Origin of the sequence: Sediminicola arcticus (assembly GCF_040566695.1) — a bacterium.
GTDB classification, from domain to species: domain Bacteria; phylum Bacteroidota; class Bacteroidia; order Flavobacteriales; family Flavobacteriaceae; genus Sediminicola; species Sediminicola arcticus.
The window spans coordinates 1-115,343 of sequence record NZ_JBEXAE010000005.1 but is presented as its reverse complement, the minus strand read 5'-3'; the positions used below and the strand labels follow the sequence as shown (position 1 = coordinate 115,343).

At 38.2% G+C, this 115,343-nt stretch carries 108 protein-coding genes, 1 tRNA gene and 1 pseudogene (1 of these 110 running past the window's edge); 61 read left to right on the top strand and 49 right to left on the bottom strand.

The features are described 5' to 3' along the window. On the top strand, positions 1 to 49 hold the end of the coding sequence (locus ABXZ36_RS11450) for an acyl-CoA dehydrogenase family protein (RefSeq protein WP_354615760.1). It extends 1,130 nt beyond the left edge of the window; the window shows 49 of its 1,179 coding nt (coding positions 1,131-1,179); the start codon falls outside the window, past its left edge; it ends in the stop codon at positions 47 to 49. Between the two features lie 3 nt (positions 50 to 52). On the opposite strand, the gene ABXZ36_RS11445 is transcribed toward ABXZ36_RS11450, so the two are convergent. The 22 genes from ABXZ36_RS11445 to ABXZ36_RS11340 all read right to left on the bottom strand — a co-directional run bounded on the left by ABXZ36_RS11445 (position 53) and on the right by ABXZ36_RS11340 (position 24,603). Further along, a complete protein-coding gene (locus ABXZ36_RS11445; protein ID WP_354615758.1) occupies positions 53 to 2,113 on the bottom strand; it encodes a response regulator in 2,061 nt (686 codons plus the stop codon). 335 nt (positions 2,114 to 2,448) lie between these two features. Continuing rightward, positions 2,449 to 4,998: a phosphoenolpyruvate carboxylase gene (locus tag ABXZ36_RS11440; RefSeq protein ID WP_354615756.1), complete on the bottom strand. Its 2,550-nt coding sequence runs from the start codon at positions 4,996 to 4,998 to the stop codon at positions 2,449 to 2,451. A gap of 294 nt (positions 4,999 to 5,292) precedes the next feature. Beyond that, positions 5,293 to 5,847 (bottom strand): CIA30 family protein, encoded by a 555-nt coding sequence (locus ABXZ36_RS11435; RefSeq protein WP_354615754.1) that lies wholly within the window; start codon positions 5,845 to 5,847, stop codon positions 5,293 to 5,295. A 2-nt stretch (positions 5,848 to 5,849) separates the two neighbouring features. Further along, positions 5,850 to 6,380, bottom strand: a complete 531-nt coding sequence (locus ABXZ36_RS11430) for a hypothetical protein (RefSeq protein WP_354615752.1) — start codon at positions 6,378 to 6,380, stop codon at positions 5,850 to 5,852. 80 nt (positions 6,381 to 6,460) lie between these two features. Next, positions 6,461 to 7,351, bottom strand: coding sequence for a dienelactone hydrolase family protein (locus ABXZ36_RS11425; protein WP_354615750.1), 891 nt, complete (start codon positions 7,349 to 7,351; stop codon positions 6,461 to 6,463). A 24-nt stretch (positions 7,352 to 7,375) separates the two neighbouring features. Further along, a complete protein-coding gene (locus ABXZ36_RS11420) occupies positions 7,376 to 7,573 on the bottom strand; it encodes a hypothetical protein (RefSeq protein ID WP_354615748.1) in 198 nt (65 codons plus the stop codon). Beyond that, a complete protein-coding gene (locus ABXZ36_RS11415; protein ID WP_354615746.1) occupies positions 7,542 to 7,898 on the bottom strand; it encodes a hypothetical protein in 357 nt (118 codons plus the stop codon). Before ABXZ36_RS11415 ends, ABXZ36_RS11420 begins: the two co-directional genes overlap by 32 nt. Positions 7,899 to 8,041: 143 nt before the next feature. Next, positions 8,042 to 10,435 (bottom strand): penicillin acylase family protein, encoded by a 2,394-nt coding sequence (locus tag ABXZ36_RS11410; protein ID WP_354615744.1) that lies wholly within the window; start codon positions 10,433 to 10,435, stop codon positions 8,042 to 8,044. 352 nt (positions 10,436 to 10,787) lie between these two features. Beyond that, positions 10,788 to 13,787, bottom strand: coding sequence for a DNA polymerase III subunit alpha (locus ABXZ36_RS11405; protein ID WP_354615742.1), 3,000 nt, complete (start codon positions 13,785 to 13,787; stop codon positions 10,788 to 10,790). A gap of 58 nt (positions 13,788 to 13,845) precedes the next feature. Further along, entirely contained in the window at positions 13,846 to 15,060 is a 1,215-nt protein-coding gene (dinB, locus tag ABXZ36_RS11400) for a DNA polymerase IV (RefSeq protein ID WP_354615740.1), read from the bottom strand. Positions 15,061 to 15,332: 272 nt separating this feature from the next. Further along, entirely contained in the window at positions 15,333 to 15,611 is a 279-nt protein-coding gene (locus tag ABXZ36_RS11395; RefSeq protein ID WP_354615739.1) for an Hpt domain-containing protein, read from the bottom strand. A gap of 356 nt (positions 15,612 to 15,967) precedes the next feature. Continuing rightward, the gene (locus tag ABXZ36_RS11390) at positions 15,968 to 17,740 is read right to left on the bottom strand and encodes a MutS-related protein (RefSeq protein WP_354615737.1); all 1,773 of its coding nucleotides are present in this window, start codon (positions 17,738 to 17,740) and stop codon (positions 15,968 to 15,970) included. Between the two features lie 60 nt (positions 17,741 to 17,800). After that, positions 17,801 to 18,160, bottom strand: a complete 360-nt coding sequence (locus ABXZ36_RS11385; protein WP_354616001.1) for an MmcQ/YjbR family DNA-binding protein — start codon at positions 18,158 to 18,160, stop codon at positions 17,801 to 17,803. A gap of 60 nt (positions 18,161 to 18,220) precedes the next feature. Further along, on the bottom strand, positions 18,221 to 18,622 hold the full coding sequence (locus ABXZ36_RS11380; protein WP_354615736.1) for a Dabb family protein: 402 nt from the start codon (positions 18,620 to 18,622) through the stop codon (positions 18,221 to 18,223). Position 18,623: 1 nt separating this feature from the next. Next, a complete protein-coding gene (locus ABXZ36_RS11375) occupies positions 18,624 to 19,256 on the bottom strand; it encodes a DUF4230 domain-containing protein (RefSeq protein WP_354615734.1) in 633 nt (210 codons plus the stop codon). Positions 19,257 to 19,316: 60 nt separating this feature from the next. Then, positions 19,317 to 20,066, bottom strand: a complete 750-nt coding sequence (locus ABXZ36_RS11370) for a cyclase family protein (protein WP_354615733.1) — start codon at positions 20,064 to 20,066, stop codon at positions 19,317 to 19,319. A gap of 12 nt (positions 20,067 to 20,078) precedes the next feature. After that, the gene (gene hemW / locus ABXZ36_RS11365; RefSeq protein WP_354615732.1) at positions 20,079 to 21,215 is read right to left on the bottom strand and encodes a radical SAM family heme chaperone HemW; all 1,137 of its coding nucleotides are present in this window, start codon (positions 21,213 to 21,215) and stop codon (positions 20,079 to 20,081) included. A 40-nt stretch (positions 21,216 to 21,255) separates the two neighbouring features. Continuing rightward, entirely contained in the window at positions 21,256 to 21,810 is a 555-nt protein-coding gene (gene ruvC, locus ABXZ36_RS11360) for a crossover junction endodeoxyribonuclease RuvC (protein WP_354615730.1), read from the bottom strand. Positions 21,811 to 21,814: 4 nt separating this feature from the next. Next, entirely contained in the window at positions 21,815 to 22,291 is a 477-nt protein-coding gene (locus tag ABXZ36_RS11355) for a hypothetical protein (protein WP_354615728.1), read from the bottom strand. Between the two features lie 103 nt (positions 22,292 to 22,394). Further along, the gene (locus ABXZ36_RS11350) at positions 22,395 to 23,537 is read right to left on the bottom strand and encodes an MFS transporter (RefSeq protein ID WP_354615726.1); all 1,143 of its coding nucleotides are present in this window, start codon (positions 23,535 to 23,537) and stop codon (positions 22,395 to 22,397) included. Between the two features lie 110 nt (positions 23,538 to 23,647). Further along, a complete protein-coding gene (locus tag ABXZ36_RS11345) occupies positions 23,648 to 24,370 on the bottom strand; it encodes a pirin family protein (RefSeq protein WP_354615725.1) in 723 nt (240 codons plus the stop codon). A 152-nt stretch (positions 24,371 to 24,522) separates the two neighbouring features. After that, positions 24,523 to 24,603 (bottom strand) — tRNA-Leu (locus ABXZ36_RS11340). A gap of 134 nt (positions 24,604 to 24,737) precedes the next feature. Here ABXZ36_RS11340 and ABXZ36_RS11335 point away from each other — a divergent pair. The 3 genes from ABXZ36_RS11335 to pth all read left to right on the top strand — a co-directional run bounded on the left by ABXZ36_RS11335 (position 24,738) and on the right by pth (position 27,069). After that, positions 24,738 to 25,679, top strand: coding sequence for a ribose-phosphate pyrophosphokinase (locus ABXZ36_RS11335; RefSeq protein ID WP_354615723.1), 942 nt, complete (start codon positions 24,738 to 24,740; stop codon positions 25,677 to 25,679). A gap of 55 nt (positions 25,680 to 25,734) precedes the next feature. Further along, positions 25,735 to 26,358 (top strand): 50S ribosomal protein L25/general stress protein Ctc, encoded by a 624-nt coding sequence (locus tag ABXZ36_RS11330; protein ID WP_354615721.1) that lies wholly within the window; start codon positions 25,735 to 25,737, stop codon positions 26,356 to 26,358. An 81-nt stretch (positions 26,359 to 26,439) separates the two neighbouring features. Continuing rightward, positions 26,440 to 27,069, top strand: coding sequence for an aminoacyl-tRNA hydrolase (gene pth / locus ABXZ36_RS11325; RefSeq protein ID WP_435602423.1), 630 nt, complete (start codon positions 26,440 to 26,442; stop codon positions 27,067 to 27,069). Positions 27,070 to 27,078: 9 nt separating this feature from the next. On the opposite strand, the gene ABXZ36_RS11320 is transcribed toward pth, so the two are convergent. Both ABXZ36_RS11320 and ABXZ36_RS11315 read right to left on the bottom strand, forming a co-directional pair. Further along, positions 27,079 to 27,759 carry a hypothetical protein gene (locus tag ABXZ36_RS11320; RefSeq protein ID WP_354615719.1) on the bottom strand — a complete coding sequence of 227 codons (681 nt, stop codon included), beginning with the start codon at positions 27,757 to 27,759 and terminating at the stop codon, positions 27,079 to 27,081. Then, positions 27,756 to 31,532, bottom strand: coding sequence for a zinc-dependent metalloprotease (locus tag ABXZ36_RS11315; RefSeq protein WP_354615717.1), 3,777 nt, complete (start codon positions 31,530 to 31,532; stop codon positions 27,756 to 27,758). Before ABXZ36_RS11315 ends, ABXZ36_RS11320 begins: the two co-directional genes overlap by 4 nt. Positions 31,533 to 31,584: 52 nt before the next feature. Between ABXZ36_RS11315 and ABXZ36_RS11310 the strand changes: the two genes are divergently transcribed. The 16 genes and pseudogenes from ABXZ36_RS11310 to ABXZ36_RS11235 all read left to right on the top strand — a co-directional run bounded on the left by ABXZ36_RS11310 (position 31,585) and on the right by ABXZ36_RS11235 (position 45,281). Beyond that, complete coding sequence (locus ABXZ36_RS11310; RefSeq protein ID WP_354615715.1) at positions 31,585 to 32,511, top strand: bifunctional riboflavin kinase/FAD synthetase; 927 nt, start codon at positions 31,585 to 31,587, stop codon at positions 32,509 to 32,511. After that, a complete protein-coding gene (locus tag ABXZ36_RS11305; RefSeq protein WP_354615714.1) occupies positions 32,512 to 33,837 on the top strand; it encodes an HTTM domain-containing protein in 1,326 nt (441 codons plus the stop codon). It begins immediately after the preceding gene. A gap of 96 nt (positions 33,838 to 33,933) precedes the next feature. Further along, positions 33,934 to 35,205: a serine--tRNA ligase gene (gene serS / locus ABXZ36_RS11300; protein WP_354615712.1), complete on the top strand. Its 1,272-nt coding sequence runs from the start codon at positions 33,934 to 33,936 to the stop codon at positions 35,203 to 35,205. 108 nt (positions 35,206 to 35,313) lie between these two features. Further along, positions 35,314 to 37,104 carry a tetratricopeptide repeat protein gene (locus ABXZ36_RS11295; RefSeq protein WP_354615710.1) on the top strand — a complete coding sequence of 597 codons (1,791 nt, stop codon included), beginning with the start codon at positions 35,314 to 35,316 and terminating at the stop codon, positions 37,102 to 37,104. A 10-nt stretch (positions 37,105 to 37,114) separates the two neighbouring features. Further along, positions 37,115 to 37,426 carry a DUF4286 family protein gene (locus ABXZ36_RS11290; RefSeq protein WP_354615709.1) on the top strand — a complete coding sequence of 104 codons (312 nt, stop codon included), beginning with the start codon at positions 37,115 to 37,117 and terminating at the stop codon, positions 37,424 to 37,426. Positions 37,427 to 37,438: 12 nt separating this feature from the next. Further along, positions 37,439 to 37,756 carry a gamma-glutamylcyclotransferase family protein gene (locus ABXZ36_RS11285; RefSeq protein WP_354615707.1) on the top strand — a complete coding sequence of 106 codons (318 nt, stop codon included), beginning with the start codon at positions 37,439 to 37,441 and terminating at the stop codon, positions 37,754 to 37,756. A gap of 20 nt (positions 37,757 to 37,776) precedes the next feature. Next, entirely contained in the window at positions 37,777 to 38,652 is an 876-nt protein-coding gene (gene rsmA / locus ABXZ36_RS11280) for a 16S rRNA (adenine(1518)-N(6)/adenine(1519)-N(6))-dimethyltransferase RsmA (protein WP_354615705.1), read from the top strand. Continuing rightward, positions 38,639 to 39,994 (top strand): magnesium transporter, encoded by a 1,356-nt coding sequence (mgtE, locus tag ABXZ36_RS11275; protein ID WP_354615703.1) that lies wholly within the window; start codon positions 38,639 to 38,641, stop codon positions 39,992 to 39,994. Before rsmA ends, mgtE begins: the two co-directional genes overlap by 14 nt. A gap of 93 nt (positions 39,995 to 40,087) precedes the next feature. Continuing rightward, the gene (locus ABXZ36_RS11270) at positions 40,088 to 40,453 is read left to right on the top strand and encodes a cupin domain-containing protein (protein WP_354615701.1); all 366 of its coding nucleotides are present in this window, start codon (positions 40,088 to 40,090) and stop codon (positions 40,451 to 40,453) included. A gap of 8 nt (positions 40,454 to 40,461) precedes the next feature. Then, a complete protein-coding gene (locus ABXZ36_RS11265) occupies positions 40,462 to 41,397 on the top strand; it encodes a 2-hydroxyacid dehydrogenase (RefSeq protein WP_354615699.1) in 936 nt (311 codons plus the stop codon). A gap of 62 nt (positions 41,398 to 41,459) precedes the next feature. After that, positions 41,460 to 42,335, top strand: coding sequence for a DUF2911 domain-containing protein (locus ABXZ36_RS11260; protein WP_354615697.1), 876 nt, complete (start codon positions 41,460 to 41,462; stop codon positions 42,333 to 42,335). A gap of 398 nt (positions 42,336 to 42,733) precedes the next feature. Beyond that, a pseudogene (locus tag ABXZ36_RS11255) lies at positions 42,734 to 43,120 on the top strand (VOC family protein). 51 nt (positions 43,121 to 43,171) lie between these two features. Beyond that, positions 43,172 to 43,867, top strand: a complete 696-nt coding sequence (locus ABXZ36_RS11250) for a TM2 domain-containing protein (protein WP_354615695.1) — start codon at positions 43,172 to 43,174, stop codon at positions 43,865 to 43,867. A gap of 79 nt (positions 43,868 to 43,946) precedes the next feature. After that, positions 43,947 to 44,270, top strand: a complete 324-nt coding sequence (locus ABXZ36_RS11245) for an ArsR/SmtB family transcription factor (protein WP_354615694.1) — start codon at positions 43,947 to 43,949, stop codon at positions 44,268 to 44,270. Between the two features lie 20 nt (positions 44,271 to 44,290). Then, a complete protein-coding gene (locus ABXZ36_RS11240; RefSeq protein ID WP_354615693.1) occupies positions 44,291 to 44,782 on the top strand; it encodes a DUF6428 family protein in 492 nt (163 codons plus the stop codon). A 10-nt stretch (positions 44,783 to 44,792) separates the two neighbouring features. Next, positions 44,793 to 45,281 carry a GNAT family N-acetyltransferase gene (locus ABXZ36_RS11235; RefSeq protein ID WP_354615692.1) on the top strand — a complete coding sequence of 163 codons (489 nt, stop codon included), beginning with the start codon at positions 44,793 to 44,795 and terminating at the stop codon, positions 45,279 to 45,281. A gap of 58 nt (positions 45,282 to 45,339) precedes the next feature. Here the strand turns inward: ABXZ36_RS11235 and ABXZ36_RS11230 are convergent, their stop codons facing one another. The 3 genes from ABXZ36_RS11230 to ABXZ36_RS11220 all read right to left on the bottom strand — a co-directional run bounded on the left by ABXZ36_RS11230 (position 45,340) and on the right by ABXZ36_RS11220 (position 49,025). Further along, entirely contained in the window at positions 45,340 to 47,166 is a 1,827-nt protein-coding gene (locus ABXZ36_RS11230) for a GNAT family N-acyltransferase (RefSeq protein ID WP_354615690.1), read from the bottom strand. Between the two features lie 86 nt (positions 47,167 to 47,252). Continuing rightward, entirely contained in the window at positions 47,253 to 48,503 is a 1,251-nt protein-coding gene (locus ABXZ36_RS11225) for an aspartate kinase (RefSeq protein WP_354615688.1), read from the bottom strand. Positions 48,504 to 48,539: 36 nt separating this feature from the next. Further along, complete coding sequence (locus ABXZ36_RS11220; RefSeq protein WP_354615687.1) at positions 48,540 to 49,025, bottom strand: GNAT family N-acetyltransferase; 486 nt, start codon at positions 49,023 to 49,025, stop codon at positions 48,540 to 48,542. Positions 49,026 to 49,138: 113 nt separating this feature from the next. Between ABXZ36_RS11220 and fbp the strand changes: the two genes are divergently transcribed. Next, positions 49,139 to 50,146 (top strand): class 1 fructose-bisphosphatase, encoded by a 1,008-nt coding sequence (fbp, locus tag ABXZ36_RS11215; protein ID WP_354615686.1) that lies wholly within the window; start codon positions 49,139 to 49,141, stop codon positions 50,144 to 50,146. Between the two features lie 41 nt (positions 50,147 to 50,187). Here the strand turns inward: fbp and ABXZ36_RS11210 are convergent, their stop codons facing one another. Next, complete coding sequence (locus ABXZ36_RS11210; protein WP_354615684.1) at positions 50,188 to 50,610, bottom strand: tellurite resistance TerB family protein; 423 nt, start codon at positions 50,608 to 50,610, stop codon at positions 50,188 to 50,190. A 179-nt stretch (positions 50,611 to 50,789) separates the two neighbouring features. Between ABXZ36_RS11210 and ABXZ36_RS11205 the strand changes: the two genes are divergently transcribed. The 7 genes from ABXZ36_RS11205 (at position 50,790) to ABXZ36_RS11175 (ending at position 62,752) form a co-directional block, all read left to right on the top strand. Then, entirely contained in the window at positions 50,790 to 51,833 is a 1,044-nt protein-coding gene (locus tag ABXZ36_RS11205; RefSeq protein ID WP_354615682.1) for a ligase-associated DNA damage response exonuclease, read from the top strand. Positions 51,834 to 51,860: 27 nt separating this feature from the next. After that, positions 51,861 to 53,486, top strand: coding sequence for an ATP-dependent DNA ligase (locus ABXZ36_RS11200; protein ID WP_354615681.1), 1,626 nt, complete (start codon positions 51,861 to 51,863; stop codon positions 53,484 to 53,486). Further along, on the top strand, positions 53,479 to 55,944 hold the full coding sequence (locus ABXZ36_RS11195; protein WP_354616000.1) for a ligase-associated DNA damage response DEXH box helicase: 2,466 nt from the start codon (positions 53,479 to 53,481) through the stop codon (positions 55,942 to 55,944). Before ABXZ36_RS11200 ends, ABXZ36_RS11195 begins: the two co-directional genes overlap by 8 nt. A gap of 195 nt (positions 55,945 to 56,139) precedes the next feature. After that, the gene (gene pdeM, locus ABXZ36_RS11190; protein ID WP_354615679.1) at positions 56,140 to 56,781 is read left to right on the top strand and encodes a ligase-associated DNA damage response endonuclease PdeM; all 642 of its coding nucleotides are present in this window, start codon (positions 56,140 to 56,142) and stop codon (positions 56,779 to 56,781) included. Between the two features lie 2 nt (positions 56,782 to 56,783). After that, positions 56,784 to 57,926 (top strand): aminotransferase class V-fold PLP-dependent enzyme, encoded by a 1,143-nt coding sequence (locus ABXZ36_RS11185; protein WP_354615677.1) that lies wholly within the window; start codon positions 56,784 to 56,786, stop codon positions 57,924 to 57,926. A 58-nt stretch (positions 57,927 to 57,984) separates the two neighbouring features. Then, positions 57,985 to 61,362 carry a transcription-repair coupling factor gene (gene mfd / locus ABXZ36_RS11180; RefSeq protein ID WP_354615676.1) on the top strand — a complete coding sequence of 1,126 codons (3,378 nt, stop codon included), beginning with the start codon at positions 57,985 to 57,987 and terminating at the stop codon, positions 61,360 to 61,362. A gap of 64 nt (positions 61,363 to 61,426) precedes the next feature. Continuing rightward, positions 61,427 to 62,752, top strand: coding sequence for a TlpA family protein disulfide reductase (locus tag ABXZ36_RS11175; RefSeq protein WP_354615674.1), 1,326 nt, complete (start codon positions 61,427 to 61,429; stop codon positions 62,750 to 62,752). 16 nt (positions 62,753 to 62,768) lie between these two features. Here the strand turns inward: ABXZ36_RS11175 and ABXZ36_RS11170 are convergent, their stop codons facing one another. The 3 genes from ABXZ36_RS11170 to ABXZ36_RS11160 form a co-directional block, all read right to left on the bottom strand. After that, positions 62,769 to 63,428, bottom strand: a complete 660-nt coding sequence (locus ABXZ36_RS11170) for an aspartate kinase (RefSeq protein WP_354615672.1) — start codon at positions 63,426 to 63,428, stop codon at positions 62,769 to 62,771. Positions 63,429 to 63,679: 251 nt separating this feature from the next. Continuing rightward, positions 63,680 to 63,808, bottom strand: a complete 129-nt coding sequence (locus ABXZ36_RS11165) for a PDDEXK family nuclease (protein WP_354615671.1) — start codon at positions 63,806 to 63,808, stop codon at positions 63,680 to 63,682. A gap of 5 nt (positions 63,809 to 63,813) precedes the next feature. Next, positions 63,814 to 64,038, bottom strand: a complete 225-nt coding sequence (locus tag ABXZ36_RS11160) for a YraN family protein (protein ID WP_354615670.1) — start codon at positions 64,036 to 64,038, stop codon at positions 63,814 to 63,816. Positions 64,039 to 64,203: 165 nt separating this feature from the next. On the opposite strand from ABXZ36_RS11160, the gene ABXZ36_RS11155 reads away from it, so the two are divergent. The 8 genes from ABXZ36_RS11155 (at position 64,204) to ABXZ36_RS11120 (ending at position 73,900) form a co-directional block, all read left to right on the top strand. Continuing rightward, a complete protein-coding gene (locus tag ABXZ36_RS11155; RefSeq protein WP_354615668.1) occupies positions 64,204 to 65,742 on the top strand; it encodes a DUF1800 domain-containing protein in 1,539 nt (512 codons plus the stop codon). Positions 65,743 to 65,753: 11 nt separating this feature from the next. Next, positions 65,754 to 67,445: a DUF1501 domain-containing protein gene (locus ABXZ36_RS11150; protein WP_354615667.1), complete on the top strand. Its 1,692-nt coding sequence runs from the start codon at positions 65,754 to 65,756 to the stop codon at positions 67,443 to 67,445. Between the two features lie 140 nt (positions 67,446 to 67,585). After that, positions 67,586 to 69,655, top strand: coding sequence for a methionine--tRNA ligase (metG, locus tag ABXZ36_RS11145; RefSeq protein WP_354615665.1), 2,070 nt, complete (start codon positions 67,586 to 67,588; stop codon positions 69,653 to 69,655). A 66-nt stretch (positions 69,656 to 69,721) separates the two neighbouring features. Next, positions 69,722 to 71,845, top strand: a complete 2,124-nt coding sequence (locus ABXZ36_RS11140) for a Tex family protein (RefSeq protein ID WP_354615664.1) — start codon at positions 69,722 to 69,724, stop codon at positions 71,843 to 71,845. Between the two features lie 28 nt (positions 71,846 to 71,873). Then, on the top strand, positions 71,874 to 72,776 hold the full coding sequence (locus ABXZ36_RS11135) for a histone deacetylase family protein (RefSeq protein WP_354615662.1): 903 nt from the start codon (positions 71,874 to 71,876) through the stop codon (positions 72,774 to 72,776). A 112-nt stretch (positions 72,777 to 72,888) separates the two neighbouring features. Continuing rightward, positions 72,889 to 73,449, top strand: coding sequence for a phosphatase PAP2 family protein (locus tag ABXZ36_RS11130; RefSeq protein ID WP_354615660.1), 561 nt, complete (start codon positions 72,889 to 72,891; stop codon positions 73,447 to 73,449). Between the two features lie 24 nt (positions 73,450 to 73,473). Continuing rightward, on the top strand, positions 73,474 to 73,629 hold the full coding sequence (locus ABXZ36_RS11125; protein WP_354615658.1) for a hypothetical protein: 156 nt from the start codon (positions 73,474 to 73,476) through the stop codon (positions 73,627 to 73,629). Positions 73,630 to 73,708: 79 nt separating this feature from the next. Next, positions 73,709 to 73,900 (top strand): hypothetical protein, encoded by a 192-nt coding sequence (locus ABXZ36_RS11120; protein ID WP_354615657.1) that lies wholly within the window; start codon positions 73,709 to 73,711, stop codon positions 73,898 to 73,900. A 47-nt stretch (positions 73,901 to 73,947) separates the two neighbouring features. Here the strand turns inward: ABXZ36_RS11120 and ABXZ36_RS11115 are convergent, their stop codons facing one another. Next, positions 73,948 to 74,388, bottom strand: a complete 441-nt coding sequence (locus tag ABXZ36_RS11115; protein ID WP_354615655.1) for a hypothetical protein — start codon at positions 74,386 to 74,388, stop codon at positions 73,948 to 73,950. Positions 74,389 to 74,555: 167 nt separating this feature from the next. Between ABXZ36_RS11115 and ABXZ36_RS11110 the strand changes: the two genes are divergently transcribed. After that, positions 74,556 to 76,112, top strand: coding sequence for a M20/M25/M40 family metallo-hydrolase (locus ABXZ36_RS11110; RefSeq protein WP_435602414.1), 1,557 nt, complete (start codon positions 74,556 to 74,558; stop codon positions 76,110 to 76,112). Between the two features lie 70 nt (positions 76,113 to 76,182). On the opposite strand, the gene ABXZ36_RS11105 is transcribed toward ABXZ36_RS11110, so the two are convergent. Then, positions 76,183 to 76,515: a single-stranded DNA-binding protein gene (locus tag ABXZ36_RS11105; RefSeq protein ID WP_354615653.1), complete on the bottom strand. Its 333-nt coding sequence runs from the start codon at positions 76,513 to 76,515 to the stop codon at positions 76,183 to 76,185. A gap of 280 nt (positions 76,516 to 76,795) precedes the next feature. Here ABXZ36_RS11105 and ABXZ36_RS11100 point away from each other — a divergent pair, with 280 nt between their 5' ends. From ABXZ36_RS11100 to ABXZ36_RS11070, 7 genes are all read left to right on the top strand, one after another. Further along, the gene (locus tag ABXZ36_RS11100; RefSeq protein WP_354615651.1) at positions 76,796 to 77,077 is read left to right on the top strand and encodes a DUF6090 family protein; all 282 of its coding nucleotides are present in this window, start codon (positions 76,796 to 76,798) and stop codon (positions 77,075 to 77,077) included. A gap of 151 nt (positions 77,078 to 77,228) precedes the next feature. Then, entirely contained in the window at positions 77,229 to 77,555 is a 327-nt protein-coding gene (locus ABXZ36_RS11095; protein ID WP_354615649.1) for a hypothetical protein, read from the top strand. Between the two features lie 7 nt (positions 77,556 to 77,562). Continuing rightward, positions 77,563 to 78,621: a proline iminopeptidase-family hydrolase gene (locus ABXZ36_RS11090; RefSeq protein ID WP_354615647.1), complete on the top strand. Its 1,059-nt coding sequence runs from the start codon at positions 77,563 to 77,565 to the stop codon at positions 78,619 to 78,621. A 616-nt stretch (positions 78,622 to 79,237) separates the two neighbouring features. Continuing rightward, positions 79,238 to 79,549 (top strand): fatty acid desaturase CarF family protein, encoded by a 312-nt coding sequence (locus ABXZ36_RS11085; protein WP_354615645.1) that lies wholly within the window; start codon positions 79,238 to 79,240, stop codon positions 79,547 to 79,549. 623 nt (positions 79,550 to 80,172) lie between these two features. Then, positions 80,173 to 81,210 carry a hypothetical protein gene (locus ABXZ36_RS11080; protein ID WP_354615643.1) on the top strand — a complete coding sequence of 346 codons (1,038 nt, stop codon included), beginning with the start codon at positions 80,173 to 80,175 and terminating at the stop codon, positions 81,208 to 81,210. Positions 81,211 to 81,212: 2 nt separating this feature from the next. Then, entirely contained in the window at positions 81,213 to 82,628 is a 1,416-nt protein-coding gene (locus ABXZ36_RS11075; RefSeq protein ID WP_354615641.1) for an MBOAT family O-acyltransferase, read from the top strand. Positions 82,629 to 82,935: 307 nt separating this feature from the next. Then, the gene (locus tag ABXZ36_RS11070; protein WP_354615639.1) at positions 82,936 to 84,036 is read left to right on the top strand and encodes a DUF3667 domain-containing protein; all 1,101 of its coding nucleotides are present in this window, start codon (positions 82,936 to 82,938) and stop codon (positions 84,034 to 84,036) included. 495 nt (positions 84,037 to 84,531) lie between these two features. Here ABXZ36_RS11070 and ABXZ36_RS11065 read toward each other — a convergent pair whose 3' ends face one another. Continuing rightward, positions 84,532 to 85,452 carry an AraC family transcriptional regulator gene (locus ABXZ36_RS11065; protein ID WP_354615637.1) on the bottom strand — a complete coding sequence of 307 codons (921 nt, stop codon included), beginning with the start codon at positions 85,450 to 85,452 and terminating at the stop codon, positions 84,532 to 84,534. 169 nt (positions 85,453 to 85,621) lie between these two features. Here ABXZ36_RS11065 and ABXZ36_RS11060 point away from each other — a divergent pair, with 169 nt between their 5' ends. The 12 genes from ABXZ36_RS11060 (at position 85,622) to ABXZ36_RS11005 (ending at position 95,852) form a co-directional block, all read left to right on the top strand. Further along, complete coding sequence (locus tag ABXZ36_RS11060) at positions 85,622 to 87,121, top strand: aldehyde dehydrogenase family protein (RefSeq protein WP_354615636.1); 1,500 nt, start codon at positions 85,622 to 85,624, stop codon at positions 87,119 to 87,121. 62 nt (positions 87,122 to 87,183) lie between these two features. After that, entirely contained in the window at positions 87,184 to 87,537 is a 354-nt protein-coding gene (locus ABXZ36_RS11055) for a DUF779 domain-containing protein (RefSeq protein WP_354615634.1), read from the top strand. A 91-nt stretch (positions 87,538 to 87,628) separates the two neighbouring features. Beyond that, positions 87,629 to 87,760, top strand: a complete 132-nt coding sequence (locus ABXZ36_RS11050) for a hypothetical protein (RefSeq protein ID WP_354615632.1) — start codon at positions 87,629 to 87,631, stop codon at positions 87,758 to 87,760. 386 nt (positions 87,761 to 88,146) lie between these two features. Continuing rightward, positions 88,147 to 89,262, top strand: a complete 1,116-nt coding sequence (locus ABXZ36_RS11045) for a DUF2914 domain-containing protein (protein ID WP_354615631.1) — start codon at positions 88,147 to 88,149, stop codon at positions 89,260 to 89,262. 147 nt (positions 89,263 to 89,409) lie between these two features. Then, complete coding sequence (locus ABXZ36_RS11040) at positions 89,410 to 89,949, top strand: helix-turn-helix domain-containing protein (protein ID WP_354615630.1); 540 nt, start codon at positions 89,410 to 89,412, stop codon at positions 89,947 to 89,949. Between the two features lie 88 nt (positions 89,950 to 90,037). Continuing rightward, a complete protein-coding gene (locus ABXZ36_RS11035; protein ID WP_354615629.1) occupies positions 90,038 to 91,501 on the top strand; it encodes a serine hydrolase domain-containing protein in 1,464 nt (487 codons plus the stop codon). A gap of 119 nt (positions 91,502 to 91,620) precedes the next feature. Then, positions 91,621 to 92,184: a TetR/AcrR family transcriptional regulator gene (locus tag ABXZ36_RS11030; RefSeq protein WP_354615628.1), complete on the top strand. Its 564-nt coding sequence runs from the start codon at positions 91,621 to 91,623 to the stop codon at positions 92,182 to 92,184. 68 nt (positions 92,185 to 92,252) lie between these two features. Continuing rightward, positions 92,253 to 92,801, top strand: a complete 549-nt coding sequence (locus ABXZ36_RS11025; protein WP_354615626.1) for a carboxymuconolactone decarboxylase family protein — start codon at positions 92,253 to 92,255, stop codon at positions 92,799 to 92,801. 160 nt (positions 92,802 to 92,961) lie between these two features. Next, positions 92,962 to 93,606, top strand: coding sequence for a DsbA family oxidoreductase (locus ABXZ36_RS11020; RefSeq protein WP_354615624.1), 645 nt, complete (start codon positions 92,962 to 92,964; stop codon positions 93,604 to 93,606). A gap of 560 nt (positions 93,607 to 94,166) precedes the next feature. After that, positions 94,167 to 94,535: a (4Fe-4S)-binding protein gene (locus ABXZ36_RS11015; RefSeq protein WP_354615998.1), complete on the top strand. Its 369-nt coding sequence runs from the start codon at positions 94,167 to 94,169 to the stop codon at positions 94,533 to 94,535. Continuing rightward, positions 94,498 to 95,442, top strand: coding sequence for a ChaN family lipoprotein (locus tag ABXZ36_RS11010; protein ID WP_435602408.1), 945 nt, complete (start codon positions 94,498 to 94,500; stop codon positions 95,440 to 95,442). Before ABXZ36_RS11015 ends, ABXZ36_RS11010 begins: the two co-directional genes overlap by 38 nt. A 59-nt stretch (positions 95,443 to 95,501) precedes the next feature. Further along, complete coding sequence (locus ABXZ36_RS11005; RefSeq protein WP_354615623.1) at positions 95,502 to 95,852, top strand: hypothetical protein; 351 nt, start codon at positions 95,502 to 95,504, stop codon at positions 95,850 to 95,852. A gap of 86 nt (positions 95,853 to 95,938) precedes the next feature. Here ABXZ36_RS11005 and ABXZ36_RS11000 read toward each other — a convergent pair whose 3' ends face one another. Continuing rightward, positions 95,939 to 96,403 (bottom strand): CBS domain-containing protein, encoded by a 465-nt coding sequence (locus ABXZ36_RS11000; RefSeq protein WP_354615621.1) that lies wholly within the window; start codon positions 96,401 to 96,403, stop codon positions 95,939 to 95,941. A 224-nt stretch (positions 96,404 to 96,627) separates the two neighbouring features. On the opposite strand from ABXZ36_RS11000, the gene ABXZ36_RS10995 reads away from it, so the two are divergent. From ABXZ36_RS10995 to ABXZ36_RS10985, 3 genes are all read left to right on the top strand, one after another. After that, positions 96,628 to 98,907: a M28 family peptidase gene (locus tag ABXZ36_RS10995; RefSeq protein WP_354615619.1), complete on the top strand. Its 2,280-nt coding sequence runs from the start codon at positions 96,628 to 96,630 to the stop codon at positions 98,905 to 98,907. Then, a complete protein-coding gene (locus ABXZ36_RS10990; RefSeq protein ID WP_354615618.1) occupies positions 98,900 to 99,709 on the top strand; it encodes an SDR family oxidoreductase in 810 nt (269 codons plus the stop codon). Before ABXZ36_RS10995 ends, ABXZ36_RS10990 begins: the two co-directional genes overlap by 8 nt. Positions 99,710 to 99,822: 113 nt before the next feature. Further along, positions 99,823 to 100,551 carry a hypothetical protein gene (locus ABXZ36_RS10985; protein ID WP_354615616.1) on the top strand — a complete coding sequence of 243 codons (729 nt, stop codon included), beginning with the start codon at positions 99,823 to 99,825 and terminating at the stop codon, positions 100,549 to 100,551. Between the two features lie 67 nt (positions 100,552 to 100,618). Here the strand turns inward: ABXZ36_RS10985 and ABXZ36_RS10980 are convergent, their stop codons facing one another. Next, positions 100,619 to 101,119: a nuclear transport factor 2 family protein gene (locus tag ABXZ36_RS10980; RefSeq protein WP_354615614.1), complete on the bottom strand. Its 501-nt coding sequence runs from the start codon at positions 101,117 to 101,119 to the stop codon at positions 100,619 to 100,621. Further along, complete coding sequence (locus ABXZ36_RS10975; RefSeq protein ID WP_354615612.1) at positions 101,112 to 101,606, bottom strand: hypothetical protein; 495 nt, start codon at positions 101,604 to 101,606, stop codon at positions 101,112 to 101,114. Before ABXZ36_RS10975 ends, ABXZ36_RS10980 begins: the two co-directional genes overlap by 8 nt. A 64-nt stretch (positions 101,607 to 101,670) precedes the next feature. On the opposite strand from ABXZ36_RS10975, the gene ABXZ36_RS10970 reads away from it, so the two are divergent. After that, positions 101,671 to 102,612, top strand: a complete 942-nt coding sequence (locus ABXZ36_RS10970; protein ID WP_354615610.1) for an NAD-dependent epimerase/dehydratase family protein — start codon at positions 101,671 to 101,673, stop codon at positions 102,610 to 102,612. Here ABXZ36_RS10970 and rimK read toward each other — a convergent pair whose 3' ends face one another. From rimK to ABXZ36_RS10910, 12 genes are all read right to left on the bottom strand, one after another. After that, positions 102,613 to 103,989 (bottom strand): 30S ribosomal protein S6--L-glutamate ligase, encoded by a 1,377-nt coding sequence (gene rimK, locus ABXZ36_RS10965; RefSeq protein WP_435602405.1) that lies wholly within the window; start codon positions 103,987 to 103,989, stop codon positions 102,613 to 102,615. 55 nt (positions 103,990 to 104,044) lie between these two features. Then, positions 104,045 to 104,461 (bottom strand): VOC family protein, encoded by a 417-nt coding sequence (locus ABXZ36_RS10960; RefSeq protein ID WP_354615608.1) that lies wholly within the window; start codon positions 104,459 to 104,461, stop codon positions 104,045 to 104,047. Between the two features lie 168 nt (positions 104,462 to 104,629). Then, positions 104,630 to 105,097: an RMD1 family protein gene (locus ABXZ36_RS10955; RefSeq protein ID WP_354615606.1), complete on the bottom strand. Its 468-nt coding sequence runs from the start codon at positions 105,095 to 105,097 to the stop codon at positions 104,630 to 104,632. 278 nt (positions 105,098 to 105,375) lie between these two features. Continuing rightward, positions 105,376 to 105,690, bottom strand: a complete 315-nt coding sequence (locus ABXZ36_RS10950; RefSeq protein ID WP_354615604.1) for a hypothetical protein — start codon at positions 105,688 to 105,690, stop codon at positions 105,376 to 105,378. Positions 105,691 to 105,692: 2 nt separating this feature from the next. Next, positions 105,693 to 106,670, bottom strand: coding sequence for a deoxyhypusine synthase family protein (locus ABXZ36_RS10945; protein WP_354615602.1), 978 nt, complete (start codon positions 106,668 to 106,670; stop codon positions 105,693 to 105,695). After that, entirely contained in the window at positions 106,657 to 107,601 is a 945-nt protein-coding gene (gene speB, locus ABXZ36_RS10940; protein WP_354615601.1) for an agmatinase, read from the bottom strand. Before speB ends, ABXZ36_RS10945 begins: the two co-directional genes overlap by 14 nt. Beyond that, positions 107,588 to 108,988, bottom strand: a complete 1,401-nt coding sequence (locus ABXZ36_RS10935) for an arginine decarboxylase (RefSeq protein WP_354615599.1) — start codon at positions 108,986 to 108,988, stop codon at positions 107,588 to 107,590. Before ABXZ36_RS10935 ends, speB begins: the two co-directional genes overlap by 14 nt. Positions 108,989 to 109,707: 719 nt before the next feature. Next, on the bottom strand, positions 109,708 to 110,616 hold the full coding sequence (moaCB, locus tag ABXZ36_RS10930; protein ID WP_354615598.1) for a bifunctional molybdenum cofactor biosynthesis protein MoaC/MoaB: 909 nt from the start codon (positions 110,614 to 110,616) through the stop codon (positions 109,708 to 109,710). Between the two features lie 2 nt (positions 110,617 to 110,618). Further along, complete coding sequence (locus tag ABXZ36_RS10925) at positions 110,619 to 111,062, bottom strand: molybdenum cofactor biosynthesis protein MoaE (protein ID WP_354615597.1); 444 nt, start codon at positions 111,060 to 111,062, stop codon at positions 110,619 to 110,621. Between the two features lie 70 nt (positions 111,063 to 111,132). Continuing rightward, a complete protein-coding gene (locus ABXZ36_RS10920) occupies positions 111,133 to 112,311 on the bottom strand; it encodes a molybdopterin molybdotransferase MoeA (protein WP_354615596.1) in 1,179 nt (392 codons plus the stop codon). Further along, complete coding sequence (locus ABXZ36_RS10915; RefSeq protein ID WP_354615594.1) at positions 112,281 to 112,919, bottom strand: precorrin-2 dehydrogenase/sirohydrochlorin ferrochelatase family protein; 639 nt, start codon at positions 112,917 to 112,919, stop codon at positions 112,281 to 112,283. The genes ABXZ36_RS10920 and ABXZ36_RS10915 overlap by 31 nt, the downstream gene beginning before the upstream one ends. 119 nt (positions 112,920 to 113,038) lie before the next feature. Beyond that, positions 113,039 to 113,629, bottom strand: coding sequence for a DUF4202 domain-containing protein (locus ABXZ36_RS10910; RefSeq protein ID WP_354615592.1), 591 nt, complete (start codon positions 113,627 to 113,629; stop codon positions 113,039 to 113,041). Between the two features lie 729 nt (positions 113,630 to 114,358). Here ABXZ36_RS10910 and ABXZ36_RS10905 point away from each other — a divergent pair. Further along, on the top strand, positions 114,359 to 115,276 hold the full coding sequence (locus tag ABXZ36_RS10905) for an amidohydrolase family protein (protein ID WP_354615590.1): 918 nt from the start codon (positions 114,359 to 114,361) through the stop codon (positions 115,274 to 115,276). Positions 115,277 to 115,343: the final 67 nt, after the last annotated feature.

The window sequence follows — 115,343 nt, the reverse complement described above, 5'->3', positions numbered from 1 at the left end:
CCTCCTCATTACAGGAGCCGATATTACCGGATTTCAGGCGTTTCAATAGGACTTAAGAAACTTTCACATTCAAAAGATAATTAGACAAATGTTGTCGTAATTTGTCCATAGAAATAGGTTTGGTAAAATAGTCGTTCATTCCTGCTTCCAAGGCAATTTCAATGGTTTCTCGGGTGACATCGGCTGAAAAGCCCATGATTACAATATCTTTATTGGTCTTACGTATGATTTTTGTAGCTTGTAATCCGTCCATCACAGGCATATGAATATCCATAAATACTAAGTCATATGCATTTTTTTGAACTTCCGCTACAGCCTGCTCCCCATCAGAAACCCAATGTGCTTTAATACCCATAGTTTCCAATGCCTTTTTTAATACAATTACATTGATCTTATTATCATCCACAATTAAGACTGAGACTCCTACTAGATCTGCTTCTTTTTCAGATGCGATATCAATCACCTTGAATGCATTTTGTTTGTAATCCGCCAAAGGGAATTGTAGACTTACTTGAAACTCAGTGCCATTATTTCTTAAACTTTCCGCTTCAATATGACCTCCCATCAACTTTACCAAATTATAGGTAATATATAATCCAAGCCCACTGCCCTCGTGCTTTTTGGTAATCCCCGAATCTACCTGCGTAAAACGATCAAAAATAGTTTTAATTTTGTTTTTGGGTATTCCAATTCCACTATCCTTGATCACCAAATTGACCAATAGATTGTTTTCCAAGACTTTTTCATGGTAGGCTAAGTGAATACCGCCCTTATCTGTAAATTTTAAGGCGTTGCGTAGGAGGTTGGTAATAATCTGTCCAAATTTACCCATGTCTCCTATTCCACAAATACCACTATCAGGAGCATCCAATTGAAGATAGAGTCCTTTTTGTTCTATACTTGGTTTATAAATACTAATAATATTGGCGATTTCCTTGGAAGGTGAAAAAGAAATATTTTTGAATGTGCTTTTCCCAGATTCAATCTTATCTATCTCTAAAATATCATCAACCAAAAGCAATAATTTTTTAGAAGAGATATCCATTAAAGCAAGGTATTCCTTTAAAGAGCTTTGGATATTAGAGGCTTTCAAAACTTCTATGAAACCTAAGATAGCATTCAAAGGTGTCCTGATCTCATGGCTCATATTGGATACAAATTCAGTTTTTGCCCTGTTGGCCTTTTGAGCCTTTAGCTGTTCCTTCTTAAGATCCCTATTTAATTCTCTTAGTTTTAAAATGGATTCTTTATATCGTTTATTTTCAGTGCGAGATGCTCTGTAAAAATAGATAAGTGAACTTGAAACAATAGACAGTAACATTCCAAAGACAAAAGCTATGAACATAGTTTCCTTTCTATCAGCCAGCATATCTATATGTTTTGGCATAAGGGAAAAGGTCCACTTTTGTTGATCTAAGGAGTCTACCAAGAAGGAGGTGGCATACTTATAGTCCTCATGGAACTTTGATGGTCTAGGATTATTATGAGCATAAAAGATTGTTCCATTCTCGTCCCTAATTTCAACGGCATACACATCCAGATCTGAAGCCAAATGATTGAAGGGGTTTGTAAAATCCATACCAGCCGTGATAGTACCTTGAAGTTTTTCATCAAAATAAACAGGTACATCTACCAAAAAGGCATTTCCTCCTTGGGTAAGATTCACCCATGCTGTTATATTGGTTTTACTATTCTGGCTATGTTCCCTCCATTCCTCTGCCCTGTATAATTTAGATATGTCCAGTCCCACAACTGCTTCATTTCCTTTCAAAGGCGTTATCTTACTAATAACCATGGAACTGTCTATCCATTCCACAAATTTGAACGAAGGATTTTGATCTAAAATTAATTGCGCATCCTCTTCCCAATACTTAAAATAACCTCCATTGGTCATCTCAATTCGTTGTTTAAGGTTTTCCAAGGCCTTTATATTGTTTTCTATGGAAGTATAAAATTCTTGTGATCTCAAAAGTCCTGAGGTTTGTATCTCATTCTTTAACAAAGTCTTTTGTGTCTTCAAGGTTTTGTTCCATAAAATGACAGCAACAACCATTAAAGTAATAAATACCAACAAGGGAAATATTAACTCCTTCTTCGAAAATTTAAACGACATATTTAGATGCTATTAGGGGAACTAGAATCAATTTATTTTAAAAATTAAATCCTTGACGATAAAAACCTAAACCATTTGTAAGGCATTTATTACATAAACATAATACATTTGAATTCAATCACACAATTAAAATTACAATATATAGGGATTTTGTTGTCAAATACACATATTTGTATATAAGAATAAATCCTACCTGTCCTTTAATTGATTGTTGTATTGTTAGTTCCTAAGACCAAACTTCGTATGTATTTAAAATAAAAAAGCAAGGGATGAGAAACCATGGTTTTCCATCCCTTACTATGAACTAAAATTATCCATTAAATTATGCTATCACATTAAGCGGAGTTTCTACTAGCGTTAATGTTTCCATATAAAGATCTTGTCACTATCTTTTCATACAATTCTTTATGGTCCGATCCTTGTCCTATTTTCTGAAGAGCATACTGTTGGATTACCAATAATGGCAATACAATGGCCTCTCTGATTTTTATGGATTCCCTGGATACCGCCTCTTCCTCCATTAATATTTTGAAATTAGAAATCAGAAGGAGCATTTCTTTGGACAAAAGGTATTCGTTATATAAAATATTCCAAAATTCGCCATATTCTTTATCATCCTTAATATAGCCCGTAAGTTCAAAATAACATTTGGATAAAGCCATCATACTATTCAGCATAAGCGCCTTGAAAAAAGGCACCTCTTGGAAGAGCTGTTTCACCTCATTTAGCTGTCCCCTGTCCTTTAAGGTCTTTATAGCGGTCCCAATACCAAAATATCCTGGTACATTTTGCTTTAATTGGCTCCATGACCCCACAAAGGATATAGCCCTAAGATCGGTTAATTCCAATTTCTCCTTGTTGCCTCTTTTCCCAGGCCTACTGCCTATATTAGCTTTATTGTAATATTTTAAGGTACTCTTTTCCTCCAAATAAGGCATAAACTTATCATGATGTTTAAGGGCATTATATTTTTCAAAACTGAGTTCAGAGAGCTCTTCCATTAATTTTCTCATCTCTTTTGAAATTGAATTTTCTTTTCCAAACAGATCATTGGATAGACCCGCAGTAAGCAATTGTTCACAATTGTGCATAAACAGGTCCTTAGTACCATAATTACTAGTGATAGTCTGACCTTGAATGGTAAGTTGTATTTCATTATTAGCTATATCCTTGGTCTGTGCAGCGTAAAAACGATGTGTTTTTCCACCTCCACGTGCCGGTGGTCCGCCACGACCATCAAAAAATATCGCCTTAATATCCCTTTGTCCACAAACTGCTGATAAATTTTCTTTGGTTTTAAATATGGACCAATTGGCCTTTACATAGCCCCCATCCTTAGTTCCATCAGAAAAACCTAGCATAATAGTCTGTTTATTATCCCTATATCTAACGTGAGCTCTATATTCCGGCAAATCAAACACCCCATTCATGGTGGCATTAGAGGTAGCCATACCATTCATGGTTTCAAACAGAGGTACAATATCAAAAGGAATTCTTCCCTCTTCCCAATCCCCACACCATCTCAATAATCCATAAACGAAAAGCACGGAAAAGATATCTTCGGAATTGCTTATCGCATATCTGTTGCATCCTTCCTCTCCATTTTTAATTTGAATATTATTTAGCTGGGCTATATTTTGTATAGTATCCCTTACCAAGTCATCCTCAAAATTATCGTATTGTAGTTTAAAATTTTTATGTACTAAATGATCAACCAAATCAGCTTCAGTTAACTCTTCCAAACTTTCTTTAATCACTCCTTGTTGCTTCAATATAGCTACTACCGTATTCCTATGCACAATATGGTCTTGCCTTATATCCAAAGTGGCAAAATGTGTTTTAAATATTTTGACCTTATCTATAAGTTGATCCAGATCTTTTAAGTACAATGAATTGTACTTCTGGATCAATATCTCCCTTATTTGTGAGAGGGGGCCAATTATATCTTGGTATCTCATGACCTTTTCCACATTGAACATGGTCATATAAAGTTTGCTCCTCAAGCCATTTAGCAAATCCTGTAAATCTGTAAAACTTAATTTTTGTTGTAGCACTTTTACATCGTGGTAATAGCATTTCATTAGAGTTGTCCTAAGTTCATCTGCAACTTCGTTGGTCATTGCAGCGGTTACAAAAGGATTGCCATCCCTGTCCCCCCCAGGCCAGAATCCCAATTTCATAATATTATGATTATTAAAGTCTTGGTTTTGTATGTGTTCTTTTATATAGGAATATAGTTCACCAATTGCATTATAATATACGTTCCTTAAAATATGAATGATATTTTTTGCCTCTACCAGAGGAGTAGGCTTCTTGGCGTTAATAAGAGAGGTAAGTCCCAACTGCTGAAGTGTAAGATCTATCTCGTTAATCTTGTTATCCACAATCAAGGATCTAAGGTTATCCATGATGTCCAAAACTGCAGGTGTGTAAAACTGTGTTGGGTGAGCAGTTAATACAATGCGTGCACTAAAGGTTGATAACTTCTCGGATATCTCGTCCCAACTTTTATTATTCTCTACCATTTGGGCGTAATCCTTTATGGTCTGCGAATTGCTATGTTCTTGTAATTTTGGAAATGCAGCATCCTCTACACTATCATAAAGCACGACTTGCCGTTCTACATATTGAATAATGTTAAACATAAAATCAATCCTATCCTTTTCCAATTCTATATTGGCATAGTTCTGAAAAAAAGCATCCAAAATCTCTAAAGGATTTTTACCCGATTTAAGTCCCTCATCTGCTTGTTGCATCAATAAAGGAATCAATATACCTACATTCTCTATATTTCTGTAGGGTAAACTCAGAAATAGGCTGTTATATACATTAAACTTATTATTGACAGATTTCCTAAACTCTTCTATTCGTTCCAATTTTGGCATGGCTAAAGTGTTATGAATTGTACATTAATTTTTCCACCGAAATGGAAAATAAATTTTGACTTCTAAATATCGCGATTATTCTACAATAGGATATGAAAATAAAGGCAAATAACAAAATAGTGCTGGAACACCACAAAACTAACGCACTTCACAACTATAATTTCTCCATTAGTGAATATAGAAATATATTTACTGCGTATTAGTCAAGGAGTTAATTTTTTCATTTTCATATAGTGTTCTCGTAAAAGGGCCTTTGTCATTAAGATAAAGGCCCTTTTTAATGGCCTTATCCGACTAATGCACTTCTATTCTATCTATTTCCAATTTGAAGTCCTCCTCTTTTTTGTTTCCAATAAGAAAACTGATAGATTCCATTGTAATATGCGGATAATTTGGCATATCAAGCCTTCTACCCCTGAACCACGGGGTCATTTCCTCCATTTTTATTTCCAGGGTCTGCCATTCCCCATTAGTATTGAATTTGACAATGTAACTGTAATAGTCCTCCTCCTTGGATTTTATTCTAAATTGATAATTTTTTCCATCCCCTTTAAGTCGGATCACACATTTGGAATATCCACTAACGCTTACAGTATTCATTTGATACCTTACCGAAGAGAATCCGCCATTATTTTCAAGTGAAACATGCCCTTTAAAAACCCCATGGCCTTCTTCATTGACATATATAGAACTCAACGACTGGCCACCCATGACCACATCGTCCAGAACGGTCCATTTAGAAAGGTTACTATTTATATTAAAATCAACTATTACTATAGGGTTTATCATAAACAATTGAACTATAATTATTGGGGCAAAAACTATGTGATTAAAAGGAAATAAAGCCATAATCAATGTTTGGGTAAATACTTTTTTGGAATGGGGTTTTCTTCAGATTCTTGGGTCCAATAAATATTCATGATCCACCATCTACTCCCGTCGTCCAACAATTGTATACTATTGATTCCTCTCATAAAAGGAATGTCATCTTTTTTGCTACGAAACGATTCATAGGTACTGAAGACTTGGGTAATAGGACCAAAACTATCGGTTATCCTATGTATTTCCGTTTCAAAAAATCCGTTTTCCACCAATGATTTCCCTGCAACACCAATATAATCATCCACTGATAAATACCGGGCTGTGACCTGTCCTTTCTGATTCTTAACGGAAGGCATTAATTTAGCATCAGGATGAAATAAAAATTGGAATAGCTCCCAATTTCTCTGTTCGCCTTTTTCACCAGAAATTACCCCGTAGAGAGTGGCCAAAGTATCGTCCAAGGTTTGGACTTTATCCAGATATGCTTCCTTTTGGGATTGTGCCATAGAGGAAAATGACACTCCAAGAAAAAGAACCAATAAAAATTTGAAATTTCCCATACCATTATCTTTTTATCAGAGCTTGTGTAGGATACCTTTCTCAAGGCACCTCTAATCTTCACCTGCCAAAAGGCAACATTTTATGATTGGAGTTTTTCCTTAAAGAAATCAATGGTTCTTCCCCAAGCCAAATCTGCTGCCGCTTCATCAAATCTAGGTGTTGTATTGTTGTGGAATCCATGGTTCACCTCTGGATAGAAATAAGCCATATGTTCAACGTTGTTTTCCTTAAGCACTTTCTCATAAGCAGACCATCCTGCATTCACCCTTTCATCCAAACCAGCATATTGAAGCATTAAAGGCGTGGTGATATTCGCTGCTTCCTCATCTGTGGGCTGTCCTCCGTAAAATGGCACTGCTGCAGATAAAGAAGGTACTTTAACTGCCATCATATTGGCTATCCATCCTCCAAAACAAAAGCCTACCACTCCTATCTTTCCACTACAATCATCACGTGACATTAGATACTCATAGGCCGCAATAAAGTCTTCCAGCATCTCATCCCGATCTCGCTGCCTCTGTAAGGTCCTCCCTTCATCATCATTTCCAGGATATCCTCCTAGAGGGGTTAAGGCATCTGGCGCCAGGGTGATAAAGCCTTCTAAGGCAGCTCTTCTACCTACATCTTCAATATACGGATTAAGGCCCCTATTCTCATGCACCACAATGATGCCTGGTAATTTTTCCTTAGAATCTAGTGGCTTGGACAACAACCCCTTGATTTTACCACCCCCTTTCGGAGAGTCATATGTGATATAATCCGACTGTAATCTTGGGTCGTTGGGCTGCACCAAAATGGAGTCAATATAATCGGGCATCATAAAACTGAGGAGGGATACCATGGTTATACCCCCTACCGCATAAAGGGATAGCTTCTCCATAAATTGCCTTCTTTCAATTTTATTATGTGCATAGTCATCGTATAGGTCAAAAACCTCTTGATTGATATCTTCCTTTGTTAACTTTTTCATTTGCTTTAATTTTTTAAGTACAATTTACTCTTTTTCCGAATTCTTAGAAACCATATTTGATTTAAGGTATACATCCATTTGAGGAAAAGGAATGATAATATGGTGCTCACGAAACTTTCGACTAATAATTCTACGAATATCACTTTTGGCCTTGCCAATTCTAAAAATACTCTTGCTAAAAAACAATAATTCAAAATCTAATGATGAGTTTCCAAAATTCATTAAACGTTTGCTGTAAACCCAATCCTATACCCACCAATAGAGCTCCAGAACCAGCCAACAAAATAGTTACCTTTACACCAATATTTTCCAATAAAAATGCAATTGCTATGATCCAGATAATATACTTCATCATCTGGTACAAGGCATAACTGCTCCCGTGATCCAATTTATTCAATTTTGATTTCCGGGCAAGTCCTTTTTTAACCAGCCAAAGAAGTAGCCTTGCAGTTGACAAGATTAAAAAAATACTAGAATTTGAAATTTTTACAGTGTAATCCCCAATGGTGAAAATTTCAAATTCTAGTATTTTATTGATCGTTTCCATTTGGTCTTTATATAGTAAAGCCTAATTATTAATGTATTTTGATTTGCAGTTTACGCCCCCTATAAATATAGTAAATTTCAAAATGAAGTGACTAAAGTTACCAACATAAACAGGTATTTTTTAGTGACATAGAAAATATAAAGTTACTTTTTAACGAAAGGATTCAATTGAGTCTTAGTTACAGCCACGCTATCAATTTTACTGCGAGAATAATACACTGGAAAGTATTGATCTTTAGCCCAGGGTTCAAACAAGTTGCTATAGAAGGGGCTGTCTGGGTCACCAGATTGGCCGGGACCATTGGTACTTATGGCGGCATCCCAATCTCCTGTATTTACTATCATCCTAAAGGAGGCTCCACTACTTTGTCTATCATTGGCTCCTGTAGACCCAGGGGTAAATGAATTACCACCTCTTGGCAAGGGACCTAAATCTAGTTTTGCCTTTATTTCTTCATTAACCACACTACCCAAAGCGTGGGCCATATAGGTATGTTTAAACTTTTCTTGCCCATATTGCCATTGGGCCATATCGGGGCCTAAGGTTGCTTCCAAATAGTCCATACCTTTGTTGAATGCGATAAGGAGAAAGGTATTTCTTCCTAGGATGGGATTGGCACCAAACCTACTGTCTGGGCTTACTATCCAATCTACCACTTTTGTCATTTGAATATTATCAATAAGTCCTTGGCCTGCAATGGGGATAAAGCTTTCATTGGCTAGTTTTCTAAGTTGGTTTTCAAAGGCCACATAAATGGCGGCTTCTATAGATGGGCCTTCCAATCGAAAATCCCATTGTAAGAGCTTGTCCCTTGCCTCTTTGGATTCGCCCTCCATAGGTAAAACTGACAGTAATGGAACCAAAGTCCTAGCGGGAATGGAAAGATAATCTACCTGTAACGCTTTCATGTCTTCCATCGTCATTTTTGATCCCGATTTCAATACTTCGTTTACCCTGTCCCCTCTATAAGGATCGGCCCAAGAAAAGCCTATGGCATTCCAATGCTTATAATCGTCAGGTGTTACACTTTGGTTGGCTGTGGCAATAAAACCATTAGCAGGATTTAAGGCATTTGGTTTTTGAACGATGGGCAAATATCTATCCCATTCATAACGACCATCCCCAGGTACAGGGACCATCCCGCTAAAGTTTTTTCTAACGGGAGCAATCCCGACTGCTTGCCATCCTATATTCCCTTTTTTATCGGCCCAGATCATATTTTCACCTGGAATATGGCTATAATTACAGGCTTCCCTAAATTCTTCCCATGTTTTGGCCTGATCCATACGCAACGAAGCTAAATATGGTGACCCGCCTGGTTCTAGCCATGCACAGCGAACAGCATAGGCCGTATTATTATTTTCATCAGAAAAAACTACAGGCCCATGTTTGGTATATTTTAATTCCACTTGCTCATCTTTTTGTCCTTTCACCTTAATGGTTTCTGAAATAATAGTCATATCCTCCCATTGATCCTTATACTTGTACTGGTGGGGATTTTCTGGATTCAGTTCATAAACGTACAAATCCTCTCCATCAGTTTCAAAAACAGTAAGCCCCCATGATCCATATTCGTTATGTCCTATGGAAATTCCAGGAATTTCGGGCTCTCCCCCACCGATCACATTCCATCCTGGTGCTACCAAATGAGTCATATACCTTAAGGAAGGCACTGCAATGGTCCTATGAGGATCATTAGCCATATAGGTGTTTCCATCCGCCATTAACCTTCCGCTGACCACCCAGTTGTTACTCCCAATGGAACGAGGATCTTCCTTTTCCAATTTGGTCGTTAACATTGCCGTTTCTAGGGTCATATTCTTATATGCCTCTTGTACATCACTTTCCTGAAAGGCTATGGGTTTTCTGTAGGCCTTGTAAAGTTCTAAAATATCCTGGAAAAGGAGCTCCTTATCCACCTTAGGATCCAGATCTATAATTGGATCCTTGGGATGGAACCAGGATAAATCCTTTACTGTAGCCGATCCTAATTTGGCAACAGCACGTCCTATCTGTAATTCGTCCTCAATATTTCCCAAAAGGCCTTGATGTCTAGATATTACAACATCTGGAGTCCATTTTTCAGGTTTTATATTTAAAACCTGAAATTCCAAAGGCAATAGCTCCGGAGTTCTTAGTATTTCTTCAATGTAGGCATTCACCCCATCGGTATAGGCCGTAATAATTTCTGTCCCATCTTTGTGATAATGGTTCATTTCTTGGGTCATATCCCCACGATATTTAAAGAGTCGGGTCCCAATATCTCGTTTCAGTTCCCTCTCCCCTAATATTTCGGCTACAGTTCCGGTGGCCTGTCTTCTCCAAATCTCAAATTGAAAGAGGCGATCCTTTGCTGCAGCATACCCTTGGGCAAAAAAAAGGTCGTGCTGGTTTTTGGCATAAATATGATTGATGCCCCACTCATCTCTGACTAGTTCTACAGGTTCTTTTAGACCAGGGACAACTAATTTATCTAAGTCAGAGGAAGTACAGGAACAAATAAGGAGCGTAATAAAAAGGTAGATATAGGTTTTCATATTCAATCGGTTGGAATTGGTTAAATAAGTTAGCTTATGGAAAAATCATAGGCTTTTAAAGGTACTTAATTTTATTATTCCAAAATAACTGTGGGAATATGAAGATCTCATATTTGAAATGTACTTCCTTGAAAAACTCAAGTCGGCTGCCTAGAATGATTATCTTCCAAATAGCCCTTTTTAGGAATAATCCGTTTATGATAAAGACGTTTTCCACTATGTAGGTTCTTTACATGAAGGCATAAAAAAAGAAAAGTCCCATAGAAATAGATGTGTATAATTCTTCTGTTTTATACAACTGCATTAGCATTCCTAAGGGACCTAGGACAAATAAGTAATAGAGATAATTATTTTATTTCACGGAAACCCCTGGCTTTTTGGAAGTCTTCATATCTGCATAGCGCGGGTCTTGGATATAATCCTGTTTTTGCATTTTTAAGACCTCTATGCTCAAAAAGCCAAATTCACTCACCACCTTCCCATAAAACCTATAAATTCCTCTCCCTCGAAACGGATATTGGGCGGCTATGGGCGGGAATAATACCGTATCGAATACCTCCCCATGTTGGTCCACCAAAGTGGCAAAGTTCATTCGGGTGCCTTTGTGGGTCTTGGTATTCTTAACCGTAACCAAATAACCGTAGATATCTATGTATTTGTCCAGATAAGTCTCTAAGTCCCGTTTACCATTTGCATTCTTGGGAGGGTCTACCAAGATATCAAACGGACTACAGAGACTAAAGCCCAAGAGCTCCAATTGGGTAAAGGCCATTTCCAGATCAGTACTGTGCAGTTTGGGGATGGTAAAATGCTGTGGCTTAGCGGGAAACAATTTGGGATGGTCTAGTTTTGTGCTTTTAGAAAGGAACAAATGGGCTTCCCATAAGAGCTCATGCTTGTTCACCTTCGTAAACCGAAAGGCATCTATCCGAATTAGGATGCTCAATTGCTCAATGGAAATAGGCACCCGATCCACAAAATCGGCCAAGGACAAAAAGAGACCGTTCGCCTTTCGTTCCTTTAAAATACGTTCCATTACCCTTGCTTCCAATTCCCTGAGATACATATACCCCAAATAGAGATCTTTCCCATAGATACAATTGGCCGCCATACTTTTATTGATACAAGGTGGGTGTATACGAGCCCCCAACATCTGGGCCTCGTGGATATAAAATTCGGCACTGTAGAAGCCGCCTCCATTATTGAGTACAGCCACCATATATTCCAGAGGAAAATAGGCTCTTAAAAATAAGGTTTGGTAACTTTCCACAGCATAGGAAGCAGAATGTCCTTTGGCAAAGGCATACCCAGCAAAGCTGGCCACCTGGTCCCATATTTCAAAGATCAAGGTATCTGCATACCCTTTTTTACGGCAATTGTCCACAAACTTGTCCTTTACCTTTTGAAACTCTTCCCTTGAGCGGAACTTCCCACTCATTCCCCTTCTCAGTACATCTGCTTCTCCTAGGTCCAGATCGGCAAAATAATGTGCCACTTTGATTACATCTTCTTGGTAGACCATAACGCCATAGGTCTCTGGCATAATCTGCAACATCACAGGGTGTGCCCTTTCCTCGGCCCGACCCTTCTCTCGATGCCGCAAGATATATTCCCGCATCATTCCACTTTTGGATACCCCGGGCCGAATAATGGAGCTTGCAGCTACCAGTCCCAAATAGGTGTCTACCTCCAACTTTTTCAATAGCATGCGCATGGCCGGGGACTCTACATAAAAGCAGCCCATACATTGGGCACTTTTTACCAAGGCATTCACCACAGGATCCGTTTTAAACCGTTTAATATCATGGATATCAAAAGTTTCCCCCTGTTCGGGTTGATTATAGGCCAAGACTTGCAAAGTCTCCTCTATTTTTGCCAGACCACGTTGTGAAAGGATATCGAATTTGAAAAGTCCCACATCCTCGGCAATCACCATATCAAACTGTGTGGTAGGGTATCCCTTGGGTGGCAGATGGGTAGCAGAAAAATAATGGATGGGTCTTTCCGTAATCAAAATTCCTCCGGCGTGGATGCTCAGATAATTGGGCATCCCCTTGATGAGCTCACCATACTTTAGCACCAAGAGGGACATCTCATCCAATTGTGATGGATGGTATTTTCCATCGCAGAGCACATCTATCTCTTCCTTGGGCAGACCAAACACTTTTCCCAATTCCCTGATTACCCCTTTGACCTGAAAGGTAACATAGGTACCCAAGAGGGATACATGAGGAAAACGATCAAAAATATATTGGGTGACGGCTTCTCTGTCTTTCCAAGAGAAATCGATATCAAAATCGGGTGGATTTACTCGATATAGGTTGATGAAGCGCTCAAAATAAAGATCCAGTTCAATGGGATCCACATCGGTAATCCGAAGCAAGTAGGCCACAATACTATTAGCACCACTGCCCCGACCTACATAAAAAAACCCTTGTTTCCGGGCATAGGAAACAATATCCCAATTGATAAGAAAGTAGGAGACAAAACCCATTTTCTTGATCAGGCCGAGCTCCTTTTGCAGACGTTCCAAGATTACCTCATCTACCTCCTCGTATCTATAGGGCAAGCCTTCTTGACACAATTGTTCTAGCATTACCTCATCGGAAGCGGTATCCCCCAAATAGGTTTCCAAATTCTGGGGCTTTCGCCCTTCGGAAAAATCGAAATGGATACTACAAGAACGCAGCAACCGCTCTGTGTTCTCCAAGATAAAACTGTACTCAGAAAAAGCAGCCGCCAAATTCTGCATGGGAAACATCTTCTCCTCCGGACGGGCCTCCTCTATTTGTGGCAATTTACTCAACAATACATTCTTATCAATGGCACGCAAGAGGCGATGGGCATTAAAATCGCGCTTGTTCCTGAACGTGACCGGCTGTTGCACCACCAACCTATCCTTTAACTCTATGATTTTGGAAAAGGGCAAGCGGCGTAGATCAGCAATAGATATGCCTATAAACTCATGCTCAAAAAAGGTCTTTTGCTCGTTCAGCAATACTTTCTCGAACGGGTAGACCACGTAGGCATTTTTAAAAAAGGGGGCCTTGGGTGCAAACTTTTTTTCTTGGTGCAGGTGTTCGGACAAGAAGTTGTTCAGTTCCTGATACCCTTCATTATTTTTGGCAATACCCACATAACATTGGTCCACTCCGTTCCGAAAATCGATTCCCAAGATGGGCTTTACCCCATAATCTTGTGCCTTCCGTACAAAATTTAAGCATGCCGACGTATTGTTAATATCGGTAAGCACCAACTGCCCCACATGGTTCTCTTGGGCCAATTGCAAGAGTTCCAATTCGGATAGGGTTCCGAAACGTAAACTGTAGTAGGTATGGCAGTTGATGTACATTATGTTTATTTTTCAATCCAAGGGTTCAATATTTGAGGCTAACGGGAAGACGGTCTTCCTAATACTTTCGGTGTGCCAAGATGATAGGCGGCTGTCCATTAAATGGATTCTGCATCCTGCCAATGGTCTTTGCTCCCAACCCCGACGCCCTAAGCACGCTTTTATCCCCAAAACGCTCCCTGATCTTATCCAAAGCAGCATATAGGTTCAGGGCTTCCTCTGTATCATCAAATAGATTGATCTGATAGTTGCCCTGTACCAAATGGCTGAACCTGATGCCGATGAGACGCACCAATAATCTTTTATTGTACAGGGTATTGAACAGTTCCAAAATTTTGGGAATCAGGATATGGTCTGCACTTGTAAAAGGGATTTTTAATTGTTTGGAATAGGTGTTAAAATCCGAGTAGCGGATCTTGACCGCAATACAGGCCGTTAATTTGTCGCCCCTCCGTAGTTGGAAGGCGAGGTTCTCGGTCATGGCAATAAGAATCCCCCGAAGTTTGATCACATCAATGGTGTCCTTATCAAAAGTTCGCTCGGTAGAAATGGATTTTCGTTCCGAGAAAGGAATCACAGGGGTGTTGTCTATGCCATTTGCTCGTTTCCAGATAACAGCTCCATTGGTACCCAACACCCTTTGCATCATATCCATGGGCATTTCTTGGATGGTCTTTACCTGTCGCAATCCCAAATTTCGGAGTACTTGGTAGGTCTTATCGCCCACCATTGGTATTTTATTTATGGACAGTGGAGCCAAAAAAGGCTTCTCATAACCCAGGTCTATTTTTAGCTGATTATTGGGCTTGGCCTCATTCGTCGCCACTTTGGAAACCACCTTATTACCCGATAGTCCAAAGGAAATAGGAAGGCCAGTTTCATTGATGATCCTATTCCGGAGTTCTGAGGCATAGTGGTAGCAACCAAAAAAACGATCCATTCCGGTAAGGTCTGCATAAAACTCATCGATACTAGACTTCTCAAAAAGGGGCACCTGCTCTTTAATGATATCGGTAACCATATCGGAATGCTTGCTGTACGTCCCCGCATTGCCTTTGATGACCACTGCTTCTGGGCATAACTGCTTGGCCATTTTCATAGGCATGCCAGAGTGTACTCCAAACCCTCTAGTCTCGTAACTGCATGCGGCCACCACACCTCTATCACTCGTACCACCTACCAACAAAGGGCGGTGCTTTAACCTACTGTCCTGTAGTCGTTCTACGGACACAAAAAACGTGTCCAAATCTAAATGAAGTATTGTCTTATCCATTGCATACCAAAAAAGGGTATGCTAAATTATGGAATATTTCCATATTATTGGAATATTTCCATATTATTAATATTCAAAAATTATACACTTTAGATATCTCCTGGATTTCAAGGCAAGTAAAAAATAAATATTAAATAAGGTCTAGGCTTGGTATGAGGAGATACCACCTCAATAGTTTAAGTTTAAGAGAAGTATTACCCCACATTAACCATAGCAGCAATCTCCTATAAGGTATTAATATAAGATTCTATCCGTTCCAAAATCTCCAAAAATTACTTTTGTAATTTAGGGTTCCCATAACGAAGATCCTCTTCGTAACGAAGAGCCAAACGGTACCCTTCCTGTAGTCCCAAGAAGTTAAGTTTAGGTTTAGGTTTTAATTTCTGCACCATGTGCATCGTATCCTTATACTTCTTATGACCAAGCTTTTCTAGGTATATCTCTTTGTCTATGGGAAACTCATTTTTGATCAGCGCAATGAACTTTTTCTCGAGCCCCTCATCCCCACCGGACAATTCCCTGATGTAATTTAAATGTGGTACTTCTTTCATTTTCATTTATTAACCCAAAAAAAGAGGAATGTATCTCAGAATTTCCTCTAAAAAACAAAACTCAATCCTACTAGATAAAAACTAATCTACATGATATACCATATAAAAAATGTAATGGCAAATGCTCTAATGTTGTGTTCCTGCAACATACAAAATGCTACAAAAGTAAGTAATTTCTTCTTTGAGAATGATTTCACACCTTACATGTGCGTAATATTTACAGGTTTATAGAATAAATCCTACATAAAATCAAGTTAATCTCATTTCAATACTAATTTAGAACGTAAAATAAAAAAGGGATACCCTCTCATTTTACTAAAGATCAAAGTATTACAAAAAGTCTAAATACTTTTTATTCAATCTACAATTTGCATTTTTTTCAACAGAAAGGAAGCATTCATATTCTGGCATATCCCTTCTTTGAACTTATAATCAAAATAAAGTTCACCATCGATAATTTCTGCATCGAAATAGTGGTTTTCCACCTGGGGTAAGGAATTGGATGCCTCACACAGGCTTAGATCATGTGTAGCAATGATCCCAGTTGCTTTGGAACCAATCAGTTTTTCCACAAACTTTCTAGAACCAATTGCCTTATCCGTGCTATTGGTCCCTTTTAATATTTCATCTAAGACAATAAAGTAACGGTCGGTTTGGATTTGGTCCACAATAAATTTTAGCCGTTTTAATTCTGAGAAAAAATAGGATTCATCATCTGTTAAAGAATCAGAGGTACGCATACTGGTAATTAATTTTATGGGGGAATAAGTTGCCATACTGGCACAGACCGGCAACCCCATATTGGACATTACAATTTGTAGGGATACTGTTCGTAAAAAGGTACTCTTCCCAGCCATATTGGCCCCTGTAATAATCAAAAACTGCTCCCCTTGTATTTGAAAATCATTGGTGACACTCTTTTTAGGATCCAATAATGGGTGTGAGGCATCTAGAGCTTTAAGCACAACAGCATCATCGGTCAATTCAGGAAATGAATACTTAGGATGGTTAAAAGTAAAATTACCCAAGCTATTATAAGCGTCAAAAAATGCAATCGTATCGAACCATTGGTCCACTTCTTGTCCATAGGTTTTAATCCATCGTTCTATTTTAAAAACTTGATTAAGATCCCACAATAAAAAACCATTACCTACCACACCAAAGAACATATTATTACGCTGATCCAAAGCACCCAAAACCCGAGCAAAATCATTCAATACCAAAGAGGTTTTTCTATCCACTCTAGTCACCATAGCTTTCTTATTCTTCAAAAGTTCTGAAGTGAATTCTGTCTTCTCAATTTCAAAAATCAATTTTTGATATTGCTGGAAAACGGTTTGTACCTTTCCCGTTTTTGCAGCTAACGTATTGATCTTAACTAAATAAGAACCGCTAATCCCCAAGCCAGTAAAAAACCAGAAAGCCAATATATATCCTGATGTGATATCCATAAAATATAGGACAATAACTAAAATTGACAATCCCGAAAATATCATAGGGACATATCTCATAATCTTGGGAACAAAGAAGGTATAGGCGCTGAGCCAAGCTGTAATTGTCTTTGCGGCTATTTCTGTCTTTACTAACGTAGCTTCGGCAGCATACTCTTGCCTCCATTTTGCCATATGTGCTAACTCCTTAATACCCTCCTGTTTCTTTTTGATGTCATCAATACTGTTTTCAGTAAACAACAGAGCTAATTTTTCAGTTCCCTGATCTAATACTGTTCTATTGGTATATTGGAAAAATGAACCCTTCCCAAACAAATCTATATCCTGACCAAAATGGTGGAATGGATCCGCGAACCTACTCCCATCGGGCAATCCTTTATAATCTCTAGCCAAAACCTTTATCTCTATTTCGTTGATCTTAATTAAAGCCAAAATCTTTTCCTTCTTATTTGCCAAATCAGCATGGCGGGAAACCAAGAAAACAAAAATCACAATGGTCCCTAAAACCACCCCTAATATCAACCTACTATTTCCCCACGCGTAATAAATACCAGCGAAGGATGATAAAAATAATATTAATCGCATCATACTTGAAGCCAATAATAGCTTCTTAATATGAGCTAGTTCTGACGTATGTTCTGTGATTCGTTTTGTATAAAAGGTAATGAGGTTTTCCATGGTGAAACTTGAGGTTTACTATTCTTTAAATGACCACAAATATATTGATATTTAAGATGTCTAGAGGACATCCAATGCTACCTTTAACTTTTTGGTGAGACCAGCTACCACAAGGTTGTAAGAATCATCTATGAGCTCCATGATCAAGGAATTAGGCAAGTAATTTTCAATATAAACGGTATTCCAATGGGTTTTGCTCATATGATACCCTGGCATGATGATACCATCATGAGCCTTCCTTAGTTCAATAGCCTTTTCATGATCGCACTTTAAATTCACTTGAGTTGGGATTCGTTCTAAAGGAGCTAAGGCAAACATTTTACCCATAACTTTAAAAACCAAGGTATCCGCATCAAATGGAAATTCCTCGGTAACTCCTTTTTTGGAAATACAATATGTCCTAAACAATTCAATATCCATATCCCTAATATTCGTTGTCATACCAGAGCAGACTGGTTAACTGCTTAATCAAAAATGTTATTATTCCTTGATACCCATAGAATCGTAAACCACCACTTTGTCCCAAAGCTCTTGTGATTCCCCTATAAACACCAAATGGGCTGCCTCCATTTGATAATTTTCTTGGGCTTCTGCCGATACAAAACTCAAGACTAAGGAATAGGTAAAAGAATCATCAACTACGTTTCGTGTTGCCTTTGGAGGCCTGCCAATAAACTGGGTCTTAGCATATTTTGTTTGATCCAAAAATTTTCTGAGTGAAACTTCAAATTTTTTATTAGAAACCTCATTTGCCGGTTCTTTCATCCAAAAGAAAACGGTGTGTACATAGTTAGAATTAAAATCTTGCCTAATTCTACTTTCTTGGGCACTACCCATAACACTGACCAATACAATACCAAAAAATATAATTATTCTTCCCATTTTACTTTTCTTTACTTTCCAATAAAATTTTTTCCCTATCGCTCATCTCCAAAGCGGAATAATCCAGAGACCAGCCTATCGTTTCAACAATTTTTTCGATCACTAAAACAGCCTCCAACGTTTCCTTTCTTATAGAATCCATCAATCCACTTTCTGGGATTTTCTCCCTAATGTGTTTTTTCGCCTCTTGAATCAAAGAGGTGAGGTTATCTGGGGAAAAGGAATTAAACAGTCCGTTTTTTATGTCATAAAATTGTAGATCTGGTTCTATGGATAGTATTTCTGGTTGTGGAAAATTGATCAATATGATCTTTTTCTTCTGGGTGTTTGCGTGCATTTTCACTTTTTTGAGATCATCCTCTATATGAGCTTTAGCGTTTATGACTATAAAAGCTTTCTTTTTATCGCTCCAAAGACTCTTAAAGCCCACTTTGGTGTTTTCATATCTATAAATTTCAGCAAACTCCCCCTCTACAGAAAATAGCCTACAAACGCTTTTAATCTTATCTAAAAGCACGATAGATTGATGCTCTGTGAGATTTTTTTTATTCTTCTTTCGGAAATAGGAAAATACCCAATAGGTTGCTATTGTTCCCAAAGCTAAACCAAGGAATATTTCTACTATATCGCCCATTTGTTTTTTTTCTCCTAATTGCAATTTTACTTTATCCCATCTATCTTAAATACAACTTTTCTAATCTAGAATTTTATAAAGTATTGGTCTACTAGGGCTTGCATCGTTTTCGAATGGTGCTACCTGTAAGTTTAGAAAATATTTCCCATCCTGTATGGTATTTGCCACAAAAATAAATTCAGTAATGGTAGCTTTATGTCTTATTGCTCCCTTAACATTCCAAAAGGCTTTGTGTGCCAATAACGCTCCGTTATCCCTTTCTTTGTCCACGGATGGTAAGTCTATAAGCAAGTGTTCCACACCACATTCAACAAGTAATTCTGCCGCCTCTTCTAGTAAGTAGGGCGGGTTGGAATTAGAATATTGCCTTGAAAGCTTGTCCGATAAATTTGGCAGCGTCCTTATGATTATCGCCTGCCTCTTTTTATTCCCTAAGGCATACTTCAGTTGCTTTTTAGAAATAACAAAATCCCCTTTATATTTCTCCGGCGCTATAGTAATCACTTGTGCCATAAAGAAAAAATGATCAAAGCATTTATTGACGGAATGGAACTCTTCGGTAATGTGTCCTACACACTCCGTATGGGTACCGTGGGCGTGCGGATTAAATGAAATATCATTGAAATTGGTGGAGGCGCCTTCTGCCACCTTTCCCACAAAGTCACCTTGGGTATGTGGGAGTATTTTTGGTGGGTCCACATACCATGCATTTACATTGGAAGCATTTCCACGAAGTGGCATCGAAATATCCAAGGGGTTTAAAAGATCTATATTGTAATTTTTAGTGTTGTATGTGATTTTAGCTATCAAAAGAGTATTTTTTTATGATTCTAAATTAAGAAGAAACAGGTCACTAGCAATTCCATCGCTCAAGAACTTACCTTTTTTGGACACCAAGAGTATATCCTGGTCCAAAAATAATAATTGCTCCTGAATATGTTTTTCTGCTTGCTGGAGAATATAGTTGTGGTAAGTCTCCCCGTATTCGGTTTTAATACGACTCAAAGATACTCCCCAAATGGTTCGTAAGCCAGTCATTACATATTCGTTATATTTATCTGTAGTACTCAATACCTCAACCTCCATAGGAAGGACTCCCGCTTCGATCAATTTTATATACTTTGTATTGTTGGCCTTATTCCATCCCCGGCGCTGTCCGTCATATGAATGGGCCGATGGCCCTATACCGATATACTTTTTCCCTTGCCAATAGGCCGTATTGTTTTTAGAATAAAACCCAGGCTTTCCAAAATTGGAAATTTCATAATTATCAAAGCCCGCATTGGCAAGCGTAGTGGTCAAGATGGTAAAATGTTCCTGTGCCAACTCATCATTCACAGGTGGTACCACCCCTTGTTCAATAAATTTTTTTAAGGCCGTTTTTGGTTCTACAGTAAGGGCATAACTAGAAATGTGAGGTATTTGGAACGATAATGCCTTTTCTATATTCTGAAGCCATCGTTCATTGGACATTTCAGGTATTCCATAAATAAGATCGATGGAAATATTATCAAAAAAATTGGAAACCTCCCTAATACATTCCTCCGCCTCGGCTGCATTATGGGCCCTATTCATCATTTTTAAATCTGCTTCAAAAAAAGACTGGACCCCAATACTCAGTCTATTAATAGGAGAAGCGGCCAGTTCTTTGATTTTTAGACTGGTTAGATCATCTGGATTAGCCTCTAAAGTAATCTCCGGATCCTTACCTACCTTATAATTATTGTATACCGTTTGTAGTATTGCATTGATCTCAGAAGTGTTTAAGACCGATGGTGTCCCTCCACCAAAATAAATAGTACCCACCGTTTCTCCCTCAAACTCGTCTTTCCGTAATTCCAATTCTTTCTGCAATGCCTTGATCATGACCTCCTTTTTTCCCATATTAGTGGAGAAATGAAAGTCACAATAATGACATGCTTGTTTACAAAAAGGGATATGGATATATATTCCGCTCATTTTATTCTATTGAAGCTTCTAAGCACTTAAGTGATCAGACCTATTTTTTAACCCGTTTCTCGTTTTGTTTTACAAAAGCACCCCAACCGGTATAACTTTTCCCTATTTCTATCCTTCCTTCATTATAGAAATGACATACAGCAGCTGCAAGTCCGTCTGTGCTATCTAAATTTTTAGGAAGGGATTTTAGTCCCAAGGTACTTTGGAGCATTCTAGCTACCTGCTCCTTACTGGCATTCCCATTTCCGGTGATTGCCATTTTAATTTTTTTTGGTAGGTATTCCGTTATTGGAATTTGCCGAGAAAGACCGGCTGCCATGGCAACCCCCTGGGCCCTTCCCAATTTGAGCATGGATTGTACATTTTTACCAAAAAAAGGCGCCTCTATGGCAATTTCATCAGGATGGTAGGTATCTATGAGTTCAATAGTACGTTCAAAAATAAGTTTTAGTTTTATGTAGGGATCGTCATACTTTTGGAGTAACAGCTCATTCATCTGCAGAAACTCCATCTTTTTGTTTACCACCTTAATAAGGCCAAAACCCATAATGGTAGTTCCCGGGTCTATCCCTAATATAATTTTCTCGTTTGCCAAAATTTTATTTTGTGTTCAATACAATGGGTATCCTAAACTTTGCACTTACTGGAATACCCCTTTTTAACGCCGGTGCAAGAGACGGCAAGGTCATCAAACTTCTAGTGATGATGATTTCAAATTCGGGTATTTGATCATCTAACCTGGCATTTTTGCCCATGTGTAATAAAGAAATAGTCCCCATTTGATCAATCTTAAAATCGACATGGATGGTATCGTGTACATCACCCTCCAACTCGTATTCAAATTCATTCAAGGTTGCTGAAAAATGTTCGAACAAAGTGCTTTCAAAACACCCTTTCTGACTCTCTAAACTGGCCACTTCATCGCAATTATCGAAGAGCGGATACTGATCTACCCCATTCCAATCAATGGTTTGCATTTCCTGATCTACCAATCTTTGGGTCCTGATTTCCTTAGAAGGAAACCAACCGCAAGAGGTTAAGATACACAGAAGACATAAAATTCCATACTTACGCATGTATATCAAATTCTTTGTGGAAAATTACAATTTTTTAAGCAAGTTTAGGGCATATTCCTTCACCTATCCGCCTTAACAGCCGTCCGCCCTATTTTACACCACCCTAATCTTGGTTTTTTTGATGTCTAAAAAGTAATTGGGAGACTGGAATAAGCATCAATCCCGTAAAAATAAACAAGATAAATGATATTCTTAGGCTAAAAGCATGGGCCAAGTATCCAATTAAAGGTGGACCTATAAACATGCCTAATATACCATAGGTCCCTATGATAGAAATTACCATACCTGCAGAATACTTTTTCGAAGTCCCAGCCAAGGTCATGGTCATTGGAAAAATAAATGCTGCACCAAATCCTACGATACAAAATCCTATCATGGCAGGCCAAAAGTAAGGTAGCACAATAATGATCAAAACTCCAAAGGCTATCAATACGGCACTTAACAAATAGGTCTTTTCTACCCCTATCCGATCTATAATAAAATCTGAAAGAAATCTGGAGAGCGCCATAAAAATCATAAATACGAGATATCCCAAGGTGAAAACTTCTACCTGTATGACTTCCTTAAAATAAACCCCACTCCAATCATACATTCCGCCTTCGCAAAGCGCAGCCAAAAAAATAAGGATGCCTAAATTCAAAATAAATGGGTCGGGTTTTCCTATGATTAATTTGTTGCCATGTGCCGACCTATCGTTTCTCAAGAGTAGTTTAAAGGCCATCAAAGCCACCAACAAAACGATCAAGGATACAGCCAATAAGTGGAGCGCCATGGAAACCTGCAATTTCACTAAGAGGGAAGAAAAGCCTACCCCTGCGATACCACCAGTACTCCAAATACCATGAAAACTACCGTTTATTTTTCTATTAAACAGTTTTTGTAGTGTAATGGCCTGGGTGTTCATGGCAATATTTAAGATGCGCATGCTAAAGGAAAACAAACAAATAGCAGCCACCAACATAAAGGGAGTATTTGCCATACCTATAGCAGTAAGTCCCAAACAAAAACAAAAGAAAGAGGCCATTAAAGGAATCCTACTATCGAATCGAGATACCAACCATCCAGAAATAGGCAACCCCACCAAGGAACTTATAGGCATGGCTATTAAAAGACTCCCGAGTTCCGCTTCGTTAAAATTAAAAGCCATCTTAATAGTTGGTATACGGGAAGCCCAGGTTGCAAAACAGAACCCTGAGAGAAAGAAATAAATACTTAAGGTTATGCGCTGTTTGCTTTTTAGCTCCATGTTTGCTTTAAAAAGTACAAATACCGCCAAGTATATTTGAATAAGCAGTTTTCGCGCATCAAAAATACCTCATTTTAAATGAAGATGCATCCAGGTAATGATATCAATTTTTAGGCCAAATGCATAGGTACCTCCATCAACAAAACTTTGGTATTTGTATCCGCTTTGAGCTGAATACTATCCACCTCCCAAACGCCAAAGCCATCCCTTCTGTTTAAAGCTTGGCCATCAACAGTAACATCACCTTCCAGAACAAAAATATAGACCCCATTTCCAGCCTTATGGATAGTGTAATCTTTGCTTATTCCTTCCTCTAGATTCCCCATAAAAAACCATGCATCCTGATGGATCCAAACGCCAGAATCTTCAGGATCAGGGGATAGTACCTGGTACAGTTCATTCTTTTTTTCAAGATCACCAATAGAAATCTGATCATATCTAGGGGTCACATTTTGTTTTTTTGGAAGCACCCAAATCTGTAGAAATCGCACTGCACGGTCCTTGTTCTTATTTTGCTCTGAATGCGAAATACCAGTACCAGCACTCAAAACTTGCACATCCCCTTGGCTAATAACCGCAACATTACCCATACTATCTTTATGCTGTAAATCTCCTTCCAAGGGAATGGAAATAATTTCCATATTGTTATGGGGATGAGTTCCAAAACCCATTCCGCCATCTACCACATCATCATTAAGAACACGCAGAACTCCAAAGTTCATACGTTTTGGATCATGGTAATTGGCAAAACTGAAGGTGTGGTGGCTATCCAACCATTCATGATTGGCATGTCCTCTCGTATTCGCTTTATGAAGGATTGTATTTTTTGACATCGCTATATTTTTTGACAAAAATAAGCGTCTGTGCCGATAAAAATTATTAAAATTCTCTTAAGACTTTTTTAATGCCACTTCATTTTTGTAAACTTTTTGAAGGATAAAAAGGAATTAAAAAAACAAAAGCCCCACATTTCTGTGAAGCTTTGTACCTTGGGTGGGAATCGAACCCACACGTCAAAGACACTGGATTTTGAATCCAGCGCGTCTACCAATTCCGCCACCAAGGCTAATTTTGGACTGCAAAAATAGAAATTATTTTCATTTTCCCCCAAAAAAAAATGATATTTATATCTTCTCAACCCAATTAATTTCTAAATTTGCACCTCGTTTGATAAAACCATTGAAAATAAACACGTTAAGCATGTCGTATCAAGTACCAGAACCTAAAATTTTTGCATGTACCCAAAGTACGCATCTTGCGGAAAGGATAGCGAAATCATTTGGATCCGATTTAGGAAAAGTTATGTTTTCCAGATACAGCGATGGTGAGTTTCAACCCTCCTTTGAGGAATCGGTACGAGGGGCTAGGGTCTTTATTGTAGGTTCTACAAATCCAAGTTCTGAAAACTTAATGGAAATGTTGTTGATGTTGGATGCGGCCAAGCGTGCCTCAGCCAGACATATTACAGCGGTAATGCCTTATTTTGGTTGGGCCAGACAAGATAGAAAAGACAAGCCTAGGGTGCCAATTGCAGCAAAATTGGTGGCCAAAATGTTAGAAGTTGCCGGTGCTACAAGGATCATTACCATGGACCTTCACGCTGACCAAATCCAAGGATTTTTTGAAAAACCAGTTGATCATCTATTTGCGTCCACCTTGTTTTTACCCTATCTCCGAAACCTTAATTTGGACAATCTAACCATAGCTTCTCCAGATATGGGAGGGTCGAAAAGGGCCTATGCCTATTCCAAAGCATTGGAATGCGATGTGGTCATCTGTTACAAGCAACGAGAAAAAGCAAACATTATATCCCATATGGAACTCATAGGGGATGTCAAGGGAAAAAATGTGGTCTTAGTAGATGACATGGTAGATACTGCCGGCACCTTGACAAAAGCGGCCGATTTGATGATGGAACGTGGTGCACTAAGCGTTAGGGCAATAACAACCCATGCATTATTATCGGGGGATGCCTATGAAAAAATAGAAAAGTCACAACTATTAGAACTTATAGTTACAGACTCTATTCCTCTTAAAAAGGAAAGCAACAAAGTAAATGTACTAAGTTGCGCAGAACTGTTCTCAGATGTTATGCAACGTGTACACCAGAACACATCCATAAGTTCAAAATTTTTAATGTAAGCTTAGGAAACACCTAAGTCAAAAAAGCGTATTTAATTAATAATTAATATATATAATGAAGTCAATTACAATTAAAGGATCAGAAAGAGAAAGCGTGGGCAAGAAGGCTAGTAAGGCTCTACGTAATGCTGGAAAGGTTCCTTGCGTGTTATACGGAGGGGATAAACCATTACACTTTACAGCAGATGAGTTATCATTCAAAGAAATTGTGTACACCCCTAACGCACACACTGCTGTGATTGATTTGGGTGGAAAAAAATTCAACGCGGTTTTACAGGACATTCAATTTCACCCTGTAACCGATAAAATCTTACACGTAGATTTCTACCAGTTATTCAGTGACAAACACGTTACCATGAACATCCCAGTTAACTTGTTAGGAAGTTCTCCAGGAGTAAGAAACGGTGGTAGATTATTGTTCAGAAAAAGAAAACTTGCCATCAAGGCTCTTCCTGACAATCTTCCAGATTTCTTTAACGTGGATATATCCAAATTAAAAATTGGAGGTTATATTACTGTTGCCTCTCTTCTAAGTGAAGATTTTACCATTTTACACCCAGATTCAACATTGGTTGTACAGGTTAAATCTGCTCGTAACGCCGTTCTTATTGAAGAGGATGAAGAAGAAGGAGCAGAAGGAGCTGATGCTGCTGAAGCAACTACCGAGGCTACTGAATAGTAACTCATACATCATACAAAAAAGCATCCCAAGAAATTGGGATGCTTTTGTATTTTTACACCAAATTTACATGTGCTTGCTATGTTTGGATTGTTTAAAACGTTACTTGCCAAGAATAAGACCCTATTATCGGAAACAGATACAATGAAAAAATTTTTAATTATAGGATTAGGAAACATTGGAGCAGAGTATGCAAATACAAGACATAACATTGGCTTCAAGATTTTGGATGCAATTGCCAAGGCCGAGAAACTTACTTTTGAAACCCAAAAATTAGGTGATATAACAACCCTAAAAGTAAAAGGCAGAAGTATCATTCTTCTAAAGCCATCTACCTATATGAATCTCAGCGGCAAAGCCATAAAATATTGGATGGAGAAGGAGAAAATTCCCATAGAAAATATGATGGTCATTGCCGATGACATAAACCTTCCTTTTGGCACCATCCGCGTTAAGACTAAAGGAAGTGATGGCGGGCATAATGGGTTAAAGGACACTCAAAACTTTTTAGAGACCACCAATTACAACCGTTTTAGGTTTGGAGTTGGAGCCGATTTCGGGCAAGGAAGACAGGTCGACTATGTTCTAGGAGAATGGAACGAAGAGGAACAAAAAGAACTTCCTGAGCGTTTCACAAAGGCCACAGAATTGGTCAAATCATTTGTCCTATCAGGAATCAACCGCACCATGAATCAATTCAACAATTCTTAAACATGGTTCTTAAAGGGATTTAAATTGATACACGCCAGAATCTGAAGTATTCCCTTCACTATCTATGGTCTTTATACTCCAATAATAAACCGTATTGGCCACCACGGTAACATTCACATCTGTATCGTTAGGTAAGGGAGAAAAAACAAGTGTTTCAGGGGGGTTATTGGTTGAAAAATAAACTTCATAGCCTATTATATCATTGTCCACATCCGCACCGGACCAATCTAATTCCACTTCGTTGTTCACACTCCTTAATACTGATACACCAGATTTAGGAGCAATAATTTCTGCAGGAAATGGGGCATAAGACGTCTGAAAACCCGCATTATAAAACCGCCAAATCTCACTTGTTGCCGTTTCTGTAACATTGGTGTTTTTAGAAGTGATAAACCAGGAATAGGGTGCTCCTTTTTCCAATGGTAACTTTATGGAGGTAGCCGTGGTACTCATATTCTGACTGACATTGGTTACTAAATTTGTCAACCGTATCTGGTATGATTCCGTAAAGTCCGAAGTTTGCCATTGAAATTCCACTTCACTGGTAGCGCCAGAAAGGCTAACTCCCGTAGTACATTCAGAATCTTTTAATGGAAAAATCAATAGGCTACTTTCAGGAGCTTTTGGCGCATCCTTTCCCCCACAGCCAAACAGCAACAGCAACATCATTACCAGAGTTAAATGCTTCATTTTATAATCACTTTATAAGTTCCTTTACTATTTGCTGTACTGTAATTCAAAATATAAATTCCAGGTGAAAGTCCACTGAAATCAAGTTGCATTTGCCTTCCAGTTACCAGTTGATCCATTTCTTTCACCAAGATTCCATTTACACTATATATCTTTATAATGGCTTGCTCTACCAACGCTCCAAAAAACAAGGTTGCGTTATCTACTACTGGGTTGGGATATAAAATAGCGCTATCCGAAACAAATAATTCTTCCTCATATACCCCCTGACAAGGAATGTTGGTGTACACCTTAAGAATATTGATGCCATTTTTTAAATCTAAGGTTACGTTTGATTTTGAAGTCTGCTGTATTAGGCCATTTAATTCAATGGTATAAAGATTGGATCCTTCCAAATCCAGGACCACCTGCTTTCCATCAATAGACATTTTAGAATATACACTTATGGATTCAGGTTCTGTCACCACTACCTCAAAGCAGTATGCCTCATAGGTTACAGTGTCCGAAACACCCACAATACAAACTTGGTAAGTACCTGAAGGCAATGTGGTTAAACTATATGTTGTTGTAAAGCTCCCTTCCTCATTTATTCCGTTTCCAACTACGGTTATAAAATAATCTAATTCTTCTTTAACAATAATATTTAAAGCCCCATCATTATTGGTTCTACAAGATTCACTTTGTATCTCTACCAAGAAATTGTCCTTGGGCAATCTATAGATAGCACATCCATTAACATCAACCTCCAACCCTTTAGGCGTGCCTAAACAAAGATCGTCCCCATCATCAAAGACGCCATCTTCATCAACATCCGGCCTAAAAGCACCTTCTACGCAAATATCCAGAGAAAAAGAGTTCAAAGACCCTCCGTCCGATGGCGCATTGTCTTTAATTTCCAAGGTCCATTCTCCAAACAAAGATTCTCCGTTAAACGAAGACAATAATCCCAAGGGCCTCACAACGCCACTGATAGCGGGATTGTTTGCACAAACAAACGGCGAACCGTCATCGTCAAAAGTGGTATTTATGTTTCTAAGCGATCCGCAAGAACTGGAGGTCAAAACTACTTTGGTACCCGCAGGGGAAATCAAACTTATAACCAGATCCTCCAAATAGGAATGGGTTATGTTGAGATTAATATTCACATCTGCAATAGGAAGGTCCTCAACAAAACTAATTTTGGATATCACCACTGGTTCCCCTACAGAAGTAATAGTTAATGGCAATCCATTAGCCTCAAAACTTTTACAATTAATCTGCTTGGTCGTAAAGCTAAATGCAGGCCCAAAAACACCTTCACTACAACTGTTTCGTGGCTTAACCCTCCAATAATACGTTGTATCCTGCTCTAAAGCCGAGGGTGTATAGCTATTAAAAATTACGGTTTTGGAATCTACTATAGTTGCAAAAGAAGCGTCAGTAGCCACTTCTATATCATAGGAAGTATAGGCATCATCTTCTTGCCAGGTCAATTGTGGTGATAATGCAACCCCAATGCTATTATCTCCAGGGGATGTTAAGGTTACATTGGGAAAAGCAGTATCATAAACTTTTAAAAGGAGCTGTACTTGACTAGAAGTGCCACCAGATGATATGGCGATGACATCAATGGGGTAGTTCCCTTCTGAAAGACTTCCCGAATTACTTAGGGTAAGTGTAACAGCAGTAGTATTAGTAGTTGCCGTAGGAGGGGAAAAATTAGTGGTCAGTCCTCCAGGTACACCTGTTGCACTGAACGTCACTTCCTCATTGAAACCTAAATAGGTCTTATATGTAAAAGGGATAACCCAATCATTAGGCTGACAGATTTCAAAATCCAACTTTGCAAACTCCAAGACAATGGGCGAAGCTTGAATTGTAAAATTGGCGGTATTGACCGCAAAAAATATATTGTCACTGGCCTTGACCATGATTCTGGCTGTTGTTGTTGCATTACCTGGCAATAGAACGGAATGTTGACCATCGTTAGACACATTGTTGGCTAAGGAAATAGGAAATGTGAGTCCACCATCTGTGGATAAAAGAATGTCCACCGTATTGGCATTAACAGGTGCTGTATTCGTATTAGCAACATCCCACCTTACTTCCTGCACAGACCCCGCGTTATAAACCTCATTAGTAACCTGAGAAGTAAGAACAAAAGGACCAGCGCTATTGACTACATTAACCTTAACTAGCTCGGCATTTACTTGTCCGCCACCTACGGCATTGTCCCTAACGGTAAGTGCAAAGTTAAATTCCCTTGATACATCTGAAACTGTTTCCCAAGCTGAATTAATGGTTGGATTAGACTGCGTAAGTCTTCCTTCTATGACTCTGGATAGTCTCGGGAAATATCGTTTAGGATCTGTTGAGGGCTTTAAGGATCTAAAATTGGCCCCACTAGGATTGGTTGGCCCAAATGTAACGTTAGTAACTACCCCATTATCTATTTGCTCCCAAGTATAGGTGAGAACATCAGTAGCATCAGCATCCGAAGCTGACCCTGTAAGCACAAAAGCTGTAGATTTAGGTATCACATGGTCTGCCATGGGTACTATGACTGGAGTAGCATTTGTGAGTGAAATAATTTGTGCACAAGTAGTAGTCTTTACATATTCTGTGATCTGGAATATGCTGTTATAGTGGTAATAATCATCACCGTTTGACGCTACATTATTAACATCCGCTATTCCCGCGTAACCCATTATTGTTGACCCGCTACCTGGTTCTGCCTGCACTCCTGTGCCTTCAGATTCAAAAGACCACGTGTGGTTGGCACCAAATTGATGTCCCATTTCATGAGCTACAAAATCCAGATCAAAGAAATCCCCTTCAGGGTTTATGGCAGAGGAATATCCACTCCCTTTTCTATTATCCACACAAACAGCTCCAATAAATCCAGCATTACCATTATTAGCATCTCTTTGGAACAAATGCCCCACATCATAATTGGCCTCACCAATAATGGTGCTTAATGTATTTTGTACCTGACTGTTTAAATTACCGTTATAAGGGTCGGTAGCTGCATCCGTATAAATAACGGCATCATTATTCGCTATAAGTTCCAAAGTAACTCCTAAATCCGTCTCCATGACTTCATTAATTCTGGTTACTGTGGCATTTATTGCCGCAATCGCATCCGCCTTTGTTCCACCATGATAAGCCGTATATTCCCCTGTTGCTGAAATGGCCAATCTGAACCTTCGCAATAGTTGATCATCTACTAGCTTTTGGGTACTTCCTAAAGCATTTTTTTCTAAGACTGTGGTCGTATTACAAATGAATTCAGCCTTGGAAGCCGCATTCATTTCCTTGGAATAAACCACATACCTATTTCCATCTGCTGAAGCCTTTTGCATAAAAGTGGTCCTTTCACTATTTCCATGGACAATCATACTCTGAACCCCCTTATGGGACACACTAAAACGTATTCTATCTTCGGGATGTGTAAAACCTTGGCCAACATAAGATTTTATTTGTGGATATTTGGCTGCCAATTCGGGGGCCATTATAGATTTTTCCATTACCCGAAAACCTTCCAATACTCCATTTTCATTAGGAAAATAAATAACCTTGGATTGCTTACCGTCCTTTTGAGTTGGTAGTTCCCTAGAAAATTCGGTCTCCTTTAATGAGAACATTGACGCCTTTTCCATATCCAATTGAGATAAGAATTTTGCAGAAACTGGGGTTCTTGATGTCTCCTTTTCCCAATAATTGTTCTGTGCCGAACCGTAAAAGGAAAGAAATAATATGGTAATTGAAAAAACAAGATGTAATTTTGTATTCATCAAGAGGTTCAGTTATAGTTTCAAAAATAAGCCTTTTTATTATTTATTATTCGTGATTACAGTTCAAAGCATTTCCAAGTACGACAAAAAACATTCTACAGCCATCACCATAGGAACTTTCGATGGAGTTCATATTGGTCATCGTAAGATATTGGAACGCCTCATAAATAATGCCAAATTATTGGATCTAAGGTCAACGGTCCTCACTTTTTTTCCCCACCCAAGAATGGTTTTACAGCAAGATGCAGATATAAAACTTTTGAACACTATAGAGGAAAAGGCTAAAATATTAAAAGAAACCGGTCTTGACAGCCTCATTATCCATCCCTTTACTAAAGAATTCTCGAGGCTCTCTGCCACAGAATTTGTAAAGGATATTTTGGTGGATGCCATTGGAACCAAAAAGATCATCATAGGGTACGACCATCGATTTGGAAGAAATAGGAATGCCAACATTACGGATTTAATCGAATTTGGAAAAACAATGGATTTTGATGTAGAGGAAATTCCTGCACAAGAAATAGAGGATGTATCTGTGAGCTCGACTAAAATTAGGAATGCTCTTTTAGAAGGTGATATTGAAATGGCCAATTCCTTTCTAGGATATCCCTATATGCTTACAGGGACCATCTCCAAAGGAAAAGGGCTTGGCAGACAAATTAATTTCCCTACAGCCAACCTACATATTCCCGAAAAATACAAGTTAATTCCTAAAAAAGGGGTCTATGTAGTGAAAAGTATCATTGATGGTAAAACTGTTTATGGCATGATGAACATTGGCTACAACCCTACCGTGTCGGGAACAGAAAAAAGCATAGAGATCCACTTTTTTGATTTCGACAACGACCTATACGACAAGAAACTTCAGATAGACATTCTTGAGCGAATCCGGGATGAACATAAATTTGATACTTTAGAAGAGCTTAAGGCGCAATTGGAGGTTGATAAAAAAACGTCCTTGGCCATAATATCAAAATAGATGTGGGATAAATTTCTTTTCAAAAGAATAGACAATTGCCCTTTACTCATCTTCCGTATATTTTTTGGAATCCTAATTAGTTTGGAATGTTACGGAGCCATCATCACAGGATGGGTTAAAAGAACGCTGATCAATCCACAATTCACTTTTACCTTTATCGGATTTGAATGGCTACAACCTTTCCCAGGCATCGGCATGTATCTGTATTTCATAGTAATGGGCACTTTAGGGCTATGTATTGCTTTAGGATATAAGTACAGAGTTAGCATCATCTCCTTTACCCTGCTATGGATAGGCGTTTATCTCATGCAAAAGACATCCTACAATAATCATTACTATTTGTTGATTTTGATTTCCGCAATCATGATTTTTTTACCAGCAAATACAGATTACGCATTGGATGCAAAAAAATACTCGACAGCACCTTCCCGGACCATGCCAGCCTATGTAAAATGGATTATTGTATTCCAGCTTTTTATAGTGTATACCTTTGCAGCTATCGCAAAAATGTATGGGGATTGGCTCGATTTTGGGTTTATAAAGGTACTAATGGCCCCAAAGGCCAACTATCCAATGATTGGCAGCATATTACAACAGCCTTGGGTTCATGTTATTATTGGGAGTGCGGGAATCTTATTTGATTTGTTAATTATTCCAGCCCTTTTGTGGAAACCAACCCGGAAATTGGCCTTCGTTGTTTCTATTTTCTTCCATCTCTTCAACTCCATTGTTTTCCAGATAGGCATCTTCCCTTACCTGTCCCTTGCTTTCACGGTCTTTTTCTTTGAACCAGAATCCATCAGGCGCATATTCTTTAAAAAAAGGATTCTTTTACAAGCTAATGAAATTCGTATCCCGGCCAGGAGGATGCTGCTTGTCTCCACTATTGGGCTATATTTTCTAGCGCAATTGGCACTTCCTATACGTCACTATTTTATAAAAGACGATGTGCTTTGGACCGAAGAAGGTCATCGAATGAGCTGGAGAATGATGCTCAGATCCAGAACTGGGACAATACGTTTTAAGGTAGTAAACAAAGCAGACGGCACCTTTAAATTTGCAAGCCTTACTGATTACCTTACCAAATCCCAACAGCGTAAAATTGCAACTTATCCCGATTTTATATGGCAATTTGCACAGCATTTAAAAAAAGAGTCTGCGGGAAATGGCAAGGAAGTTTCTATTTATGTAACCTCCAGAGTTAGTATCAATGGCAAGTCGCTGCGAACCTTTATTGACCCTAAGGTAGATTTGGCTGCAGAACCCTGGTATCATTTTTCTCATCATAGCTGGATTTTATCAGCTCCCAAACAACTTTCAAACTAAAGAAAGACTTATTTTTAGCTCCATAAAACTTAAGCCCAAAACTCTTAAAGTAATTAAGAGTAATCCATTAAATTTGTGCCATCAAAATAAAGATCAATGTTACAGCTACAAGCTATACGTGAAAATACGGTGGGTATTATTACCGCCCTTAATAAGAGAAATATAGATGCGGCTCCATTATTGGACAACATAATCCAATTGGATGAAAGGAGACGTGCTCTGCAGACAAAATTGGATAACACCCTAGCTGAATCCAACAAACTCTCAAAAGAGATAGGAATACTCTTTAAAAGTGGCAAATCACAAGAGGCTAATGGTCTCAAAGAACAGACAGCAACCCTAAAAGAAGACTCCAAACAATTCGCTGAGGATTTAACCTCCACCGCAGAAGAGCTACAAATATTGTTGTACCAAATCCCCAATGTACCTCATGACTCTGTTCCTGCCGGCAGCACGGAAGAACACAATGAAGAAATTTTCAAGGAAGGGGTTATACCTGTATTATTCTCTGATGCATTGCCACATTGGGAGCTTGCAAAGAAATACGATATCATAGATTTTGAACTTGGAGTCAAAATAGCAGGAGCAGGATTTCCTGTTTACAAAGGAAAGGGAGCCCGACTACAAAGGGCATTAATTGCTTACTTTTTGGACAAGAACACAGAGGCGGGATACACCGAAATTCAGGTGCCCCATTTAGTAAATGAAGCTTCTGGATATGGGACAGGCCAATTGCCCGACAAGGAAGGGCAAATGTACCACGTAGGAGAAGATGATCTTTATCTGATTCCTACAGCTGAAGTACCAGTGACCAATATTTTTAGAGATGTTATCTTAAATGAAAGTGATTTTCCCATCCGATATACCGCATATACCCCTTGTTTCAGAAGGGAAGCTGGGAGTTATGGCGCCCACGTACGTGGTCTGAACCGCCTGCACCAATTTGATAAGGTAGAAATTGTAAGGGTAGAGCACCCAAGCAAATCTTACGAAGCTTTGGACGGGATGGTAGAGCACGTAAAAAACATATTGAGAGCGCTGAAACTGCCCTTTAGGATCTTAAGGCTATGTGGAGGGGATTTAGGATTTACCTCAGCACTAACCTATGACTTTGAAGTATTTTCTACAGCCCAAGACCGATGGTTGGAAATTAGCTCCGTATCAAATTTTGAGACCTATCAAGCCAATCGATTAAAGTTGCGTTTTAAAGATGAAACAGGGAAAAGTCAGTTTGCACATACCCTAAACGGTAGTTCCTTGGCGCTCCCCAGAGTATTAGCAGGTATTTTGGAAAACTATCAGACACCAGAAGGCGTAATGATCCCAGAAGTACTTCGCCCATACACTGGTTTTGACAGGATTAACTAAAACATCTTCTACAAAAAACAAAGCCCGGACACAAGTCTGGGCTTTTGTTTTAGACTCCCTTAACACCATCTTTCCATATTCTATGGTATATTTGAATAAAAACTCAAAGTGCGACCGCTTCTAATTATAATTGCTCTATTCTACCTTCAGTCGTCCTATTCACAAGATGATTTCTTGGCGAAGCAATATTTCAATGACGGTAGTTTTGAAAAGGCTCTGATCTTTTATCAGAAACTCGCAGATAAAAATCCAAGACGTCCAGATTATTTGGAAGGACTCATTGCCTGTTATCAACAATTGGAGCGCTATGACGAAGGGGAGCAATTCTTATTAAAAAGCATCCAAAATGGCAACACCTACCCTACCCTCCTAATTGAATTGGGGCATAATTATGACCTGCAAGGCCTTACAAAAAAAGCTTCAGAATACTATGAAAAGGCATTGGAACGTATCAATGAAAATCCCAATTACGGTTATGTTTTAGGCTCAAAATTTCAACAGTATGTTTTATTGGATTATGCCTTAAGGGCCTTTACAAAGGCCATGGCCTTAAATCCCAAGTTGGATTATAACTTTCAAAAGGCAAGGATCTACGGTGAGCAAGGAGATATAGAAAAAATGTACGAATCATATCTCACCCTAATTAGCAATGGTAGTACTTCTAAAAGTAATATTCTGCAAAACATAAATGATTTTATAACGTCAGATCCAGCTAACGAAAACAATATTAAACTAAAACGGATTCTACTGCAGAACGCACAAAAGAATCCAGATATCCTTTGGAACGAACTTCTAAGCTGGCTTTTTGTGCAACAAAAACAATACAACAGTGCTTTTAATCAAGAAAAAGCGATTTATAAAAGGGATCCTGAAGGTACTTTACAACGCTTAGTGAGTTTGGGCAACCTCGCCATGGAAGACAATGCCATGGAAGATGCCAAAACCATCTATGAATATATTGTAAGCAATGGGTATGAGGGCAGCATAAAACTAAACGCGCAGCTAAGCCTTATAGAAATAGACCTACTAGATGCTGATGCTAAAAAATTGGAAGCTATAGACAACTATTTTCAACAACTTATGGAGGGCTATGGCTATAATAGTCAGTCACTACAATTGCAGATAGCTTATGCCAATTTCCTCACGTTTAAATTGGACTCACCCGATAACGCCATTGGTATTCTCAAGCAATGCTTGGACCTCCCGTTGAACAAATATGGGAGTGCCTATATAAAAATGGCCTTGGGCGATATTTTAGTTTACAATCAAAAATTTAATGAAGCCTTGATCGACTTTTCACAGGTTCAAAAAGATCTTAAAAATGATGTCCTTGCACAAGATGCTCGTTTTAAGGTGGCGCAGACCAGTTTTTATAAGGGTGATTTTGATTGGGCTCTGACCCAATTAAAAGTGTTGCGTAGTTCCACATCCCAGCTCATAGCTAACGATGCAATGCAACTGAGCCTTTTGATTTCTGATAATTCTTTGGAAGATTCAACCCAAATAGCGCTAAAAAAATATGCCAAAGCAGATCTTTTGGCCTATCAAAAAAAGACTAAGGAAGCGATTTCCGAATTAAATGACATCCTTGAAAACCACAAGGGCGAAAAAATTGAAGATGAAGCCCTTTTCAAACAAGGACAATTGCTAGAAAGCCTTAAAGATTTCGAGGCAGCAAAATTCAACTATCAAAAAATTATCACCTTCTATAGTAACGGTATACTAGCCGATGATGCTTACTTTGCATTGGCAGAATTATACAAAAATGAACTAAACGACCCCGAAAAGGCCAAGGAACATTATGAAAGGATAATTTATGATTATCAGGACAGTTATTACTTTCCGTTGGCACGAAAAAATTATAGGATCTTAAGAGGTGATGCCCTAAACCAACCTTAAAAATAAAGCTATGTATATATATAACGTAACCACTAATATTGAAGATTCCGCGCACGATCAATGGCTTACTTGGATGCAAAAAACGCATATCCCAGAAATGTTGGCAACAGAAAAATTCACACAGGCAAAAATATGCAAAGTCCTAGTAGAGGAGCAAATGGGAGGCTCTACATATTCCGTTCAATACACCACAGACAGCAAGGAGACCTTAACAAAATATTACACTGAAGATGCTCCGGTAATGCGCCAAAAAGCCCTAAAACTTTTTGCAGACAAAATGGTGGCTTTTCGGACAGAACTTGAAATTATTGGTGAATTTTAACTTTTATCGTTCTTGAAAGATCTTATTCAACTGTTTACCTATGGCACCTTACAGGACCAAGACATTCAATTGCAGCTGTTTGGAAGAGTACTCTCGGGTGAACCGGATATCTTAATAAGATACCAATTATCCAAGAAAAAAATCATGGGGAGGTATACTGTTATTCATAAAACAAATGATCCAATAAACCGCTTGGAAGGCATCCGTTACAGCTTAGCACTTCAAGAGCTTTTAGATACCGATACCTATGAAGGGGAAGCCTACAAGAGAATATTGGTTACCTTAGCATCAGGCAAAAAGGCTTGGGTTTATGTAGAAAATTACATTTAATTACGAATCAAAACAGTTCCATGTCTAAAAAAAAAGGAAAAAAATACAGTCCTAACTTTACTAGTCAAAAAAAGGATTCTCGTCAGGAAAAGGGTCCTGTTAGAGCAAAAAAACACCTAGGACAACACTTTCTTAAGGATGAAAATATAGCCCAAGAAATTGCAAACACCTTGTCCTTTGAAGGCTATAAGAACGTGATCGAAATTGGCCCAGGTACAGGAGTGCTTACCAAATACCTGCTCCAGAAAGATATTGATTTGGTGGCTATGGAGCTAGATGAGGAATCTATCATTTACCTCAACCATAGTTTTCCTTTAGAACATCCAAAAGTGATGCAACGCGAACGCGATTTTAGAGTCTTGGAAGCCGATTTTCTAAAGTATGACCTTACCACAATTTTTGGGGAAGAGCAATTCGCCATTACCGGGAATTTTCCTTATAATATTTCCACCCAGATTGTATTTAAGATGCTAGAAATGAAGGAACAGATTCCTGAATTTACAGGGATGTTCCAAAAAGAGGTGGCACAACGAATCTGTGAAAAAGAAGGAAGTAAGGCTTATGGTATCCTATCAGTCTTGGCGCAAGCATATTACGATGCTGAATATCTATTTACAGTACACCCCCAAGTATTTGATCCCCCACCAAAAGTACAATCAGGAGTACTTAGGCTCACCCGAAAAAAGGACCTGACCATTGCGTGCGACGAGAAGCTCTTTTACAAAGTGGTAAAAACCGCCTTCAACCAACGTAGAAAGACCCTTCGTAACAGTTTAAAAACCCTGGAGCTATCAGATATTCTAAAAGAAGATACTATATTTGACAAAAGACCGGAACAGTTGGCTGTGACCGATTTTATTGCGTTGACAAAGAAGATAGAGGATGATACCATTTAAGTTAACAAATGATCTTATAGCTGAAATAGAACAGCTGATAAAAGAACAAAAGGATACAGAACTTTCATTCCTTTTGGAAGATATCCATTATGCGGATGTTGCGGAAATCATCAACGAGCTTAACGATGATGAGGCCACCTACCTTATTAAATTACTGGACAGTGATAAGACCTCTGATATCCTAACAGAATTGGATGAGGACATCCGAGAGGCCATTTTAGGGAATCTTTCTGCTAAGGAAATTGCAGAAGAGCTAGATGAATTAGATACGGATGATGCCGCGGATATTGTTGGAGAACTTCCAAAAGAAATGGTCCAAAAGGTCATTTCTCAGTTAGAGGACAAGGAGCATGCCAAGGATATTGTTGATCTTTTGCGCTATGATGAGAATTCGGCGGGTGGACTAATGGCGAAAGAATTAGTCAAGGTTAACGAAAATTGGAACGTCCTAACCTGTGTGAAGGAAATGCGAGCTCAGGCAGAAAATGTGACTAGAGTCCACTCCATTTACGTGGTGGACGATGAGGAAAAACTAAAAGGTAGGCTTTCCCTTAAAGATTTATTGACCACTTCTACCAAGACACATATAAAAGATATCTATATTCCTAAGGTCGATTACGTTAACGTTAACGAAAAACCGGAAGAGGTTGCCAAGATCATGTCTAAATATGATTTGGAAGCCATTCCCGTAGTAGACGAAATTGGCCGACTCGTAGGAAGAATTACCATTGACGATATTGTGGACGTCATAAGGGAAGAGGCCGAAAAAGATTACCAAATGGCGGCAGGTATCTCCCAGGACGTGGAAGCAGATGATAGCATTTGGGAACTCACAAAAGCACGTCTGCCATGGTTATTTATCGGTATGATGGGTGGTATTGGTGCAGCGAGTATCATCAATGTATTTCAAGGAGCCTTTATAAAATTTCCAATATTACTGGCATTCATCCCCCTAATGCAGGCTACGGCAGGAAATGTTGGGGTACAATCCTCGGCAATCGTGGTTCAAGGTCTTGCAAATGATTCCATTAAAGGGGAAATCTGGGGGCGTCTCTTAAAAGAATTGATATTGGGCTTGGTCAACGGTTTGGCTCTTGCATTTATATTTTTACTGATCAGCCATTTTGGGTTTAACACCTCCTACATAGTATCTTTTACCGTGGGCATAGCATTGGTCACAGTAATTGTAAATGCGGCATTGATAGGCACTTTTATCCCTATCTTTTTAAATAAAAGGGGTATAGACCCTGCAATTGCAACAGGACCATTTATCACTACCAGTAATGATGTTTTGGGAATACTCATCTATTTTTCAATTGCAAAATTTATGTTAAATTTTTAGGGCACTACACCAACAAATATTGGTGCCGGGCTCTACGCGCTACACGGTAGCTAGCTTCAATCCCTAGGGCACTTAAAAACAAAGAAATCAAGAATGAAACCTATCCATCTACTAAAAAAGCACGCGGAATTCACCAAGCAATGGCACCCTCACCAGATTGCCGTAGTAGATGATATGCAAGTGCTTTTAGCCAAGTTACAAGGCGAGTTTGTCTGGCATACCCATGAACATGAAGATGAGCTCTTTCAAGTACTAAAGGGAACCCTATACATGCAGTTTAGGGATAAAACAGAAGTGGTCAGGGAAGGGGAAATTATAGTGGTCCCAAAAGGAGTGGAACACAACCCTATGACCAAAGACAATGAGGAAGTCCAAGTACTCCTTTTTGAGAAATCCACTACAGCACATACCGGCAACGTAACACACGAAAAAACGCAAACCGATTATCCAAAGATTTAAAACCGATTATGAAAGTTCTCCATTTAGATAGTAATCACGATGTTCTAGCAAAAGGCCTAGAAGAATTAGGATACACAAACGATACGGACTATACTTCAAGTAAGGAAGAGATAGAAGCTAAGATCAGTTCCTATGATGGCATTATTATACGTAGTAGATTCTCCATTGACGAGGGCTTTCTAGAAAAGGCCACCAATCTAAAATTTATTGGTCGTGTTGGCGCGGGCTTGGAAAATATAGACGTGGAATACGCCAAACATAAAGGAATATTTCTTACCTCCGCCCCAGAAGGGAACAGGAACGCTGTTGGGGAACATACCCTGGGTATGCTTTTGGCTCTTTTCAATAAATTAAATAAGGCCGACAGAGAGGTCCGTCAAGGTGTTTGGGATCGGGAAGGGAACCGCGGCTTGGAATTGGACGGAAAGACCGTAGGCATCGTTGGATATGGCAATATGGGAAAAGCGTTTGCCAAAAAACTGGCAGGTTTTGATGTAGAGATCATTTGTTACGATATTCAAGGTGGCGTCGGAGATAAGAATGCCAGACAGGTGGGGATCATGGAACTGCGACAAAGGGCAGATGTGATCAGTTTACACACCCCCCAAACTCCTTTGACCATGGGCATGATTAATTCTGAATTCATCAATGGATTCTATAAACCTATTTGGTTTTTAAATACAGCTCGGGGTAAAAGTGTTGTGACCCAAGATTTGGTCGCTGCCCTAGAATCAGGAAAAATCCTTGGAGCAGGTCTCGATGTCCTAGAATACGAGAAATCTTCTTTTGAGCAACTTTTTTCCAAAGAAATGCCAGCTGCCTTTGAATACCTCATCAAAGCAGAAAATGTTCTGTTGAGCCCACATGTGGCAGGATGGACACTAGAAAGCAAGGAAAAACTGGCACAAACCATTGTAGATAAGGTAAAAAAACAATTTAGCTAAACGCTGTCCTTGGTTAGGAAAATTTCGTGTAATTTTAATACGAACGCTTAAAAACCAAGGAAATGAAACTACAAATCAGCAATTTCAATAAATTGAGAAGTGTCGGACTTTTCCTCCTTATCACTTTATGGCATTTAGGCTCATTCGGTCAAATTGCGATGCCAGCACCAAGTCCAACCTTTGAAATAAAGGGTCCTGTTGGCTTTTCAGAGGTCAAGGTGGTTTATTCAAGACCCAGTGCAAAAGGAAGACAAGTAGCGGGAAACCTTATCCCCTATGATGAAGTTTGGCGCACTGGTGCCAATGCTTCCACTAAAATAAGTTTCAGCGAGGCTGTAAAACTCAACGGCAAACCCGTACCTGCGGGGGAGTATGCGCTGTATACCATCTTTACCAAAGAGAATGCAACTATAATCTTGAGTAAAAATTTAAGTTGGTGGGGAGCCTTGGGTTATGATCCAAAAGATGACAAACTTCGGTTTCAAGTCCCTGTGAAACACCCTAGTAGCCATTACGAAACCTTTACGATAAGTTTTTCGGATTTCACCACCAATTCGGCGAATCTCAATCTGAAATGGGAACATACAAAAGCTATGTTCAGCATAGAATCTGACGTGGATGCCAAGGTCATGATAGATATCAAAACGCAATTAATAGATGGCAAACCCGAAAATTCTGTGAGCTACTTTTATGGTGCCTCCTACTATTATGAAACAGATCGCGATCCCAAAATGGCCTTACAATGGATAGATAAAGCAATAGAAGGAATCGCAGAAGAGCAATATTGGGTTTTCCATATAAAAGCGAAGATTTTAGCGAAGATGGGCAACAAAAAACAGGCAATAGATACCGCTATGAAATCCATGGAATTAGCTCGAATTGGAGAAAATATGGATTACGTAAGGTTAAACGAAAGACTGATTCAATCCCTACAGTAGATTAAATCCATTGTCATAAAGGATATGGAATTACCAGAAATACAACATAAACTGCACCTTCTTCTAAAATCGTTTGTACCTCCACTTAGGGCGAGTAAGGAATCTGATGAACTATTTCAGGTGTGCGGCACGAAACCAGTCACGCAAGGGAAACAAACAGTGCATGGCTTTTACTTTGCCAGTGTTGTGTTCAAACCCAAAGATATACGCTTCTATTTTTTTCTAATATATACCTATTCCAAGCAATTTGCAACTCTTTCCCTAGCCGTGTAAAAATGTCTTAAAGGAAAAAGTTGCTTTCACTTTAAGAAGAAGGTTGAAGCTTTGATAAATAAACTTAGAACAATGGTTAGACTAGGTGTGCAATTATACAGACAATCTAATTTAAATCAATAAACATGAAAAAAAGAGTTACGGGCTTGGGAGGTTTTTTCTTTAAATCTAAAGATCCCGATAGCATCAAGAAATGGTACAACACCCATTTAGGCCTCAACACAGACCAATACGGATGCACCTTTTGGTGGAAGGATAAATAGGGCAAGGATTGTTCTACCCAATGGAATCCCATGAGCGAGGATACCAACTATTACGAACCAAGTCAAAAGCAAATTATGATGAATTTTCGAGTAGAGAATTTAGTGGAATTATTAGAGGTCCTAAAAAAAGAAGGGGTTACCATAGTAGGGAAGATGGAAGAATATGAATGTGGAAAGTTTAGCTGGATCTTAGATCCGGAGGGCAATAAATTAGAACTTTGGGAACCCATAGACAAAGTATTTCTTTGATAATGAAATAATTACTACATTTAGTAGACAAAAAACCAATACCAAGTAACCATGTCAGAAGAAAACAAAGATTTAGGAGATAAGGCCAAAGATGCAATGGAGGGTGCAAAAAAGGCTACAAAAAAAACAGGTGAAACAGCTAAGAAAAAGGTAACGAAAGCAAAAACAAAGACTACCAAGGCTGCGGATTCCGCCAAAAAAACAGTTAAGGCAACTGGTGCGAAGGCAGAAAAAAAGACTTCCAAGGTAAAAGAAGAGGCCAAAGAGGCCTTTGATGATGCCAAGAAGAAAGCTGAAGACATAAAGAAGGAGGCCAAAGAAACGACTAAGGACTTTAAAGAAGGGGCTAAAGAGACTTACGAAGATGCCAAAAAATCTGCTAAGGATTTCAAGGAAGGTGCAAAGGAAAGTGCACATGGCTTTAAGGAGGAGGCCAAAAAATCTGCTAATGAATTTTCTGAAGGCCTAAAGAGCGCGGATGCAGACAACAAAAAAATACTAGCAGGAATATTAGCTATAATCCTAGGTCACCTAGGTATTCATAAGTTCATTTTAGGATATCAAAAAGAAGGAATTATTCTTTTAGTGATTTCAATAATAGGTTATGCAACAACCTGCCTATTCTTTGGTAGTTTTATTGTATTAGCAACATGGGCAGTTGGACTAATAGAAGGAATTATCTATTTGACAAAGTCAGACGAGGATTTTTACAACACATACCAAGTAGGGCGTAAACCCTGGTTTTAATAGTAAAAAAGTCAGGAAACCATATCTTGACTTTTTTATTTAATTTTAATATCGTAATATTGCAATATATAAATACGTTATGGGTACCACTAAAACACAAATATTCAATAAGGCACAAAATGAATTGGCGACTATTTTTAAGGTTCTGTCCAACCCGGCCCGTATTGCAATTATCCAATACATCAGCCAACAGCAAACCTGTATCTGTAATGATATAGTAGAAGAAATAGGTTTGGCCCAACCCACCATTTCCCAACACCTAAAGGAGCTAAAAAGTATTGGTCTTTTAAAGGGGGAAATAGAAGGAAAAACGGTGTGCTATTGCATCGATTTAAAAAAATGGGATGAAATTCAATCGCAATTAAATAGTTTTTTTAATACTACACAAGCTAACTGCTGTTAAACAATTTTAAACATAAGCTTATGAAAACCTCAAAATTCCTATCCCTTCTAAGGGAGCACCCAAATAAGAGTCTTGTATTTGAATATCAAATAGGCAAGACCATAGGTGCAAATTATCATATCACGGAAGTAAAGAACATCACTATTGATTCTGTAGATTGTGGCGCTGGGACCGACTATTGGAAAGAAACCATTATACAACTCTGGGAAAGTCCGACCGAAAAGGACAAAAAGGACTATATGTCTGCCTACAAGGCCATGGGCATACTGTCCAAGGTAGACCGAATAAAACCTATGGTAAAGGAAACTGAAGTCAAATTTGAATATAGTAATCCACAATTCCATACAGCCCAATTATTCGTCAATGACCATACCATCCAAGGGGACACCTTGCTATTGCATTTGGGGATAGAAAAAACGGACTGTAAGGCAAAAGAAACATGCGGCATACAAGAGGTGTCCTTGCAAGAAAATTTGTCTAATTCATGTGCTCCTGGCAGCGGTTGCTGCTAAACATACGATTATGGAGATCAGAAAAATGATCGCTTCAGATTGGGAACAGGTAGCTTCTATTTATGCGGAGGGCATAGGAACAGGTTATGCTACCTTTGAAACAAAGGTACCCACCTATGACTATTGGGATAACAACCATTTGACCAATTGTAGATTGGTTGCAGTACTTGAACAACAAATAGTGGGTTGGGCGGCCCTCTCCCATGTATCAAGTCGTTGTGTGTACGTTGGCGTGGCAGAGCTTAGTGTTTATGTAGGCGCTAAAAGTAGAGGCAGTAGTGTTGGCACACTACTTTTGAAACACCTAATTTTACAGAGCGAGGAAGCAGGGTATTGGACATTACAATCAGGCATATTTCCAGATAATAAAAGCAGTATCCTACTTCATGAGAAATTGGGATTCAGAAAAATAGGGTATCGGGAAAAAGTGGCCCAATTATATGATGTTTGGAAGGATAATGTTTTATATGAACGACGAAGTACCAAGATAGGTGTCTAAAAAAAAGCCCAAGTAGATCTACTTGGGCTTTTTTAACTCTGGTCATGGAAATGTTTACCTAGTCTAATGAAATATCTCCATTTTGTTGGGATTCCGCCAATTTGCGCTCCAATTCAGCTTGGAATTCTTCCATAACAGGTTTTACGGTACTTTCAGGCAAATCTGCGATCTTGATATACATTAACCCGTCTACAGAATTATTAAATAAAGGATCTACATTAAAAGCAATCACCTTTGCATTCTGCTTTATATACTTTTTTATCAATACCGGTAATCGTAGGGCTCCTGGCTCTACTTCATCTATTAGGCGATCGAACTTATTTAAATCTGCCTTTGTCTCATCAAAAACAAATTCCTTATCAGCATCGTTTAGTTTGACCTTGAATTCCTTTTTAGGTCTGATATATTGGGCCACATAAGGATCCCAGTAGTTAGATTTCATAAACTCTATCATCAGGGATTTGGAGAAATTGGAAAATTGGTTGCTGATACTTACCCCTCCTATAAGGTATTTATGTTCGGGATAGCGCAAGGTAGTATGTACGATCCCTTTCCATAACAAGAACAAAGGCATTGGCTTTTGCTGGTATTCTTTCACGATGTAGGCCCGCCCCATTTCAATGGACTGACTCATCATCTCATATAATTCTGGCTCCAATCGGAACAGATCCTGCAAATAGAACCCATCTATGCCGTATTTCTCAAAAATTTCAGAGCCCATCCCCATTCTATAGGCCCCAACGATGGCCTTATCCTCATCGTCCCATAAAAATAGGTGGTGGTAATATTCATCAAAACTATCTAGGTCAATAGACTTGTTAGTCCCTTCCCCAATGGCCCTAAAGGTCACTTCTCGTTGTCTTCCTATTTCCTGTAAAATAAAGGGCATATCCTTGGCTGTTGCTAAGAAAACCTCATAATTCTTGCTTTGCAACAAACGGCAGTCCTTTTCCCTTAAGCGTACTATTTCTTCTTGTATCACCTCTGTACGTACTGCCGTTGCAATCTTTTTAGGCGCTTTAGGAATCTTTAAAGTGGTAGGCACTTTATTTAACAAACTTTCCTTTTCATAAGCATTGGAAAGTATATACGTCTTTCTTCTCAAAAGATCGGTAAATTCTTCAAGGGATTCCTGTTCGTTTTGGGTTGAAACAGAAATTGGGTGTCCTATTCTAACCTTAATCGCCCTATTTTTTTGTGTAGTTACTTCAGAGGGTAATTTTGCAGTTCTAAAAATGTCACTGATCTTAGAAAGATGATAGAACATCCTACTGTTCTTAGCATGAAAATAAATGGGAACAACAGGGACTTCTGCTTTTCTTATAAGTTTCAATGCAGCTTCCTCCCAAGGCTTGTCCACAATCAACTTGCCGTCCCTATAGGTAGACACCTCACCCGCTGGAAATATTCCTAAAGGATGCCCATCCCTTAAATGACCCATTGCATTTTTAAATCCGGCAATACTGCTCTTGACATCCTTATGACTTTCAAAAGGATTGACGGGCATAATATAGGGAGCCATTGGCTCTATACGGTATAGTAAAAAGTTAGCGATAATCTTAAAATCCTCTCGGTGTTGCAACATTAATTTCAATAAAAGTACGCCATCAATACCCCCTAAAGGATGATTGCTTATAGTTATATAGGCACCTTCCTTTGGCAGACGTTTAAAATCTTCCTCTGGAATTTCAAATTTGATCTGATAATGTTCCAGAATTGCATCCAGAAAAGCAGTACCCTCTAAATGTTGGTGGTCTTTATAAAAATCATTGATGCTAGATAACCTGGTGACTTTCATTAAGAACCATCCCATAAAAGTACCTAAAACGCCATATTTATCAATACGAATAGCTTTCGCTACCTCCTTTGCTGTTACAAGGCCCATAGTTCATTTAAAAATTGGTCACTGTAAATATAGGAAAAAGCAAGTTGAAACGTCCTACAAAATCCTCAACCCATCCTTCTATCTCATTATTTTACTACCAATTGCACGGTCTCTTTTCCCCTTTGTTCCAACAAGATTTCTTTCCCATTTTGAAGGGATGCAATAGATTCTGCATCAAAATGTCTAATGGTGTACAAGGAGACCCCTTCGTGATAGACTACCTTGAACCTGCTCTTTAATATATCTAGAAGTTCTTGTAATTTCCCAAACTTATTGTCCACACAGACCGAAAAGCTAATGGCTGAGTTTTGTATGAGATCTACTTTCATTTTATGGTCGTGCAAAAGTTTAAAAAGCTCACTGATACTGTCTTCCACAATAAAAGAAAAATCCAAGGATGATAATTTCATCAACACCTGATTTTTCTTGACTATAAAACAAGGAACCTCTGGCTCAATTCCAATTCCTTTACCTACAGTAGTTCCTGGATCTTTAGGGAGCAAGAAGGATTTAACGTGCAAGGGGATTTCCTTTCTCTGCAAAGGCTGTAACGTTTTGGGGTGAATAACAGAAGCCCCGTAAAAAGCAAGTTCTATGGCCTCCGTATAGGATATATTATTCAATAAACGTGCGTTTTCAAAGTATCTTGGATCTGCATTTAAAACCCCTGGAACATCTTTCCAAATGGTGAGTTCGGTAGCATTTAGGCAATAAGCTAAAATAGCCCCCGTATAATCAGATCCTTCCCTCCCTAAGGTAGTAGTAAAATTATTTTCATCACTCCCCAAGAATCCTTGGGTGATGTTTAACTTTGATCTATCAATGCCCTCGGCAACCCTTTTCTGGCTTACCTCCCAATTTACCGTAGCATCCCTATAATTATCATCTGTTTTTATAAAATCTCTAACATCTAACCAATTGTTGGTAATCCCTACCTCATTTAAGTAGGCACTTAATATGATACTGGAAACCAATTCTCCATATCCAACTACCTGATCATAAACAAAACTATATTTTGGAGATTTGTTCCACGCCAAAAATCCCTGAACCTCTTCAAAAAGGGCTTTCACTTTACCATAAATAGGATGTTTTTCATTTTCGAACAGATCCATTATGATGTCATTGTGGTATTTCACCACCTCATGAATTGCGGAAGACAAGGTAGCTTTATCCTTAAAATAGGCATTGACCACAACTTCCATAGCATTCGTCGTCTTACCCATAGCTGACACCACCAAAAGGGTATTTTCATGACCTACTTCTTTTAGCACATTAACCACATTCTTTACCCCAGCCGCATCCTGAACCGATGCTCCCCCAAATTTGAAGATTCTCATATATTATCGTTTCTACTTTAATTTCTAGTTATTAGCCTATTTTAAATTATTTAAATAATTCTGTATTCCCTGCTCATCTAAATGTACCACGTCCCAATCTCGCATAACATTGGCCCCTTTCGCCTCGTAAAAGTTAATGGCAGGCTCGTTCCAATCTAAAACCTCCCAGTTGATGCGCTTTACTCCTAACCCATGGCCATAAGAAACAACCTGATTTAAAAGGGCTGTCCCAAGACCACTACCCCTCATTTTTTCGGTCACTATTAGATCCTCTAAATGTACAGTTGGGCCTTTCCAAGTAGAATACCTCGGATATACCAAGGCCATTCCCTCTATCTTCTCATTAGATTCTGCCACGAAACAATGAAACAGTTTTTTTTCACCAAAACCGTCCCGTACTAAGTCATCAGCCGATACCTCTACGGCATTGTCCTCTTTTTCGAAAACTGCCAACTCATTAATAAGTTGCAGTACTCTAACCATATCCTTCGCTTGCGCATCCCTAATTGTGAAGTCTCCCATAATTGTTACAAATAAAACACAAAGTTATAAATTTAAAAAACTAAACCTTGGCGAAATCGTTGTAGTTTCACAAAATATTCGATATTTGTACTCAAATAACACAACGTTTTTGCATGGACAAAAAGAATAAGACTCTTGGGGAGTTTATCATAGAGCATCAGGCAGCATTTCAGTACTCATCTGGGGAGCTTTCCAAACTTATAAACGCCATTCGTCTTGCCGCTAAAGTAGTGAGCCACGAGGTAAACAAAGCTGGTCTAGTGGATATTTTGGGAGCAGCAGGAGACACCAATATACAAGGTGAAGATCAACAAAAATTGGACGTATTAGCCAATGAAAAGTTCATTCAGGCTTTAAAAAATAGGGAGATTGTTTGTGGAATTGCCTCTGAAGAGGAAGACGATTTTATCAGTGTAAACAGTAACGACAAACAGAACCAAAATAAGTATGTAGTCCTTATAGACCCTTTGGACGGTTCCTCCAATATTGATGTAAATGTATCGGTAGGAACTATTTTTTCTATCTATCATAGGATTACGCCTGTGGGAACTCCAGTAACCATAGACGATTTTTTACAGCCGGGTAAAAATCAGGTAGCGGCGGGCTATATTGTATACGGAACATCTACAATGCTGGTATACACTACTGGTAATGGAGTCAACGGCTTTACCCTAAACCCAGCTATTGGAACGTTTTATTTATCTCATCCCAAAATGGAATTTCCAGAAATAGGGAAGATCTATTCTGTTAACGAAGGAAACTACATTCATTTTCCACAAGGGGTAAAAGATTATATCAAGTATTGTCAAAAAGAAGAGGAGGACAGGCCTTATACTTCTAGATATATTGGCTCTTTGGTATCGGATTTCCACAGAAACATGATCAAAGGTGGCATATATATGTACCCAAAAAGTAGTGTTGCAGAAAATGGAAAATTACGTTTGCTTTACGAATGTAATCCTATGGCCTATTTGGCAGAACAAGCCAATGGTAAGGCTAGTGACGGCTACAGGCGAATAATGGACATTCAACCCAGAGAACTACACGAAAGAGTGCCTTTTTTCTGCGGAAGCCGCAAAATGGTAGAGAAAGCAGAGGAGTTTATGGCACTAAAACCATAAAAAAAAGGGGGCATTAGCTCCCTTTTTAATTACTTCTTTTTCTAGTGCTTTACTAGATACACGTAATCTTCAAAATCTATTTGACCACCAAAGATATTGATGGACCTAGTGATGATCTTATTGGCCGCATCGTTACTATACCCTAAACCTATAGCGTACTTTTTAATCAGAACTCGCTCATCATCATCGATCATGTGGTCCACAAAAATAATCTTGAAAAGATCATATAAGCGCTCTAATCTTCTTTCAGAACTTGTCGGAGGATCAATAGGATAAATGGTAGGCTTCCTCATAACCTCCTTGTATTCTAAGTCAGTAATATCCAATTTCTGGGCAAAACGGTTCAATAGCGTTATCTCTTCAGGATTAATTTCCCCATCAACAGCAGCCAGAGTGGCAATTGCTGCAAAATGAGCTAAATTTTTCCTGTGCTCACTATTGTCATATAAATCAACAAAAGACATATTTCATTTAATTTTGGTAGGAACAAAGATATATTTTTTTAAAAATCATTGGTTTAAAAACTTACAATTATTTCAACAGTTACCTAGTATATTCATTACCCTATCAACATAGACTTCATATTGGGCGTTATCCCAAATGGATCCTCAAAAACAAAAGAAATTCGTAACTTTCCGCAGCTATGGAAAAACCTCTTCTTCAGTTTACGGGCAAGGGAATTTATTGCAGTATTGCCAAGGTATATTTGGATCCTTGGAAGCCTGTAGATTATGCTATCATTTCACACGGTCATGCTGACCACAGTAGATACGGTCACAAAAAATACATTACACATCACTACAATGTTCCCATCATTAAACATCGGTTGGGAGATATTGTGGTATCAGGAAAAAATTGGGGGGAACCCTTTCTAATTAACAACGTCAAATTTAGTCTACATCCCGCTGGACATATTATTGGTTCTTCTCAAATACGGGTGGAACATAAAGGTGAAGTTTGGGTTTTTACTGGCGACTACAAAACGGAAGATGACGGAATTTCCGCTCCCTATGAGGTCGTAAAATGCAATACGCTTATAACTGAATGTACTTTTGGCTTACCCGCTTTTAAATGGACGCCCCAACATGAGGTATTCAAGGATATTAACAATTGGTGGGCTTCAAATAGGGAAGAAGGGAAAACCTCCGTTCTTTTTGGGTATAGTCTTGGAAAAGCACAACGCTTATTAAAATATTTAGATACGGATATTGGTAACATTTATACCCATGCAGCAATAGAAAATATGACGGAAGTTCTAAGACCAATGGTGAATTTTCCTTCTACGACCCTAATAACCAAGGACACCAAAAAAGTTGATTTTCTTGGAAATATGGTTTTGGCCCCGCCAAGTGCGCATGGAAGCCCATGGATCAGAAAAATGGCACCCTTTGTCACAGGTTCTGCTAGTGGCTGGATGGCTTTCAGAGGAGCCAGAAGAAGAAGGGCAATAGATAGGGGTTTTGTCCTCAGTGACCATTGCGACTTTCAACAATTATTAGATAGCATAAAGGCCACTGGTGCTGAAAAAATAATATGTACCCATGGATATACAGATCTATTTTCTAAATATTTAAGGGAATTAGGGTATGATGCCCGCACAGAAAAAACCCAATATGAAGGAGAACTTTCTGAATTAAGTACACAAGAGTCAGAAGAAGGAAACCTAAAACAACTTTCGAAGATCTAATAACAGCCTTAGGTAGCTATTTTGTTTATGAAAAGATTCGCGCAACTTATAAAAACCTTGGACAGCACAAATAAGACTACCCAAAAAGTAGCGGCGTTGACAACATATTTTAAACAAGTAGAGGATAAGGATAAGGTTTGGACCATCGCTATTCTATCGCATCGCAGACCACCGAGACCTGTGAACACTACCTTACTGCGCCAATGGGCCTCTGAACTTTCAAATATTCCCCTATGGCTCTTTGAGGAAAGCTATCATATTGTGGGGGATTTAGCCGAAACCATAGCTTTGGTAATCCCTTCTGCAACGGTTCAAACAGAAAAAAGCCTATCCCAGTTTCTAGAGGAAATGATAGCTCTAAAAGCAAAACCAGAAACTGAAAAAAAGGCCTATCTCTTTCAAAACTGGAAGACGATGGACTATTACGAACGCTTTGTTTTCACCAAATTAATCACCGGTGGATTTCGGATAGGGCTCAGCCAAAAATTGATGACTAAGGCCCTCGCCCAAGCCACGGAAATAGACGAAGATATATTGGCCTATAAACTAATGGGCAATTGGGACCCCAACAGTATCTCCTTTCAAAAACTAGTTTTGGAAGAAAATAAAAGTGATTACCTCTCCAAACCCTTCCCTTTTTATCTTGCACATGCCATAGAGGATACTCCTGATAAATTAGGCGATGTAAAAGACTGGTTTGTAGAACATAAATGGGACGGTATTCGTTCACAGATCATCATTAGAAATAACGAAATATTTATCTGGAGCCGCGGTGAAGAATTGGTAACTGACAAATATCCTGAGTTCAATTCCTTTATTGGGCAAATTCCGAATGGGACAGTTTTAGATGGAGAAATTTTGCCTTTTCTCAATGGAGAAATTGGAACATTTAACGACCTACAGACCAGGATAGGTAGAAAGACCATCTCAAAAGCATTGCTTAAAAAAACACCTGTAGTTCTAAAAGCATATGATCTATTGGAATGGAAGGGGAAGGATATTCGAAAACAACCTTTTTCTGAACGGAGAAAATTCCTAGAAGCCTTGGTGCGCCCAATCCTAGAAAACATAGCCCTGCCCCTTCATTTATCAGAAACCATGGAATTCTCTAATTGGGAAGAAGCGGTGCAAGAAAGGAATCGTTCAAGAGAAGTGAAAAGTGAGGGACTCATGCTCAAACGAAAAGATTCACCCTACCTGGTGGGTAGAAAAAAGGGCAATTGGTGGAAATGGAAAGTAGATCCTTTGACCATTGATGCCGTTCTCACCTATGCCATGCGCGGCCATGGTAGACGCAGTAATCTTTTTACGGATTATACCTTTGCCCTTTGGGACCAAAATGAAATTGGCGAAAAGGAATTGGTCACCTTCGCCAAAGCGTACTCCGGACTTACTGATGCCGAGTTTAGTAAAATAGACGCTTGGATCAAAAAAAATACTCTGGAACGTTTTGGACCAGTGCGCAGCGTTACCCCACATCACGTTTTTGAAATTGCATTTGAGGGGATTGCCATTTCCAAAAGGCACAAAAGTGGCGTTGCAACAAGATTTCCCCGTATTTTAAGATGGCGCACAGACAAAAAAATAAATGAGGCCAATACCCTTGAAGATTTAAAGGGATTCATTTCAGGTTCCAAAAGTGATGATGAATAGAGAACAGCTTTACAACATAGCCGAAGCTTGGTTTTCACAACAAGGCTGGACCCCTTTTAAATTTCAAAAAGATACATGGAGAGCATTTTTACAAGGAAAGCATGGCCTTCTTAACGCTCCTACGGGCAGTGGAAAAACCTACGCCCTTTGGTTTCCCATTATCCTTAATTATATAAAAAACAATCCTGACTATAAAACCAATCACAAAAGTGGCCTTAAGGCCATTTGGATAACACCCCTTAGAGCGCTCTCTCAAGAAATACTCCAGTCAGCAGAACGAGTTTCCAAGGACTTGGGCACAAATTTCACGATAGGTATACGTTCTGGGGATACCACAAATAAAGAAAGAGTACAACAGAAGAAAAACATGCCAGACCTTCTGATTACCACCCCTGAAAGTTTACAGTTATTATTGGCCTCCAAGGGGTATGATACCATGTTCAAAAACTGCTCGGCCATAGTCGTGGACGAGTGGCATGAGTTATTGGGTACCAAACGTGGTGTTCAAATGGAGCTGGCCCTCTCCAGATTAAGAACAGTCTCCAAGAACATTCGCATTTGGGGTATTTCTGCAACCATAGGGAATTTGGAACAGGCAAAAGAGGTGCTTTTAGGCACAAACAAAGAAATTCAGGGAAATTCGGTTTTGATCAAAGCGAAATTGAACAAAAAAATCACGGTAAAAAGTATTATTCCCAAAACCATGGAAACATTTCCTTGGCGGGGACATTTGGGTCTTCATTTATTGGAGGAAGTAGTTCCCATCATCAATGCGAGTAAGACCACCTTGCTTTTTACCAATACCCGAAGCCAATGCGAAATATGGTTCCAAAAAATCCTACAACTACATCCAGAGTATGCGGGAGAAATTGCCATGCATCACGGAAGCATCAACAAGGAAACCCGGTTATGGGTAGAGCAAGCCATCAGAAATGAAAGTCTAAAAGCAGTGGTATGTACTTCTAGTCTAGACCTTGGAGTAGATTTTGCCCCGGTAGAAACCGTTATACAAATAGGGGGACCAAAAGGAGTGGCCCGTTTTTTACAAAGGGCTGGCCGAAGTGGCCATAGACCAGGAGAAGAAAGTGTCATCTATTTCTTGCCCACTCACGCTATGGAACTCATAGAAGCTTCTGCCCTTCAAAGAGCAGTAAAAGATCAGGTGGTGGAGGATCGATTGCCCTACCTTAACAGTTATGATGTATTGGTGCAATACCTGACCACTTTGGCGGTTTCCGATGGTTTTTTTGCGGATAAGATTTACAAGGAAATTCGTGAAACCTTTTGTTTCCATGCTATTTCAAAAGACCAATGGCAATGGCTGTTGAATTTTATTGTACTCGGAAGTCAAAGCCTTCAGTCTTATGATGAATATAAAAAAGTAGAGATTGAGGATGATGGCAGATTCAAGGTAAATAGCCGAGGCGTTGCCATGCGCCATCGCTTTCAAATAGGAACCATTGTGGGAGATGCCAATTTAATTGTCCGATATCAAAAAGGCGGATATATAGGTTCTATTGAGGAATTTTTTATTTCTAAACTAACCCAAGGGGACGTGTTCACTTTTGCCGGAAGAAACTTGGAGTTTATACGCATTAAAGATATGCAGGTGCACGTGCGCAATTCTTCTAAAAAAACCAATAAGGTTCCTAGCTGGATGGGCGGCAGGATGGGTTTTTCCGCACAAATGTCCGAACTGCTGCGGGAAGAACTATATGGGGCAAATCTACCAACTTCCCAACTTTCCAAAGAGATGAGGGCATTAGATGGTATTTTTGAAAGGCAAAAAATGGAGAGTATCGTTCCCAAACCGGATGAATTTCTAATAGAAACTTTCAAGACCAGAGATGGATACCACCATATATTCTATCCTTTTGAAGGTCGGTTTGTCCATGAAGCTATGGGAAGTCTATTAGCATACCGCATTAGTCTTTTGACGCCGGTTACCTTTTCCATTGCGTTTAACGATTATGGGTTTGAACTGCTGTCAGATCAACAGATAGATATGCAGCAGGTCATGGATAACAACCTTTTCAGTGCCGAATTTCTATTGGACGATTTGCGAAAAAGCTTAAACTCAACAGAAATGGCTAGAAGAAAATTTAGAGATATCGCTGTGATCAGTGGTATGGTATTCACAGGATATCCCGATAAGGGGATAAAAATGAAACATCTACAGAGCAGTTCCCAGTTATTATTTGATGTTTTCAGGGATTACGAGGCAGATAACCTATTGTTCCAACAAGCCTTTACAGAAACTTTTGAACATCAATTGGAGGAAGGTCGTTTGCGTTTGGCATTAGAACGTATAGAGGAGCAGAAAGTGGTTTGGAAAGATTGTAAAAAACCCACCCCCTTCTCCTTCCCCATCATTACAGACCGACTCAGGGAAAAATTATCTAGCGAAAAACTGGCAGATCGGATTAAGAAGATGACAGCGAAGCTGATGAAGAAATAACCACGCCCGCCCTGCGGCTTCCCTACTTTAAAAGGAGGAACAAAATGGGATAGTAAAATATAAATTGAAAAGGCTACAAGGCAGGGAAAAAACGCTCTCTTCCTTGTACAAGAAGGAGAATGAATACTGATAGAATCGAAATAAAGAGGTGATTATTTACGATTTAGGGTTAATTTTACCAATCTCAAAAATTCCATGACGCAACACATTCAAATTCTAGATCAGAATTTCATACTCCACTGCACTGGTTCTCTTTTTTGGCAAGAGCAAGGCATGCTCTTGGTAAGTGATGTGCATTTAGGAAAGATCTCCCACTTTAGAAAACATGGAGCTGCCATACCTCAATGTGCCATCGAAAAGAACTTTGAATTGCTAACAAAAGTTGTAGTGAAATTTAAACCAAAGACCATCTGTTTTTTGGGTGATCTCTTCCATTCTTACCTAAATAGCGAATGGCACCACTTTGAAGCCTGGACAGCAGAACAAGCTTCTAAAATCATATTGGTGGTGGGCAATCATGACATAATTTCCCCTCTAAAATATGAAAATATTAAAATAGGGATTACACAAGAATTGAGACTTCCACCTTTTTTCTTGACCCACCATCCGGAAGAAAAAAAGGGATTTTTTAATTTTTCGGGCCATATTCATCCTGCTATCAAACTGCAAGGTTTGGGCCGACAACGACTTAAACTCCCTTGTTTTTTTAAAAGGACAAACCAGATGATCCTTCCAGCTTTTGGCGAATTTACGGGCACCCATATTTTAACCCCCACAAAAGAAGATGAAGTGTATGCTATTACAAAAAATGAGGTTATTTTAGTGTCAAAAAATTAAAAATGCTCACCAGCCAAAAACACTTGTTCAGCATTGAGGACGATATCACTTATTTAAACGGTGCCTATATGTCCCCACAACTAAAAAGCACGGAGGAAATTGGGATTGCCAACCTCAAAAGAAAGAGTCAACCGTATTCTATTAGTCCAGCAGATTTTTTTACTCAAAGGGTAGTGCTGAAAAAACGTTTTGCAGAACTTATAGAGGCCCCTAATTATCAAAATATTGCCATCATCCCTTCTGTTTCCTACGGTACAGCCACTGTGGCCAACAACTTAAAGTTGCAGGCCGGGGATGAAATCGTGTTGGTGGAAGAAGAGTTTCCCAGCAACGTTTATACCTGGAGACGGTTGGCGAAAACCTATGGGGCACATATAAAGATCATTCAGCCTCCAAGCGAATTTAAAAATCGTGGCAAGCTTTGGAACCAAGCAATCCTAAATGCTATTACCAATAAAACGGCCCTTGTAGCTATGGCCCACGTACATTGGGCAGACGGCACCAAATTTGATTTAAAATCTATTCGCGAAAAAACGTTATCCGTGAATGCGTTACTTATTATTGACGGTACTCAAAGTGTTGGTGCCCTCCCATTTTCTGTGAAAGAAATACAGCCCGATGCTTTGATTTGTGGGGGTTATAAATGGCTTATGGGACCTTATTCCTTGGGAGTAGCCTATTATAGCGATACTTTTAACGAGGGTAAACCTTTGGAGGACAACTGGATGAATAAACTCCATAGCGAAGATTTCACCCAATTGACCCAATACCACGACGAATATCAACCCCATGCGGGTAGATATTCAGTTGGGGAGTCCAGTAATTTTATTTTAGTCCCAATGTTGATCAATGCATTGGAACAATTAATACAATGGCAGCCAAAACAGATACAGCACTATTGCCAGTCAATTTCTGAACATACGATAGACAAGTTAAGGGAACAAGGGTGTTTTGTTGAGGATAATGACTATCGGGGGCAGCATCTATTTGGTGTTTACCTAGCAAAAGATAAGGAGATGCATAAAATAAAACAACGCTTACAGGAGCAGAACGTATTAGTATCCTATCGTGGAAAAGCCATTAGGGTAGCCCCTAATGTATACAATGAGAAAGCAGATTTTGAAAAATTCCTTTTCTGTTTTTAGTATTTATGTTTTTCAAGATAGTCCAAGAGTGCCTATATTTGTATAAAAAATTTTACTCTTGAGTAAAACCATTGTACCTCAACTTTTTTCACAGTCCCTGCAACTGCAGAAACTGAGAAAATCTATTGCTGATCCCCAAATACATTTCAGATTAAAAGGGCTTACAGGATCCGCTCTTTCGTTTGCCATAAAAGATGCATTCAAAGATGCTGGAGCTCCGTTCCTATTGATCCTTAACGATAAGGAAGAAGCTGCCTACCATCTTAACGATCTTGAGCAATTAGTAGGAGAATCCGATGTGCTATTTTATCCAGGGAGCTATAGAAGACCCTATCAAATAGAAGAAACAGACAATGCCAATGTGCTTTTAAGGGCAGAAGTACTTAACCGGATCAACTCCAGAAAAAAACCTGCTATTATTGTCACCTATCCCGATGCACTGTTCGAAAAGGTTGTTACGCGAAAGGAGCTCGACAAGAATACCCTTAAGATAAAATTAGAGGACACCCTATCCTTGGATTTTCTCAACGAAGTCCTCTTTGAATACAAGTTTAAAAGGGTTGATTTTGTCACAGAACCAGGGGAGTTTTCCGTAAGGGGTGGTATTGTGGATGTATTTTCATTCTCCCATGACGAGCCTTACCGTATAGAATTTTTTGGTGATGAAGTAGACAGCATTAGGACCTTTGATGTGGAAACACAGTTATCAACTCTAAAAGTTAAAAAAATTACCATCATCCCTAATGTAGAAAACAAGTTCTTGGATGAGACAAGGGAAAGTTTCCTAAAATATATATCGGCCAATACTATAGTCTTTGCAAAAAATTTAGACCTCCTCTTCGACCGTCTAGATTCTCTTTTTGCAAAAGCAGAAGAGGCTTTCAAAACACTGTCAGAAAATATAAAGCATGGGCAACCAGAGGAATTGTTTTTAAGCTCATCTTTCTTAAAGGAGCAATTACATGATTTTAGTTTGATTGAGGTTGGTACCCAATTTAATAAACAACTGAGGAAAAAGGAACCTGAAGTAATTACATTCAATACCAAACCTCAACCCTCCTTCAATAAGAAATTTGATCTGTTGATTGAAAATCTAAATGATAACAATGATAAAGGATATAACAACTATATCTTTTGTGCTACAGAGCAACAAGCTAAACGGTTCCATGATATTTTTGACGAGGTAGGAAAACAGGTGCACTACCAAACTCTAGTATTCCCTTTATTCCAAGGTTTTATAGATGAAGATTTAAAAATAGTGGTCTATACAGACCATCAAATATTTGAACGATACCTTAAGTTCCACCTTAAAAATGGGTATGCCAAGAAGCAGGCCATTACCCTTAAGGACCTTAACAAACTAGAGATTGGTGATTATGTTACCCATATTGATCATGGAATAGGGAAATTCGGGGGACTGCAGAAAATTGATGTTGAAGGCAAAAAGCAAGAGGCCATAAAATTAGTATATGGCGAAAGGGATATTCTTTATGTGAGCATCCATTCCCTTCATAAAATTTCCAAGTTTAATGGGAAAGACGGCAAAGAACCCAAAATTTACAAATTGGGATCCGGTGCATGGAAGAAGGTAAAGGAAAGAGCGAAATCACGAGTAAAACAAATTGCTTTCAACCTCATCAAAATCTATGCTAAGCGAAGGCTGGAAAAAGGGTTTCAATACGCCCCTGACAGTTATCTGCAGCATGAACTGGAAGCGTCCTTTATCTACGAAGATACTCCTGATCAAAGCAAATCCACAGAAGATATAAAAAGGGATATGGAAAGCGAACGCCCCATGGATCGCTTGGTATGTGGGGATGTAGGTTTTGGTAAAACGGAAGTGGCTATACGCGCTGCATTTAAGGCCGTGGACAATGGCAAACAGGTCGCTGTACTTGTTCCAACAACTATTCTGGCCTTTCAACATTTTAAAACCTTTAATGAACGTTTAAAGGAAATGCCTGTCACCGTGGAATACCTAAATAGGTTCCGAACGGCAAAAGAAAAAAAAGATACGCTTCAGCGATTGGGAGAAGGCAAAGTGGATATCATCATAGGAACCCACCAGTTGGTAAACAAAAATGTGCAGTTTAAAGATCTTGGACTTCTAATTGTGGATGAGGAGCAAAAATTTGGGGTAGCCGTAAAGGACAAATTGAAGTCCATCAAAGAAAATGTGGACGTACTTACTCTTACCGCGACGCCCATCCCTAGGACCCTCCAATTTAGTTTGATGGCCGCTAGGGATCTGTCGGTCATAAACACGGCGCCACCAAACAGATATCCCATAGAAAGTGAGGTCATCCGCTTTAGTGAGGACACTATAAGGGATGCTATCAGCTATGAGATACAGCGAGGCGGACAAGTATTTTTTATCCATAACCGAATAGAGAATATTAAGGAAGTAGCAGGCATGATCCAACGTCTCGTGCCGGATGCCAAAATTGGCATTGGCCATGGGCAACTGGATGGAAAAAAACTAGAGACTTTGATGTTGGCCTTTATGAACAATGAATTTGATGTTCTTGTATCTACCACCATTGTTGAAAGTGGCCTTGATGTTCCCAATGCCAATACCATTTTCATCAATAGCGCCAATAATTTTGGTTTAAGCGACCTACATCAAATGCGTGGACGTGTGGGCAGGAGCAATAAAAAAGCCTTTTGTTACTTCATAACACCTCCTTATGATGTGATGACTAATGATGCCCGAAAACGCATCCAAGCCCTAGAGCAATTCACGGAACTTGGTAGCGGTTTTAATATTGCCATGAAAGATCTTGAAATTCGTGGTGCAGGAGATCTTTTGGGAGGAGAACAAAGTGGCTTTATTAATGATATAGGATTTGATGCCTACCAGAAAATCCTAACGGAAGCCATTGAAGAGCTCAAAGAAAATGAATTTAAAGGTCTGTATGAAGAAATAGGTGGCAATGAAAAGGAAAAAGTGTATGTGAAAGATACCCAGATAGATGCCGATTTTGAGCTTCTTTTTCCTGATGACTATATCAATAATGTCACCGAGAGGTTAAATCTTTATACACAGTTGAACGAAATAAAAGATGAAGCCGGACTCCATAAATTTGAAACCCAACTTGTGGACCGTTTTGGAGAGTTGCCCAAACAGGCCGAAGATCTTTTGAGTTCTGTACGAATTAAATGGATTGCCAATAGCATCGGTCTTGAAAAAGTGGTCCTAAAACAGGGCAAGATAATCGGCTATTTCATTTCGGACCAACAGTCGGCCTTTTACCAAAGTACTTCTTTTACCAAAGTGCTTCAGTTTGTGCAGTCTCATGCGCAGTTGTGCAAAATAAAGGAGAAACAGACCCGTAGCGGACTTCGACTAATATTGGTCTTCGAAAATATTAAATCCTTGGACAAAGCATTAAAAGCATTTCAACCTTTTTCTAAAACACCAGAACCCGTTTCCTAATAGGATATTGGAATGCTACTAAGTAAAACCTATTTCTTGGAATAATTTTTGAACAACCTTTTATATGTATAAATCACTGCTTTTTTTCTTTTTAATTGTGAGCACAAGCTTATGTGCACAACACGCCATTTCTGGTCCCTTTTCACCCTCTGCCGATTTTAAATGGGTTATGGCCTACCAATTAAATCCAAACGGTCAGGAATATGTAACTGCGGGTCCCGTAAAAAATGGGGATTTGGAATTAATAATGCCTAAAACTGCCGAGGCAGGAGTATACAGAATGGTTTATGCTATACCTACAGATGAATTTTATTTTGATGTCATCTATAATGGGAAAGAGGATATAATGCTCTCCTTCAATACCTCTAATGGGGTAGCTTTTAAATCGTCTGAAGAGAATGGAACCTACCTATCCTATAGTAAAGAGATAAACGCAGCAGAAAAAAAATTGGCAGACTATTATGCCACGGGGAAAAAAGGAAAGGCAGATTTTAATGCTATCGTAAAACATTTGAAAGAGATACAAGATTCCTTTGAAACCAAATCCGAGGGGATGATCGCTAACAGCTTCATTAAAGCAAATAGGCCATACGTACCATTGAAAATAGAGACCTATGAACAATACCTCTCATCCAAAAAAGAACACTTTTTTGATGTTTTGGATTTTAACAATCCAACCCTCCAAAGTTCAGGGTTTTTAGTAGAAAAGGCTTTAACCTTTGTTTTTTCTTCCATATCTCATGTTGCATCGAATCCTATACCAGAAAAAGGAATACAGGAAAATTTAGAGGTATTGAACGGTAAACTAACAAGCGTGAATCCTTTGTTTAAAGCCAAGCTTTTGGAAAAGTTATGGACAGAGACTTCAAAAAGAGAAATGAGTTCTAGCTCTGATCTTATTTACAACAATTACCTTCTTCCTCTATCCAGGATCAATGAAAAAAAAGAAATACTGGAGATAACAGATAAAATTGAACTGAGCAATCGTTTGAGAATTGGTGCCAGAGCACCAGAAATTAAGTGGAAAGTTAATGGTGTGGACAAGAAACTAAGCGACCTTTCTGTATCGGAAAAGTATGTGCTTCTATTTTGGAGCAGTACCTGTTCTCATTGTTTAAAGGAAGTTCCAGAGTTGCATAAAGAATTAAAGGATCGTGAGACTATCCAAGTTTTGGCAATTGGTTTGGAAGATGATGATATATCTTGGAAGGATGAATCGGCTAAATTAGGTGGTTTTACACATATTCTTGGACTAGGGAAATGGGAAAATGAATATGTCTTCCTCTACGATGTGCATCAAACACCCACTTATTTTGTTTTGGATTCCCAGAAAAAAATTATTGCCAAACCTTCAAGTTTGGAGGAATTACTCTCCGTTTTAAAAAATTAGGTACTGCAGTTGGCGACTATAGCGCCTTTAAATCTTTTATGGTTTTAAAGGCCGTATCAACCTGTTCATCATTTACAATAATAGTAAACTCATTAGTTGTAGAAATGACTTCGAACAGTACTATACCTTCCCATGCCAAGCGTTGGAAAATAAAGTAATAGATTCCGGGAACGGATACATTCTCCGCTGGTAATTTAACGGTAATAGAAGAAAGGTTACTCGCCTTTTGGGTGCATTTTTCATTTTTGAATAACTCCTGTACGGTATCGTCCAATATATTACTAACCACAATGTTCATTTCATTGACTCCTCTTGAGGAAGTATAGAAAACATCCTTATTCTTATTGACTTCCTTTATTAATTGGGTCTGATTATCAAGAATTGACTCTGAAACCAAAAAAGTAAAATCCGTTAGGGAAGATCGTACCGTAATTTCCCCAATATTTTTAAGAACTTTTATAATTTTATGGGTTGCCCTAAATTCAAGATCATCAGAAAGTCGTTTTAAAGCCATAACAATGGCGCCGTTTCTGATATCCTTCCCTAATTCTTCCTCAATTTCTGGCCTAACCAGCCTAGAAAGTGATGTTAGATTAATTATACCTTGGGACAAAGCGCTTTGGAGAAATGGCTTTTTTTTAATATACTCCTCTACTACGGATGAAATTGTCTTCATTAACTTGCATTGGCTTGGTTGAATTTGTAAATATAACAATATGTTATAAATAAAACAATACATCAGAGCGTAATCCCATAGTTCTATGAAAATTAACCGCTGTCCTTATATGTAACCGTTATTAAAATAAAATAAGTCCCTATTTTATGACATCCCTATAATTCATTCTTTAAGCATCCCAACTAATCAGAGCTCCGAGAAAAACTACTGAACCCTGCAAAAAAGCAATGACTTTTCATTACCAAAATGACCTAAAAATGATAAAAGGCATCTTTTAGATGCTCCAACTTAAATTTTCCATTTTGCTTGAAAATAGTAATGATGGCAAAACAAACGGAAACATCCAAATCATTTTCTATTACATAATGCTTAGCAGCCATGACCACTAGCTGTTTCTTTTTAAGCGTAACGGTTTCTGCAATGTTACCAATAAAATGGTGCTCCTAGATTTAACCTCTATGACCGCCAAATCGATTCCTTTTAATGCCACGATATCAATTTCAGCTTTTAAATACCTATAATTACGGTATGTAATAGTATACCCTTGTTCTATTAGGTAATCTGTTGCAATTTGTTCTCCCAGCTTTCCAAATTCGTTATGTTTTCCCATAAAAAATTCTATAAATCCTAAAAATAAGCGTAGTTGGTCGAAAATATAAGCCTTTCACCGTCCAAATAATTTTTATACACGTAATTTAATTCTTAAATCAACGAATTTAGCTGATTACTAATACTATACAATAGTATTTATCCGTTTACTAGTATCCCCAAAACTATGAACTCAGAAACCAACGCTTCAAAAACCATGGAATTCTTTATTAACTGTAACACCTCCAGTTTAGCCACCTATACTGCACCTTTAGATAAATTAAAGGCTGCGCATCTGTATAGAAGACTGGGGTTTAGCGCGTCTGTTCAGACAATAGATCAGGCGGTAGGTCAATCTGCAACAGCCTTAGTGGATGGTTTGATTAATGAGGCCGTAAACATGCCAACCTTAACTGCACCAGCATGGGCCGATTGGAACAATAGCAACTATCCCGAGGATGACGATGCAAGGCGCGCCTTGCGAAATTCCCAAATTGGGGAATGGAAACTGGCCTATGCCAATGGCTTAATCAATAATAACTTAAGAGACCGACTCAGTTTTTTCTGGAGCAACCATTTTGTTACAGAATTGAATGTGTACAACTGTAATTCTTTCCTGTATTATTATACAGACTGTCTACAGCGAAACGCCTTGGGCAACTTTAAGACCTTTGTTCATGACATAGGACTTACCAGTGCCATGTTGTTTTATTTGGACGGTGCTTATAACATTAACAACCGCCCTAATGAAAACTATGCCCGCGAACTTTATGAGCTCTTTTCTTTAGGAGAGGGCAATGGGTATACGGAACAGGATATCGTTGAAACAGCCAGAGCTTTGACCGGGTATGTGGATAGAAGTGAAATAGGCTGTTCTCAAGTGACCTTTGATCCAACCAAACATGACTCAGGAAGCAAGACCATTTTAGGGCAGACCGGAAACTGGGGATATGACGACGTTATTGATATTCTCTTCCAAGAAAGACCCAATGAAATTGCACGATATATATGTACCAAATTATATGAGTTCTTTGTGCACCCAGACTCCAATGATGATGCCAGAAATGCGCAAACAATAATTCAAGGGATGGCCAGTACCATGGTATCCAACAATTTTGAAATTGCCCCTGTACTGTCCCAACTATTCAAAAGTCAACATTTTTTTGATGATGAGGCTATTGGTGTCATAATTAAAAGTCCATATGATCTGTTTTTAAATTTATTGAAAGAAACAGGCTTCTTTTATGATGATAGTGTGATGAACCAAATTATTGAAACTACCAGAATGCTGAGTCAAGAGCTTTTTGATCCGGTGGATGTGGCCGGTTGGCAAAGGGACAGAACCTGGATCAATACCAATTTCATGATAGGAAGATGGCTCTCCCTAGAGTTTATGTTAGATGGCTTTTATGGCCACAATGCAGAACAGTTTCGAACTTTTGCCGTTGAAGCCGTTGGGCCAAGCAATAGAGGGACTAGCAACCCAAGAATTGTGGTAGAGGCCATAGTGAACGAAATGACCCCAAAAGGATTGTTGACAGAGGCCGATTTTGACAATGCCCTTTCAGCTTTTACTATAGACGATATTCCAGAAATATACTACGGTTCTGATTATATTGAAGGAGGTCAGGGAATTTGGATGTTAGATATCAGTCCAGAAGTTCCCTTCCAAGTTTACCTTTTATTACAACACCTCGCCAGACAACCAGAATTCCAATTAAAATAACACCTACGACCATGTGCAATAATATCCATATCCCCATAAACCACCACAAAGATAAAGACGGCCACGACCATGAACACAAATTCTGGAGTAGACGTTCTTTTATGCAAGCCCTAGGGATTGCAGGATCCGGATCTATGATGTTGGGAAGTAATTTTCTGACAGCATCCGCCCCATCTCCTTTGACAGCGGCAATCTCTATGGCAGAAACGGACAATATTCTAATTCTTATCCGTTTGTCGGGTGGAAACGATGGACTTAGTACCGTAATTCCAATTGAACAATATGATGCCTATGCAAATGCCAGGCCCAATATTTATATCCCAGAAAGTAAGATCTTAAAACTTACCGATGAATTTGGGGTTCCTTCGTATATGAAATCCCTGCAGCCCATGTGGGCAGACGGACAGTTTAAGGCCGTTCATGGGGTGGGATATGAAGGACAAAGCCTTTCCCATTTTACAGGCTCCGATATTTTTGCAAATACTGATTTAACCACTTCAGGCTTTAGCGGCTTGAATACTGGCTGGATGGGACGTCACTTTGAAAATATATATCCAGATTATTTAGTCAACCCCCCAGAATCCCCAGCGGCTATACAAATTGGTCAGTTCGGTAGTTTGGTATTTCAAGGGGAAGAGACCAATTACGCATTTGTAACCAACAATATTGATCAATTGGAGCAAATCGCGGAAACAGGACAGCAATATAGCTTGGATGATACCCTGTTTAACAACTGTATGTATGGTGACCAGTTGAAATTCTTAAGGGGTGTTGCTAATACCACCTATGAATATTCCGGTAAAATCCATGACGCCTACGAAAGGGGTCAAAATCAGGTAGAATACCAAAACAACGGTTTTGCTCGCCAATTGGCCCTTTTGGCCCGATTGATAAAAGGAAATTTGGGCACCAAGGTATATATGATCTCCATGGGCGGTTTTGATACACATGGAAACCAACCTTTGGCCCACGAAAGATTGATGACCAACCTATCTGTTGCCATTGATAGTTTTTATGACGATTTAGGCTTTACCCAACAAGATGACAAAGTATTGAGCATGACATTCTCTGAATTTGGAAGAAGGATCTTTGAAAATGGTTCCAACGGAACCGATCATGGAAAGGCAGCTCCTACCCTATTTTTTGGATCTGGACTAAATGGTAGTGCCTTTGTTGGTGACCATCCAACCTTGGACGATCCAGATGGTCGAGGTAATTTAGAATACACAATGGATTTTAGAGACCTCTATGCCACAGTTTTAGCAGAATGGCTATGTGTGCCTATACCTTTGGTAGAGCAGCATTTATTGAATCACCCATATAGCCCAGTAAACCTTGGGTTCAATTGCAGCGGCGTAGACTTTCCGGACATTGTTTATAGTGATGGAGAACCAACCCTTCCAACACCAATAGGAGAAAACCCACCACCAGAATTATTGAACGCCATAGTGCACAAACCTTTTTATCCTACAAAAGAGGCTCCTCATATCTATTTAGAAATGCCATTTAGTGCCCATGTGGATATCCAATTATACAATATACTAGGTCAAAATCTAGGAACTGTATACAATGAAATGATGATGGAAGGATCTACTGAAATAAACATTAGGGAACGTATGACCCTACCTTTGGCCTCTGGTAAATATATTTACAGAATACAAGTACAGGATCAGAAAATGAGTAAATCTGTTGTGGTCGTTTAAACTACCTACTTATAATAAAGGCCTTCTACGCAAATGTTATTCCCTTTAAGGCGATAGCTGGCAGGAGGCCTTTCTTTTTTGGGTCATTGTAGGTTGCACCCTGACAAAAATCTTTATTTTTGTGCCCAAATCCATATTTGATGTCTCAGAATCAAGAAAGTCCATCTAGATATACCATTACCGCAGCCCTTCCCTATACCAACGGTCCAATTCATATTGGTCATTTGGCAGGGGTCTATGTGCCAGCTGATATATATTCCCGTTACCTGCGCTTAAACGGAAAAGACGTTGCCTTTGTTTGCGGCAGTGACGAACATGGGGTGGCCATTTCCATGAAAGCCAAAAAAGAAGGGGTAACCCCTCAAGAAATTATTGATAAATATCATGGGATCATCAAACAATCTTTTGAAGATTTTGGAATCACTTTTGATAATTATTCTAGAACATCTGCAAAAATACACCACGATACAGCATCGGAATTCTTTAAGACCCTCTACAAAAAAGGAGATTTTATAGAAGAGGTTACAGAACAATTATATGACGCCGAAGCCAAACAATTTTTGGCAGACCGCTTTGTTATAGGTACATGTCCTAAATGTGGACATGAAGAGGCCTATGGCGATCAATGTGAGAACTGCGGTTCTACCTTGAACGCTACAGATCTTATCAATCCTAAATCAACTATTTCTGGAGCAGCACCCTCCATGAAGAAAACCAAACACTGGTTTTTGCCTTTGGACCGATATGAAGACTTTTTGAAAGAATGGATTTTAGAAGGTCATAAGAGCGATTGGAAACCCAATGTATATGGTCAATGCAAATCTTGGATCGATGAAGGATTGAAACCACGAGCCGTAACCCGCGATTTAGATTGGGGTATTCCTGTTCCTGTTGAAGGTGGCGAAGGTAAAGTCCTATATGTATGGTTTGACGCGCCTATTGGTTATATTTCATCCACAAAAGAATGGGCCGCTAGAGAAGGAAAAGACTGGGAACCTTATTGGAAAGCTAAGGACACCAAAATGGTGCATTTTATTGGGAAGGACAATATTGTTTTCCACTGTATTATATTTCCCTGTATGCTCAAGGCCCACGGAGATTACATCCTACCAGAAAATGTACCTGCCAACGAATTTTTGAATTTGGAAGGCAATAAACTATCCACGTCCAAAAATTGGGCTGTTTGGTTGCACGAGTATCTGGTAGATTTCCCTGATATGCAAGACGTACTTAGATATACGCTTACCGCTAATGCTCCAGAGACCAAAGACAATGACTTTACCTGGAAAGACCTGCAAGCAAAGAACAACAATGAACTGGTTGCCATATTTGGGAATTTTATTAACCGTGTTGTGGTGTTGACCAATAAATATTACGATGGTGTGGTTCCTAGCCCAGCTGCGTTCACAAATGTAGATAAAGAAACTTTGAGCGAACTTAAAAAATACCCCTCTATCTTATCCAGTTCCATTGAGCGTTATCGCTTCCGTGAAGCTAGTCAAGAACTAATGAACCTAGCACGTTTGGGGAACAAGTATCTAGCAGATGAAGAGCCTTGGAAAGTAATTAAAGAAGATGGAGAAAGGGTGAAGACTATTATGTACGTTGCACTTCAGATTTCTTCTGCCTTAGCCATATTGAGTGAACCATTTTTACCTTTTACAGCGACAAAACTAAAAAATATGCTGGCCATTAACAGGGATTTGAAATGGAACGATGTTGGGACAAAAGAAGATCTTTTATCAGCAGGACACCAAATTAAAATAGGGAAACTCTTGTTCAGTAAAATAGAGGACGAAACCATAGAGAAGCAATTAAACAAATTAGAAGCTACAAAAAAAGCAAACGAGCAAATGAACAAGGTTGTAACACCCCAAAAAGACACTATAACCTTTGACGATTTTACAAAATTGGACATGCGTGTGGGAACCATTTTAGAGGCAGAAAAAATGCCTAAAGCCAAAAAATTATTGGTGTTGAAAGTAGATACTGGTTTGGATATAAGAACCATTGTTTCAGGGATAGCGGAAAGCTTTACCCCAGAAGAGATCATCGGTAAAAAAGTTACTGTTTTGATCAATTTAGCCCCTAGAGCCCTTAGAGGTGTAGATAGCGAGGGCATGATCTTGATGACGGAAAATACAGATGGAAAACTAGTCTTTGTTAATACAGATACCGAGGGTGTTGGCAATGGGGAAACAATAAATTAACCATTTGATTATTGCCCCTCGAGCAAAGTTGAGAGGTTTTTGACCTTCTAAATTTATTAAAAAAATATGCTACTGATCCCCTACATTGCCAAACATACCCAACTGCCTACAAAAAGTATTGAGAATACTGTTGCCCTACTTAATGAAGATTGTACGGTACCTTTTATATCCAGATACCGAAAAGAACGCACGGGAAACTTAGACGAAGTACAAATTGGGGATATTGTCACCTTTAAGGCCCAGTATGAAGCGTTAGAAAAACGCAAAAAGGGAATTTTAAAAGCATTGGAGGAGCAGGAAGTATTGACCCCCGAGCTTAAAAAAACCATTGAAGCCACAAATGACCTTGTTACTTTGGAGGATATCTATCTTCCCTACAAAAAGAGCAGAAAGACCAAGGCGGAAACGGCGAGAAAAAATGGCCTGGAGCCATTGGCCAAAATCATCATGGCCCAAAATGCAGATGAAATAGAGTATATCGCTTCTCAATATGTGACTAATGATATCCCCAACGAGGATGAAGCCATAGAAGGCGCTAGACACATCATATCCGAATGGATCAATGAACGTCTGGATATTAGAAACCAGATTCGCCTTCAGTTGGAAAAGTTCGCACAGATCACCACCAAGGTAATCGCTACAAAGAAAGATGATGAAAAGGCACAAAAGTTTCGGGATTATTTTGAATGGAGTGAATCCTTGGGCAAGTGTCCCTCCCATCGACTCTTGGCTATTCTTAGAGCAGAAAACGAAGGTTTTATTAGGGTAAAAATTGAAATTGATGACGATAAGGCCCTCTCTAAAATAGAGGACCGTACTATAAAATCTAACAATTCATGTTCGGATCAACTAAAATTGGCAATCCAAGATGCCTATAAACGCCTATTATTACCTTCCCTTTCCAATGAAACCTTAAAAGCTGCCAAGGAAAAAGCAGATGAGGCTGCTATCAGCGTATTCGCCAAAAACCTAAAACAACTTTTATTAGGTTCTCCTTTGGGTGAAAAGCGGATACTAGCCATTGACCCAGGTTTTAGAAGTGGCTGCAAAGTAGTTTGCTTAAGTGCCCAAGGCGATCTGGAACACAATGAGACCATCTACCCGCATGCTCCTCAGAACGAGACTTCCGGAGCAATTAAAAAAATTAGCTCCTTAACTGATGCGCATAAGATTGAAGCAATTGCCATTGGAAATGGAACGGCCTCCCGTGAAACCGAGCAGCTAATAAAGCGTATCCAATTTAAAAATCCGATAGAAGTTTTTGTTGTTAGTGAAGCTGGGGCTTCCATCTATTCTGCCTCTAAAATTGCCAGGGATGAATTCCCTAACTATGATGTAACCGTTCGAGGTGCTGTCTCTATAGGGAGGCGTTTGGCAGATCCTTTGGCCGAACTTGTAAAAATAGATGCCAAATCAATTGGGGTGGGACAGTACCAACATGATGTGGATCAGACCAAACTTAAAAGCTCCTTGGATACCGTTGTGGAAAGCTGCGTGAATTTTGTGGGAGTTAACATTAATACCGCCAGTACATCCCTTTTGAGCTATGTCTCCGGAATAGGACCAAAACTTGCAGAAAATATCGTGGCCTTTAGAAATGAAAATGGTCCTTTTGCCAGTAGGGCAGCCATAAAAAAAGTGCCGCGCTTGGGAGAAAAAGCCTTTGAGCAAGGAGCTGCCTTTCTACGCATCAAAAACCCTAAAAACCCTTTGGACGACTCAGCAGTTCACCCGGAGAGCTATGACATTATTCAAAAAATGACTAAGGACAAAGGAATTGCCATATCACAGCTCATAGGAAATAAAAAGGAATTACAGACCATTGATCTAAAAGCATATACTACAGACACCATTGGGTTACCCACCCTCCAAGATATTATACAAGAATTGGAAAAACCGGGGCTAGACCTACGGAAAAAGGCCAAGGTATTTACCTTCAACCAGAACATAAAAACCATTACAGATTTAAGGGAAGGACAATTGTTACCTGGTATCGTGAATAACATCACCAACTTTGGTTGCTTTGTAGATGTAGGCATCAAAGAAAGTGGCCTCATACATATCTCCAACCTATCCGATACATTTGTAAAGGATGTCAATGAGCACGTAACCCTACACCAACAGGTAATCGTTAAAGTCTTGGAGGTAGATGTTTCTCGAAAAAGGATACAGCTGGCACTGCACAAATAACTAGTAAAGCATTTCCTCACAACGCCCTATGTTTAAAGTAGCACATCATCCCATTTATACCCATCCCCTTCCAAAGGGGCATCGGTTCCCGATGGAAAAATATGAACTCTTGCCCCAACAATTAATTTTGGAAGGCACCTGTTCTCCCTCCGATTTTTTTGAGCCTGAAATTCCCAATGATAAATATATCGTTGCAGTTCATGAGCCCGATTATTTCTATGACCTCTTAAACATGAAGATCTCGTCAAAAGACGCAAGAAAGATTGGCTTTCCATTAAATGAAGATCTTGTGTTACGGGAAATGATCATTGCTGATGGGACTATGAAGGGCTGCGAATTTGCATTGGAGCATGGTATAGCCATGAATATCGCTGGGGGAACTCACCATGCCTATACAGATCGCGGGGAAGCGTTTTGCATGCTCAATGATCAGGCCATTGGAGCCCGATACCTACAGGCAAAGGGCCTAGCAAAAAAAATATTGATTGTAGACTTGGATGTGCACCAAGGTAATGGCACCGCTGAAATTTTCCAGAATGATCTATCGGTCTTTACTTTTTCTATGCACGGGGCAGGAAATTATCCTTTTAGGAAAGAAGAATCCAATTTGGATATCGCCCTAAAAAAAGGGACAACAGATTCAGAGTATTTAACGATACTAAAAGATACCCTACCTCAATTGATCAAGAATGTGCAACCCGATTTTATTTTCTACCTCTGTGGCGTTGATGTCCTTGAAACGGACAAATTGGGTACGTTGGGCCTAACTTTAGCTGGCTGTAAGCAAAGAGACCAGTTTGTTTTGGAAACATGCAAAGAAAAGCAACTTCCTGTTCAATGTTCTATGGGCGGTGGTTATTCCCCAGATCTTAAAACCATTATTGAAGCCCATGCGAATACCTTTCGGGTGGCAAAAGAACTATATTTTTGAAATAAATAAGTTTTTGACAATGAAGAAAATTATTATTTTGATGCTGTTCCTGTCTTGCTTGCAGGTAATGGCACAAAAATTTGATTCCTCCGCTAACGATAAGAGATGAGACATGTTCACCTATGATATGGGGAATATTTTTAAAAGTATAGGATACTCCTATTCTAGACCACTACACTGGCAAGGGAAACAATGGCTCAATTTTAGGGAAGTGATTGCTGGCACCGGTGTCCTTTCTCTCATTGACGACGATACCTCCAGGTTTTTTAGGGATCAACAGCAAAATGTTCCCAAACTATTAAGGGAGTATGGGGAATCTTATGGTAATCCAGAGAACAATTATCTCGCCACGGCAGGGGTTTATCTTACCGGATTGGCCCTGAAAAATGAAAAGCTGAGAAGAACAGGGGTATTGTTAATTGCTTCAGCATCTTCTGGCGGACTCCTACAACAAGTACTAAAATCTGCAGTTGGTCGTGCCCGCCCCCTTGCCGGTTTGGGAAAGGACACCTTTGATCCTTTTAACCCAAGTAGAAATTTTCACTCCTTCCCTTCTGGCCATACCATGCTGGCATTTACAAATGCCTATGCCATAGCCAAAAAGTTTAAGAGACCTTGGATCAAAGCCGGGATATATTCTGTTGGACTTATTCCGGGAGTCTCTAGGATCTGAGATGGGCAACATTGGCTTAGTGATGTGGCGATAAGTGTTGCTATTAGTATTTTTACCGTAGAATCCATAGACCGCTATTTAGATTCCAAATACGATCAGAAATATAATGACCAAACCAAGGATATGAGTTGGGATCTAAATTTTGGTCCTGGAACTATGGGCGTTACCCTTCGGTTTTAATCTAAAAATTTTAACATTGCCTTTTATTTAGATTGATTCAAAATAATTAATTTTGCGATCCATCGTCAAGCAAAATAGATTGGGGAAAAAGAAAGGTAAAAAGAAAGAAAAGAAGCGCAATAAAGGGATCAAAAAAAAGCAAAAAAAACTTCCTAAAGCAATGACTCCCCATGGTTGTAAAACCAAATGTTGTGATAAATATAAAAAGTCGGAAGACAAGAGATGTAAACGCTGTCCTTGTTTTGATCTCTTAAATGAATATGCCGCATAAAATCAAAAACACCGCCAAATGGCGGTGTTTTTTCTTCTCTTTTTTCATTACAATCCAATTCCCAACCGTACTCTTGGGGCTCCAACTCTAACCCCTGTGCTAATTGTACTCCTTCTAGGGGAACTTCTATAATACCTCGGGGAACTATAATAATAGTCGGCATAATAATAGAAATGAGCACTGTGATGATCGTGGTTACAATGACAGGCATGTTCTTGGTAGGTATCCCTTTTACCTTTCATATAGGCCTTATAAGCTCTTTTATCCCTTTTCTTTAAATCTTTCTCATAAGCCTGTTGGTCTTCCCAAAATTCTTCTGCCTCTTCTTCATTCTCCGTTCTCAATTCTTGTTCATACGTAGCATCCTGCTGTGCCCTTTGCTCATAATAAGATAATTTTTGCTCCTCATTGCCTTCTTCATTTTGTGCAAAGGCAGAAAATGAACCTATGAACAATCCTAGAGCCATTAACGTCTGTATCTGTTTCATATCAAAAATTAAATTCTACTTTATTACTATTACGCTTCTACTACAGTAACAATTGAAGTTGAAAAAACCCTACCAAAATTTCTACACCACCCTTTAAAATTTATCCTTTTCAACTAGAGTACTAAATTAGTATCTTAGTACATTCAACTTTTAACAAACCTTTGTCCATGAAAAAAAAATTACCATTTCTATTAGTGTTTTTTATGCTGCATGGCATTATTGCCTTTGCACAGACTACAAAAGATATTGTCGATAAAATAGTAAAAGAGGCCAATGAAAATTCCCAATTGGAGCCTTTGGCCCATGAACTTATGGACGTCATAGGACCACGTTTGGTAGGCACTCCGCAAATGCAGAAAGCCCACAACTGGGCCGTTGAAAAGTATGCGCAATGGGGCATTACGGCCAAAAATGAAAAATGGGGTCAATGGCGCGGATGGGAGCGTGGAATTACCCATGTAGACCTTGTTTCTCCTAGGGTGGTAAGTCTAAGCGGTATGCAGTTGGCCTGGAGTCCAAGCACCCCTAAAAAAGGAATTACAGCAGGAATGATCATCATCCCCGATGTGGCAGATTCTTTGGCCTTTAAGAAATGGTTGCCAAATGTCAAGGGCAAATTTGTGATGGTCTCCATGATACAACCAACGGGCAGGCCCGATTATAATTGGGAGGAATTTGCCACAAAGGAGTCCTTCGAAAAAATGAAAAACGACCGGGATGCACAGAACGATGCTTGGAGAGAGCGCATTAAAAAAACAGGATATACTAGTAGGAATATAAACGGAGCTTTGGAAAAGGCAGGGGCCATTGGTATCATCCAATCCCGTTGGTCCGAAGGTTTTGGTGCCAATAAAATCTTTAGTGCTAATACCACGGAGATTTCTGTAGTAGATCTTTCTTTAGAAGATTATGGTTTGCTGTACCGTATGGTAGAACACGGAGAACAACCTATTATTAAAGTGATGGCAGAATCCAAGGAATTAGGTACCGTTCCCACCTTTAATACCATTGCAACAATCCCAGGAACAGAATTACCCAATGAATATATTATTCTTTCCGCACATTTTGATTCATGGGATGGCGCCACAGGTGCTACAGATAATGGCACTGGTACCATTACCATGATGGAAGCCGCACGTATCCTTAAAAAGATCTATCCCAACCCAAAGCGCACAATTATTGTGGGGCATTGGGGCAGTGAGGAACAAGGCTTAAATGGTTCCCGTGCTTTTGTGGAAGACCATCCCGAAATCGTAGAAGGCGTTCAGGCACTCTTTAACCAAGACAATGGAACTGGCAGGGTGGTCCGTATTTCAGGGCAGGGCTTTTTAAACGCTTACGATTATATGGGTAGCTGGTTAGAGGCCGCACCAGAGTCTATTACCAAAGAGATAGAAACCACCTTTCCAGGTACTCCCGGAGGAGGAGGATCGGATTACGCCTCTTTTGTAGCGGAAGGTGCCCCTGCATTTTCATTGAGTTCCTTAAACTGGAGCTATTTTAATTATACCTGGCATACGAATTTGGATACCTATGATAAAATTGTATTTGATGATGTAAGAAACAACGCCATCCTAACCGCCATTTTGGCCTATATGGCCAGTGAGGACCCAGATAGAACCTCTAAGGAAAAGTCAGTACTGCCTATGAATCCGAGAACTGGAGAGCAAATGACCTGGCCAGCGACGAGATCTCCTAACCGTGATGGAGGAAAAAACGAATAACCACAAACCACTACCAATAAAAAAGCCCCAGAAAGAGCGTATCCATTCTGGGGCTTTTAATGTAAAGGTTCTATTTTCCTAACATTAAAAGTTCATTACATTTTATTTCGGTAACGTACCGCTTTTCGCCTTCCTTGGTCTCGTAGGAACGGGACGTGAGCTTACCCTCTATTACTACCTCATTACCCTTTACAAGGTATTTTTCTACAATCTCAGCAGTCTTGCCCCAAGCTACTACATTGTGCCATTGGGTATCGGTTACCTTTTCCCCTTTTGTGTTTTTGTAGGTTTCGTTAGTAGCTATGGAAAATTTGGCAAGTTTGCTACCGCTTTCCATATTTACAATTTCTGGGTCATTCCCCAAGTTACCAATCAACTGTACTCTGTTTCTAAGTGCGTTCATAATTTAAATTTTAATGGTTTTACAGTTCATACTATCGAATTCCTATGTTTCGACGGTACAAACCTAACACCCTCTTTTCGTTGCACTCGGTTTGGAAATAGTTACTTTCGTTTACAAACGTTTGTAGTCGTTTGTATTCAATATAGTTTTAGTATTCCTAAAAGAACTTATTGACAATTATATTCTATATTTAGGCACAACTACCTAATGAAGAGCACCTATTCACTTTGCTTATTAGTTGTGATTTATCTCAATAGGAATGGGAGCTAACAAATAACCAATGTTGAAATTCTTTAGAAATATTAGACAAAATTTACTTACAGAAGGCAAAACTGGAAAGTATCTGAAGTATGCACTAGGAGAAATAATTTTAGTAATGATTGGGATTCTTCTTGCTTTCCAAGTAAATAACTGGGGTATAGAGAAAATAGATAAAAACAGGGAGGCAAAATATCTAACAAATATTGTTCTTGATTTAAAGAAGGATATTGTAAGATTAGAATACCTAATTAAGTTTAAAAAGGCAGGTTGCTTGGGAACCAAAAACTTACACAACACATGAATGGTATGCCTGCTCCTCACTTAACTAAATAAGCCAAAAATGTTATCAATTCATTAATGGAAGAAAATTTCTCACCAAACAACACAACCTTTTTGGAACTTTCAAATTCTGGAAATCTGAATTTAATCTCAAATGATTCTATAAAAGTGGTTTGCTTGAATTAGAGGAACTCTATAAAGCAAACAATTTAAACATAGTTCATGAAACATTTGACTACCGTGAATACATTTCAAAACCTGCTTCCAAACACATAAATATAGACCAACTATTCCCAGTATTTACAAGAACAAAAACCATTGAAGAGCAGAAAATAAGATTAGATATTTTCAATTCTTTATTTGAAAGTAGAGAATATAAAAATGGCTTATTCATCATGACTTTTATGTCCAGTTCCTATATTTCAGCATATGAAAATATAAAAATGAAATTGGAAAATAACGAAAGCATAATAATATTAAAAATAATTAATTGTAACTAAAATCAATATGAAACTAAAAACAAACAAAAAGATAGTAAAGTGCGGTCTTATGCTCCTTTCTTTGGTCCTATTTATCGGCTGTGCAGAAAAACAAATGAATCAAAAAACTTCTGAAACATCAAGCTATTTTGATTATTCTAATAGTTATGACCAGCTTACAGGTGGTATTAAAATGATTCCAATTACCACACCAAAAGGTACATTTAATGTGTGGACAAAACGAGTAGGAAACAACCCTAAGATAAAGGTATTATTACTCCATGGGGGACCTGGAGCCACACACGAAGTTTTTGAATGCTTTGATGGCTATTTACCAAATGAAGAAATTGAATACATCTATTACGACCAATTAGAATCTTATTATAGTGACCAACCTAACGACTCCACACTATGGACTACCGAACACTTTGTAGAGGAAGTGGAGCAGGTACGAAAAGCATTAAACTTAAATAAAGACAATTTTTATCTCCTTGGGCAATCTTGGGGCGGTATCTTGGCAATGGAATATGCGCTGAAATATCAAGAAAACTTAAAGGGACTTATCATTTCCAATATGGTGGCCAGTATTCCTGAATATGAAAAGTTTTCAAAAGAAGTTTTAGGCCCACAAATGCCCTCAGAAGTCTATCAAGAAATTATGGAACTGGAAGCCCAAGAAGATTTTGAAAATCCAAGATATACCGAGCTCGTTACACAGTATTTTTACACCGAACACTTTTTAAGAATGCCACTCGAAAAATGGCCAGAATCCGTTATAAGGAGCTTTAAACATCTCAATCAAAATATCTACATATTTATGCAGGGCTATAGCGAGTTTGGAGTTACAGGCAATGCTAGCTTAAAAGGTTGGGATGTCTCTAATAGACTAAAAGAATTAATCATACCTACGTTGATGATTGGAGGGAAATATGACACCATGGACCCTAAGTACATGCAATGGATGAGTACCCAAGTTCAAAATGGTAGAAGTTTAACCACCAATGGGAGCCATTTATCGCAATACGATGATCCAAAAACCTATTTCAGTGGATTAATCCAATTTATTAAGGATGTAGATAATAAATAGGTTAGCTAATTGATAATTGGAAAACCTGACCAATAACAAGGTGTACCTGATGATATGGGTTTGAGACCACATCTATGAATAATCCAAAACAAATTAAGCACGTATTTGTTTTAAACCCTTGGCGAATTTGCACATTATTAAAGAATCTAGAATAATAAAACCTTTACAATTGGTTTTTGATCGTAAACGATTTAGTGTTGGCTCAAATACTAGTGAAAAAGATTGATGGGCCCAAACTAATTTTTGGATATGCAGGTACTTACAATAAAACATAATCACATTCTAATACAATAAAAGATTATATTTAGGACTAGACTTTAAAGATATCTGATAACGTCTACCCCAAGATGATTTTATCAAATCATAATCATCCGGCCGTCTGTTAGAGTCAAAAATAAGGTTGATAAACTCAAATGATTTTATTAAAAATTATTCTGCTATTTTTCCTTGCAGACGTTGTTACTGGGATATTTCATTTCGCCGTAGATAGGTGTGGGGTCATAAACGGAAGGCATTTGACAAAATCTGTTAATTTACTACTTGTACATCATAAAAATCCTCGCAAAATATATTGGGAGCTAACCAGTGGGGTCTATAAAATTTCTAGTCTTATTTTTTGCCTAGTCTAATTTGGGGGTTTCACTGGGAGCTTCTGTTATTTCTACTTTTTAGTGCCAATTGGAATATGATACATAAGTGGTCTCATCAAAGGAGAAGTGAAACGTCCTATGTAATTAAAAAGTTACAGCTGCTAAAACTTATTCAAAGTAAAGATCATCACAAAAAACATCATTCTGAATCTTTTAATCATAATTATTGCATTATGACCAATTTTATAAATCCAATTTTGCGTCGGATATATTTTTGGGAAATCATAATCAAGTTTCTTAAACTTTTAAAAATATCAACAAATAACTCCTTGGTCTAATTAATCTTTAAAACAGATACCTCAATTTAATAAAAAATCATTTATCATTGCTCAGACCGCTTTTGCCCTAGAATGCGACAAAGAGAAGGCAATTGGAGCAGGATACAACGAGTATATTTCAAAACCAATTGACAGAGCCTAAATGTATTCATTGATACAAAAGTATTCTAAAAATTAATAAATAACCCACAGTAAAACATACGAGCAAAGACAGTTTGCCCTGTATGGTGCCAGACTGCAAAATGGTATGTAGGACTGCATTTAAAATAAATAATAGCCCTTAGTTTCTGCCAGATCATCTTTTTTAATTACCCACCAATCTGCACATAATTAGATGAGAACAACGCCCCTCGCCTGCCTCTATAACGCCAATTTTAAAAAGTAATGAGGATCATTAGCAGCAGTTGACCTTCATTTTGGCTGGGCAATACAAAGCACGCTAAGAGGGTCCAAAACCTATTAATTATCGATTTTATACTGTAATTCAAAAGTTTACGTATATTTATCACCTATCCAATCCTAAACAGGTTTGATTGACATCAAATATCCACAACGAGATCATAACCAATGAGTTGCATATAATGTCCGAAAATAAAAACGCATTTTGAACCAAACCAACCTCTATGAATTTAAAAAAATCATTACTTAGCGCTCTTCTTATAAGTACTATTGGAATTGTTGCTTGGGAATTGTATTGGCGTTCACAAGATTATATCCCAACCATAGATGACAATAAAGCACTTTGGGCTGTTCAACGAGATAGAGTTGCAGATTTAACTCCAGACAATATTATATTAATGGGTTCTTCGCGTACACTTTTTGATATTCAATTGGATAACTGGGAAAATCAAACAGGTATACGCCCAATTCAGTTGGCCAATGTAGGGAGCTCACCTTTGCCCGTATTTCATGATATTGTTGAAAACACAGCTTATGCAGGTACCGTAATCGTTGGTGTAACTCCTGGCCTATTCTTTTCAACAACGTTTCCCAAAGCGGAGCCTTGGTCGTGGCCACAATCCAAAGTAGACTATTACCAAGACCGAACCTATGCACAACGTATTAATCATCAGTTGTCATTGCCATTACAACAAAACTTGGCGTTAATGTCTGCTGGAGAACAAGAATTAGATGATAATATAGATTTAAAAGCTTTGCTAAAAAGAATAAAAATTGGCGATAGAATACCACAAGGTATGCCCCCTTTTTATGAATTTGGTGAAATAACTTCGTTGGATAGGAATTTGGAAATGATTGAAAGAACACTCACAGATACCGCTTTTGCCAACACCATTATTAACGTTTGGAAGTATTTTGGCAAAGGTGCTCCACCACCAGACAAAGAAGCTACAATGGCATTTTTTTTAAAAGATGCTGAAAAATTTAAAGCAAGAGGCGGAAACCTAATTTTAATACGTTGTCCTTCTTCTGGCGGATTAAGAGCGGGTGAAAATCAGGTATTACCAAGAAAATATTTTTGGGATAATTTGGTAGAGCAAACCAATGTACAAGCCTATCATTTTGAAGATTACGAACAGCTTAAGCATCTAAAATGTCCAGAATGGTCACATTTATCGGCTGAAGATGCAAGATACTTTACAACTGAATTAGCAAAAATAATGATTGCAGATAAGGCAATTACAAACACGAAAAATAACTGATTATGCTATTTAACTCACTAAGTTTCGTTTTGTTTTTGGTTATTGTTTTAGCACTTTACTACGCAAAACTTTTAAATTGGACCAATAAAAAAAGAATGTTGCTGTTGGCAAGTTATGTGTTCTATGGTTTATGGAATCCGCCTTTAGTTATTTTACTTTGGATTTCTACTGTGGTAGATTGGACAGCAGGAAAACGTTTGGCAGTAGAAGACAATCCTCAAAAACGAAAATTTTGGTTGCTCTTAAGCATGTTTGTTAATCTAGGTTTTTTAGCCTTTTTTAAATATGGTGATTTTCTTTTAGAAAACTTTGTGTCTTTAGCAAATACGGTAGGTGTCGATTTTCAAGCCAGGCCAATGGATATTATTCTACCTATGGGAATTTCGTTTTACACCTTCCAAACGATGTCGTACACCATAGATTTATACAAACGAAAAATAGAACCCGCCAGAACCTTTTTAGATTTTGCTTTATATGTCACTTTCTTTCCGCAACTCGTTGCAGGACCAATTGTAAGAGCTAAAGATTTAATCACACAATTTTATGACGAAAAAAGAGCAACATACAATCAATTTGTTTGGGGCCTTTTTTTATTAACCATCGGTGTTTTTCAAAAGGTAGTATTGGCAGACACCTTGCTTTCTGGAACAGCTGATGATGTGTTTGGTTCTTCTAAATTAGTACATGGTATGGATGCCTGGATAGGTACTTTAGCTTTCTCTGGGCAAATATTTTTTGACTTTGCAGGGTACTCAACTTGTGCTATTGGTATTGCTTTAATGCTAGGTATTATTTTACCTGACAACTTTAGGTATCCGTATGCATCGTTAGGCTTTTCAGATTTATGGGGCAGATGGCATATTTCTTTATCCAGTTGGTTACGAGACTATTTGTACATTCCTTTAGGAGGCAATCGTCATGGTATTACTAGAATGTATGTTGCTTTAATGCTCACCATGTTATTAGGTGGCCTTTGGCATGGCGCAGCTTGGACTTTTATGATTTGGGGGGGATTGCATGGCACTTACCTGATTTTAGAGAAATTACAAAAACAGTATATGCCCTTTAAAATAACGAAATGGAATGGAATTTTTTTAGCATTCCTTACTTTTTCGTGCGTTAATATTACTTGGGTATTTTTTAGAGCCAGAGAATTTGATACGGCATGGAATATGATAAAATCTATGTTCTATATGCAGCCACAAGGTGAAAAAATTATTGATTCCTTTAGCATTATTAAAGTATGTGTTGTTATTGGTATTTTGTTTTTGTGTCATTGGACCATGCGAAACACCTCAATGAAAGAAGTAGCACAAAAAACATCGCCATGGATTCTAGGGGTGTTTTGGGCCATACTATTTTTCTTAATTGTAATAGCACAAGGCAGTGGTGAGCAGTTTATATATTTTCAGTTTTAATGGAATTACATTCCAAAATATATCATCTAACTAATCTTGAACAAACACATTGAGATTAATCCCGATTGCTATCGGGACCAAACAATAACCAGTGATAAAATTCTTTAGGAAAGTACGGTACTCCTTATGAAGAAAAACAAAACTACAAATTACTTCAAATAAGCAATTGACAAAAATTATTTTCGTCGTCACTAGAATTTTGATTCTTTTTCGGGTTTCAATAAGCACCTTAAAAACGTATGTGCATACTAATTAGGTTATTTAGGATGAATTCTTTTTGTATTTTCATGAAACCAATCATCAGCATATGAACCAATCAGTTGAAACTTGTCAGAATTGTGAGAAACAACACAAGGTAGGATTCGAATTCTGTCCTCATTGTGGACAAACAACCAAGGACGAACTGACCCTTGGGTTATTGTTTTATAATACCATAAGTAATTACTTCTCGATCGATGCGCGTTTTTTTAAGAGTTTTATTCCCCTGATGTTAAAGCCCGGATATTTGGGCAAGCGATTCATTGAGGGCAAGCGTCTACTTTACCTGCATCCCGCTCAATTATATCTTTTTATTTCCGTAGTATTTTTCTTCTTATTTTCTTTTAGCGTTAGAAAAGAAGCCCAAGAGTGGAATAAAAACCTTGCGAAAACCCTAATTAAGGAAACAGATACTATTACGAACCAAAGAGTAAAAGACTCTTTGAAATTGGTAAAATTATTAGACACCAATCGAAATGATTCCATTGCTAAGGCAACGACTAAGAAAGCCTTAATGGGGACAAGTAAATTTACTCGAATGACCGAGTCTCAAATAGACTCTATTGTTAATAGTGAAAATTTAGTTATTGAAGGTGATAATGGACTTAACTTTGGTTTTAACGAAGAAGTAATGGATTCGCTTATAGCGATAAATGCACCCGAAGATCAGGTATACAAACAAATGGGCATGAGTGATGACCCTGGATATTTAGAAAAGAAACTATTTGTTCAACTACTTAAATTCTATAAGACCCGTCAAGGTGGAAGTGTTTTGCAAACGTTTTATGATACCCTTCCTATTGCCATGTTCTTCTTGCTGCCGATTTTTGCCCTTATATTGAAAATTTTTTATTTAAAAAGAGGACGCTATTCACATCACTTAGTATTCAGCTTTTATTACTTTTCGTTTTTATTTGCAGTGTTCAGCATCATAATAGGCATGAACATGATTTGGGATATTCCAGATGGGTTTGATTGGTTCCTGGCCGTTTCAACGATATTCTATTTGTTCATTGCATTAAGGACATTTTACGAACAAAAATGGTTTTTAACCTTCATTAAAACGGGTTTTGTGTCGTTCTTGTTCCTGCTGTTCGTGCTACCATTAACGGCAGGAATATTGGCTTTATTTGCCTTTATGTTTTATTAGGGTTGTTAAAAACTTAATTGATTATCCAGAGGTTATCGATTGATACGATATAAATCATTGGTTAATAAACGATTAAATCAAAAAGGAAGCGCTTAGCAATGCCCTAAACTTCATACACAAACTGTTGTGCTTAATAAGGACCCATCATCAATAAAGGCAATTTATAAAAGGTGGCTTTGTTAATAGATAAGACCAAGCGTCCTGTCTTTAGCCTTGGCAACGCCACGGCCAGCAACAAGGCCTATAACCCATTATTCAGTATATATCCTGCAATATAATCGTTTTCCTACATGTAATCCTAACCGAATCTAAACTCCAATTAATTACCGTCAAATCCCAACAATTAATTGTTTGTCTCTCTCTTTACAAAAGCAACATACTACAAGCAGAAAAATAAAATTTAAGTTACCAATTCCCAAAGGCAATGGCCACTTCTGTAAACATAGCTAAAAGCTGAAGCCACAATATCCATATATCGATCCCTATGGGTTTTTATTAGATCGATGAAATAGATTGGATAAACTTTGTAGGGGTGATCAGTTCATGCTTTTTAAATTGTCTGTTGAAATAACTGGTGTTGTTAAATCCAGATTTGAACGCTATTTCAGACAATCTAAAATCCCTTCCTTCCTTGATCAGTTTTTTAGAAAACTTAATTTTTTCAGAATTAATATAGTCAATGGGTGATATGCCCAACGTATTTTTAAACTTTTTATGAAAGTGGGAAGCACTCATATTGGCTTTTTCAGCCAACACATCTACCGTAATGTCCTTATTGGTTAAGTTTTCCTTTATAAATTTAATGACCATGCCCATCCTGGTATCATTAAATACATGGTTGGCATTATTTAATATAAGCGACTTGGCTTTTGTTTGTAGCAGTCTTACAATGAGTTCCTGAATCATTAGATCCAATAAAATATCCTTGGATTTATTATTATTTATGAAGGTTTTTGTTAATCGCTCTATTAATAAGTTGACATCGGAGTTATTGATCAAATGAGAAGAAGAATCATCTATATTCCAGTTATTATTTTCATTTTCTATGGCTACATCGTAGTTGAATTTTTCCACCACTTCCTCAATTTTAAAGGCATCAATTCCCAATGCCAGACATTGCGTTGGTGATTTCTCGGTCGCAACGGGAAAATCAATCACCATTTCTTGATTCGCAGGCATCACCACAGATTCTCCAGGATAAAAATCAAAAGAATCCAAGCCATCAATATGCATAATTTTTTTTCCGGTAAGCATGCTGGCTATGATAGGAAAATCAAATTTTAAAGAAACCTGCTCGGCATAGGCATGAGTTTCATAAACATTGAGCTCTGCATACGCTGCATTATAGGTGGTTTTATTCTCAACTAATGTGGTGAGCTTTCGGGTATTCTTATGATGGCTTAATAACTGGCTCATATTAAATATTTCGAATTATTTTGTTGAAAACTAGCTATAATAGATATGTTCAAAAGTATAATAAATACGTTCAATTTAATTAGAATATGATATTTTAACTTTAATAAAATTAAATAATTTACATTTATTTAATTTAAAAAACACATTATTCTTAATTAATGACATACCTATGATATATTCTAAACCTAAATTTAAAGAAAAATATTCCAATTTCATTAACGGTAAGTTTGTTCCTCCTATTGGGGGGGAATATTTTGAAAATACCTCCCCAATAGACAATAGTTTAATTGCTAAATATCCCCGTTCCCAAAAAGAGGATGTAGAACTAGCACTGGATGCAGCCAATGCCGCAAAAGAAGCTTGGGGAAATACCTCTGCAACAGAACGCTCCACTCTTTTGTATAAGGTAGCAGATATTATAGAAGAGCATTTGGAAGAATTTGCACTCGTGGAAACCTGTGACAATGGTAAGCCCATTCGCGAAACGCTAAATGCCGATATTCCCTTGGCAATAGATCATTGGCGTTATTTTGCTGCTTGTATTCGTTCTGAAGAAGGATCGGCATCCGAGTTGGACGCCAATACCTTATCCATGAACATTAAAGAGCCTCTTGGAGTAATTGCCCAAATAATACCCTGGAATTTTCCGCTTTTAATGCTTTCGTGGAAATTACCTCCTGCATTGGTCACCGGAAATTGTGTTATTTTAAAACCTGCCGAACAAACACCTTCCTCAGCCACACTGCTAATGGAAAAAATTGCCGATGTCTTTCCTCCTGGTGTCGTCAATATCATACATGGCTTTGGTCCGGAAGCAGGCAAACCTCTAGCCTCCAGTTCGCGTGTTGATAAAGTAGCATTTACGGGAGAAACCACCACAGGACAACTTATTATGCAATACGCCTCCAAAAACCTAAATCCAGTTACCATGGAACTAGGTGGTAAATCTCCCAACGTCTTCTTCAATAGCGTGATGGATGAGGACGATGCATTTTTGGATAAAGCCATTGAAGGGGCTGTATTATTTGCGTTTAATCAAGGGGAAGTCTGTACCTGCCCTTCCAGATTATTGGTTCAGGAAGGTATTTATGATGCTTTTATGGAACGCGTTATAGCCAGAACAAATGCTATCATACAAGGCAATCCTTACGATGTGAATACCATGTTGGGCGCCCAGGCTTCCAATGACCAATATGAAAAAATACAAGCGTATCTAAAGATCGGAAAAGAAGAAGGCGCCAAAGTTCTTGCTGGTGGGGAAGCCAATAAACTTAGTGGTAACTTGGCCGAGGGCTTTTATATTAAGCCTACCATATTGGAAGGGCACAACAAAATGCGCGTATTTCAAGAAGAGATCTTTGGACCGGTTGTGTGTGTTACAAAATTTAAAGATGAGGCTGAAGCCATAGCAATTGCAAACGACACCCTTTATGGGCTGGGTGCAGGTGTTTGGACAAGAGATGCCCATCAACTGTATCAAATACCTAGAGCCATTAAAGCAGGTCGTGTTTGGGTAAACTGCTATCATGCATATCCTGCACACGCACCGTTTGGTGGTTATAAAAAATCTGGATTTGGAAGAGAGAACCATGTCATGATGCTCAATTACTATCGCCAAACTAAGAACATGCTTATTTCTTACGATAAGAATAAATTAGGATTCTTTTAATGGTTAATTAAATTAAAGAAAGGCTGAATAACAACATTCAGCCTTTCTTATAAAAATTAAAAATGCAAAGAATAGCTATTACAAAAGCAGCGGCAGAGATTGTCAACCAATTAAAGGAACAATATGGACCACTTATTTTTCATCAAAGCGGAGGTTGTTGCGATGGATCGTCCCCCATGATTTTTGAAGAAGGAGATATGTACCTTGATGAAAGCGATACCCTATTGGGTACCATTGAAGACGTGAATTTTTATATGAACCAAGACCAATTTGAATATTGGAAACACACGCATTTAACCGTAGATATCACGAAAGGCAGAGGATCTAGTTTCTCCCTTGAAATTCCTCTTGGACTGCGATTTATCATTCATTCAAGACTTTTGACAGAGGAGGAAAACACAGCCCTCAATTTATAATATCATGCCAACAATGGGCATGTTCAATTACCTTCAAATTTCCTGCCTTAACTTTCCCTTATATGAATAGTGGATCGTTATAATCACTGGAATGAAATTAGCACCGTTTCCTATGTTCATCCTTGGAATTAAAGGTAGTTCGGAAAGAAACATGTACAAAAAAAAAGGCCCCTCTACAAAAGAAAACACTACTTCCATTCCAGTAAATGCTGCACATAAATAGCGGCATGAAACTGATGCTTCTTGGGAAACCATCTTACTACTATTGGGTACAGGTGCACGAAGACTTCCTTCCAAATTAGACGCTGGCTTTGGCAAAAAAATAGCACTTAAAATTCTAATTGAGTATAAGTGTACCTTACTTAAGAATGCAAATAAAAAAGAAAGAGAAAACCTAAGTGCTTAATTAATACTAGCGTTTCTTTAATATAGTGTACCTTCCTACAAGGAAGCACCTATCCGAACACTCTTAATTACATGCGGGTGCTTTTCTTATAAGCATAAAAAAACGTTTAGAGATAGAATTATCTAGAGTTTACCATAATTTTCCGGTTGTAAAATCCGTAGCTTAATGGCAATATAGTTCCAGGCATAATTGGTAAATAAGATATGAAAAGAGCATTGGTTAGATTTAGAAATAGTGCATTTCGAAGTTTCATTAGGAGACACCAGAAATATGCTCCCATACTTTTTTTCATCGCAGGGTTTATTTTTGATTCCCTCACACTTGGCCGTATTGATAGACTTTACGACCTCATTGTCCTTTGCTGCTACATGACCGCTCTGACCATAACTTTGTATCTCTATAATTTAGTGGATGACGGCAGATGGAAAAATACCCTTTTGGGACGATATGAAGAATATCTTCCCTTGGTCATACAGTTTTTCTTTGGTGGACTTTCTAGTGCTTATGTAATTTATTTCTCCAGAAGTGTTTCCCTTTCCAAAACCCTATCCTTCTTTATCATTTTGCTCGTATTATTTTTTGCCAATGAGTTACTTAAGAAAAGGATATCCAACAAATATTTACAGTTTAGCGTGTACTTTTTTATAAGCTTTACCTTTTTCAGCTTCATTATCCCTGTTTTCATAAGTGAGATGAATACCAGGATCTTTATAATATCTGGTTTGGTTAGTTTATGCTGCACCTTAGTATTAATTATTTTTATATACAGCTTGAGTCCCAGCACCCGCTCAGAAATAAGCTTAATAAAGCTAATAGGCATTATACTCGCAATCTACACGCTAATTAATACATTTTACTATTTTAAGCTTATTCCCCCTGTGCCCCTTGCCATGGATATTGGAATTGTAGCTCACAATATAAAAATGGAAAACAATAAGTATCTGGTTAGCTACGAAACAGATGAGTGGTACGTGTTCTGGAGAAATCACAGGCTCAAATTTATACACGATCCAAAGGAGAGTGTCTTTGTTTTCTCATCCATATTTGCCCCAACAGATCTAGAAAAGTCAATTTTACATAGGTGGGAATGGTATAACGAGACTATCAAAGAATGGGAAATAGTAGAAGATATTGGTTATGATATTACTGGAGGTAGGGATGGTGGTTACCGCGGCTACACCTTCAAAAACAGTGTTAAACCAGGGCTTTGGAAGGTTCAGGTAATAACTGAAGAAGAATTAGTGTTGGGGGTTATAGATTTTGAGATTGTCATTAATCCTGCATTGCGCCCTAAAAGAATGGTCCAGAAAAAAATCTAATCTACCATTTGTATGCTCAGTATTCCCTAGATAAAGGAGCAGCTTTCCCTTGATGTTGCATTAAAATGCGATAAAGAAGAAACTAAAAAATAATTGCTATTTTTAACATGACTTACCACTTTTCAAATATTTAATGACGCTAAAACAATGTCCAAATTACAAGAGTTCAGAGAACGCTTAAATCTTACTCAGAAAGAATTATTCGAAAAATCAGGAATTTCTATAAGAACAATACAACGTATTGAGGCTGGGACAGCGCCAAAAGGTCATACCCTAAAAGTATTGGCCACTACGTTGGGAATAGCAGAAACAGAATTGTTGAATACCAAGGAAAAAATAGGAGTGATGAACTACACCCTATTAAAGTTCATTAATCTTTCTTCGTTGTTAGGCAGTGTTTTTCCGCCTGTAAATATTTTACTTCCTCTATTGATAATGATTATCAAAAAGCAATTTAACCCAATAGCGAAACAGATAGTCTCTGTTCAAATTAGTATCACCATAGCATCCTTTATCATCTTTATGGTCTCTGCGCTTATAAAAAATTGGTTTTCATTAGGAAACGAGTTTACCATGATTATTATGGCACTATTGGTATTAGCCAATGTATGTGTTATTATCATTAATACAGCGGGTATTGATAAAAACAAGGACTTGTACATAAGGCTAAACTTCAGTTTTATTTAAGCATGGCGCGCTATTGGCGGTTTTTTGGCGGGCCTAATGTAATAACAAGCGGTGCTTATTTCTGATTTTTACATTAAAATTAATGTAAATGACAAAGCTGACCCTCTTCTTCGCACTACTTCTTTTAATAAACTCCTTTGGCCTAAAAGCACAAGTTGATAAGAATAGCCCATTATTTAAAGATTTAAAAAAACAAGATAGCATCTTCTTTGAAAGAGGTTTTAACCAATGTGATATAAACTATCTTGAAAATCACATAACCAATGATTTAAAATTTTACCACGACCAAGGTGGGTTTCAAGATCGAAAAGAATTCTTCGAAAATACAAAGAAAAATATATGCTCTAATCCCGATAAAAAACCAATCAGAAAGCTAGATGAAGCAAGTTTGGAACTATTTCCTCTTTATGATGGCGGCAAACTATATGGGGCTTTACAAAAAGGCACCCATAATTTCTATATTAAAGAAAATGGGGATTTAGGTTTCCCAACAAGCACTGCCAGGTTCACCCACGTTTGGCTATTGGAAAATGATATATGGAAACTAAGCGAAGCTCTTAGTTATGATCACCACAAACCACAATCTAATAAGGAGGACGTCAGGGAACTTGAACAGTTGTTAAAAACCAACAAAGTACCCGCGTTGGGACTGGGCATTATAGAACACGGAGAACTCACAAGAATTGAGGTTTATGGGACATTAGACACCAACACAAAAGCCCCTTATAACACCATTTTTAAGGTCGCTTCTCTGACCAAGCCCATTATAACAATAACTACCCTAAAACTTATTGATATGGGCTTATTAGGATTGGATGAGCATTTGTATAGCTATTGGCTAGATCCCGACATTAAAGGAGATGAGCAAACTAAAAAATTAACACCTAGAATTATCCTTTCGCACCAAACCGGATTTCCAAACTGGAGATACCTTACTGAAAACAACAAACTAGCTTTTGAATTTGAACCTGGAACGCAATACCAGTACTCCGGCGAAGGATTTGAATATCTCAGGAAGGCCATTGAATCCAAACTTGGTAAAAGCATTGAAGAAATAACAAAAGAACTGCTGTTTGAGCCTGCCGGAATGACAGACACTAGATTTTGGTGGGATGAAAACATGGACGAAACAAGATATGCACAAAATTTTGATAAGGATGGTAAGCCAATTACTACTTACAAATATTACGAAGCCAACGCCGCAGCCAACCTCCTTACCACAGTAGAAGATTACGGGCGATTTATAGCCTTTGTAATTAATGGGGCAGGGCTATCAGATAAACTGTTCGCCGAAATGCAGCAACAACAGACCAAAATCCGTGAGAATAATTATTTTGGTCTGGGTTGGGAAATCCTCACCGAGTTCAGTAATAATGAAACCTTATTCCTACATAGTGGAAGAGATCCGGGGGTTAGTACCCTAGCTGTATTTTTTCCTAAGTCGAAAAACGGCTATGTCATTTTCCTTAACGGAGACAATACAAATGAAATCTATGAGGAACTATTCACCAAGTATCTGTATACCGGGAAGGAATTATGGGATAGGAAATAATAAGATGGAGCCTAAGAAAACGATTTAAAATCAACATATTTCATTCAAATACTAAAGAAATCTTAACTATTTTTCTATTTCAAAGCAATTGCTTAGTTTTGTGCTGTTGTTAGGAAACTATGGCTAGAAAAAAACAGTATATAGAACACGAAGTTCTAGAAAAGGCGATGGCCTTATTCTGGAGAAATGGGTATGAAACCACTTCCGTTCGTATGTTAGAAAAGGAAATGGGCATTAATCAATTCTCAATCTACGCTAGTTTTGGAAGCAAACAAGGTGTATTTCTGGAGAGCATAAATGCCTATAAACGAAAAATGTACTGTATTACAGATACGTTGGAAAAATCCCGGAATGGGACTCTAGGTATCAAGCAATACTTTTATGATTTTTTGGAGTTTTCCAAAGAAAATAATGTAGGTAAAGGGTGTCTGGTTACCAATACGGTAAATGAATTGGGCGAAAATGCAGATCCAATAGTAATGGTACAATTAATCAAGTTTGCATCGGATATTAAACATCTTTTTATGAATAACCTGAAACAGGATTCCGTAAAAGATGTAGTAACTATTGAAAAAGAAGCCAACTACCTAATGACATCTATCTTAGGGCTATCCGTTGCTTCTAAAATCTTTGACAATAAACAGTTAAAGGATGCTGTTGAAATAGTGTTTAAAAATCTTTAACCTTTTTTTTCTCCAAAAGCTAAGCAAATGCTTAGTAGGTATATTAATTAAATTAAATAGTAGAAAATATGAGTACACTTAAAATTCACACTATCGAATCAGCACCAAAAAAAAGTAAACCTTTATTGGAAAACTCAATGAAGTCCTTTGGCATGATTCCAAACCTTCATGGTGTTTTAGCTGGAGCTCCTGGTATCCTAGAGGCTTACCAAACCTTGCACAGTTTGTTTGAAAATTCAACCCTTAACAATGATGAACTAACCGTAGTTTGGCAAACCATAAATGTTGAGCATGAGTGTCATTATTGTATCCCTGCGCATACGGGAATTGCACATATGATGAAGGTAGATGAAGCCCTTACCGAGGCATTGAGAAACAAAACCGCTATGCCCAATGAAAAGCTCCAAACACTGCACGAAACCACATTGTCCATTGTCCGTAATCGCGGAAATATAACGGATTCAGAAATTGAAGCATTTTATGCTGCTGGGTACGAGCAAAGACAATTGTTGGAGATTATCTTGGGTGTATCTCAAAAGGTGATCAGCAATTATGTGAACCATATAGCTCAAACACCAGTAGACAAGCCTTTCGAGAAATTTGCTTGGACAAAATAACCCAAGTTTAAAAGCTATTTAAATTAGGCTTTCTAAATCTGTATTAGAAAGCCTAATTTAATTGGTATAAGGATGAATTGCCTTGTTTAATGATTGTATTGATTACAAGTATTCATAATATATGTGAATACGTCAGAAGTGAATTTATAAAAATATAAGTATGGCTGGTAAAATTAAAATAGACATCGTTTCTGACGTTGTCTGCCCGTGGTGCACCATAGGCTACAAACGTTTAGAAACAGCAATTCTTGAAATGGGAATAGCGGACAAAATTGAATTGGAATGGCAACCCTTTGAACTAAATCCTCAAATGCCTTCCGAAGGTGAAAACGTAGAGGAGCATATTGCCAATAAATACGGATCCTCCCCTGAAGACATTAAACGTTCCCAAGAACATATGGCAGAAGTTGGCGCTGAATTGGGTTTTACTTTTGATTATTTTGATGGGATGAAAATAGTTAATACCCGTAATGCACATATTTTATTGGACTTTGCCAAAGAATCTGGGAAACAAACTGAGTTAAAAATGCGCTTAGTAACAGCTTTTTTCAGTGAACGAAAAGATGTTTCCAATAGGAATGTGCTACTCGAAGAATTGAATCATATTGGTTTAAATGCAGAAAAGGCCTTGGCGAGATTAGAAAATGATGACGCTCGTTACGAAGTACAGACTAAAGAGGCCTATTGGCAGAGTGTTGGTGTGTCTTCGGTTCCAACCATAATATTCAACAATAAAAATGCCCTAACCGGCGCCCAACCAGTTAGTGTCTATAAACAAGTTCTATCGGAGTTACTGGATCAGTAATCATAAGTCAATAAATTGGAAAATACGTAATGTTGACTATTGCTTTTTATAGCAGTGTCACCCTTATTTTTTAACAAGGTTAATTAAAGATGAATTCTCCTTATTCACCAGTTAAGAAATTTACGATTCCAAATAATATTATCTAGGATTACAACTACGGCAATCACTAAAAGGATATGAAATAAGTTACTAGTAGCCAATCCTAGGATTACATCCAATAACCCTAATAGCCAAAATAGACTTCTTATGATAATTTTATTTATGGATAGTGCTCTAAGATAAAAAAGATTAAAAATTCAATCGATTAAATTAGTAACTCATTCCAAAATCTAAAAGCGTATACCTAAAGGACGTAAATTCATTTCTGAGATCTTTACATATCAAAAAAACATACTTTAAATAAACTATTCCCTAAATACCAAACCGCTAGATAAGCCTAAGCTGTATTTTGAATAAAAATTATTAAATTTAAAAAGCAAAATACCGCAATCATGGAAAAAGAAATCACTAAAGAGTACACTAATGGAGAGCTTACTGTAATATGGAAACCCTAAGCATGCATCCACTCCGAGGAATGTATAAAAGCCTTGCCTAATGTGTACAAACCAAAAGAAAAACCATGGATTACCCCAAAGAACGCTACCACTAATGAATTAAAGGATCAAATTGCCAAATGTCCCTCGGGAGCATTGAGTTACTGCATGAACAAAGAAGGTAAAAAAGGAATAGATAAAGAAAAGGAAAGCACGCAAACCAAAGTTGAAGTAAAAGAAAACGGACCTCTTTTAGTGCATGGAACCTTAAAGGTTATAGACAAATCTGGAAAGGAAGAGGTTAAAGAAAGAATTACGGCCTTTTGTAGGTGTGGATTCTCCAAAAACAAACCCTATTGTGACGGCACACATAACGAAATTAATTTTCAAGGGTGATGCCCAATTAATTGTGCCAACTATATTTTCTAAATCTATCATAGAATTCCCCATGAAAGCAACCCTCTTTACACTACTCCTTTTATTTGCTCTTACCCCCATATTTGGTCAGGATAAGCCCGCCTACACCATCTACAACGCCAAAGGGAAAAAGGTAACCTACAAAAAAATGTTGAACATTCTTTCAACGAAGGACATTGTCCTTTTTGGGGAACTGCACAACAACGCTATTGCACATTGGTTACAATATGAAGTAGCCTCAGATTTAGCCCATACAAAGCCTTTGATCCTAGGGGCAGAAATGTTTGAGGCAGACAACCAAATTCCCTTGAACCAATATCTACGTGGAGCCATAGATCAAAAAGGTTTGGATACCTTGGCTCGTCTTTGGCCCAATTATGACACAGATTATTCTCCTTTGGTGAATTTTGCCTTGGAACACAAACTACCATTTATAGCCACCAATATTCCAAAAAGATACGCGTCCATGGTCTATAAAAAAGGGTTTAAAGTCTTAGGCAGTCTTACTCCCCAAGAAAAGGCATGGATAGCGCCTTTGCCAATAAACTTTGAACCCGAACTACCTGAATACAAAAACATCCTTAGTATGATGGGAGACCACGGAACACCAGAATTGGTGATGGCCCAAGCAATAAAAGATGCTACAATGGCCCACTTTATATTACATAATTACAATCCAGGGTCTAGGTTCCTCCATTTTAATGGCGCCTACCACTCCAACAACTACGAAGGAATTTTATGGTATTTAAAACAATCGGCGCCAAATTATGCCTACGCCACCATTTCCACAGTTTCCCAGGATAAACTGGACAACCTAGTAACAGAATACCAAGAATTAGCCGATTTCATTATTTGTGTGGACAGTCATATGACCAATACATATTAAGAGGATAATCGACAAAATTTAAGTATCTTATATCCCAAATACAATAAGAACCACTGCCCATGGAAAAAAAATGTCCCGAATGTGGGGAGAAAATCATAGGTCGTATAGACAAGAAATTCTGTTCGGATTACTGTCGCAATTCATCTAACAACAGGTTGAACAAAGACAGTAAAAACCTCATCAGAAACATTAACAACCGACTGCGAAAAAATTATAGGATTTTGGAAAGCTTCAAACTACAAGATGGCAAAGCAAAGACCAACAAAACAAAATTAGTAGACAAAGGCTTCGATTTTGAATATTTTACCCATCTCTATACCACACAAAAAGGAACAGTGTACTTTTTTGTTTATGATTTAGGCTATTTGCCCCTAGACAATGACTTTTATATGATTGTAAAAAGGGAATAAAAAATAATCCTCCGAAAGGAGGATGTAATACATAACCTAAGAAATTAAAAGTGTGCAAAAGGACACTTATCATTGTTTGCAGGGAGCTACTTCCAGTTTTGACCAGATAATTTTAAGGCTGCTATTACTATATCTTTTCTACTGATCTGACCTACAAGGATTCCATTTTTAAAAACGGGTAATCTCCTACGGTTGTTCTTGTGAAAAATACCTGCTGCATCAAAAATACTGATATCATGCGGTATGGTTTCCACATTCTTGGTCATGTATTTCTCAACATTCTTATCCAAAATAGGCATGTTAAAATAACGACTCTCAGAAATGGTCTTCATACAATCTGCTTCTGAAATTATGCCTACTAAAAAGTTATTGTTATCCATTACAGGACCCCCTGAAATATTGTATTTGGTAAACAACTCCATTACCTCTAAAATGGATTGTTCTGGTTTAAAAGTTACCAGTTTTTTGGTCATATAATCCTCAACCATAATTGGTGTGGTATATTCCTTTTTTACGATCTCCCGCGCGCCTTGAAAACTTTTAATTCCCATATGGTTGATTTTTAGGTTAATCTTAAATATAGAACTTTACGCAACATGATACAATATTTTAACACTTATAATAAATAAACTACATTATTTTAGTAAATAAAATAAATTTTCATCAACTAAAAATAATTCCTTCATACAAATATGTTGTCTTCAATCTCCTTGAGGCACCTTAAAAAATGAATTTCACATTGGATTTTTATACATTTAGGGAACATAATAATCTAATGAAAAAATTTACAACCGTCATAACCATTTTTCTGCTGGCACTGGCCACTTATTGGAGTTTCAGCTCTGCAATGCCCTCATATCAGAAAAACGAAACTGTACCGCTTAACAGTTTTTCTACTGACCGTGCCTTGGCCCATGTTAAAAAAATTGCTGAGGCTCCCCACGCGGTAGGGTTTCCAGCGCATAAAGAAGTAAGAGACTATATTGTCTGCGAACTTCAAAAAATGGGACTTAAAACGTCCCTACAAGAGGGGTATACCGCTGGAGATTGGGCCAACTTAAGTAAGGCCACTAACATCTTGGCACGAATTCCCGGAACGGAACAAGGAAAAGCACTTTTAGTATTGTCCCATTATGATAGCAGCCCCCACTCTTCCTTAGGCGCGAGTGATGCAGGGAGTGGTGTCGCCACTATTCTTGAGGGGATAAGGGCTTTTCTTTCTGAAAACAAGAATCCAAAAAATGATGTCATTATACTCATATCAGATGCTGAGGAACTTGGACTTAACGGAGCAGACCTTTTTGCCAATAAACATCCTTGGGCAAACGATGTTGGCCTTGTGTTAAATTTTGAGGCTCGCGGAAGCGGAGGGCCAAGTTTTATGCTAATTGAAACCAATAGGGGCAACAGCAGATTAATTGAGGAGTTTACTGCCGCCAGTCCTGAATTCCCTGTTGCAAATTCTCTAGTCTACAGCATCTACAAAATGCTACCCAATGATACCGATCTAACGGTTTTTAGAGAGGACCGTGATATTGAGGGTCTCAACTTTGCTTTTGCAGATGACCACTTTGATTACCATACCGTACGTGATAATTTTGACCGATTAGACAGAAATACACTAGCTCACCAAGGCAGCTATTTAATGCCCCTTTTAATGCATTTTAGCAATGCAGATCTAGGTAACCTTAAAAGTTTGAATGATGATGTTTATTTTACCGTGCCCTTCTTTAAACTAATTTCCTATCCCTTTGAATGGATATGGCTCATGTTTGGTCTTGCTCTTCTCTCGTTCGTTTGCCTCTTGGTCTATGGTTTTAAAAAACAAAGCTTACATCTAAAGGAAATTTTTAAAGGCTTTCTTCCAATGGGGATTTCATTGCTGATCAACGGGGTGGTTGGCTATTTTAGTTGGACTCTTTTGAAATGGTTTTACCCCCAATACCAAGATATACTTCATGGCTTTACGTATAATGGATATTACTACATAACCGCATTTGTCTTTTTAAGTATTGCCGTTTGCTTTGGGGCCTATCATAAATTCCAAAATATAAGTGTCTCGAATTTAGTGATATCCCCAATCACTTTATGGCTTATTATTTGCGGGGCCGTAGCCTACTATTTACCAGGAGCTAGTTTTTTTATCATCCCTCTTTATGCTCTCTTGGCCTGTTTATTTATCCTTGTAAACCAGAAAATTCCAAATCCCTACCTCTTAGTCTTTTTAGCCTTGCCAGCCCTTTGGATCTATACACCATTTATTAAGATGTTTCCAGTAGGATTAGGGCTTAAAATGATGGTGGCCTCAACGGTGTTGACTACGCTAACCTTCTATCTTTTGCTTCCTGTTTTTGGCTTTTATAAGTCTAAAGGCAAATTGGCATTCCTATGTCAGTTCCTTTTTGCAATATTCATGGTGGTAGCACATTTCAATTCAGGTTTCACAAAAGATCATGCCAAACCTAGCAGTCTATTATATATATTGAATACGGACAACAATAGCGCTCATTGGGTGTCCTATGATCATGAACTGATCGCTTGGAACAAAAAATATGTGGATGGGCCGTCCAAGAACCAAGTAGATTATCAAATTATAAGTAGCAAATATGCCCCGGGTTTTACCTATAGTTCAAAAGCCCCTATAATAGAAATTCCCCCTCCAAGTGTGGAGAAAACCTTTGATACTATAGTTGGTGAAAACCGGTTGGTAAAACTTATTATAACCCCACAACGATCTGTGAACCGACTAGAGGTTTTTACCAACAATGTTCCCTTATCCACTGTAACGGTTAATGAAATTGAACTTTCGCCCTTTTATCTCAAAGATCTAAAAAGGAGTAAATTGCTTACACACTATATTAGCGACAATGATGCTACAACTTTAGAACTACAATTTCCAAAAAATCAGGTTTTGGAACTACAAATATATGAGGCATCTAATGACCTTCTAAACCACCCTTTGTTTAGTGTTCCCGAAAGACCCGAAACGAGCATCCCAATGCCGTTTATTCTCAACGATGCCATTTTAACAACCAAAACAATACGACTTGAATAGTACAATAGGAATCATGGGCTGTGGATGGCTAGGCACTCCTCTAGCGCAACATTTGATCAAAAAAGGCCAAACTGTCCATGGAAGTACTACCTCCTCTCAAAAATTAATTGAATTGCAAAAACTAGGGATTCTTCCGTTTAAAGTTTCTCTCTCAGAAAATGGTATTGAGGGGTCCATTAAAGCCTTTTTAAAAAACGTAAAAGTGTTGGTCATTAATGTGCCTCCAATTCTTAGAGGCACTAACAAAGAAAATTATGAGGATAAAATGCAACACTTACTTGCTGCGATTAAAGACAGTACTGTAACCAGAATTATCTTTATAAGCAGTACTTCGGTATATGGTGAATTGGAAGGTGATGTTACAGAAACCACCCTACCACATCCCGAAACAGAATCGGGGAGCCAATTGGTGGCTGTTGAAGAAAAATTTATGAACAACCCAGATCTAGAAACTACCATTATACGGTTTGGGGGACTCATAGGTCCCAATAGGCACCCTATAACCTTTCTCTCCGGCAAAAAAAACCTCTCCAACGGCAACCATCCCATTAATCTCATACATCTGGAGGACTGCATCCAAATTATAGATACCGTTATCAAGGAAGGATATTGGGGTGAAATTTTCAATGGAGTTTATCCCTTGCATCCATCAAAAAGAGATTACTACCTAAACGAAGCAAAAAAAAGAGACCTCGAAGCTCCTGAATATAGCGAGTCAAAAAATACCGAAGGCAAAAAAGTGGTTCCTTTCAATCTAATACACTACAAAAAATTCCGCTTTCAGAAAACAATTATCAGTTGACGTTGTATAAGGTGAAACGACCATTTTTTTATTGAACTACAAACCTTTAAAGAATTACTTAACAGATTACTAGAAATAATTTAATAGTTTTGGCGCACTTAATAAATCAGAAAATGAAAAAAATAATAATGGTGCTAATTTTTGCCTTTGGATATTTGGGCAGTGCACAGACCAAAAGTGAACTTCAAAAGCATTATGAGGCTTTTTATAATGAAATGAAATTACAGGGAGATGTGAAAGGTGTTATCAGTGCCCTCACACATCTTAATGTTTTGTCGCCATCCGCAGAACGCAGGGATACCTTGGCTTATGTGTACACTAATGACAACCAACATATGCAAGCTCTCAACACCATAGGAATTGATAAAAATGAAGCAGATTCTGATTTAGCCATACGAGTAAAGGCTATTTCCCTAAAGGCTTTGAATCAACCAAAACGTGCTTTGGAACAATTTGAACTTTTATTCAAAAGATCACCAAACGCCTATTTAGCCTATGAGCTGGCAGATCTAAAAATCCAAACTGGCGATAGTCCCGGTGCATCCTCCAATATCGAATATGGTATTAGCAATGCAACGGATGAAATGAGTTATGCCTTTTATGAAAGACAGCAGCCTTACGAGGTACCCTTAAAAGCGGCCTTTCTTCATTTAAAAGGGTTGATAGCTTACAACGCAGACAAAAGCAATATTGATGCTGCCTTAATTCTTATCAACGAAGCCTTAACTATTGAGCCTAACTTTAATTTGGCCAGTCTTAGCAAGCAAGCTTTAGAATCCAGAAAAGAAAAACCAGAAGAGCCAAAAGAAGTTCCAGTAGCTAAAAAAGACAAAAAACAATAGATTTTACTTAGAAGTTAGTAAATAAAAGGGGGTCCAATTGGCCCTCCTTTTTATTTATGATTCTAATTCAATTCAACTTTAATTGTTTTGTAATAACACTATCCTTCGCTTTTTTTAGGGATACCACCGCATCAACATTTTCATTGGGAACAGCTATAGAAAGCACATAATGTGCAATCTTCCATCCGTGCTCAGTTTTTTTGAGTACCCCTGAACCACGACAAAGCTTCATTTGTGTATCCAAAAGCTCATCAAACCAAGCCATATCCATAGTTCTATTAAAATAAATATTTCGCTGAAGCCCCGTAAAACTCCATGCCTTTCCTTTATCAAAATAGGGCTTTGAAAATTCCTTAAATTCAGCATTTTGCCAATTTTCCATGGCCTCCGTTCCAACAAACACCCCATCCTCTGTCATTTTTGAAAAATAGGCCTCAAAATCGGCATCAGCTGCGGCTTGGTGCCAAGCATCTAAAACGGTAGTTACGACTTCTTTTTCGTCCTCCTGCTGCGCATGTAAAGACACCGAAAGGAAAAGTAATGCTAGTATGCCTGTAATCTTATTCATATATAATTAATGTTGTGTCTAAACGACTATTTACAATCACCGAGAACTGATTTCTAAAAGCGTTGTATGCTTTGGACAAAGCGGTAGAGGGCTCCATAGGATCCACCCCGTACTCCAGACTAAATTTTGCTTTTAAAATGGCCGTCTTTATAACCTTTAACCTACTCTTAATTTGAGGAACATCAAACTCCTCAGGAAAGGTAGAAGTTTCCAATAATTTTTGTTTTTCTATCAAATCTTCAACCACCAAGGTCAACCCCTCCTTATCTTGTACTTTATAAAGCGCATCAAAGCTGGTTTCCAAGGCGTTGAACTCAACCCAATCCATTAATACCATCTTCGCATCTGGATTGATTCCAGTTTTTATTGGAAGATTTTTCAGGTTGAAAACAACCTCTTTTTGTGGTTCCTTATCCACTCCAGAATTACCCTGTTTACATGAAATTGCAAACAGGAACATTGCTCCAAAAAAGAATATTTTTCCCATAAGGCTAATGTACAAATTTTAATAAAAGCTATCTTTGTCAACGAATTCATTTAACTACAATTTTATGCCAAAATCCATACTCATTCTAGGAGCCTGCGGACAAATAGGAACAGAACTTACATACACCTTACGTGAAAGATATGGTAACAACCAAGTTATTGCTAGTGATATCAGGGAGGGAGACAAAGATCTTATGGCCTCTGGCCCCTTTGAACTATTGGATGCAACCAATTATGGAACTTTGGAAGACGTAGTAATGCATTATGAAATTGACGAGGTTTACCTTATGGCAGCCATGCTTAGTGCCACCGCAGAAAAATTCCCAATGCGAGCCTGGAATTTGAATATGAATTCCCTCTTCAATGTTTTAAATCTGGCAAAGGACAAAAAAATAAGCAAGGTCTTCTGGCCTTCAAGTATTGCTGTTTTTGGTCCCAATACCCCTAAGGAGCATACAGCACAGAATACCATTATGGAACCTAGTACGGTATACGGTATTAGCAAACAGACCGGTGAGCGCTGGTGTGAATATTACTTTAATAAATACGGAGTAGATGTTCGAAGCGTGCGTTATCCTGGCCTTATAAGCTATAAAACACTTCCAGGGGGAGGAACCACGGATTATGCTGTGGAAATTTATCACAAGGCCCTAACCGATAAAGAATACACCTGTTTCCTAGGAGAGGACACTAAACTGCCTATGATGTTTATGGACGACGCTATTAGGGCAACGATTATGATTATGGAAAGTGATCCTGAAAAAATAAAGGTACGCTCCTCTTACAATCTTGCAGCCATGAGTTTTACGCCTAAAGAAATGGCCGAAAACATTAAAAAGAACATCCCAGAATTTAAAATGTCCTACGCTCCTGATTCAAGGCAGCAGATTGCTGATTCTTGGCCAAGCAGTATAGATGATTCTGTTGCACAAAAAGATTGGGGCTGGAAACCAGAATTCAATTTGGAAAGGACTTCTCAGGAAATGCTGGACAACCTATCTAAATAATCAGTCTTTATATTTCAGCTTCCTTTCAATAGCCATGATCATGATATTGGCGATGTCTTTTCCTGTGGCATTTTCAATACCTTCCAAGCCTGGAGAGGAGTTGACTTCCAATAATAAAGGTCCCTTATTGGATCTAATTATATCTACACCTGCCACGGCAAGGTTGAGAACTTTTGTAGCCTTTAGTGCCAATTTTTTCTCTTCCGGGGTAATTTTGATGATGGAAGCTTTCCCTCCTTGGTGGATATTGGCCCTAAACTCCCCTTTTTCTGCCTGTCGCTGAATGGAGGCTACCACTTTACCATCTACAACGAAACAACGAATATCTTGCCCATTCGCTTCCTTGATGAATTCCTGTACTAGTATGTTTGTTTGAACGCTTTTAAAGGCGTTGATAACGCTCTCAGCAGCTTTATTTGTCTCCGCCAATACTACTCCTTTCCCTTGGGTACTTTCCAAAAGTTTGATGATCAAAGGCGCACCATTGACCATGCGGATTAAATCTTTAGTATCCATAGGTGACTTGGCAAAGCCAGTAATAGGTATATGGATATCGTTTTTTGAAAACAATTGTGAGGCAAAGAGTTTATCCCTTGATTGGGTAATGGCCTCTGCCGAATTTTGGCAATAAACCCCTAAGGTATCAAACTGACGGATTAGGGCACAACCATAAAAGGTCACTGAAGGTTTTATCCTAGGGATGATAGCATCATATGCTTTTAAGATATTTCCACCACGATAACGAATTTCTGGGGAATTGGCATCTAATTTCATGTAGGAATGCTCCACATTCAAAAATACAATCTCGTGGCCCCTGGCCTCTGCGGCCTCCATTATCCTCATGTTACTGTATAGATTGGGGTTACTAGCCAACAAGGCAATACTTAATCCTGTCTTTTCCTTTACGTAAGGCGCATATTTATCCGTTATCTCTTCATCGGTAATATCGCCTAAGCAATAACTTTCTGCCGGGTTTACCATATACCTCTCGTTAAGGGCCTCTCTTCCCAATAACATTCGGAACTCCATGGTGTCTCTATTGGCCAAGGTAAGTTCTATGTTAAAGGTTTCACTGCCTATGGTTACCGGGGTCTTTATAACTAAACGCTCTTCTGAAATTCCAGAAGAGCTTTTAACGGTTCTTCTATCTACGAGCTTTGCTTCACAAAGCATATTAAAACTGCGGTTATCCTGTAAGGGATTCACCTCAAATTTAACCCACTCCTGTACTCCTTTAGTGAACACTTTGGTATTTGTCGCTTGGATAGAAGATGTTCTTGCTCCAGAATCTACTCTTGCCTTAATAGCTGGAATACCCATTTCTTTAAACACACACCATTCTTCACTTCCAATAATAGACAAATCCTTCAATTCCATAGTTAAAATAATTGTTAATCCTTTTTAAGAAAGGGCAATAGTAAGATAAAAAATATTATGCAGCAAACATTTCATTCGGGTCAGTAAAAGTCTTGAACTCCAAAGAGTGTCCGTTAGGATCCAGAATAAAAAATGAACGGTGTTCTCCTGTCTTATCCTTTAAAAAGGTGACCTCTGTGGTCAATTCATATTCCGGTATATTCAACTTTTTGTACATATTCTGCCATGTTTCTGGATCTACAATGACCCCAAAATGAAAAGAAGGCAATATCGTATCCCCAAATTTATAAGCTCTAAAAACAAAATTAAATTCCCCAGATTTAGTGAACGTAATTTGGTTTCCAAATAAGTTGACATCTAACCAACGGGTAGAATTTCTGCCGAGTTCCGCTCCAATAACGTCTACATAAAAAGCTTTAGTTTTTGTGATGCTATAACAAGGCAGCGACATATGAAAAGGTGCATGTTCCATGAATAAGAATTTTTAACGAAATCCATTCTAATTTACAAATTCTAAACGATACCTTTTACAACTGAGTATCAATTTTTAGAAAGTACTATTTTGATTATCTATCCTTAAGAATTTTGACCTATTTCTGCGCCAATCCAAAGATTCTGAATACAAATAGATCCAGCACTTCTACCAAGATAAGGAGGATGAGATCCATTCTAATCTACTGCTCTCCCTATGCTCCATAATATCCTTAAAAAGCTCCAAATCTTCCTTAATGATCCCTATACGTTCAGAAATGTAACGATATTTATCTTTAAGATCGAAGGTTTGCTTGAGTTCCATATCCAACCTATTAAGATCTTCATTTTCCCAGGTACTATCAGGTGAGTCAAAAATATAGAGGTTTTCGGAAATTTCATTTTTGACGTTCAGTACTTTCCCAATAAACCGTTTTAGGTTGGTACCCGATATATTCAATTTTCCCTTTCGCTCTAAAAGTTTGGTATGCACATTGGTCTCTTCCAATAATTGTTCTGTGATTTCCAAATACCGATCTAAAGCAACAGATTGTGAGGTATTCAACATAACCAAGCGTATGGATTCAGAATCAAAATTGGGAAGAATTACCTTGTTGAAGGTCACCTTCTGTTGCAACGCAATAATTTCTACCTCAATTTTTTCTGAAAGCTAATAAGGAACCCTATCCTTTGACAATGGATTTAATTACTTTAATATAGCCTGGATTTCCTTTTCCGAATGATTGAAAAAAGAGACCAAACCATATTGGGAAATGTGTACAAATCGTTTGTCCTCATTTTTAAAGAATAGTTCGACACTGTCAGAGAATAGCGTTTCCAAAGGCAGGAGATTTCGGCACTGCCTGATATTTATGGAAGCTGCTATCTGGAAGGCAACAACTTCAAACATGGGTCCTAATCGTCATCATTATCTTCTTCCTCGTCCGCTATTTCGACATCTGGAATAGCATCTGGATCATTGTCATCAAAATCTTCATAATCATCTTCATCATAGTTGGCCATGGTCTTCTCTAGCTTCGCACTGATCTTTACCAAATACTTGGTATCGTCAGTGGTAACCTCAACCGCCTCAATACGTTCACCTTGTGCATTTTTAAAGGAGATGATGTTCTGATCGTCATAACCATCAGGATATTTGTCTACCAACAACTTTAAGACCTCAGGGGTAAGTTTTTTAAAATCTACGATTACTCTCTTTAAATTGTCCATAATTACATGTCTAATAGGTAAGCAAAAATTAATGGGGCAACAATGGTTGCATCACTCTCTATTATAAACTTTGGGGTATTGATATCTAGTTTTCCCCAAGTGATCTTTTCATTGGGTACTGCTCCAGAATAGGATCCATAGCTCGTTGTAGAGTCACTGATTTGACAAAAATAACTCCAAAATGGTGTATCTGTACGTTCCATATCCTGATAAAGCATAGGTACTACACAAATTGGGAAATCTCCTGCGATACCCCCACCAATTTGGAAAAATCCAATTCCATCTTTGGAATTATCCGTATACCAATCGGCTAGGAAAGTCATATATTCTATCCCTGATTTCATGGTCGTGGCCTTCAATTCACCTTTAAGGACGTAGGAGGCGAAGATATTACCCATAGTACTGTCTTCCCATCCTGGGCAAACAATAGGTAGGTTTTTCTCTGCAGCAGCGTACATCCACGAATCCTTCAAATCTATCTCGTAATACTCCTCCAAAACACCAGAGAGCAACATTTTGTACATGTATTCATGTGGTAGATAGCGCTCGCCTGCATCTTCTGCTTCTTTCCAAATCTTATAGATGTGTTCTTGCAAACGTCTAAATGCCTCATGTTCTGGAATACAGGTATCCGTAACTCTATTCAATCCTTTTTCCAATAGATCCCATTCTTCCTGAGGGGTTAGATCCCGATAATTGGGAATCCTTTTATAGTGGGAATGTGCCACCAAGTTCATAATATCCTCTTCAAGATTGGCGCCAGTACAAGAGATGATTTGTACTTTGTCCTGACGGATCATTTCGGAAAAAATCTTACCTAGCTCAGCGGTACTCATGGCCCCTGCCAATGACACCAACATTTTAGCACCTTTGTTCAATTGGTCCTCATACCCCTTTGCTGCATCCACCAATGCTGCAGAGTTAAAGTGTAAATAGTATTTTTCAATAAAATTTGAGATTGCTCCCTTAGTCTTCGTCATCTTCGAATCTTGAATTAGTAGTATTTCCGGTTTTGGCATCCACATCGTAGGTATTATCATAAGCATTCTCGATCGCTTCCTCCATAAATTTATAGCTTAACATTTTATAGTACAATTTTGCCGCCAAAAAATCAGAAGACTTATCCGCACTATTCGGACAAAGTTCCATAATATCAAACCCTACTACGTTTTTCTCGGCAAAAACCTGTTTTAAAAACTCCAAAGTCTCGTACCAAAACAATCCTCCAGGTTCCGGAGTTCCCGTTGAAGGCATAATGGAAGGGTCTAGGGCGTCTAGATCGAAGGTGATAAATACGTTTTCGGTCATTTGGGCAATTACCTTGTCCATCCAATATTCATCGTTCACAATATCATGGGCAAAGAAGGTCTTTTCTTCATCCATAAACGTTTTTTCAATAATATCCATGCTACGTATCCCTACCTGCAATAGGTTTGTAGTCTGACTAGCCTCGTGTACAGCGCAAGCGTGGTTGTATTTGGTGCCTTCATAAGACTTCCTAAGGTCTGCATGGGCATCTATTTGCAAAACGGTCAGGTTATCAAAACACTCATTAAAAGCACGTATAGAACCTATAGAAATGGAATGTTCTCCTCCAAAAAGGGTTACAAACTTATTGCGTTTTATAAACTCTTTGGTGGTTTTATGTACCGCATTCACTACTGCCTCGGCAGAACTATCCTCGGTAATTGTAGGGGCCAGATATATTCCTTGTTGATATACTTCGGTCCCAGTTTCTATATCATAAAGTTCCATGTTTTCAGAAGCATCCAAAAAGGCCTTGGGTCCTTTATCGGCCCCTTTGCCCCAGGTACTTGTTCCATCATATGTCACAGGTATCAAAACTACCTTTGCCTTTTCCAATTGTGCAAACTCATCTGGAATGCCAGCATAATTGTTAGTCGCGCTCATAACCTAAAATTTTAAGCAAATCCTCTGCTTTTTGTTGTTCACTAAATAAGGTGGTGACTAGGTTTCCTTTTTCGTCCCTGTCTATTAATATATGTTTTGGATGTGGAATTAAACAGTGCTGCAAGCCACCATATCCACCAATACTCTCTTGATAAGCCCCTGTATTGAAAAATCCGATATACAAAGGTTTTTCTCTTCTGTACTTGGGCAGATAGATAGCATTCATATTCTGCTCACTGTTGTAATAATCATCACTGTCGCACGTAAGTCCGCCGAGCAGCACACGCTCATATTCGTCCTCCCATCTATTGATTGGTAACATAATAAATCGTTTGCTGATAGCCCAGGTATCTGGCAAGGTCGTGATAAAAGAAGAATCGATCATGTTCCATTTCTCACGGTCGTTCTGTTGCTTTTGATATAAAACCTCATAAATAGCTCCACCACTTTCACCAACCGTAAAACTTCCAAATTCTGTAAAAATATGGGGCACGGGCACTTCCGCTTCTTGACAAGTGATGTTGATTTGGTTAACAATCTCATTAATCATGTATTCATAATCATACTCAAAAGCCAAAGAGTTTTTAATTGGAAAACCTCCTCCAATATTTAAACTGTCCAAGGAAGGACAAATTTTCTTTAGGCGCACATAGACCTTAAGGCATTTGACAAGTTCATTCCAGTAATAGGCATTATCTCGAATCCCAGTATTGATAAAGAAATGTAGCATTTTAAGCTCCACCCTATCATTATTCTTGATCTGGTCTTCATAAAAAGGAACAATGTTTTTGTATCCTATTCCCAATCGGGAAGTATAAAATTCAAACTTTGGTTCCTCTTCAGAAGCGATACGGATACCTACTTTAAAATCACCTTTTATCTCATCTGATAATAGGTCTATTTCCTCGTAGTTGTCTATAATGGGAATACAGTTCTGATGCCCTTCGTTAATTAATCTTCCAATATTCGTTATATACTGATCCCTTTTAAAGCCATTGCAGATTACAAAGGTGTCATCTTTGATTTTTCCCGTTTTCTTTAATTTCTGTACAATATTAATATCAAAAGCAGAAGATGTCTCTATATGGATATCGTTATTCAAAGCCTCGTTCAATACTGGTTCAAAATGAGAACTCTTGGTACAATAGCAGTAATGGTACTTCCCTTTATAGTCATTCTTTTTGATGGCAGCCTCAAACCATTTGTTCGCCCTATTGATATTGTCCGATATCTTTGGCAGATAGGTAAATTTTAGTGGACTTCCATATTGTTCCACCAGCTCCAATAAAGGAATTCCATGAAATTGAAGGCTCTCTCCATCCAGAGTAAATTCCTCCTGTGGAAAATAATAACTTTGGTGGATAAGATCAATATATTTAATATTCATTAAAATAGTTTTTATATAAACTTAAAAAAAAATGGAGTGTTATGGTAATAAGATGGATTCTTATTTTTTAATATTATTTTTAAAAGGAGGTTTTCCATCAAAGCTTGATGGAATAAAGATAACTGGACCTACCCAATACTATCGAGGACATCGCGGAAGTCATGCTAAAAATTCGGTTGCACAATTGTTGTGCCTTTCTTGGGAAAATCTTCCTTATTTCCAGTGATCCAAATACATAAAAACGTCTCATAACATGCAGCAAAAAGCCGTGACAAATGAAAACAAAAATAATGAAAAAATAAGGGAATTAAAAAAATTTACATGAATTGTCAAAATACACCATAAAAAGATATTTGTTTAAGGGATGTTTAGATGTAATATCTTGATTTACAATCATTACTATTTAAATTAACATCATCAAAAACAGATCTGTTGAAACCAAGAAAGGCTCTGCTTTTTATCTTGTTTGTGTCATTCTTCCCTACTTCAACTTTAGCAAAGGCCCAAATACCTAAAAATGCCTACACCTTTGTGGCAAAAAAGATGGCACAACCACCTATTATATGTTATTAATAGATATGGATTAGATGTAATACCACCTAACTCCACAAGACCATGAAATTCCTCCTAAACGGATATTTCCAGAGGATTGCATTCTATTGGAAAAACTAGCAAAAATGATCTTTTACATGAAATTTGGCCCCTAAGACTATAATCCTTTAGTGTCTCCAGCCCTTTAGCACCCTAAAACTATGTAAAACATGAGGAAAAATAGCATCCATAGATTCTTTAGCTCCATTAGTAGATCCAGGCAAAGCAAGCACTAAAGTACTACCCATGGTGCCGGCAACACTTCTGGATAACATGGCATACGGCATTCTATCCTGACCATAACTTCTTATAGCTTCTTCAATTCCGGGGATACGCCTGTCTAGCAAGGGAATCAAGGCCTCAGGGGTAACATCCCTTTCCGAAAGACCAGTGCCTCCACAATAAATAATCACGTCTATACCCTTAGCAACAAATTCACTTGCCTTCTGTTGAATCTCTTCTTCTTTATCGGGAATTATCATATAATTGGAGACCGAATAATGTAAGGCTTTTAGCTTTTCAATAATGGCCTTCCCCGCTTTGTCCTCTTTCTTCCCTTCTGCTATGGTATCAGAACAAACAACAACAGCAAAAGTCAATGGCTCTGTAAAATTATCCTTGTAATCTGACTTACCCCCTGTTTTTTGAAGTAATTTGATATGATGTATTTCTACTCCTTTATCTATAGGTTTTAGCATGTCGTACATGTTCAAGGCCACAATACTTGCCCCGTGCATAGCCTCCACTTCTACCCCTGTTTTATAAATAGTCTTTACGGTTACCAAAATGGTGATTTCTAATCCGTTGACCTCATACTCTATTCCCGTATATTCAATGGGCATGGGGTGACAATCAGGCAAAAGATCTGACGTTTTTTTTACTCCTAATAATCCAGCAGCTTTACTGGCCGAAAACACATCTCCTTTTGGAACCTTGTTTTCTTGTATAGCTTTGATAGTATCTTCTGAACTCACTTTAACTACCGCTTGGGCCGTTGCTATTCTCAGAGTATTGTTTTTATGCGTAATATCTACCATACCTAACTATTCACTTTCCATTGGTAACTATCATCTTCAAAAAGCTCTTTTCCAAATATGGGCACCTCTACTTTTATTTCTTCTACGATATATTGCAATGCTTCAAAAACTTCCTTTCTATGCGGTGAGGAAACAAATACGAACAAACATAATTCACCTGCCTTTACCGTACCCAAGCTATGATAAATATGCATACAAGTAAGGTTGAACTTTTCAAAAGCTGCTTCACGTATCTCATGAAATTTATTGTTCGCCATTTCTTCATAGGCTGTGTATTCTATTGCGGCCACTATTTTTCCATCAATGACATCCGCCCTAACCTGGCCCAAAAAAATATCATGGGCGCCAATGGTAGTTTTAGATTGGTGCTTTGCGATAGACTCCCCTATGAAATGCGGAGAAATAGCACCCGACATAAACACGCTTTTTACTTTTTTCTTTTCCATTACATTCTTAACTAGTGATTCAAAAAGTGTTTAAAGATACTTAGAATCGATTATTTAACCACACATGATATTAATTAGGAAGCATCAACACTTCCACCAATCCACCTTTTGGAACTGAATCTACAGATTCTGGAACTAATACCAAGGCATTGGCAAGGGAATAGGTGTGTAGCATGGCAGAGCTTTGTCCTTCCAAAATTTCAACTTCTCCATTTTCAAGAATCTTTGCTTTTAGTAGTAATGTTCTCCCCAAGATATTGGTAACAGCTTTAGTTACCGCTAGCTGTCTACGTTCTAATCCCATCCCCTCATGCCCCATTACTTTTTGAAGGGCGGGATAAACGTACACGTAAAAACACGTAAGCGCAGCTGCCGGATTTCCGGGCAGGGCAAATACAATTTTATTATTCTGTTTTCCAAAGAAAAGAGGTTTCCCTGGTTTTTGTCTTACTTTATAAAATAAAGAATCCACGCACAACACTTTTAAGGCCTCATAAACATGATCATGATCTCCCACTGAAATTCCCCCATTCACAAGTACCACTTCGTTTTCTTGAAATGCTTTTTTAAGCACCTCACAGGTGCCCTCAAAATTATCGGCTACCTGATACTTTGTGCAACCTTCTATACTCATTTCCTCCAAAACAGCCTGGATCATTTTTGAATTGCCCTCATAAATCTGACCTTCCTTTAGTACCTCTCCTGCTGCAACCAGTTCATTCCCAGTAATGACGATCCCCACTCTTGGCTTACCATAAACCAAAACATCTGTAACACCCATTCCGGCTAAAAATCCAATGGCCGAAGGGGTAAGTTTTGTTCCCCTCTGCAAAGCCAAAGAGCCCTTACTAATTTGTTCGCCCCGAGGTCTGATGTTACTCTCCAGAACTACCTCATCGTTTATTGTAATGCTATCTGCCTGCCTTGTTACTTTTTCCTGAATTATAACGGCAGTCGCAGTTTTGGGCACCATGGCCCCAGTAAAGATCCTTACCGCTTCACCGGCTTTTAATTGGAATTCCTTGCCGTCACCCGCAGCTACTTCCCCAACCACGGAATATTCCTTTTCCTTATGGCTTCTGATGGCATAACCGTCCATCGCCGATTGGCGGAATGGCGGTAAATCTAAAGGGGAATAGATTTCTTGAGCTGTCACCATGCCTCTTGAACTAATCAAGGGAAGGGTCACACTATTCAACATCTGCGTGTGTTTGGTAATTATTTGAAGCGCTTCTTTAACTGAGACCATACAGTTTTATTTTTGGTAAGTTCATTATCGCCTATTTTACTAACAAGCCCTTTGGTAAACTCATTTAAGGTCTCTACTTTTTCCTCAAAATCGCCTTTGATGGTCTTCCTGTACTCATTAAGGTTTTGCACTAAATCATCAATATTTTCTGGGATTACATCTTCAAAAAATTGACGTAATCTTTTTGCTGTGGTAGGTGATTTTCCATTGGTGGAAATAGCCACTTTCACATTTCCTTTCGTCACAATACCGCCCATGTAAAAATCGCAGTATGGGGGATTATCGGCCACGTTCACTAAAATGGTAAGAGCCCTACAATCGTGATAGACCTGTTCGTTCACGGCTACATTATCCGTGGTGGCGATCACCATATGCCTACCCACCAAATATTTTTCATGATATGCATCATAGGTGATTTTCACATCGTGCTTTTTTGCCAATTCCAAGGTTGCATCCAGAAATTCTATGGATACCATTTCTACCTTGGCATTGGGGCTCGATTTCAACAAAAACGTCAACTTTTCTAACCCCACATTTCCCCCGCCTATAATAAGGATATTCAATTGTGAGACTTTTAAAAATACGGGGTATAACTCATTTCGCTCCATAAAGGATTTCTTTTTTATGTCTTAAAATTAATTATGAATATTGGCTCTTTTGCCTGTAATAGCTCTAAAAAATCCATGCTAAATATCCAATTATCCAATAAATACAAAGATAAGGGGAATTATGCACTAAGCGCCTTTTGTATCAAAGTCAGGGATGATTTGGAATAAGGTATTTTTAAAGCAGCTTCGTGTCCTTTCTCGGACATTTTTCCCCAAGTTTTTTGAAGGATATCTATTAACTTGTCTTCTGAATGCTTTTTTACAAACGGTTCTAAATAAAAGGCGAGAAACACCAAACAGATGACATCTTCCAATGTTTGTGTCTCTTCATTATTCTTAAGTTGTTTTTTTAAAATTAGATTAGTCACTTGATCAATAATTTCTTGATCATAACCCACCTCCTTTAAAATAAAACTTGCCTTTTGAGCATGGTACTTTTTAAGTGCTTCTCGCCATTTTAAATACCCCACCCTATTCATCTCATAAGATTCCCTAGGAATTTCCCATCTACAAATATGCTGGCAACGGGCAGAAAGCTGCAACGCTTCAGAAGCAGTAGGCTCAAAATTATTGAGCAATTCGCTCATGCGAATGGCATAAAGAAGTTCTTTTGCATACGTTTTCTCCTGAGCATCCTCCTTATTTGGATCTTCTTCATTCGCCTTATCAAATAGTTCAAAGGCCCTTATACGTTTTGGGGTTTCTATCATATGCTATCTGTGTTTGTTGAAAACAATGTAGATAATAAATCAAATAGAAAAAACAAAGGCCCATACAATTCTGAGATTTTGAGGGACCTTTAACTTTTAACTTTTAGTATCCTCACCAAGAATCGAACTATATTCGCTGGAACCTTATTTTTAGCGACTTACGAATAATTACTGATTACAATGTTGACGATTTGTGAACTTTTTTGATGATTTTTATCCCGACATACCAAATGTATATAAATATAATTATATGTATAAATTTCAAAAGATTAATTCAATATAATTTTGGATTTTTAAGGTCTTATCTGGTCTAGTGCTTATTGGTAAGGATTAAATTCTTGGCCATATAATCTTACCAAGTTACTAGCACATATTTTTCCTTTCCGTTCTTCATTTTTTTTTAAAAATCCATATTCGTATACAAATAGATATATTTCCCCTTTCTGATTTTTCTAATAATGAGTAAAAAAGTTTGGGTCAAAACCTAATAAATGAAGTAATTCAGCTCTTACAGTTACTTTCCCTCCTTTATTATATTCCTTTAATATTTTACGATTAAGTTTTAACTGGTTATCTACAATATTATAAAATCGATCGGGTTGTTCTTTGGCCTGCTGGTATTGGTAATCACTCTTCCCATTAAACTAATTCATTGTTCTAAATATCTTATCTTCAAACTTAGAACCAAACTTACGAGCTGAAACGTTAGCCTTCATTAGAAAACACATCATGAAAAAATTGAATATTATTTTACTGACATTAATTTTAGTTAATCTATCCTTGTTAGCACAAAACCATACAAAGATTATTGATATGCATATTCACTCTTACACGGACAGTAACTTTGGAGATAGAGAGCCTGCCCACGATTATTATGGTGAAAAAGGCTCAAAAGATGCTGAATCACATCGATTAGAAACTTTTGCTGCATTTGAGAAATTTAATATCGTGAAGGCAATGGTAAGTGGTAATCCTGAAAGTGTTTCAAATTGGATGGCCAAAGATACTGACCATCGTATCATAAGAGGAATTCTTATGTTTTCTCCTGATGATTATGAAATGGATTCTGTTAAGTTTGAGCAAATGGTGAAGGATAAAAAAATTGAAATTTTCGGAGAAACCGCGCCTTATTATGGAGGTACAACTTTAAGTGATTCCATTTGGCAGCCTTATTTACGAATTTGTGAAAAATATGATATTCCTGTTGCTGTACATATGGGTGGCGGAGACCCAGGTGGAACATATTCTTGGTCACCAAAAGCAAGATTAAAGTTAGGAGACCCATACTTAATTGAGGATGTTTTGGTGAAATATCCTAAACTTCGAATTTATATGATGCATGCAGGCGGTGAAGATTGGCCAGAGCATGCAATTAGACTTATGGCTTATTACCCTCAACTCTATACTGACATTGCAGTTTTACTTTGGGTAGAACCGAACACAAAACGATATGTAAAGGAGTTTCTTAAAAACATAAAAGAAGCTGGTTACTTGGACAGAGTTATGTTTGGTTCAGACCAAATGACATGGCCATACGCAATAGAAAAATCTATTAATTTTCTGAATAGTCTTGATTTTTTAACACAGCAAGAAAAGGAAGATATTTTTTATAATAATGCAGCAATATTTTTAAAATTGAAAGAATAACTGTGCCTAACAAAGAACTGAGGTAAAAAACAAGTAAATTCTTCCTTAATCTGAGACAATACTATTC

What these genes read in the sequence shown, in the direction of transcription:
- ABXZ36_RS11405 (WP_354615742.1), bottom strand. Translation starts at nt 13,787, where the DNA reads ATGTACATCAACTGCCATACCTACTACAGTTTACGTTTCGGAACCCTA.
- speB (WP_354615601.1), bottom strand. Translation starts at nt 107,601, where the DNA reads ATGAGCGCGACTAACAATTATGCTGGCATTCCAGATGAGTTTGCACAA.
- ABXZ36_RS11305 (WP_354615714.1), top strand. Translation starts at nt 32,512, where the DNA reads ATGTGGGATAAATTTCTTTTCAAAAGAATAGACAATTGCCCTTTACTC.
- ABXZ36_RS11155 (WP_354615668.1), top strand. Translation starts at nt 64,204, where the DNA reads ATGAACTCAGAAACCAACGCTTCAAAAACCATGGAATTCTTTATTAAC.
- mgtE (WP_354615703.1), top strand. Translation starts at nt 38,639, where the DNA reads ATGATACCATTTAAGTTAACAAATGATCTTATAGCTGAAATAGAACAG.
- ABXZ36_RS11170 (WP_354615672.1), bottom strand. Translation starts at nt 63,428, where the DNA reads ATGAAGACAATTTCATCCGTAGTAGAGGAGTATATTAAAAAAAAGCCA.
- ABXZ36_RS11345 (WP_354615725.1), bottom strand. Translation starts at nt 24,370, where the DNA reads ATGTCAAAAAATACAATCCTTCATAAAGCGAATACGAGAGGACATGCC.
- ABXZ36_RS10960 (WP_354615608.1), bottom strand. Translation starts at nt 104,461, where the DNA reads ATGGAACATGCACCTTTTCATATGTCGCTGCCTTGTTATAGCATCACA.
- ABXZ36_RS11200 (WP_354615681.1), top strand. Translation starts at nt 51,861, where the DNA reads ATGAAAAGATTCGCGCAACTTATAAAAACCTTGGACAGCACAAATAAG.
- ABXZ36_RS11055 (WP_354615634.1), top strand. Translation starts at nt 87,184, where the DNA reads ATGCAAAGAATAGCTATTACAAAAGCAGCGGCAGAGATTGTCAACCAA.
- ABXZ36_RS11135 (WP_354615662.1), top strand. Translation starts at nt 71,874, where the DNA reads ATGTTTAAAGTAGCACATCATCCCATTTATACCCATCCCCTTCCAAAG.
- ABXZ36_RS10935 (WP_354615599.1), bottom strand. Translation starts at nt 108,988, where the DNA reads ATGAATATTAAATATATTGATCTTATCCACCAAAGTTATTATTTTCCA.
- ABXZ36_RS11410 (WP_354615744.1), bottom strand. Translation starts at nt 10,435, where the DNA reads ATGAAAACCTATATCTACCTTTTTATTACGCTCCTTATTTGTTCCTGT.
- ABXZ36_RS11030 (WP_354615628.1), top strand. Translation starts at nt 91,621, where the DNA reads ATGGCTAGAAAAAAACAGTATATAGAACACGAAGTTCTAGAAAAGGCG.
- ABXZ36_RS10945 (WP_354615602.1), bottom strand. Translation starts at nt 106,670, where the DNA reads ATGACGAAGACTAAGGGAGCAATCTCAAATTTTATTGAAAAATACTAT.
- ABXZ36_RS11105 (WP_354615653.1), bottom strand. Translation starts at nt 76,515, where the DNA reads ATGAACGCACTTAGAAACAGAGTACAGTTGATTGGTAACTTGGGGAAT.
- ABXZ36_RS11160 (WP_354615670.1), bottom strand. Translation starts at nt 64,038, where the DNA reads ATGGGAAAACATAACGAATTTGGAAAGCTGGGAGAACAAATTGCAACA.
- ABXZ36_RS11265 (WP_354615699.1), top strand. Translation starts at nt 40,462, where the DNA reads ATGAAAGTTCTCCATTTAGATAGTAATCACGATGTTCTAGCAAAAGGC.
- ABXZ36_RS11115 (WP_354615655.1), bottom strand. Translation starts at nt 74,388, where the DNA reads ATGAAACAGATACAGACGTTAATGGCTCTAGGATTGTTCATAGGTTCA.
- ABXZ36_RS11355 (WP_354615728.1), bottom strand. Translation starts at nt 22,291, where the DNA reads ATGCGTAAGTATGGAATTTTATGTCTTCTGTGTATCTTAACCTCTTGC.
- ABXZ36_RS10980 (WP_354615614.1), bottom strand. Translation starts at nt 101,119, where the DNA reads ATGAATAAGATTACAGGCATACTAGCATTACTTTTCCTTTCGGTGTCT.
- ABXZ36_RS11090 (WP_354615647.1), top strand. Translation starts at nt 77,563, where the DNA reads ATGAAACTAAAAACAAACAAAAAGATAGTAAAGTGCGGTCTTATGCTC.
- ABXZ36_RS11435 (WP_354615754.1), bottom strand. Translation starts at nt 5,847, where the DNA reads ATGGCTTTATTTCCTTTTAATCACATAGTTTTTGCCCCAATAATTATA.
- ABXZ36_RS11005 (WP_354615623.1), top strand. Translation starts at nt 95,502, where the DNA reads ATGGAAAAAAAATGTCCCGAATGTGGGGAGAAAATCATAGGTCGTATA.
- ABXZ36_RS10905 (WP_354615590.1), top strand. Translation starts at nt 114,359, where the DNA reads ATGAAAAAATTGAATATTATTTTACTGACATTAATTTTAGTTAATCTA.
- ABXZ36_RS11225 (WP_354615688.1), bottom strand. Translation starts at nt 48,503, where the DNA reads ATGAGAATCTTCAAATTTGGGGGAGCATCGGTTCAGGATGCGGCTGGG.
- ABXZ36_RS11220 (WP_354615687.1), bottom strand. Translation starts at nt 49,025, where the DNA reads ATGGGAGACTTCACAATTAGGGATGCGCAAGCGAAGGATATGGTTAGA.
- ABXZ36_RS11445 (WP_354615758.1), bottom strand. Translation starts at nt 2,113, where the DNA reads ATGTCGTTTAAATTTTCGAAGAAGGAGTTAATATTTCCCTTGTTGGTA.
- pdeM (WP_354615679.1), top strand. Translation starts at nt 56,140, where the DNA reads ATGACGCAACACATTCAAATTCTAGATCAGAATTTCATACTCCACTGC.
- ABXZ36_RS11415 (WP_354615746.1), bottom strand. Translation starts at nt 7,898, where the DNA reads ATGGAAACGATCAATAAAATACTAGAATTTGAAATTTTCACCATTGGG.
- ABXZ36_RS10995 (WP_354615619.1), top strand. Translation starts at nt 96,628, where the DNA reads ATGAAAAAATTTACAACCGTCATAACCATTTTTCTGCTGGCACTGGCC.
- ABXZ36_RS11375 (WP_354615734.1), bottom strand. Translation starts at nt 19,256, where the DNA reads ATGGGCGATATAGTAGAAATATTCCTTGGTTTAGCTTTGGGAACAATA.
- ABXZ36_RS11070 (WP_354615639.1), top strand. Translation starts at nt 82,936, where the DNA reads ATGAACCAATCAGTTGAAACTTGTCAGAATTGTGAGAAACAACACAAG.
- pth (WP_435602423.1), top strand. Translation starts at nt 26,440, where the DNA reads ATGTTTGGATTGTTTAAAACGTTACTTGCCAAGAATAAGACCCTATTA.
- ABXZ36_RS11080 (WP_354615643.1), top strand. Translation starts at nt 80,173, where the DNA reads ATGAATTTAAAAAAATCATTACTTAGCGCTCTTCTTATAAGTACTATT.
- ABXZ36_RS11395 (WP_354615739.1), bottom strand. Translation starts at nt 15,611, where the DNA reads ATGAAAGAAGTACCACATTTAAATTACATCAGGGAATTGTCCGGTGGG.
- hemW (WP_354615732.1), bottom strand. Translation starts at nt 21,215, where the DNA reads ATGAGCGGAATATATATCCATATCCCTTTTTGTAAACAAGCATGTCAT.
- ABXZ36_RS11185 (WP_354615677.1), top strand. Translation starts at nt 56,784, where the DNA reads ATGCTCACCAGCCAAAAACACTTGTTCAGCATTGAGGACGATATCACT.
- ABXZ36_RS11240 (WP_354615693.1), top strand. Translation starts at nt 44,291, where the DNA reads ATGAAAACCTCAAAATTCCTATCCCTTCTAAGGGAGCACCCAAATAAG.
- ABXZ36_RS11315 (WP_354615717.1), bottom strand. Translation starts at nt 31,532, where the DNA reads ATGAATACAAAATTACATCTTGTTTTTTCAATTACCATATTATTTCTT.
- ABXZ36_RS11020 (WP_354615624.1), top strand. Translation starts at nt 92,962, where the DNA reads ATGGCTGGTAAAATTAAAATAGACATCGTTTCTGACGTTGTCTGCCCG.
- ABXZ36_RS11195 (WP_354616000.1), top strand. Translation starts at nt 53,479, where the DNA reads ATGAATAGAGAACAGCTTTACAACATAGCCGAAGCTTGGTTTTCACAA.
- ABXZ36_RS11140 (WP_354615664.1), top strand. Translation starts at nt 69,722, where the DNA reads ATGCTACTGATCCCCTACATTGCCAAACATACCCAACTGCCTACAAAA.
- ABXZ36_RS11230 (WP_354615690.1), bottom strand. Translation starts at nt 47,166, where the DNA reads ATGGGCCTTGTAACAGCAAAGGAGGTAGCGAAAGCTATTCGTATTGAT.
- ABXZ36_RS11335 (WP_354615723.1), top strand. Translation starts at nt 24,738, where the DNA reads ATGTCGTATCAAGTACCAGAACCTAAAATTTTTGCATGTACCCAAAGT.
- metG (WP_354615665.1), top strand. Translation starts at nt 67,586, where the DNA reads ATGTCTCAGAATCAAGAAAGTCCATCTAGATATACCATTACCGCAGCC.
- ABXZ36_RS11245 (WP_354615694.1), top strand. Translation starts at nt 43,947, where the DNA reads ATGGGTACCACTAAAACACAAATATTCAATAAGGCACAAAATGAATTG.
- ABXZ36_RS11430 (WP_354615752.1), bottom strand. Translation starts at nt 6,380, where the DNA reads ATGGGAAATTTCAAATTTTTATTGGTTCTTTTTCTTGGAGTGTCATTT.
- ABXZ36_RS11040 (WP_354615630.1), top strand. Translation starts at nt 89,410, where the DNA reads ATGTCCAAATTACAAGAGTTCAGAGAACGCTTAAATCTTACTCAGAAA.
- ABXZ36_RS11260 (WP_354615697.1), top strand. Translation starts at nt 41,460, where the DNA reads ATGAAACTACAAATCAGCAATTTCAATAAATTGAGAAGTGTCGGACTT.
- ABXZ36_RS11130 (WP_354615660.1), top strand. Translation starts at nt 72,889, where the DNA reads ATGTTCACCTATGATATGGGGAATATTTTTAAAAGTATAGGATACTCC.
- ABXZ36_RS11330 (WP_354615721.1), top strand. Translation starts at nt 25,735, where the DNA reads ATGAAGTCAATTACAATTAAAGGATCAGAAAGAGAAAGCGTGGGCAAG.
- ABXZ36_RS11000 (WP_354615621.1), bottom strand. Translation starts at nt 96,403, where the DNA reads ATGGGAATTAAAAGTTTTCAAGGCGCGCGGGAGATCGTAAAAAAGGAA.
- ABXZ36_RS11380 (WP_354615736.1), bottom strand. Translation starts at nt 18,622, where the DNA reads ATGGGAAGAATAATTATATTTTTTGGTATTGTATTGGTCAGTGTTATG.
- ABXZ36_RS11065 (WP_354615637.1), bottom strand. Translation starts at nt 85,452, where the DNA reads ATGAGCCAGTTATTAAGCCATCATAAGAATACCCGAAAGCTCACCACA.
- ABXZ36_RS11035 (WP_354615629.1), top strand. Translation starts at nt 90,038, where the DNA reads ATGACAAAGCTGACCCTCTTCTTCGCACTACTTCTTTTAATAAACTCC.
- ABXZ36_RS11390 (WP_354615737.1), bottom strand. Translation starts at nt 17,740, where the DNA reads ATGGAAAACCTCATTACCTTTTATACAAAACGAATCACAGAACATACG.
- ABXZ36_RS10920 (WP_354615596.1), bottom strand. Translation starts at nt 112,311, where the DNA reads ATGGTCTCAGTTAAAGAAGCGCTTCAAATAATTACCAAACACACGCAG.
- ABXZ36_RS11440 (WP_354615756.1), bottom strand. Translation starts at nt 4,998, where the DNA reads ATGCCAAAATTGGAACGAATAGAAGAGTTTAGGAAATCTGTCAATAAT.
- ABXZ36_RS11175 (WP_354615674.1), top strand. Translation starts at nt 61,427, where the DNA reads ATGTATAAATCACTGCTTTTTTTCTTTTTAATTGTGAGCACAAGCTTA.
- ABXZ36_RS11420 (WP_354615748.1), bottom strand. Translation starts at nt 7,573, where the DNA reads ATGAATTTTGGAAACTCATCATTAGATTTTGAATTATTGTTTTTTAGC.
- ABXZ36_RS11385 (WP_354616001.1), bottom strand. Translation starts at nt 18,160, where the DNA reads ATGGATATTGAATTGTTTAGGACATATTGTATTTCCAAAAAAGGAGTT.
- dinB (WP_354615740.1), bottom strand. Translation starts at nt 15,060, where the DNA reads ATGGATAAGACAATACTTCATTTAGATTTGGACACGTTTTTTGTGTCC.
- ABXZ36_RS10910 (WP_354615592.1), bottom strand. Translation starts at nt 113,629, where the DNA reads ATGATAGAAACCCCAAAACGTATAAGGGCCTTTGAACTATTTGATAAG.
- ABXZ36_RS11290 (WP_354615709.1), top strand. Translation starts at nt 37,115, where the DNA reads ATGTATATATATAACGTAACCACTAATATTGAAGATTCCGCGCACGAT.
- ABXZ36_RS11100 (WP_354615651.1), top strand. Translation starts at nt 76,796, where the DNA reads ATGTTGAAATTCTTTAGAAATATTAGACAAAATTTACTTACAGAAGGC.
- ABXZ36_RS11150 (WP_354615667.1), top strand. Translation starts at nt 65,754, where the DNA reads ATGTGCAATAATATCCATATCCCCATAAACCACCACAAAGATAAAGAC.
- ABXZ36_RS10985 (WP_354615616.1), top strand. Translation starts at nt 99,823, where the DNA reads ATGAAAAAAATAATAATGGTGCTAATTTTTGCCTTTGGATATTTGGGC.
- moaCB (WP_354615598.1), bottom strand. Translation starts at nt 110,616, where the DNA reads ATGGTAGATATTACGCATAAAAACAATACTCTGAGAATAGCAACGGCC.
- fbp (WP_354615686.1), top strand. Translation starts at nt 49,139, where the DNA reads ATGGACAAAAAGAATAAGACTCTTGGGGAGTTTATCATAGAGCATCAG.
- ABXZ36_RS10970 (WP_354615610.1), top strand. Translation starts at nt 101,671, where the DNA reads ATGCCAAAATCCATACTCATTCTAGGAGCCTGCGGACAAATAGGAACA.
- ABXZ36_RS11110 (WP_435602414.1), top strand. Translation starts at nt 74,556, where the DNA reads ATGAAAAAAAAATTACCATTTCTATTAGTGTTTTTTATGCTGCATGGC.
- ABXZ36_RS11050 (WP_354615632.1), top strand. Translation starts at nt 87,629, where the DNA reads ATGAAATTAGCACCGTTTCCTATGTTCATCCTTGGAATTAAAGGTAGT.
- ABXZ36_RS11165 (WP_354615671.1), bottom strand. Translation starts at nt 63,808, where the DNA reads ATGGCTGCTAAGCATTATGTAATAGAAAATGATTTGGATGTTTCCGTT.
- ABXZ36_RS11235 (WP_354615692.1), top strand. Translation starts at nt 44,793, where the DNA reads ATGGAGATCAGAAAAATGATCGCTTCAGATTGGGAACAGGTAGCTTCT.
- serS (WP_354615712.1), top strand. Translation starts at nt 33,934, where the DNA reads ATGTTACAGCTACAAGCTATACGTGAAAATACGGTGGGTATTATTACC.
- ABXZ36_RS11210 (WP_354615684.1), bottom strand. Translation starts at nt 50,610, where the DNA reads ATGTCTTTTGTTGATTTATATGACAATAGTGAGCACAGGAAAAATTTA.
- ABXZ36_RS10950 (WP_354615604.1), bottom strand. Translation starts at nt 105,690, where the DNA reads ATGGACAATTTAAAGAGAGTAATCGTAGATTTTAAAAAACTTACCCCT.
- ABXZ36_RS11205 (WP_354615682.1), top strand. Translation starts at nt 50,790, where the DNA reads ATGGAAAAACCTCTTCTTCAGTTTACGGGCAAGGGAATTTATTGCAGT.
- rimK (WP_435602405.1), bottom strand. Translation starts at nt 103,989, where the DNA reads ATGGAATTGAAGGATTTGTCTATTATTGGAAGTGAAGAATGGTGTGTG.
- ABXZ36_RS11350 (WP_354615726.1), bottom strand. Translation starts at nt 23,537, where the DNA reads ATGGAGCTAAAAAGCAAACAGCGCATAACCTTAAGTATTTATTTCTTT.
- ABXZ36_RS11045 (WP_354615631.1), top strand. Translation starts at nt 88,147, where the DNA reads ATGAAAAGAGCATTGGTTAGATTTAGAAATAGTGCATTTCGAAGTTTC.
- ABXZ36_RS10925 (WP_354615597.1), bottom strand. Translation starts at nt 111,062, where the DNA reads ATGGAAAAGAAAAAAGTAAAAAGCGTGTTTATGTCGGGTGCTATTTCT.
- ABXZ36_RS11075 (WP_354615641.1), top strand. Translation starts at nt 81,213, where the DNA reads ATGCTATTTAACTCACTAAGTTTCGTTTTGTTTTTGGTTATTGTTTTA.
- ABXZ36_RS11425 (WP_354615750.1), bottom strand. Translation starts at nt 7,351, where the DNA reads ATGAAAAAGTTAACAAAGGAAGATATCAATCAAGAGGTTTTTGACCTA.
- ABXZ36_RS11320 (WP_354615719.1), bottom strand. Translation starts at nt 27,759, where the DNA reads ATGAAGCATTTAACTCTGGTAATGATGTTGCTGTTGCTGTTTGGCTGT.
- rsmA (WP_354615705.1), top strand. Translation starts at nt 37,777, where the DNA reads ATGTCTAAAAAAAAAGGAAAAAAATACAGTCCTAACTTTACTAGTCAA.
- ABXZ36_RS11060 (WP_354615636.1), top strand. Translation starts at nt 85,622, where the DNA reads ATGATATATTCTAAACCTAAATTTAAAGAAAAATATTCCAATTTCATT.
- ABXZ36_RS11270 (WP_354615701.1), top strand. Translation starts at nt 40,088, where the DNA reads ATGAAACCTATCCATCTACTAAAAAAGCACGCGGAATTCACCAAGCAA.
- ABXZ36_RS10915 (WP_354615594.1), bottom strand. Translation starts at nt 112,919, where the DNA reads ATGGAGCGAAATGAGTTATACCCCGTATTTTTAAAAGTCTCACAATTG.
- ABXZ36_RS11025 (WP_354615626.1), top strand. Translation starts at nt 92,253, where the DNA reads ATGAGTACACTTAAAATTCACACTATCGAATCAGCACCAAAAAAAAGT.
- ABXZ36_RS10975 (WP_354615612.1), bottom strand. Translation starts at nt 101,606, where the DNA reads ATGGGAAAAATATTCTTTTTTGGAGCAATGTTCCTGTTTGCAATTTCA.
- ABXZ36_RS11250 (WP_354615695.1), top strand. Translation starts at nt 43,172, where the DNA reads ATGTCAGAAGAAAACAAAGATTTAGGAGATAAGGCCAAAGATGCAATG.